Source organism: Paenarthrobacter nitroguajacolicus, assembly GCF_029952445.1.
Taxonomy (GTDB): Bacteria; Actinomycetota; Actinomycetes; order Actinomycetales; family Micrococcaceae; genus Arthrobacter; species Arthrobacter nitroguajacolicus_B.
In genome coordinates, this window is the sequence record NZ_JAQPPK010000010.1 from 1 (window position 1) to 114,066 (window position 114,066).

107 protein-coding genes (1 of these 107 only partly in view) are annotated in these 114,066 nt (G+C 63.2%); 53 read left to right on the forward strand and 54 right to left on the reverse strand.

Translation table 11 applies throughout. The features are described 5' to 3' along the window. A partial coding sequence (locus PJL15_RS08815) for a hypothetical protein (protein WP_159709030.1) occupies positions 1-245 on the forward strand: 245 nt, incomplete at its 5' end. A 91-nt stretch (positions 246-336) separates the two neighbouring features. Here PJL15_RS08815 and PJL15_RS08820 read toward each other — a convergent pair. Beyond that, positions 337-528, reverse strand: a complete 192-nt coding sequence (locus PJL15_RS08820; RefSeq protein ID WP_281450776.1) for a YegP family protein — start codon at positions 526-528, stop codon at positions 337-339. Positions 529-688: 160 nt separating this feature from the next. Here PJL15_RS08820 and nboR point away from each other — a divergent pair, with 160 nt between their 5' ends. Both nboR and PJL15_RS08830 read left to right on the forward strand, forming a co-directional pair. Beyond that, positions 689-1,324, forward strand: a complete 636-nt coding sequence (nboR, locus tag PJL15_RS08825; RefSeq protein WP_281450777.1) for a nicotine blue oxidoreductase — start codon at positions 689-691, stop codon at positions 1,322-1,324. Between the two features lie 20 nt (positions 1,325-1,344). Beyond that, complete coding sequence (locus PJL15_RS08830) at positions 1,345-1,812, forward strand: GNAT family N-acetyltransferase (protein WP_281450778.1); 468 nt, start codon at positions 1,345-1,347, stop codon at positions 1,810-1,812. 48 nt (positions 1,813-1,860) lie between these two features. On the opposite strand, the gene PJL15_RS08835 is transcribed toward PJL15_RS08830, so the two are convergent. The 5 genes from PJL15_RS08835 to PJL15_RS08855 all read right to left on the reverse strand — a co-directional run bounded on the left by PJL15_RS08835 (position 1,861) and on the right by PJL15_RS08855 (position 9,266). Next, the gene (locus PJL15_RS08835; protein ID WP_281450779.1) at positions 1,861-4,686 is read right to left on the reverse strand and encodes a molybdopterin-dependent oxidoreductase; all 2,826 of its coding nucleotides are present in this window, start codon (positions 4,684-4,686) and stop codon (positions 1,861-1,863) included. Continuing rightward, positions 4,676-5,611, reverse strand: coding sequence for an FAD binding domain-containing protein (locus tag PJL15_RS08840; RefSeq protein ID WP_281450780.1), 936 nt, complete (start codon positions 5,609-5,611; stop codon positions 4,676-4,678). Before PJL15_RS08840 ends, PJL15_RS08835 begins: the two co-directional genes overlap by 11 nt. Further along, positions 5,602-6,855 carry an XdhC family protein gene (locus PJL15_RS08845; protein WP_281450781.1) on the reverse strand — a complete coding sequence of 418 codons (1,254 nt, stop codon included), beginning with the start codon at positions 6,853-6,855 and terminating at the stop codon, positions 5,602-5,604. The genes PJL15_RS08840 and PJL15_RS08845 overlap by 10 nt, the downstream gene beginning before the upstream one ends. Before the next feature lie 329 nt (positions 6,856-7,184). Then, positions 7,185-8,765 (reverse strand): NCS2 family permease, encoded by a 1,581-nt coding sequence (locus PJL15_RS08850; RefSeq protein WP_281450782.1) that lies wholly within the window; start codon positions 8,763-8,765, stop codon positions 7,185-7,187. A 6-nt stretch (positions 8,766-8,771) separates the two neighbouring features. Then, the gene (locus tag PJL15_RS08855; RefSeq protein ID WP_011776019.1) at positions 8,772-9,266 is read right to left on the reverse strand and encodes a nucleoside deaminase; all 495 of its coding nucleotides are present in this window, start codon (positions 9,264-9,266) and stop codon (positions 8,772-8,774) included. Between the two features lie 399 nt (positions 9,267-9,665). Between PJL15_RS08855 and PJL15_RS08860 the strand changes: the two genes are divergently transcribed. After that, entirely contained in the window at positions 9,666-11,009 is a 1,344-nt protein-coding gene (locus PJL15_RS08860) for an 8-oxoguanine deaminase (protein ID WP_281450783.1), read from the forward strand. Positions 11,010-11,150: 141 nt separating this feature from the next. Here PJL15_RS08860 and PJL15_RS08865 read toward each other — a convergent pair whose 3' ends face one another. Continuing rightward, positions 11,151-12,149 carry a hypothetical protein gene (locus tag PJL15_RS08865; RefSeq protein ID WP_281450784.1) on the reverse strand — a complete coding sequence of 333 codons (999 nt, stop codon included), beginning with the start codon at positions 12,147-12,149 and terminating at the stop codon, positions 11,151-11,153. Between the two features lie 157 nt (positions 12,150-12,306). On the opposite strand from PJL15_RS08865, the gene PJL15_RS08870 reads away from it, so the two are divergent. Both PJL15_RS08870 and PJL15_RS08875 read left to right on the forward strand, forming a co-directional pair. Beyond that, the gene (locus PJL15_RS08870) at positions 12,307-12,837 is read left to right on the forward strand and encodes a hypothetical protein (protein ID WP_281450785.1); all 531 of its coding nucleotides are present in this window, start codon (positions 12,307-12,309) and stop codon (positions 12,835-12,837) included. Positions 12,838-13,269: 432 nt separating this feature from the next. Further along, entirely contained in the window at positions 13,270-14,199 is a 930-nt protein-coding gene (locus PJL15_RS08875; protein WP_281450786.1) for a type IV toxin-antitoxin system AbiEi family antitoxin domain-containing protein, read from the forward strand. 310 nt (positions 14,200-14,509) lie between these two features. On the opposite strand, the gene PJL15_RS08880 is transcribed toward PJL15_RS08875, so the two are convergent. Continuing rightward, positions 14,510-14,686, reverse strand: a complete 177-nt coding sequence (locus PJL15_RS08880; RefSeq protein ID WP_167267136.1) for a hypothetical protein — start codon at positions 14,684-14,686, stop codon at positions 14,510-14,512. A gap of 368 nt (positions 14,687-15,054) precedes the next feature. Here PJL15_RS08880 and pucL point away from each other — a divergent pair, with 368 nt between their 5' ends. Then, complete coding sequence (gene pucL, locus PJL15_RS08885; RefSeq protein ID WP_281450787.1) at positions 15,055-15,969, forward strand: factor-independent urate hydroxylase; 915 nt, start codon at positions 15,055-15,057, stop codon at positions 15,967-15,969. Positions 15,970-16,134: 165 nt separating this feature from the next. Continuing rightward, positions 16,135-17,643, forward strand: a complete 1,509-nt coding sequence (locus PJL15_RS08890) for a nucleobase:cation symporter-2 family protein (RefSeq protein ID WP_281450788.1) — start codon at positions 16,135-16,137, stop codon at positions 17,641-17,643. A 203-nt stretch (positions 17,644-17,846) separates the two neighbouring features. Here the strand turns inward: PJL15_RS08890 and PJL15_RS08895 are convergent, their stop codons facing one another. Beyond that, positions 17,847-18,602, reverse strand: coding sequence for an IclR family transcriptional regulator (locus PJL15_RS08895; protein WP_011776026.1), 756 nt, complete (start codon positions 18,600-18,602; stop codon positions 17,847-17,849). 221 nt (positions 18,603-18,823) lie between these two features. Between PJL15_RS08895 and PJL15_RS08900 the strand changes: the two genes are divergently transcribed. Genes PJL15_RS08900 through PJL15_RS08915 form a run of 4 tightly spaced genes read left to right on the forward strand, consistent with a single transcriptional unit; the run spans position 18,824 to position 23,963 of the window. Next, complete coding sequence (locus PJL15_RS08900; protein ID WP_281450789.1) at positions 18,824-20,224, forward strand: NAD-dependent malic enzyme; 1,401 nt, start codon at positions 18,824-18,826, stop codon at positions 20,222-20,224. Between the two features lie 34 nt (positions 20,225-20,258). Beyond that, positions 20,259-21,872 (forward strand): malate synthase A, encoded by a 1,614-nt coding sequence (aceB, locus tag PJL15_RS08905; RefSeq protein ID WP_281450790.1) that lies wholly within the window; start codon positions 20,259-20,261, stop codon positions 21,870-21,872. Between the two features lies 1 nt (position 21,873). Then, positions 21,874-23,136 (forward strand): DUF6986 family protein, encoded by a 1,263-nt coding sequence (locus tag PJL15_RS08910; protein WP_281450791.1) that lies wholly within the window; start codon positions 21,874-21,876, stop codon positions 23,134-23,136. Between the two features lie 14 nt (positions 23,137-23,150). Continuing rightward, the gene (locus tag PJL15_RS08915; protein WP_281450792.1) at positions 23,151-23,963 is read left to right on the forward strand and encodes a bifunctional allantoicase/(S)-ureidoglycine aminohydrolase; all 813 of its coding nucleotides are present in this window, start codon (positions 23,151-23,153) and stop codon (positions 23,961-23,963) included. A gap of 85 nt (positions 23,964-24,048) precedes the next feature. Here PJL15_RS08915 and PJL15_RS08920 read toward each other — a convergent pair whose 3' ends face one another. From PJL15_RS08920 to PJL15_RS08935, 4 genes are all read right to left on the reverse strand, one after another. After that, the gene (locus PJL15_RS08920) at positions 24,049-24,348 is read right to left on the reverse strand and encodes a hypothetical protein (protein ID WP_281450793.1); all 300 of its coding nucleotides are present in this window, start codon (positions 24,346-24,348) and stop codon (positions 24,049-24,051) included. A gap of 133 nt (positions 24,349-24,481) precedes the next feature. Next, positions 24,482-25,387 carry a carbohydrate ABC transporter permease gene (locus PJL15_RS08925; RefSeq protein ID WP_281450794.1) on the reverse strand — a complete coding sequence of 302 codons (906 nt, stop codon included), beginning with the start codon at positions 25,385-25,387 and terminating at the stop codon, positions 24,482-24,484. A gap of 10 nt (positions 25,388-25,397) precedes the next feature. Next, positions 25,398-26,396 (reverse strand): carbohydrate ABC transporter permease, encoded by a 999-nt coding sequence (locus PJL15_RS08930; protein ID WP_281450795.1) that lies wholly within the window; start codon positions 26,394-26,396, stop codon positions 25,398-25,400. After that, entirely contained in the window at positions 26,396-27,733 is a 1,338-nt protein-coding gene (locus PJL15_RS08935) for an ABC transporter substrate-binding protein (RefSeq protein ID WP_281450796.1), read from the reverse strand. The genes PJL15_RS08930 and PJL15_RS08935 overlap by 1 nt, the downstream gene beginning before the upstream one ends. Before the next feature lie 243 nt (positions 27,734-27,976). Here PJL15_RS08935 and PJL15_RS08940 point away from each other — a divergent pair, with 243 nt between their 5' ends. Beyond that, a complete protein-coding gene (locus PJL15_RS08940; RefSeq protein ID WP_281450797.1) occupies positions 27,977-29,002 on the forward strand; it encodes a Gfo/Idh/MocA family protein in 1,026 nt (341 codons plus the stop codon). On the opposite strand, the gene PJL15_RS08945 is transcribed toward PJL15_RS08940, so the two are convergent. Then, a complete protein-coding gene (locus PJL15_RS08945) occupies positions 28,999-30,447 on the reverse strand; it encodes a sulfatase-like hydrolase/transferase (RefSeq protein WP_281450798.1) in 1,449 nt (482 codons plus the stop codon). The genes PJL15_RS08940 and PJL15_RS08945 overlap by 4 nt on opposite strands. A 153-nt stretch (positions 30,448-30,600) precedes the next feature. On the opposite strand from PJL15_RS08945, the gene PJL15_RS08950 reads away from it, so the two are divergent. Continuing rightward, a complete protein-coding gene (locus tag PJL15_RS08950; protein ID WP_281450799.1) occupies positions 30,601-31,824 on the forward strand; it encodes a GntR family transcriptional regulator in 1,224 nt (407 codons plus the stop codon). Here PJL15_RS08950 and PJL15_RS08955 read toward each other — a convergent pair. Further along, the gene (locus PJL15_RS08955; RefSeq protein WP_281450800.1) at positions 31,821-34,193 is read right to left on the reverse strand and encodes a polysaccharide lyase 8 family protein; all 2,373 of its coding nucleotides are present in this window, start codon (positions 34,191-34,193) and stop codon (positions 31,821-31,823) included. The two genes, PJL15_RS08950 and PJL15_RS08955, sit on opposite strands and share 4 nt — an antisense overlap. Before the next feature lie 237 nt (positions 34,194-34,430). Between PJL15_RS08955 and PJL15_RS08960 the strand changes: the two genes are divergently transcribed. The 8 genes from PJL15_RS08960 (at position 34,431) to PJL15_RS08995 (ending at position 43,196) form a co-directional block, all read left to right on the forward strand. Next, complete coding sequence (locus PJL15_RS08960) at positions 34,431-35,015, forward strand: DinB family protein (protein WP_281450801.1); 585 nt, start codon at positions 34,431-34,433, stop codon at positions 35,013-35,015. Positions 35,016-35,099: 84 nt separating this feature from the next. After that, complete coding sequence (locus PJL15_RS08965; RefSeq protein ID WP_281450802.1) at positions 35,100-36,083, forward strand: phosphodiester glycosidase family protein; 984 nt, start codon at positions 35,100-35,102, stop codon at positions 36,081-36,083. Continuing rightward, positions 36,080-37,213, forward strand: a complete 1,134-nt coding sequence (locus tag PJL15_RS08970) for a bifunctional glycosyltransferase family 2/GtrA family protein (protein ID WP_281450803.1) — start codon at positions 36,080-36,082, stop codon at positions 37,211-37,213. The genes PJL15_RS08965 and PJL15_RS08970 overlap by 4 nt, the downstream gene beginning before the upstream one ends. Further along, positions 37,210-37,887: a DUF4956 domain-containing protein gene (locus tag PJL15_RS08975; RefSeq protein ID WP_281450804.1), complete on the forward strand. Its 678-nt coding sequence runs from the start codon at positions 37,210-37,212 to the stop codon at positions 37,885-37,887. Before PJL15_RS08970 ends, PJL15_RS08975 begins: the two co-directional genes overlap by 4 nt. Then, entirely contained in the window at positions 37,884-38,687 is an 804-nt protein-coding gene (locus PJL15_RS08980; protein ID WP_281450805.1) for a polyphosphate polymerase domain-containing protein, read from the forward strand. The genes PJL15_RS08975 and PJL15_RS08980 overlap by 4 nt, the downstream gene beginning before the upstream one ends. A 9-nt stretch (positions 38,688-38,696) precedes the next feature. Continuing rightward, the gene (locus PJL15_RS08985) at positions 38,697-40,265 is read left to right on the forward strand and encodes a carbohydrate-binding domain-containing protein (protein ID WP_281450806.1); all 1,569 of its coding nucleotides are present in this window, start codon (positions 38,697-38,699) and stop codon (positions 40,263-40,265) included. Positions 40,266-40,407: 142 nt separating this feature from the next. Further along, positions 40,408-40,908 carry a sensor histidine kinase gene (locus PJL15_RS08990; RefSeq protein WP_281450807.1) on the forward strand — a complete coding sequence of 167 codons (501 nt, stop codon included), beginning with the start codon at positions 40,408-40,410 and terminating at the stop codon, positions 40,906-40,908. Positions 40,909-41,015: 107 nt separating this feature from the next. Then, positions 41,016-43,196 (forward strand): transglycosylase domain-containing protein, encoded by a 2,181-nt coding sequence (locus PJL15_RS08995; protein ID WP_281450808.1) that lies wholly within the window; start codon positions 41,016-41,018, stop codon positions 43,194-43,196. Between the two features lie 306 nt (positions 43,197-43,502). Here the strand turns inward: PJL15_RS08995 and PJL15_RS09000 are convergent, their stop codons facing one another. Next, positions 43,503-44,234: a glutamine amidotransferase gene (locus PJL15_RS09000; protein ID WP_281450809.1), complete on the reverse strand. Its 732-nt coding sequence runs from the start codon at positions 44,232-44,234 to the stop codon at positions 43,503-43,505. A gap of 246 nt (positions 44,235-44,480) precedes the next feature. Here PJL15_RS09000 and PJL15_RS09005 point away from each other — a divergent pair, with 246 nt between their 5' ends. After that, positions 44,481-45,674 carry an MFS transporter gene (locus PJL15_RS09005; RefSeq protein WP_281450928.1) on the forward strand — a complete coding sequence of 398 codons (1,194 nt, stop codon included), beginning with the start codon at positions 44,481-44,483 and terminating at the stop codon, positions 45,672-45,674. Positions 45,675-45,849: 175 nt separating this feature from the next. Further along, the gene (locus PJL15_RS09010; RefSeq protein ID WP_281450810.1) at positions 45,850-47,178 is read left to right on the forward strand and encodes an ammonium transporter; all 1,329 of its coding nucleotides are present in this window, start codon (positions 45,850-45,852) and stop codon (positions 47,176-47,178) included. Here the strand turns inward: PJL15_RS09010 and PJL15_RS09015 are convergent. Together PJL15_RS09015 and PJL15_RS09020 are read right to left on the reverse strand one after the other, a co-directional pair. Then, positions 47,175-47,771, reverse strand: a complete 597-nt coding sequence (locus PJL15_RS09015) for a DUF1992 domain-containing protein (protein WP_281450811.1) — start codon at positions 47,769-47,771, stop codon at positions 47,175-47,177. The genes PJL15_RS09010 and PJL15_RS09015 overlap by 4 nt on opposite strands. Before the next feature lie 228 nt (positions 47,772-47,999). Beyond that, entirely contained in the window at positions 48,000-50,318 is a 2,319-nt protein-coding gene (locus PJL15_RS09020; protein WP_281450812.1) for a SulP family inorganic anion transporter, read from the reverse strand. Between the two features lie 234 nt (positions 50,319-50,552). Between PJL15_RS09020 and PJL15_RS09025 the strand changes: the two genes are divergently transcribed. Genes PJL15_RS09025 through PJL15_RS09035 form a run of 3 tightly spaced genes read left to right on the forward strand, consistent with a single transcriptional unit; the run spans position 50,553 to position 53,847 of the window. Further along, complete coding sequence (locus tag PJL15_RS09025) at positions 50,553-51,665, forward strand: acyl-CoA dehydrogenase family protein (RefSeq protein ID WP_281450813.1); 1,113 nt, start codon at positions 50,553-50,555, stop codon at positions 51,663-51,665. Then, positions 51,659-53,059: a bifunctional PIG-L family deacetylase/class I SAM-dependent methyltransferase gene (locus tag PJL15_RS09030; RefSeq protein WP_281450814.1), complete on the forward strand. Its 1,401-nt coding sequence runs from the start codon at positions 51,659-51,661 to the stop codon at positions 53,057-53,059. Before PJL15_RS09025 ends, PJL15_RS09030 begins: the two co-directional genes overlap by 7 nt. Positions 53,060-53,070: 11 nt before the next feature. Continuing rightward, positions 53,071-53,847 (forward strand): glycosyltransferase, encoded by a 777-nt coding sequence (locus PJL15_RS09035; protein WP_281450815.1) that lies wholly within the window; start codon positions 53,071-53,073, stop codon positions 53,845-53,847. On the opposite strand, the gene PJL15_RS09040 is transcribed toward PJL15_RS09035, so the two are convergent. Further along, positions 53,844-54,422, reverse strand: a complete 579-nt coding sequence (locus PJL15_RS09040) for an adenylate kinase (protein WP_281450816.1) — start codon at positions 54,420-54,422, stop codon at positions 53,844-53,846. The genes PJL15_RS09035 and PJL15_RS09040 overlap by 4 nt on opposite strands. 225 nt (positions 54,423-54,647) lie before the next feature. Between PJL15_RS09040 and PJL15_RS09045 the strand changes: the two genes are divergently transcribed. Further along, entirely contained in the window at positions 54,648-57,320 is a 2,673-nt protein-coding gene (locus PJL15_RS09045; protein ID WP_281450817.1) for a Tat pathway signal sequence domain protein, read from the forward strand. 127 nt (positions 57,321-57,447) lie between these two features. Here PJL15_RS09045 and PJL15_RS09050 read toward each other — a convergent pair whose 3' ends face one another. Continuing rightward, positions 57,448-58,326 (reverse strand): MurR/RpiR family transcriptional regulator, encoded by an 879-nt coding sequence (locus PJL15_RS09050; RefSeq protein WP_281450818.1) that lies wholly within the window; start codon positions 58,324-58,326, stop codon positions 57,448-57,450. A 108-nt stretch (positions 58,327-58,434) separates the two neighbouring features. Here PJL15_RS09050 and PJL15_RS09055 point away from each other — a divergent pair, with 108 nt between their 5' ends. The 4 genes from PJL15_RS09055 to PJL15_RS09070 all read left to right on the forward strand — a co-directional run bounded on the left by PJL15_RS09055 (position 58,435) and on the right by PJL15_RS09070 (position 62,359). After that, positions 58,435-59,829: an MFS transporter gene (locus PJL15_RS09055; protein WP_281450819.1), complete on the forward strand. Its 1,395-nt coding sequence runs from the start codon at positions 58,435-58,437 to the stop codon at positions 59,827-59,829. Positions 59,830-59,840: 11 nt separating this feature from the next. After that, on the forward strand, positions 59,841-60,353 hold the full coding sequence (locus tag PJL15_RS09060) for a GAF domain-containing protein (protein ID WP_281450820.1): 513 nt from the start codon (positions 59,841-59,843) through the stop codon (positions 60,351-60,353). 1 nt (position 60,354) lies between these two features. After that, the gene (locus PJL15_RS09065) at positions 60,355-61,587 is read left to right on the forward strand and encodes a metal-dependent hydrolase family protein (RefSeq protein WP_281450821.1); all 1,233 of its coding nucleotides are present in this window, start codon (positions 60,355-60,357) and stop codon (positions 61,585-61,587) included. Positions 61,588-61,687: 100 nt separating this feature from the next. Further along, positions 61,688-62,359: an SRPBCC family protein gene (locus tag PJL15_RS09070; protein WP_281450822.1), complete on the forward strand. Its 672-nt coding sequence runs from the start codon at positions 61,688-61,690 to the stop codon at positions 62,357-62,359. 81 nt (positions 62,360-62,440) lie between these two features. Here PJL15_RS09070 and PJL15_RS09075 read toward each other — a convergent pair whose 3' ends face one another. After that, the gene (locus PJL15_RS09075; protein ID WP_281450823.1) at positions 62,441-64,447 is read right to left on the reverse strand and encodes a rhamnogalacturonan lyase; all 2,007 of its coding nucleotides are present in this window, start codon (positions 64,445-64,447) and stop codon (positions 62,441-62,443) included. Between the two features lie 667 nt (positions 64,448-65,114). Between PJL15_RS09075 and PJL15_RS09080 the strand changes: the two genes are divergently transcribed. The 5 genes from PJL15_RS09080 (at position 65,115) to PJL15_RS09100 (ending at position 69,951) form a co-directional block, all read left to right on the forward strand. Continuing rightward, positions 65,115-67,091, forward strand: coding sequence for an amino acid transporter (locus PJL15_RS09080; protein ID WP_281450824.1), 1,977 nt, complete (start codon positions 65,115-65,117; stop codon positions 67,089-67,091). A gap of 141 nt (positions 67,092-67,232) precedes the next feature. Beyond that, positions 67,233-68,063: an oxidoreductase gene (locus PJL15_RS09085; RefSeq protein ID WP_281450825.1), complete on the forward strand. Its 831-nt coding sequence runs from the start codon at positions 67,233-67,235 to the stop codon at positions 68,061-68,063. A 180-nt stretch (positions 68,064-68,243) separates the two neighbouring features. Then, positions 68,244-68,414: a hypothetical protein gene (locus PJL15_RS09090; protein WP_018778796.1), complete on the forward strand. Its 171-nt coding sequence runs from the start codon at positions 68,244-68,246 to the stop codon at positions 68,412-68,414. Positions 68,415-68,621: 207 nt separating this feature from the next. Then, on the forward strand, positions 68,622-69,752 hold the full coding sequence (locus PJL15_RS09095) for a glycosyltransferase (protein ID WP_348651484.1): 1,131 nt from the start codon (positions 68,622-68,624) through the stop codon (positions 69,750-69,752). A gap of 7 nt (positions 69,753-69,759) precedes the next feature. Then, positions 69,760-69,951, forward strand: a complete 192-nt coding sequence (locus PJL15_RS09100) for a hypothetical protein (RefSeq protein ID WP_018778794.1) — start codon at positions 69,760-69,762, stop codon at positions 69,949-69,951. On the opposite strand, the gene PJL15_RS09105 is transcribed toward PJL15_RS09100, so the two are convergent. Next, positions 69,948-71,192 (reverse strand): hypothetical protein, encoded by a 1,245-nt coding sequence (locus PJL15_RS09105; RefSeq protein ID WP_281450827.1) that lies wholly within the window; start codon positions 71,190-71,192, stop codon positions 69,948-69,950. The genes PJL15_RS09100 and PJL15_RS09105 overlap by 4 nt on opposite strands. A gap of 363 nt (positions 71,193-71,555) precedes the next feature. Here PJL15_RS09105 and PJL15_RS09110 point away from each other — a divergent pair, with 363 nt between their 5' ends. Continuing rightward, positions 71,556-72,035, forward strand: coding sequence for an NUDIX domain-containing protein (locus PJL15_RS09110; protein WP_281450929.1), 480 nt, complete (start codon positions 71,556-71,558; stop codon positions 72,033-72,035). A 28-nt stretch (positions 72,036-72,063) separates the two neighbouring features. Here the strand turns inward: PJL15_RS09110 and PJL15_RS09115 are convergent, their stop codons facing one another. Then, the gene (locus PJL15_RS09115; RefSeq protein ID WP_281450828.1) at positions 72,064-72,843 is read right to left on the reverse strand and encodes an alpha/beta fold hydrolase; all 780 of its coding nucleotides are present in this window, start codon (positions 72,841-72,843) and stop codon (positions 72,064-72,066) included. Positions 72,844-73,090: 247 nt separating this feature from the next. On the opposite strand from PJL15_RS09115, the gene PJL15_RS09120 reads away from it, so the two are divergent. Both PJL15_RS09120 and PJL15_RS09125 read left to right on the forward strand, forming a co-directional pair. Continuing rightward, on the forward strand, positions 73,091-73,663 hold the full coding sequence (locus PJL15_RS09120; protein ID WP_281450829.1) for an MOSC domain-containing protein: 573 nt from the start codon (positions 73,091-73,093) through the stop codon (positions 73,661-73,663). Positions 73,664-73,839: 176 nt separating this feature from the next. After that, entirely contained in the window at positions 73,840-74,529 is a 690-nt protein-coding gene (locus PJL15_RS09125; protein WP_281450830.1) for a hypothetical protein, read from the forward strand. A gap of 6 nt (positions 74,530-74,535) precedes the next feature. On the opposite strand, the gene PJL15_RS09130 is transcribed toward PJL15_RS09125, so the two are convergent. From PJL15_RS09130 to PJL15_RS09140, 3 genes are all read right to left on the reverse strand, one after another. Next, positions 74,536-76,509: an ABC transporter ATP-binding protein gene (locus PJL15_RS09130; RefSeq protein ID WP_281450831.1), complete on the reverse strand. Its 1,974-nt coding sequence runs from the start codon at positions 76,507-76,509 to the stop codon at positions 74,536-74,538. Then, complete coding sequence (locus tag PJL15_RS09135) at positions 76,506-78,239, reverse strand: ABC transporter ATP-binding protein (RefSeq protein WP_281450832.1); 1,734 nt, start codon at positions 78,237-78,239, stop codon at positions 76,506-76,508. Before PJL15_RS09135 ends, PJL15_RS09130 begins: the two co-directional genes overlap by 4 nt. 115 nt (positions 78,240-78,354) lie before the next feature. Then, on the reverse strand, positions 78,355-79,032 hold the full coding sequence (locus tag PJL15_RS09140; RefSeq protein ID WP_281450833.1) for an FMN-dependent NADH-azoreductase: 678 nt from the start codon (positions 79,030-79,032) through the stop codon (positions 78,355-78,357). Between the two features lie 123 nt (positions 79,033-79,155). Between PJL15_RS09140 and PJL15_RS09145 the strand changes: the two genes are divergently transcribed. Continuing rightward, complete coding sequence (locus PJL15_RS09145; protein ID WP_281450834.1) at positions 79,156-79,584, forward strand: winged helix-turn-helix transcriptional regulator; 429 nt, start codon at positions 79,156-79,158, stop codon at positions 79,582-79,584. Here PJL15_RS09145 and PJL15_RS09150 read toward each other — a convergent pair. The 8 genes from PJL15_RS09150 to PJL15_RS09185 all read right to left on the reverse strand — a co-directional run bounded on the left by PJL15_RS09150 (position 79,574) and on the right by PJL15_RS09185 (position 85,472). Continuing rightward, entirely contained in the window at positions 79,574-81,109 is a 1,536-nt protein-coding gene (locus tag PJL15_RS09150; protein WP_281450835.1) for a CYTH and CHAD domain-containing protein, read from the reverse strand. The genes PJL15_RS09145 and PJL15_RS09150 overlap by 11 nt on opposite strands. Positions 81,110-81,213: 104 nt before the next feature. Beyond that, entirely contained in the window at positions 81,214-81,699 is a 486-nt protein-coding gene (locus PJL15_RS09155; RefSeq protein WP_281450836.1) for an SRPBCC family protein, read from the reverse strand. 116 nt (positions 81,700-81,815) lie between these two features. Then, positions 81,816-82,166 (reverse strand): hypothetical protein, encoded by a 351-nt coding sequence (locus PJL15_RS09160; protein WP_281450837.1) that lies wholly within the window; start codon positions 82,164-82,166, stop codon positions 81,816-81,818. A 127-nt stretch (positions 82,167-82,293) separates the two neighbouring features. Beyond that, on the reverse strand, positions 82,294-82,629 hold the full coding sequence (locus PJL15_RS09165) for a PRC-barrel domain-containing protein (RefSeq protein WP_281450838.1): 336 nt from the start codon (positions 82,627-82,629) through the stop codon (positions 82,294-82,296). After that, entirely contained in the window at positions 82,616-83,038 is a 423-nt protein-coding gene (locus PJL15_RS09170) for a hypothetical protein (protein WP_281450839.1), read from the reverse strand. The genes PJL15_RS09165 and PJL15_RS09170 overlap by 14 nt, the downstream gene beginning before the upstream one ends. Next, entirely contained in the window at positions 83,035-84,264 is a 1,230-nt protein-coding gene (locus PJL15_RS09175) for an NRAMP family divalent metal transporter (RefSeq protein WP_281450840.1), read from the reverse strand. The genes PJL15_RS09170 and PJL15_RS09175 overlap by 4 nt, the downstream gene beginning before the upstream one ends. Then, complete coding sequence (locus PJL15_RS09180; RefSeq protein ID WP_281450841.1) at positions 84,261-84,737, reverse strand: hypothetical protein; 477 nt, start codon at positions 84,735-84,737, stop codon at positions 84,261-84,263. Before PJL15_RS09180 ends, PJL15_RS09175 begins: the two co-directional genes overlap by 4 nt. 576 nt (positions 84,738-85,313) lie before the next feature. Beyond that, positions 85,314-85,472 (reverse strand): hypothetical protein, encoded by a 159-nt coding sequence (locus PJL15_RS09185; RefSeq protein ID WP_018778776.1) that lies wholly within the window; start codon positions 85,470-85,472, stop codon positions 85,314-85,316. Positions 85,473-85,876: 404 nt separating this feature from the next. On the opposite strand from PJL15_RS09185, the gene PJL15_RS09190 reads away from it, so the two are divergent. Continuing rightward, on the forward strand, positions 85,877-86,458 hold the full coding sequence (locus tag PJL15_RS09190; RefSeq protein WP_281450842.1) for an AAA family ATPase: 582 nt from the start codon (positions 85,877-85,879) through the stop codon (positions 86,456-86,458). Positions 86,459-86,588: 130 nt separating this feature from the next. Continuing rightward, on the forward strand, positions 86,589-86,738 hold the full coding sequence (locus PJL15_RS09195; RefSeq protein ID WP_281450843.1) for a hypothetical protein: 150 nt from the start codon (positions 86,589-86,591) through the stop codon (positions 86,736-86,738). Between the two features lie 9 nt (positions 86,739-86,747). Here the strand turns inward: PJL15_RS09195 and PJL15_RS09200 are convergent, their stop codons facing one another. Then, positions 86,748-87,482 carry an NUDIX hydrolase gene (locus tag PJL15_RS09200; RefSeq protein ID WP_281450844.1) on the reverse strand — a complete coding sequence of 245 codons (735 nt, stop codon included), beginning with the start codon at positions 87,480-87,482 and terminating at the stop codon, positions 86,748-86,750. A 106-nt stretch (positions 87,483-87,588) separates the two neighbouring features. Between PJL15_RS09200 and PJL15_RS09205 the strand changes: the two genes are divergently transcribed. The 5 genes from PJL15_RS09205 (at position 87,589) to ggt (ending at position 93,768) form a co-directional block, all read left to right on the forward strand. After that, the gene (locus PJL15_RS09205; protein ID WP_281450845.1) at positions 87,589-88,605 is read left to right on the forward strand and encodes an SPFH domain-containing protein; all 1,017 of its coding nucleotides are present in this window, start codon (positions 87,589-87,591) and stop codon (positions 88,603-88,605) included. A gap of 9 nt (positions 88,606-88,614) precedes the next feature. Further along, complete coding sequence (locus PJL15_RS09210; protein WP_281450846.1) at positions 88,615-89,517, forward strand: hypothetical protein; 903 nt, start codon at positions 88,615-88,617, stop codon at positions 89,515-89,517. 123 nt (positions 89,518-89,640) lie between these two features. Then, complete coding sequence (locus tag PJL15_RS09215; RefSeq protein WP_281450847.1) at positions 89,641-90,729, forward strand: type I restriction endonuclease; 1,089 nt, start codon at positions 89,641-89,643, stop codon at positions 90,727-90,729. A 128-nt stretch (positions 90,730-90,857) separates the two neighbouring features. Beyond that, on the forward strand, positions 90,858-91,802 hold the full coding sequence (locus PJL15_RS09220; protein WP_281450848.1) for a hypothetical protein: 945 nt from the start codon (positions 90,858-90,860) through the stop codon (positions 91,800-91,802). 109 nt (positions 91,803-91,911) lie between these two features. Continuing rightward, positions 91,912-93,768, forward strand: a complete 1,857-nt coding sequence (gene ggt / locus PJL15_RS09225) for a gamma-glutamyltransferase (RefSeq protein WP_281450849.1) — start codon at positions 91,912-91,914, stop codon at positions 93,766-93,768. A 37-nt stretch (positions 93,769-93,805) separates the two neighbouring features. Here the strand turns inward: ggt and PJL15_RS09230 are convergent, their stop codons facing one another. The 14 genes from PJL15_RS09230 to PJL15_RS09295 form a co-directional block, all read right to left on the reverse strand. Then, complete coding sequence (locus tag PJL15_RS09230) at positions 93,806-93,988, reverse strand: hypothetical protein (RefSeq protein WP_281450850.1); 183 nt, start codon at positions 93,986-93,988, stop codon at positions 93,806-93,808. After that, on the reverse strand, positions 93,985-95,661 hold the full coding sequence (gene mpaP / locus PJL15_RS09235) for a daptide biosynthesis intramembrane metalloprotease (protein ID WP_348651483.1): 1,677 nt from the start codon (positions 95,659-95,661) through the stop codon (positions 93,985-93,987). Before mpaP ends, PJL15_RS09230 begins: the two co-directional genes overlap by 4 nt. Beyond that, positions 95,658-96,875, reverse strand: coding sequence for a YcaO-like family protein (locus PJL15_RS09240; RefSeq protein WP_281450852.1), 1,218 nt, complete (start codon positions 96,873-96,875; stop codon positions 95,658-95,660). The genes mpaP and PJL15_RS09240 overlap by 4 nt, the downstream gene beginning before the upstream one ends. Continuing rightward, positions 96,872-97,687: a daptide-type RiPP biosynthesis methyltransferase gene (gene mpaM, locus PJL15_RS09245; RefSeq protein WP_281450853.1), complete on the reverse strand. Its 816-nt coding sequence runs from the start codon at positions 97,685-97,687 to the stop codon at positions 96,872-96,874. The genes PJL15_RS09240 and mpaM overlap by 4 nt, the downstream gene beginning before the upstream one ends. Before the next feature lie 86 nt (positions 97,688-97,773). Beyond that, on the reverse strand, positions 97,774-97,899 hold the full coding sequence (locus PJL15_RS09250; RefSeq protein WP_281450854.1) for a daptide-type RiPP: 126 nt from the start codon (positions 97,897-97,899) through the stop codon (positions 97,774-97,776). 46 nt (positions 97,900-97,945) lie between these two features. Then, complete coding sequence (locus tag PJL15_RS09255) at positions 97,946-98,071, reverse strand: daptide-type RiPP (protein WP_281450855.1); 126 nt, start codon at positions 98,069-98,071, stop codon at positions 97,946-97,948. 46 nt (positions 98,072-98,117) lie between these two features. Beyond that, positions 98,118-98,258 carry a hypothetical protein gene (locus PJL15_RS09260; protein WP_281450856.1) on the reverse strand — a complete coding sequence of 47 codons (141 nt, stop codon included), beginning with the start codon at positions 98,256-98,258 and terminating at the stop codon, positions 98,118-98,120. Between the two features lie 4 nt (positions 98,259-98,262). Then, complete coding sequence (gene mpaC, locus PJL15_RS09265) at positions 98,263-99,465, reverse strand: daptide-type RiPP biosynthesis dehydogenase (RefSeq protein ID WP_281450857.1); 1,203 nt, start codon at positions 99,463-99,465, stop codon at positions 98,263-98,265. Beyond that, entirely contained in the window at positions 99,462-100,691 is a 1,230-nt protein-coding gene (gene mpaD, locus PJL15_RS09270; RefSeq protein ID WP_281450858.1) for a daptide-type RiPP biosynthesis aminotransferase, read from the reverse strand. The genes mpaC and mpaD overlap by 4 nt, the downstream gene beginning before the upstream one ends. 35 nt (positions 100,692-100,726) lie before the next feature. Beyond that, positions 100,727-101,743 carry a daptide biosynthesis RiPP recognition protein gene (gene mpaB / locus PJL15_RS09275; protein ID WP_281450859.1) on the reverse strand — a complete coding sequence of 339 codons (1,017 nt, stop codon included), beginning with the start codon at positions 101,741-101,743 and terminating at the stop codon, positions 100,727-100,729. Between the two features lie 195 nt (positions 101,744-101,938). After that, positions 101,939-102,457 (reverse strand): hypothetical protein, encoded by a 519-nt coding sequence (locus PJL15_RS09280; protein ID WP_281450860.1) that lies wholly within the window; start codon positions 102,455-102,457, stop codon positions 101,939-101,941. Between the two features lie 203 nt (positions 102,458-102,660). Beyond that, positions 102,661-103,983, reverse strand: a complete 1,323-nt coding sequence (locus PJL15_RS09285; protein WP_281450861.1) for an MFS transporter — start codon at positions 103,981-103,983, stop codon at positions 102,661-102,663. Further along, positions 103,980-105,572 (reverse strand): acyl-CoA synthetase, encoded by a 1,593-nt coding sequence (locus PJL15_RS09290; RefSeq protein ID WP_281450862.1) that lies wholly within the window; start codon positions 105,570-105,572, stop codon positions 103,980-103,982. The genes PJL15_RS09285 and PJL15_RS09290 overlap by 4 nt, the downstream gene beginning before the upstream one ends. A gap of 17 nt (positions 105,573-105,589) precedes the next feature. After that, positions 105,590-106,354, reverse strand: coding sequence for an enoyl-CoA hydratase/isomerase family protein (locus PJL15_RS09295; RefSeq protein ID WP_281450863.1), 765 nt, complete (start codon positions 106,352-106,354; stop codon positions 105,590-105,592). Positions 106,355-106,469: 115 nt separating this feature from the next. Between PJL15_RS09295 and PJL15_RS09300 the strand changes: the two genes are divergently transcribed. Together PJL15_RS09300 and PJL15_RS09305 are read left to right on the forward strand one after the other, a co-directional pair. Then, positions 106,470-107,363, forward strand: a complete 894-nt coding sequence (locus tag PJL15_RS09300) for a LysR substrate-binding domain-containing protein (RefSeq protein ID WP_281450864.1) — start codon at positions 106,470-106,472, stop codon at positions 107,361-107,363. A 116-nt stretch (positions 107,364-107,479) separates the two neighbouring features. Next, positions 107,480-107,770 (forward strand): DUF4190 domain-containing protein, encoded by a 291-nt coding sequence (locus PJL15_RS09305; RefSeq protein ID WP_281450865.1) that lies wholly within the window; start codon positions 107,480-107,482, stop codon positions 107,768-107,770. A gap of 24 nt (positions 107,771-107,794) precedes the next feature. On the opposite strand, the gene PJL15_RS09310 is transcribed toward PJL15_RS09305, so the two are convergent. Both PJL15_RS09310 and PJL15_RS09315 read right to left on the reverse strand, forming a co-directional pair. Further along, a complete protein-coding gene (locus tag PJL15_RS09310; protein WP_281450866.1) occupies positions 107,795-108,601 on the reverse strand; it encodes a hypothetical protein in 807 nt (268 codons plus the stop codon). Between the two features lie 56 nt (positions 108,602-108,657). Further along, positions 108,658-108,870 (reverse strand): hypothetical protein, encoded by a 213-nt coding sequence (locus tag PJL15_RS09315; RefSeq protein WP_281450867.1) that lies wholly within the window; start codon positions 108,868-108,870, stop codon positions 108,658-108,660. Between the two features lie 446 nt (positions 108,871-109,316). Here PJL15_RS09315 and PJL15_RS09320 point away from each other — a divergent pair, with 446 nt between their 5' ends. Continuing rightward, positions 109,317-109,757, forward strand: coding sequence for a hypothetical protein (locus tag PJL15_RS09320; protein ID WP_281450868.1), 441 nt, complete (start codon positions 109,317-109,319; stop codon positions 109,755-109,757). A gap of 167 nt (positions 109,758-109,924) precedes the next feature. Further along, positions 109,925-110,644, forward strand: coding sequence for a hypothetical protein (locus PJL15_RS09325; protein WP_281450869.1), 720 nt, complete (start codon positions 109,925-109,927; stop codon positions 110,642-110,644). 70 nt (positions 110,645-110,714) lie between these two features. Here PJL15_RS09325 and PJL15_RS09330 read toward each other — a convergent pair whose 3' ends face one another. Together PJL15_RS09330 and PJL15_RS09335 are read right to left on the reverse strand one after the other, a co-directional pair. Next, a complete protein-coding gene (locus PJL15_RS09330) occupies positions 110,715-111,398 on the reverse strand; it encodes a type 1 glutamine amidotransferase domain-containing protein (protein WP_281450870.1) in 684 nt (227 codons plus the stop codon). A 33-nt stretch (positions 111,399-111,431) separates the two neighbouring features. Continuing rightward, complete coding sequence (locus tag PJL15_RS09335) at positions 111,432-112,028, reverse strand: TetR/AcrR family transcriptional regulator (protein ID WP_281450871.1); 597 nt, start codon at positions 112,026-112,028, stop codon at positions 111,432-111,434. A gap of 99 nt (positions 112,029-112,127) precedes the next feature. On the opposite strand from PJL15_RS09335, the gene PJL15_RS09340 reads away from it, so the two are divergent. After that, positions 112,128-113,075, forward strand: coding sequence for an NAD-dependent epimerase/dehydratase family protein (locus PJL15_RS09340; RefSeq protein ID WP_281450872.1), 948 nt, complete (start codon positions 112,128-112,130; stop codon positions 113,073-113,075). A gap of 5 nt (positions 113,076-113,080) precedes the next feature. On the opposite strand, the gene PJL15_RS09345 is transcribed toward PJL15_RS09340, so the two are convergent. Further along, positions 113,081-114,066 carry the 3' portion of a Gfo/Idh/MocA family protein gene (locus tag PJL15_RS09345; protein WP_281450873.1) on the reverse strand. It continues 208 nt past the right edge of the window, so 986 of the gene's 1,194 nt are visible here — the last part of the coding sequence; the start codon falls outside the window, past its right edge; it ends in the stop codon at positions 113,081-113,083.

The window sequence follows — 114,066 nt, forward strand, 5'->3', positions numbered from 1 at the left end:
AAATCCGCCAATTCATCCCCAACGACTTCGCCTCCCTCGGAGCAGACGGCTTCGGCTTCTCCGACACCCGCCAAGCCGCACGCCGCTACTTCAAAAACGACACCCACTCCATCGTCGCCAAAACCCTGCAGTTGCTGGCGGCGAGGGGCGAGGTCGAGGAGGGCGCGCCGTCGTACGCCATTGACCGCTACAAGCTGCTTGACGTGAACGCCGGCACCACCGGCGGAGCAGGCGGAGACGCCTGACAGGTCCTGCAACGGGAATTGGCGGCAATGTTCTTGAAGAACATTGCCGCCAATTCCCGTTTCGCTCCAGGATCATCTGCAGACGGTCCACTCACGTGCCCAAATTCCTCCGGTCGACCACGAAACCCGTTGCGGCGTTTTCGCGGACTGCGTTGATACCGGCAACCACTGCCTTCAGGTTGGGAAATTGTGGCGACACTGCCACAACCGTGCCATCGTCTGCTGTGAGCCGGAACCGGAAAGAGTTGGCCCCTGCCTTGAGAATTTCGAAACTGCCCGCCATGTCCCCTGTTCTTTCACGCGTCGTTGCGTCGTCGAGCTGACTTCCTAACTCCCTCACTGACCCTAATGGCCAATTCGCGGGGCCAAAAGCCCTACTCAGGAGTAGTTTGAAACCGATATCGGTAGATCAAATGGAAAGCCCCCAAGGAGCTAGAGACCGCATGCACCCCCGCGCGTATGGTGAGGATATGACTCAATCCGGCCCGCCCACCACGGGCGTCCTGCTCGCTGCGGGCGCCGGTACCCGATTGGGACGCGGCCCGAAGGCGCTGCTGCCTTTCCGCGGCCGCACGCTGGTGGAAGTCCTGGCGGACACCTTGTTCGACGGCGGCTGCAGCGAGGTGGTGGTTGTCCTAGGGGCCGAAGCCGAACGTGTTCGAAGCACCACGGACCTGGGCACGCACACCGTGGTGGACAACCCTGCGTGGGCCAAAGGCATGGCCGGTTCGTTCCGTGCAGGCATCGACGCCGCACCGCCCGGCAACGGCATCATGGTGGCGCTGGTTGACCAACCCGGATTAACCCCGACGGCGGTGAGCAGGTTGCTGGGCAGCCATCGTCCCGGCCGGGTCACCGCGGCCGCGTACCCTGACGAGTCAGGACGACTAAAGCGCAGGCACCCGGTGATTTTCGACGTCGGACTCCGCTCCGAAGCGGCCGCGGCCGCCCATGGCGACACGGGCGCGCGTTCGTTCCTCAAAGCGCATCCAGGCTTGGTGGACCTGGTGGACTGCAGCGATCTGTGCTCGGGAGACGACCTGGATACCAAGGACAGCCTGCATCTGCTGGATGGGTAGCGGCAGGTAAATTAGGGTCCATGATCAGCATCGAAACGGACGATCCCGCACGCCCTGACGTCCACGCGCTCCTCGGCGAGCACCTGGCCGACATGTTCGCGACGTCCCCTGCGGAGAGCGTTCATGCTTTGGACCAGTCGGCGTTGTCCCACGAATCGATCACGTTCTGGACCGCCCGGGAGGATGGCGTCCTGTTGGGCTGCGGGGCGCTGAAGACGTTGTCCTTGGGCGATGCCGAACTGAAGTCGATGCGGACCACAGCCAACGCCCGGGGACGCGGTGTGGCCACTTTGATGCTCAAGCACATCGTGGCCGAAGCACGGACCCGCGGTTTTGCACGGGTGGCCCTGGAAACAGGAACCGAAGAGTATTTTGCCCCGGCCCGTCGCCTGTATGCCCGGCATGGGTTCACGGAGTGCCCGCCGTTCGCGGATTACACCCTTGATCCGAACAGCGTGTTCATGGAACTCCCCCTCTCACCCAAGTAAGTGACAGCACATGTCGCAATGGGCGTCCATTGCGACATGTGCTGTTACTTAGTTGGGTATGAGGGTGTGGTCGCGGAGGGCCAGGTAGATCTTGTCCCGCGCGATGGGCAACTCACCGAAGCGGATCCCCGTGGCGTTGCGGATCGCATTGGCCAGCGCGGGAGCCACCGGGTTGAAGGGGCTCTCGCTCATGGACTTGGCGCCCAAGGGACCCGTGGAATCGTTGGTCTTGGCGAAATACACCTCGCTCCGGGGCACATCCGCGAACGACGGGATGTGGTACTGCCGCAGGATGTCCGTGGTGACCCGGCCGGCGTCGTCCACTTTCACTTCCTCGTACAGCACCGCGCCGAGGGCCTGCGCTATGCCGCCCTCGATCTGGCCGCGGCACTGCCGCGGATTCACCACCACTCCGGCATCGGCAGCCTGGACGCTTTGCAGTATCCGCAGCTCACCCGTCCCCTTGTTCACGGCGACGCGGAAGCCATGCACGTTGAACGCTACGGAGCGCGGCGTTCCACCCCAGTTGCCATCGGTGGCGAGCCGGACGCCCTGGAGCCGGGCGGCGTCGACAATCTCCTTCAGCGGCACCGAGCGGTCCCCACACTGGACAGCGCCGTCCACCAAACGGCACTCCGCCAACGGAACACCGGTCAGCGAAGCGGCCACCGTCTGGATCCGGGTAGCCAGCTCCAGCGCCGCACCGAGTGTCGCCTTGCCCGCAACCACGGTTCCGGCCGAGCCGAACGCACCGGTATCGTGCTCCACCAGGTCCGTGTCGGACTGCCGCACCTGAATGGCGTAGGCGGAGGTCGCTAGCGCCGTGGCCGCCAATTGCGCGTGGACGGTGGTGGTGCCGTTACCGAATTCGGCAGTACCGACGTCGACGGCGAACCTTCCGTCCGCTTCCAGGCTCACCCGGGTGTGGGCGAAGTGGCCGCGGGGCGGGACGGTGTCGATCATGGACAGGGCCGAGCCCTCCCCCACGACCCACTCGGGTCCGAGATCGTCCAGGCCGGCGGCGCGATAACGTTCCTTGCCACGGTCCAGGGCATCCCTGACCAACGAAACGCACTGATCCAGGCCGTAGCTGCCGTAGTGGACGTCTTCCTCGGGCTCGGGCGTGGTGGAAAGCATGTGGTCGCCGGGACGGACCATGTTCTTGAGCCGGAATTCAAGGGGATCCATGCCGATTCCGATGGCCAGCTCATCGATGGCCGACTCAATCGCGAAGATCATTTGGCTCAGTCCGTACCCGCGGAAAGCCCCGGCCGGAACAGTGTTGGTGTAGACGGCGTGGGCATCCACTTTCTTGTTCACGCACTTGTAAACGGCCAACGACTCACCGCAGCCATGGAACATCACACCGGGAGCATGGTTTCCGTAGGCGCCGGTGTTCGTGAGCACGTTCAGTTGCAGCGCTGTGAGGTAGCCGTCCCTGTTGGCCCCGGCCTTCAGGTGGATGGTGAAAGGGTGCCGCGTGGTGGTGGCCGTGAACTGCTCGGTCCGGGTGAACTCCAGTTGGACTGGCCTGCGAAGAGCCAGGGCAGCAAGCGCTACAAGGTCCTCGGTAAGGACTTCCTGCTTGCCGCCGAAGCCGCCACCAACCCGCCCGGCCACAACCCGGATGGTCTCGGGGGTCAGGTTGAACAAGCGGCCCAATGTGCGTTTCACCAGGAAAGGTACCTGCGTGGAGGAACGGACCATCAGTCGCCCATCCTCATCAACCCAGGCAATGGAGGCGTGTGTTTCCATGGCCACGTGCTGCACACGCTGGGTCTGGTACGTGTGTTCGTGGATGAAGTCGGCCGCCGCGAAGCCGTCAGCCACGCTGCCCAGTTCGGCGTGGACCTCTGCCACCACGTTGTGCTGCGGACGCGAAATGCGGGAGAACACCCCGTCTTTCTCACCGTGAATGGCAGGGGCTCCCGGAAGAATGGCTTCCTGGGGGGTGAACACGGGTTCCAGCAGTTCGTACTGTACTTCCAGCGCGCGGGCTCCGGCTTCCGCGGCGCCCACCGATTCGGCCACGACGGCGGCAACCCGCTGCCCGATGAACCGCACAACGTGGTCCAGCACGCGGGTGTCGTCGGGATCGTCGGTGAAGTTCTCGTGCTGGGCCGTGGAGAAAAGTTGCTGCGGAGCGTCCTCATGCGTGAAGACCGCCACGACGCCCGGGACAGCCAATGCCGGAGCCTTGTTGATGGAGACGATGCGTGCGTGTGGATGCGGTGAACGCAGGAGTTTCATATGCAGCAGGCCCGGGAGTTGCCCGGCCGGAACATCCAAGGTGTACCGTTCGGTTCCTGTCACGACGGCTTGGCCGGCGGGTGCGGGAACGTTGTCCCCAAGCTGGCCGCGTGCAGGTTCGACGGCGACAGGTGCCTGTGCCCCGGAAACGTCAGCTCCGGCGTCGTGCTCGTCGTGCTGTTCGTGCTGGTGGTCCCCGGAGTGCCCGCAAACGGCGTCCGCGATGGAACGGTAACCGGTGCAACGGCACAGGTTTCCCTTGAGGTTCCGGGGCAGGTTGGCGCGTTGTTCGTCGTCGAACGTAGCTGCGGTCATCATCATTCCGGCAGTGCAGAAACCGCACTGGAAACCCTGCGACTCCAGGAACTGCTCCTGGACCGGGTGCAGCCCCTCAGCCGTAGCGAGGCCTTCGATAGTGGTGACTGCCTTGCCCTCGGCGCGGACGGCCGGGTAGATGCAGCTGTGGACAGGCGTGCCGTCGACGTAAACCGTGCACGCGCCGCAGTCACCGCCGTCGCAACCCTTCTTGACGCCGAAGTTGCCCTCTTCCCGCAGGAACGTGCGGAGGCACTGGCCGGGGCGGGGTGTGGCCTGCGAGGGCGCGCCGTTGATCTCAATTGCCATGGGAGGCCTCCTTCTGGGTGCCTGGAGTTTCGGGTTGCGTGGACGGCTGCGGCGAGGTGGCGTGCGGCGGCCAGAAATCGCCGGACACCGTCATCGACTCATCCAGCAGCTCCGCCCTGATCTCTTCGGCCAGCTTGAAGGTCATGTCGCGGCGCCATGCCGGAAGCCCGTGGATGTCGTCGTGGTACAGCGGCCACGGAATGGAATGTTCGACGGCGGCGGCCAGCGTCGCGGCGTCGGGAACCTGATCGGCCGGGAACCTCAGCTGCACGGGCCTTTTGGTGGAAGCGGTGACAGTGATGACCAAGCCAAAAACGGGGTCGAGCCTGCCGATCAGCAATACCCCGGAGCGGCCGAGGTTGCTCAGCGACAAGCGCCGGAACGCCACCCGGGCAGAGAGTGCCTCGGCGGGGAGGTGGATGCTGCGGAGCAACTCGCCCGGTGCCAGCACCGTTTGCATATCGCCCACAACGACGTCGGCCACCGGAACGGTCCGGCTGGTTCCGTCAGGGCTGAGCAGGGTCGCCATGCCGTCCAGTCCGGCGCAGAGCGACGTCATGGGTCCGGCCGGAAGTCCCGTGCAGATGTTCCCGCCCACCGTGGACATGTTCCAGATCTTGAACGAGGCCACGAACGAATCGCAGCACGGCCGGATCAGCGCCAGTCCGGGCCACTCGCGGTGGGCAGCCTCGGCGGAAACGGGCAGGGCATAGAGTTCGGCAACAGTGCAGGTGGAGGCCAACTCGATGCCGTCGTCGGTGACGGTGATGGCCGGCCAACCCGTCTGTCCCAGGTCCAGGAGACGCTTGAGCACGGTGCTTCCGTAGGAGAAAAGGACCGTGCCGCCGGCCAGCCAGGCATCGCCGTCGCGCCATTGTGCCGGGTCCGTGGTGGGGACCACGGCCTCGATGGTGTTCATGTCCATGGGTCCTCCTGAGTGAGGTGTTGAGGTGCTGGGTCAATGGGTGCCGGGTGGATCGGTGCTGGGTGGATCGGGCCGTCGCCGTCTTTGAGGGAAGGGAACCCAGTGTTGTTCCGGCTGGCCCCGCGCCCGGCGATGACTTCGGCCGTGATGGAAACTGCCACTTCGGCCGGGGTCACGGCGCCGAGGTCCAGTCCGATGGGCGAATGCAGCCGGTCCAAGGAGTCGGTTGGAGTTCCTGCCTGGAGCAGCGCTTCCACACGTTGGCGGTGGCTGCGGCGTGAGCCCAGGGCGCCGACGTAAGCCAGGTTCAGTCTGAGCGCGGCCTGGAGCAGGGGGATATCGAATTTGGGGTCGTGGGTCATAACGCAAACGACCGTGCGCGAATCCAGGCGCCCACCGGCTGCCTCGGCTTCCAGGTAACGGTGTGGCCAGTCGGTGACAACCTGGTCGGCCCCGGCGAAGCGGGTTTGGGAAGCGAAGGCCGGCCGTGCATCACAAAGGGTGACGTTGTAGCCAAGGAGTTGCCCGACCGGCAACAAGGCTGCGCCGAAGTCGTTGGCTCCGAAGACCAGCATGCGCGCTGCCGGCAGGCGGCTTTCCACAAACAGCGTGATGGGCTGCGGTTCTTCCTCTTCGCGGGGTGGGGCCGCCAACCTCTCGGTGGTAACCCAGCCGTCGATGCAGCCTTCCGGTGGCGCCAGCCGGACCAGGCCTGCGCGGCCGCCCTGGAGCAGCGGCTCCACTTGCGCAGCGGCGGCAAAAAGTGTGGAGGGGTGGTCGCCCAGCAGCTTCGCCAGTTCCTGTGATTCCATGGCCCGGAACCGCACCGGATCATCCACCACCATCACCCCTCCCCCGGCGTCGAGGCGGCGGATCAAGGCCGCAGGGCGTTGGGCCCCGGCGAACAGCGAAAGTTCCGGCGAGCCGGCCCCGTAGGGCTGGATGTGGACTTCCAGCTCACCGCCGCAGGTGAGTCCGACGGCGAACGCGTCCTCGGCACTGTAGCCGTAGGACTCAAGGCGCGGACCGCCGTCGCGCATTGCTTCCAAAGCCGCCTCCACGACGGCGCCCTCCACGCATCCACCGGACAGGCTGCCCAGGATTTCGCCGTGTTCGGAGACCATCATGGAAGTCCCCAAGGGCCGCGGCACTGATCCGCCGCTGCCCACGATGGTGGCCACGGCGAGTCGTTGGCCGGTGACCGCAGGCCGCCAGCTGCCCAGTGAAGGCATCAGATCCAGCATGGCAACACGTCCTTTTTCCAGGTGCTCCGGCCGGGATGGCCCAGCCGGAGCAGTGCGCGATCTTGCCTCATATTCTCATTGACTGAGGTTGTTGAGGGGTAGTCGCGCTTGTTCGATACGAGTTCAGGTATGAGTTCATAGGAACGGGGGCAAGGGCTTCATCTCCCTGCCCCCGTTCCCTGACGGAGCGTCGGCGCCCGAGCCGCCGCCCGCCGTCGTGCCTGTTCATAAGGGACGACGACGGCGGACGCCTATTCGTGCGGTGGGTACCGACGGACCGTCGATCAGAGTGCCGGAAGGGACCCGCCGGCGCGGGGTGCGGCTCCCGGCTAGATGCCCATCAGAGCGTTAATGGGGCCGCGGGCGAAGTAGATGATGAAGCCTGCCGTGACCACCCACATGAGCGGATGGACCTTCTTGGCTTTACCGGATGCCGCGCTGATGATGGCGAACGAGACGAACCCGACGCCGATGCCGTTGGCGATGGAGTACGTCAGCGGCATGGTCACGATGGTGAGGAACGCCGGGAGCGCGATGGAGAACTTGGTGAACTTGATCTCGCGGATCTGGGCCATCATCATGGCACCCACCACCACCAGCGCTGCTGCAGCTACTTCAAGCGGCACCACCGAGGTGAGCGGCGTGAAGAACATCGAGCCCAGGAACAACAGGCCGGTGACCACGGAAGCCAGGCCGGTGCGCGCGCCTTCGCCAATGCCCGCTGCGGAGTCGATGTACACCGTGTTGGACGAACCGGAGGTTGCGCCACCCACCACTGCGCCCATGCCTTCAACGATGAAGGCCGACTTCAGCTTGGGGAACGTTCCATCCTTGTGGGCCACGCCGGCGCTCTTGGCAAGGCCGGTCATGGTGCCCATGGCGTCGAAAAAGTTGGTGAACACCAGGGTGAAGACCAACATGGTGGCAGCGAGCCCACCGATCCTGGCAAAGGAGCCGAAGAGGTCGAACTGGCCCACAAGGCTGAGATCCGGGACGGAGACCAGCTGGCTCGACAAGATCGGCACGTTGAGGTGCCAACCGCCAGGATTGGTTGCGGAGCCCGGTCCGATGTGGAAGATGGCCTCGACAACAGCGGCAAGGACGGTAGTGGCGACGATGCCGATCAGCAGGCCGCCCTGGATCTTGCGTGCCACGAGGATGCCCATGGCCAGCAAACCAACAATGAAGACGAGGGTGGGGATGGACGTGATGGAGCCATCGTTGCCCAACTGAACCGGCGGACCGCCCGCAGTGGGACGGACAAAGCCGGAGTCCACGAAGCCGATGAAGGCGATGAACAGGCCGATGCCAACGGTGATGGCGGCCTTGAGTTCCTTGGGCACTGCCTTGAAGATCGCCGTCCGGGCGCCGGTGGCACCGAAGAGCACGATCAGGATGCCGTTGATGACCACCAGCCCCATGGCTTCCGGCCAGGTGACTTCCTGGATGACTGCTACAGCCAGGAAGGAGTTGATGCCAAGACCGGCCGCGAGACCGAACGGCAGGTTGGCGATAAGACCGAAAATGATGGTCATGACGCCGGCGGTCAGGCCGGTAACGGCACCGACTTGGGCGGCGGAAAGCCAACCACCTGCCACATCCGTTGGTGCGTTCTCTGCCGAGAAGCCACCGAGGATCAGCGGGTTCAGGATAACGATGTACGCCATGGTGAAGAAGGTGACCAGGCCGCCCCGGAATTCGCGGGCCAGCGTGGATCCACGCTTGGAGATCTGGAAGAACTTGTCCAGGAAGTTCGGCGGCTTCTGGCCGTTGCCCTGCTGGGCAAGGCCGGTTGCCGTGTGCTTTGCCGCTGTGGGCTCTGCGCTGTTGTCTCCGTTGGGGAGGAGCGCAGCCTGCTTCTCAGCTGCTGTCTGCATTTCTGCGTTGTCCAGGATATTCATCTCAGCCACCGGGCCCTAGTAATCAATCCTGGAATCAAGCGTGTTCCATGTGTTGAACGGCTGGAGGGCCTCCGGAGCCTGGGGGTCGCCCAGTTCCAGCTTGGCTACCGGCATCAGCGCGTCCCGGTTGTCGTTCTCGAAGTACTCGTAGAAGACGGCGTCATCGAAGCCAACGGATGCGGCGTCGTGACGGTCTGCGGCAAAGAACACGCGGTCTACGCGTGCCCACAGTGCGGAGGCCAGGCACATGGGGCATGGCTCGCAGCTGGTGTAGAGGGTTGCTCCGCTAAGGTCGAACGTTCCCAGTTCGCGGCAGGCGTTACGGATGGCCGTGACTTCTGCGTGGGCGGTGGGGTCGTTCGTGGCGGTGACGCGGTTGACGCCTTCGAAGGCTCGTCCGTCCGCGGTGACAATGACGGCGCCGAACGGGCCCCCACTGTTGAGGACATTGGCTGTTGCCAGCTCAATGGAGGTGGCCAGGAATTGCTCGGCCGTGACGGTTGTACTCATGTTGCGACTTCCTTAGTGCTGTGGAAGCCGGGTGACCTTTCGGGGGCGCTGCAAAAAGAGCTCCAGTTAGCTTGGTTACCAGGCTTCAGCATGTGCGATGAAGGTTAAGTTGCGCCTGGTAGATAGCTTCCCGAGGTCCGGGTGCCCGCCTTTGGCAGTTAGAGCGTAGCACCACGTTTGTGAGCCGCGCCATAGTTTTTTGAAAACTTTATTTCGTCATGCGAAATTACTTATCGCGACGGGTTATGGCCAAATGTGACCGCCCGCGGGCGTTGACTGCCGCCGTCGGGGCTTCTACGCTTTTGTGACCGGACGCTTTGACCGCCCGGAAACCTGGATCAGCAGACAGGGCCTAACTGAGCTGGAACGCATACATGCCGACCAGACAAGGAACCTGCAATGACCCCACTTTGGATCAAGAACCCCCAGGGCATCTTCACCGCCAACGACCACGACGCCGGGAACGGCCTGGTGGTTTCCGAGGGGAAGATCCTCGAACTGGTGCCGGCCGGTGGCCGCCCGTCAGTTCCCTGTACCGAGTTTGACGCCTCCGGACATGTGGTCCTGCCCGGGCTCATCAACACCCACCACCACTTCTACCAAACGCTCACGCGCGCTTGGGGTCCGGTGGCCAACGTGCCCCTGTTCCCCTGGCTGCAGAACCTTTACCCGGTGTGGGCACGCCTCACTCCCCGCAGCCTTGAGCTCGCGGTGCAGGTTGCTTTGGCGGAGCTGCTGCTTTCCGGCTGCACCACCGCCGCAGACCACCACTACCTGTTCCCGGACGGCATGGAAGACGCGATCGACATCGAGGTCGCCGCCGTACGTTCCATGGGAATGCGGGCCACTTTGACGCGCGGGTCCATGACGCTCGGAGAGGACGACGGCGGGCTGCCGCCCCGGACCACGGTCCAGTCGCCTGAGGCGATCCTTGCGGACAGCGAACGGCTGATTCGTTCGTACCACGAGACCGGAGACGGGGCCGTCGTGCAGATCGCTTTGGCCCCGTGCTCCCCGTTCTCTGTAACCAAGGAAATCATGGCCGAATCTGCGGTCATGGCCGAACGATACGATGTCCGGCTGCACACCCACCTTGCGGAAACCATCGACGAGGAAGACTTCTGCCGGTCCATGTTTGGCCTGCGGACCGTGGACTACCTGGAATCGGTTGGTTGGCTTGGAAACCGCACCTGGTTGGGCCACGGCATCCACTTCAACGACGAAGAGATCGCCAGGCTCGGAGCCGCGGGCACCGCCGTCGCACATTGCCCAACGTCCAACATGCGGCTCGCCTCGGGGACCGCGCGTGTCCTGGAACTTGAGGCAGCGGGTGTGCCGGTGGGGCTGGGAGTCGATGGATCGGCGTCGAACGATGCTTCCAACATGATCCTCGAGGCGCGGCAGGCACTGTACTTGCAACGGCTCCGCTACGGGGCTTCCGTTCCCGTGGAGCGCGCGCTGGGTTGGGCTACGCGTGGCTCTGCCGCCGTCCTTGGACGCCCCGACCTTGGCCAGCTTGCCCCCGGAATGCAGGCCGACCTGGCCATGTTCAAGCTGGACGCGCTGCGGTTCTCCGGGAGCCACGACCCCGTTGCCGCGCTGCTGCTCTGCGGCGCGGACAGGGCGGACCGGGTGATGGTTGGCGGTCAGTGGCGGGTTGTGGACGGGGAGATTCCCGGTCTTGACGTGGCTGGGCTCATCGCCGAGCACTCTGCGGCCGCCCGGAAGTTGGTCGCCGGGTAGCTTACGGGGCTGTTCGGTGGCCCGCTGCTCACGAAAACGCCGGAACGCGCCCATTTCGCAGGGAACGTTCCGGCGTTTTCGTGGTTTTCCAGCGACCTCGCGTGTGGGGTCGCGTCGATCTCCAGCGTCGACGCGGCCCGGCTAGAGGGTGATCTTGTAAATGTGGTGCGTGTACTCGTTGGCGAAGGAATCCGTGAACTTGCCGCTCTGGATGGAGATGGTGCGGTTTTCTCCGACCACCTCGACCTGGGTGCCTGTGATTCCGGCAGGAAGGGTGAAGGTCTTGGAACCGGTGGTGCCGTTCAGCCCAATGCCGGCGAACAGGTAGGCACTGCCATCCTTGGCTTTCAGCATGGTGTCCGCACCCTCGGCGCCCGCGTCCCACGCATAGCTTTGGGTGTTCAGCACCGGCGCCAGTGACTGGATGCCGGCCAGCGCAGCCTTGATCTTCGCCTTGCGGTCAGCGGGGATATCAACCAAGCTGTAGGTCCCAAACTGGGGATCATTGTTGTGCTGGAAGATGTCGATGCCGCGTGCCTCATGGATGATGGCAGACCACATCGCGCCTTCCATCTGCTCCGGTGTGATGGTCCTGTCGCTGTTGCTTTCCAGGAACGGGCGTGCCGATTCCACGAAGACCCAGTTTGGCTTAATTCCCGGGCTTGCCTGGTACACCCTCATGCGGTCCGCGACCCAGCCATACGCTGCACTGCTTGCCGCTTTGGCCCCCGTTGGCCACGACGGCGTACGGTCCACCTCGAACTGCAGATCGGCCCGGGTATAGAAGTACTGATCGTTGCTGCTGGCGTCCACTGCTGCCATGAAATCGTCCATCAGGCCAGGAGCCCAGTATGTTCCAAAGATGCCCTTGCTGTAGTTCGCAAAGGCCGGACGGCCATCGTTCTTTGCCCGGATATTGGCCACAAGCTGCTTCATGACAGTCAGGTTCTGCGCGGCCGAGACATTGCCGCAGCCCAAACCGACCATTTCGCATTCGTCGTCCGTGTCCCAACCGACCACGCCCGGGTTGCTTCCCACCTCGGACTGCGTCCACTCGCCGCCGGGAATGACCAGCATTCCGGTGTCGGTGATGGACTGCATGGAGGAGCCATCGTGTTCTGCGTTGTGGTACACGTTCACGCCGATGTCCTTCAACTGCGCGGCGTGGCCTGGCTTGCCGTACCAGACACCGATTGGGAACAGGTTCGCATTATTCAGCTTCGCCGCACCCGGGAACTTGGCCCAATACGCAGGTCCGCCGTCCCACGGAACACGGGACAGGCTGGCGAGGCTACCGGTGGCTGGGGGCGTGGTTGGCGTGGGGGTGGGCGTGCTTGTTGGCGACGGGGTCGGGGTCGGGGTGCTTGTTGGCGATGCCGTCGCGGTGGGGGTGCTTGTTGGCGACGGGCTCGCTGTGGCGGTTGGGGTCGGGGAGTTTGTTGGCGACGGGCTCGCTGTGGCGGTGGGCTCCGAGGTCGGATCGGTCGGGCTTGGACTCGGGCTCGCCGTCGTAGTTGGGCTGGATGTCGGACTGGACGTCACCGTCGGCTCCGACGTGGGCTCCGCCGTCGGGTCGGTCGGACTCGACGTGGGCTCCGCCGTCGGGTCAGTCGGACTAGACGTGGGCTCCGCCGTCGGGCCGGTCGGACTCGACGTGGGCTCCGCCGTCGGGTCCGTCGGACTCGACGTGGGCTCCGCCGTCGAGGTTGCGGTTGGGCTTTCGGTGGGCGGTGGCGTGCCTGGGTCCGTGCAGCCCGCCAGGGCCAACGCGAGCACCGCCCCTAGCGTGAAGATAGTGGGTTTCATGACATTGATTTCCTTTGGGTAGCAGCCATGAACAAAGCTGCTGCGTTGCCGGATCCCCACTCCCGGCTCTCTGTGTCTCCCGCGAAAGGCAGGGTTGTACGCCGGGGCATTTCGTTGTCCCGGCACGGCTCGATGACGAGCGTCAGTTGTTGCTCAGCACGCTGCGGCGTGACGCTGGGGACATATGCCCAGCGTCATCGAGCAGGCAAATGCGGCCCGGATGGATGTGGCCCGCAACGGTCCAAGAACCCGAAGGGTGGCCGCCAGCCCAGCCTACGTGACCCAGACCACAGTTCGCTGAAATGTGACGCGGCCCCTTTTCGCCCTATTCGACGCCCCGCTGCGCGTTGGGCCGTGCCCCCGGCAGTGCGTGCAGCGAGGCAACGAATCGGATTTGTCCACATAGGACCCTTACAGCCTATTGCTTGCCTTCCCCGGGTTCGAGGCTGATTTGATGACGAAGATATTCGAACCCCAACTCCCCGAAGGCACCAAGTTATGGCGCACCGACCAGCTCCACCAGGCCGGTTTGAATGACAGGAAGATTGCCGCCTTTGTGCGCAGCGGGGAGTTGGTCCGGCCGCGCCGCGGCTGCTACATCCGCAGCAGTACATGGGCGGCCCAAAAGCGCTCCGTCCGAAGCCTGCAGCTGATTGCCGCACACACCCTTGGAACGCTCACGACGTCGGCACGCGGCTTTGTCTACAGCCACACCTCGGCGGCGAGGCTGCATGGGTTGTATCTGTTGGAGGTCGACGACCGGGTGCACATCACCACCCCGACCACTGCATCGCGCTCTTGCCACGGAATGGATGTCGTTCCACACACCCGCACACTGGAACCCGGTGACATCCGGACCGTCAGGGGCATGCTGTGCACGTCCTTGGAACGGACAGTCGTGGACAGTTGCCTCATCCTGAATGACCGCCAATCCCTGGTCCTCATGGATCATGCCCTGAGATTCGGCGCCGACAGGGCCCAAATGCAGCTCATGTGCGATCACCTGAAAGGCCGCAACGGGGTTGTGGCGCTTCGCAGGGCGTTGGCGAACGCTGATGCCAGATCAGAGTCCCCCGGCGAGACCCTCACACGGGAATTGCTCCAGCGGCTTCGGATCGACATGCCGGACCTGCAGGTAAGGGTATCCACAGTGGAGGGGGATCATCGCCTCGACCTGGCCTGGCGGAACAAAAAGCTGGCGTTGGAGTTTGACGGAAAGGTCAAGTACTTCGACTACGCACCCACATCGGAGGTGCTCTACAAGGAACGGCAGCGGGAAAATGCCCTGATCGAGCTCGGGTGGACGTTCATACGGATCAAATGGCGGGACCTGCACCGGGAACAGGAGTTCAAAATGAGGGTATTGCGGGCGCTGGAGCAATAAGCCGAGCCGCCGATTCGTGGGTTCGCTGCGCACTCGATGCTGCGCGTGGGCCAGTCCGCAGCGCGGCAACGAAATGGCTGAGCGGGCGGCGGAAGGTGGGGGCCGGCGTCGACGTCGGGCAGGCGCAGGAGCCGGCCGATTCGTGGGTTCGCTGCGCACTCGATGCTGCGCTGGGCACAACCTGCAGCGGGGCAACGAAACGGCCGGGGGATGCGGAGAACCCGGGCACAACAAAGCGGGCGGCACCTCCCCTGGTGCCACCCGCCTCGTTGGCTCTGTTGCGCAGAGTCCGCGCCCGTAATGCTGGAAATCAGGGGCGCTGCCGGCCGAACACCGGAAGCGCACGGAGCCAACGGGAGAACCCGCTGGCCTTGCGGTCGCAGTCGGCCGGAATGTAGAAGTCCGGATCTGTCGCACCAAAGGGCAGGTACAGTTCCTGGCCCGGCGCCGGGAATTCCACGACGCTGTTCGTATCCTTCGAGTCCATCTGTTCCTCCTCTTTCTTGTGCACAGTTTCCGCTCTTCGGAAAACTTTTATTGTTATGTGGAAAGTCTAAGTGGGCCGCAAACCAGTCGTCAAGACCCTCATCCAGCCGGAACAAGTAGCCCCGGTCACATTCGGGTTCTTCATAACGATCTCCCGAAACCCGTATACACAAGCCGAAATCATGCGCTACTCTCGAATCAGTTCGTGGCGTAGGTCACGTAACCTGAGAGCAGCAGGCAGGGTCGTAATGAGCTGGCATCCATGGATGCCGGCTCTTTTTTGTTGGGTCGGCTCCACCAGAAACGCAGTGGAAACACGCGCTTAATTTCATTGATGGAACGTAGGTTCCACCTCACAGAAGTTGGGATATGACCATGAGCAACAACATCGTCCTCGGCGAAAACCAGTACGGCAAAGCAGAAGTCCGCGTCGTCAAGGTCACTCGGGATACGGACCGTCACCACATCGAAGACCTGAACGTCACCTCGCAGCTGCGCGGCGACTTCCAGGCCGCACACCTCCAAGGCGACAACGGCCACGTGGTTGCCACCGACACCCAGAAGAACACCGTTTACGCCTTCGCACGTGAAGGCATCGGTTCGCCCGAGTCCTTCCTCCTGCGCCTCGCGGACCACTTCACCGGTGGATTCGACTGGGTAACCGGCGGCCGCTGGGAAGCCGAGTCCTACAGCTGGGACCGCATCCAGGCCCACGGCGAGGGACACGACCACAGCTTCGTCCGCAATGGACAAGAGGTGCGTACCGCCGTCGTCGTCCGTGATGGCGCAACCACGCACGTGATTTCCGGCCTCAAGGACCTGACCGTCCTGAAGACCACGCAGTCCGGCTTTGTCGGCTACCCGCGCGACAAGTACACCACCCTGCCGGAGACCACCGACCGCATCCTGGCCACCGATGTATCCGCCCGCTGGCGCTACAACACCGACCTGGACGTCGCCGGCACGGACTTCAACAAGAGCTACGACGACATCAAGGCACTCCTTCTTGAGGGCTTCACCGAGAACTACTCCCACGCCTTGCAGCAGACGCTGTTCGACATGGGCAAGAAGGTCCTGGAAGCGCACAGCGAAATTGCCGAAATCAAGTTCTCCATGCCCAACAAGCACCACTTCCTGGTTGACCTGAGCCCGTTCGGCCTGGACAACCCCAACGAGGTCTTCTTCGCCGCCGACCGCCCGTACGGCCTCATCGAAGCAACCGTCCAGCGCGAGAACATCGCAGCTGCGCCGGTTGCCTGGAGCGGCATCGCCGGCTTCTGCTAAACCGCAACACCTCAACATGTGTGTGCAGGTCAGGCCCGGAGCGCCCCGCCCAGGGCCCGGCCTGCACACAAACCCAACCCCAAAAACCCCTCAAACCCAAAGATTTTGTTAGCCAGACACAGTTAGCCAGACGAAGACGTCTGCCATGAACCCAGAAAGTCTGCCATGAACATCAAGAAGAAATCCCGCCCTGCGAATACCACCTCGCCCCGGAAGAACCAGTCGGAAAGGCCCGAGGACAAGCGGCTCTCCATCGGAAGCACCTTCGCCTACGGCTTCCAGCACGTCCTGACCATGTACGGCGGAATCATCGCACCTCCGCTGATCATCGGTGCCGCCGCCGGTATGTCCTCGCAGGACATCGGCCTCCTGATTGCCGCGTGTTTGTTCGTGGGCGGCCTGGCCACCATCCTTCAGACCGTGGGCATCCCGTGGTTCGGCTCGCAACTGCCGCTGGTCCAGGGTGTGTCCTTCGCAGGCGTTTCCACCATGGTGGCAATCGTCCAAGGCGGTGGCGGGATCCAGGCAGTGTTCGGTTCGGTGATCGTGGCCTCCTTGATTGGCCTCGCGATCACTCCCCTGTTCTCAAAGATCATCAAATTCTTCCCACCGGTAGTCACTGGCACGGTCATCACCACCATCGGCCTCACGTTGATGCCGGTTGCCGCCAACTGGGCCATGGGCGGCAACGCCAAGGCTGACAACTATGGCAGCGTGTCCAACATCGGGCTCGCCGCAGCCACGATGGGCATCGTCCTGCTCCTGAGCAAGGTGGGCAACGCAGCCATCTCGCGGCTCTCGATCCTCCTGGCCATGGTTATCGGCACCATCATCGCCTTGGTTGCCGGCATGGCAGATTTCTCCAAGGTTGGCCAGGGCGACATCGTCGCTTTCCCCACCCCCTTCGCTTTCGGCGCTCCGACCTTTGAAATCGCCGCAATCATCTCCATGCTGATCGTCATCCTGGTGACCCTCACCGAGACCTCGGCCGACATCATCGCCGTGGGCGAGATCGTGGACACCAAGGTGGATTCGCGCCGCATCGGTGACGGCCTCCGCGCCGACATGCTCTCCAGCGCAATCTCCCCGCTGTTCAACTCGTTCACACAGAGCGCCTTCGCGCAGAACGTGGGCCTCGTGGCCATCACGGGCATCAAGAGCCGCTTCGTTGTCAGCGCCGGTGGCCTCATCCTGGTGATCCTGGGCCTCCTGCCGATCCTTGGCCGGGTTGTCGCAGCGGTCCCGACGCCCGTCCTGGGCGGTGCCGGCGTCGTGCTTTTCGGTACGGTGGCCGCCAGCGGTATCCGCACCCTGGCCAAGGTCGAGTACAAGAACAACATGAACCTGATCATCGTGGCGGCTTCGATCGGCTTCGGCATGATCCCCATCGCGGCCCCGAAGTTCTACGACCAGTTCCCGTCCTGGTTCTCCACGATCTTCCACTCCGGCATCAGCTCGGCAGCGGTCATGGCGATCATCCTGAACATCCTCTTCAACCACTTCAAGGCCGGCAACTCGGACAACCAGTCGGTGTTCGTCGCGGGCACGGACCGGATCGTCAGCGAAGAGGACATCAAATGCCTCAGCGAGGGCGACCGCTTCGAGAACGGCAAGCTCATCGACGCGGACGGCAACGAGGTCCCGCTCAAGACGTCCAGCGCGTCAGAGCACTAGCTCCGGTCCGCAGACGACAGCAGGCGGCAGTGTTTCCTTGGGGGACACTGCCGCCTTTTGTCGCCTTGCGTGGAATGTACGACGCCGGCACTCACCTCAGCCGGCAGACGCACCAAAGCGGGCACCCACCTCAGCCAGCCCGGGCACCAAAAACCCCCGCCGGGTTGGCATTTGATGCCAACCCGGCGGGGGCAGGAAAAGGGTCAGTTCTGGTTCAACTCAGCAGAGATAGCCATGGCTGCCTCGCGCAGCATGGGCACGGCGCGGTCCGCGAAGCTCTGGTCCACGCGGGTGATGGGGCCGGAGACGGAAATCGCCGTGGGAGTCGGAGCATTGGGGACGGCCATGGCGAAGCAGCGGACACCGAGTTCCTGCTCTTCCTCGTCAATGGAGTAGCCGCGTTCCCGGATGAGCTTGAGGTCCGCCAGCAGGGAGTCGATGTCGCCGATGCTCTTGGCCGTAGGAGTCGGCATGCCGGTGCGGGCCACGATGCCGCGGACAACCTCGTCGTCCAACTGGGCCAGGATGGCTTTACCCACGCCGGTATCGTGCGTGTGGGCGCGGCGGCCAACCTCAGTGAACATGCGCATGGAGTGCATGGAGGGCACCTGCGCCACGTAGATGACCATGTCGGAGTCGAGCACGGCCATGTTGGAGGTTTCGCCGAGCCGTTCAACCAGGGTCTTCAGCTGCGGACGGGCCACGGCACCGAGCTGCTTGCTGGCACCTTCGCCGAGCCGTATGAGCCGCGGGCCCAGGGCGTAACGGCGATTGGGCAGCTGGCGGATGTAGCCCAGCGACACCAGGGTGCGCAACAGCCGGTGGATGGTGGGCAGGGGGAGGTCAGTGGACGACGAAAGTTCGCTCAGGGTGACATCGCCGCCCGCGTCCGTGATCAGTTCCAACAGTTCAAAGACGCGCTCAACGGACTGCACGCCTCCGGAGGCTTTTTCAGCCATTCCCTTGTCTCCAATGACTCAGATTCCGACAACTCTTATCCGCATCGTGAAAAGAATTGCTTAGAACACCCAACATACAGCACAGCGCGCACCTGCGCGATGACACCGAACATGACCAAGCAAGGGGTTGTGTTTCCACTTTGTAGATAATAATATCCATAATACGAAAACATTTAGTTTGGAACGGCGGCCCGGGAACGGGCCTTACAGGAGGAATTTCAATGGCGAATCCGAGCCCCGGAAACTCGATCACCCTGCGCGTCGCCGCACCGTCGAGCTTCACCGCGACCAGCGAACTTGCAGCAGCAGTCGGCGCAGCCGGTGCAGCAATCACTGCCCTGGACGTCACGGAATCCCACCACGAGACGATCGTCGTAGACGTCACCTGCAACACCACCGATGACGACCACGCAGCCCGCGTCAAGGACGCACTGAACGCGCTCGACGGCGTCACGGTCCAGCACGTTTCCGACCGCACCTTCCTGATGCACCTCGGCGGCAAGCTCGAGGTCGTCCCGAAAGTAGCCCTGCGCAACCGCGACGACCTCTCACGCGCCTACACCCCCGGCGTCGCCCGTGTTTGCATGGCCATCGCAGAAGACCCGGCCGCTGCCCGCAACCTGACTGTCAAGCGCAACACCATCGCCGTCCTCACCGACGGTTCGGCCGTCCTTGGCCTGGGCAACATCGGCCCCGCCGCTGCCCTTCCCGTGATGGAAGGCAAGGCTGCTTTGTTCAAGCAGTTCGCCAACGTTGACGCCTGGCCAGTCTGCCTGGACACCCAGGACACCGAAGAAATCATCATGATCGCCAAGGCCATGGCCCCCGTCTACGGCGGCATCAACCTCGAAGACATCGCCGCACCGCGCTGCTTCGAAATCGAGAACCGCCTCCGCGAAGAACTCGACATCCCTGTGTTCCACGATGACCAGCACGGCACCGCGATCGTCACGCTCGCAGCCCTGGTCAACGCCCTGCGCGTAGTGGACAAGAAGCTCTCCGAGGTCAAGATCGTCGTTTCCGGCGTCGGCGCTGCCGGTTCCGCCATCATCCAGCTCCTCAAGGCCCAAGGCGCGCAGCACATCATCGCCGCAGGCCGGTCCGGCGCCATCCACTCGGGTGAAAAGTACGACGACGAGCACCGCAGCTGGATTGCCGCGAACACCAACGAAGAAGGCTTCTCCGGAACCCTGCACGACGCCCTCAAGGGAGCGGACGTGTTCATCGGCGTCAGCGCCCCGCACGTGATCGGCGAAGAGCAGGTTGCTTCGATGGCCGAAGACGCAATCGTGTTCGCCATGGCCAACCCGACGCCGGAAATCGATCCCGTCATCGCCTCCAAGCACGCAGCAGTCGTGGCCACCGGGCGCAGCGACTTCCCGAACCAGATCAACAACGTGCTGGCCTTCCCCGGATTCTTCCGCGGACTGCTGGACGCCGGAGCCTCCGACATCACGCCGGACATGCTGGTGGCCGCTGCCGAGGCAATTGCCAACCGGGTAGCTGACGATGAGCTGAACGCGAGTTACATTATCCCCAGCGTCTTCGATCCCCATGTTGCCGCCGATGTAGCGACCGCCGTGGCCAACGCTGCGCAGGCCAACGCCGCCAGCGCTCTCTAACAACGGCGCACTCTAGAAAAAGGAATCCGCTCACATGGCTATCACAGTCACCGATCCCCGGCCGATCGATCGCGCCGAGGAAATCCTCACCCCCAAGGCACTGGCCTTCATCGAGGAGCTGCACAAGCGTTTCGCCGGCACCCGCAATGAACTCCTGGAAGCCCGGAAGGTCAAGCGCCAGCAGGTCGCGGACACCAGCCGCCTCGATTTCCTGCCGGAGACCCAGGAAATCCGCGACGGCGACTGGAAGGTCGCCGAGGCACCGGCAGCTTTGCAGGACCGCCGCGTTGAAATGACCGGCCCGGCAACCCCGGCCAAGATGGCCATCAACGCGCTGAACTCCGGCGCCAAGGTTTGGCTGGCAGACCTCGAAGACGCTTCCACGCCAACGTGGCCCAACGTCATTGACGCCATCCTCAACCTCCGCGACGCCGCCCAGGGCACCCTGAGCTACACCTCCCCCGAGGGCAAGGAATACCGCCTCCGCACGGACGCTCCCCTGGCCGTCGTCGTGGCCCGCCCGCGCGGCTGGCACATGGAGGAGAGCCACCTGTTGATCGACGGCGCCCCCGCCGTTGGCGCCCTGGTGGACTTCGGCCTGCATTTCTTCCACATCGCCAAGCAGCTCCTCCTCAACGGCCAGGGCCCGTACTACTACCTGCCCAAGATGGAGAGCCACCTTGAGGCACGCCTGTGGAACGACGTCTTCGTGTTTGCACAGGACTTCCTCGGCATCCCGCAGGGCAGCATCCGCGCCACCGTGCTCATCGAAACCATCCCGGCCGCCTTCGAGATGGACGAGATCCTCTACGAACTCCGCGACCACGCCTCGGGCCTGAATGCCGGCCGCTGGGACTACCTCTTCAGCATCATCAAGTACTTCCGTGATGCCGGCGAAGAGTTCGTCCTCCCGGACCGCGCCACCGTCGCCATGACCGCACCGTTCATGCGTGCCTACACCGAGCTCCTGGTCAAGACCTGCCACAAGCGCGGCGCGTTCGCCATGGGTGGCATGGCCGCAGTGATCCCGAACCGCAAGCAGCCCGACGTCACCGCCGCAGCGTTCGATAAGGTCCGCGCCGACAAGACCCGCGAAGCAAACGACGGCTTCGACGGTTCCTGGGTTGCGCACCCGGACCTGGTGTCCACGTGCCGCGAAGTGTTCGACTCCGTGCTGGGCGACCCCGCAAACGGTGGCCGGCCGAACCAGTTGGACAAGCAGCGCCCCGAGGTGAGCGTCACCGCTGAGCAGCTGATCGACGTCGCCTCCGCCGGCGGAACCGTCACGGAAGCCGGCCTGCGCCTGAACCTGTACGTCGCCGTCGCCTACACCGGCGTCTGGATCTCCGGCAGCGGTGCCGTGGCCATCCACAACCTGATGGAAGACGCTGCAACCGCGGAGATCTCCCGCTCGCAGGTGTGGCAGCAGCTCCGCAACAAGTCGATCCTCGCGGACACGGGCAACACAGTGACCCGCGAACTCGTCACCCGCATCCTCGGCGAAGAGACTGAGCGCCTGCGCATCGAATTCGGCGACGAGAACTTCGCCAAGTACTACGAGCCGGCGTCCAAGCTGATCGAGGACATCTGCCTTTCCGACGAATACACGGACTTCCTCACCACACCCGCGTACGAGCTGGTGGGCTGAGATGGGTTCATTCTCTGCATCCGATCTGGCCCACATCGAGTCGCAGCTCGCCGCTACGGATGAGTTGCTGGACCGCAACTACCCCGGCGACGACGGCTCGCGCCAGCCCATCCACACCGTCTACATCCCGGCCGACCGGTTCACGGAGACCTTCGTTGCCGATTGGGGCGCGCAGGCGCTTGCGACGGCGGAGGCCCACGGTGGTCTCGAGAAGCTCGGCCAGCTGTTGGGCCAGGAGCCTGACCTGGCTGCCGCTGTAGCGTCGCGGGTTGCTGCGAAGCTTGCCAGCGAGCCGATCGAGGACCTGCGCCTGGACTTCGAGGACGGCTACGGAGACCGTGGCGATGAGCAGGAAGACGCCGACGCCGTTGCTGCCGCCAACGCGGTTGCCGCAGCCGTTGCGGCCGGGACGGCTCCGCCTTTCATCGGCATCCGCTTCAAGTGCTTCGAAGCACCCACCCGGGCACGTGGCCTGCGGACGTTGGACCTGTTCGTCTCCACGCTGGCTTCTGCCGGAGAACTCCCGGCCGGACTGATCCTCACCCTGCCCAAGGTCACTACGGTGGCACAGGTGCAGGCCATGGACTACGCGGTCTCGCGCCTGGAGGAAGTCCTCGGACTCCCCGCAGGCCGACTCCGCTTTGAGGTGCAGGTGGAGACGCCGCAGCTGATCATCGGTGCTGACGGAACCTCCCCTGTAGCGCAGCTCCCCCATGTTGTGCCGGGCCGCATCAGCGCCCTGCACTACGGGACCTACGACTACAGCGCCTCCTTGGGTATCTCCGCGGAATACCAGTCCATGGAGCACCCGGTGGCCGATTTCGCCAAGGAAGTCATGCAGCTCGCAGTTGCCGGCACAGGCATCCGTCTCTCCGACGGCTCCACCAACATCATCCCCGTGGGTGACGCAGTGGAAGACGCCTGGAAGCTGCACGGCCGCTTGGTGCGTCGTTCCCTGGAAAACGGCTACTACCAGGGCTGGGACCTCCACGCCGCCCAGCTCCCGAGCCGATTCTCGGCGTCGTACGCTTTCTACCGCGAGGGCTTGCCCGCCGCGGCGCTGCGCCTCCGGAACTATGTGGAACGCACTGAAGGCGGCGTCATGGACGAGCCCGCCACCGCACGTGCCCTGGCCGGCTTCGTGCTCCGCGGCGTCCAGTGCGGCGCAGTGGGGACCGACGAGGTCAAGGCGCTTGCCGGCGTCGAACTTTCACAGCTGACCGCACTGGCGCACCCGCGGCTCGCACAACCGACTTCCCACTGATAGGAGCATTTCGCATGGGCAAGTACTACTACCCCGAGGGCGGGCTGCCCCCGCAGACCCACCTGACCACGGAGCGGGCCATCGTCACCGAGGCCTACACCGTGATCCCCAAGGGCGTCATGACGGACATCGTCACCAGCAACCTGCCGGGCTTCTCCAACACGCGTTCGTGGATCATCGCGCGGCCGATCTCAGGGTTCGCCACCACGTTCTCGCAGCTGATCGTGGAGATCGGCGCGGGCGGCGGTGCTCCCAAAGCTGAGTTCGAATCCGGCGTGGAGGGCGTCATCTTCGTGACCAAGGGCCAGGTCAACCTGACCCTCGACGGCGAACTGCACCATCTCGAAGAGGGCGGCTACGCCTACCTCGCGGCCGGATCCGAGTGGGGCCTGGAGAACGTGTCCGACGACATCGTTTCCTTCCACTGGATCCGCAAGGCCTACGAGCGCCTTGAGGGCTTCGAAGCGAAGTCGTTCGTGACCAACGAGAAGGACGTGGAGCCCACGTCCATGCCGGACACCAACGACGTCTGGAAGACCACGCGCTTCACGGATTCCAGCGACCTCGCGCACGATATGCAGGTCAACATCGTCACCTTCCAGCCCGGCGGCGTGATCCCCTTCCCCGAGACCCACGTCATGGAGCACGGCCTGTACGTGCTGGAGGGCAAGGCCATGTACTTGCTCAACAACGACTGGGTTGAGGTGGAGGCCGGCGATTTCATGTGGCTGCGCGCGTTCTGCCCCCAGGCCTGCTACGCGGGTGGTCCGGGCGAGTTCCGGTACCTGCTCTACAAGGACATGAACCGCCAGGTGAAGCTCACCTAGTCTTTGCTTCTGGTGCCGAGATCGCCGGAATGCTGCCAGTTCGTCTGGAGCGTCCCGGCGATTTCGTCGTTTTCGGACGGTTTCGCTACGTCCGTCGCCGGCCGATGGTGAGCCCGGCCCAGAAGGCGAGGACCAGCAGGCCCAGGACCGCGAGAAGCAGGCCGAGCTGCGTACCCTGGCTGATGAAACTCCCGCCGCTCGGTGGAAAGACCGTGTTGCTGAGCGGGGCGTACGCGAACCAGCCGGTGGGTTCGTCTTTCCCCTTCCACGCCACGATCAGCCCCACGATCACCGCGATCAGCCCCAGCAAAGGCACGACGGCGACAGGCAGTCTGCGCGAAGCTTGCGGTGGCTCTTGTTCCCCAAGTGTGTTGTTATCCCCCATGTCTGCCAGCCTAACCCGCGGCGCTTCGCCGTTGGAGCGCCGAAATCGCGGGAACGCCGCCCCTTCGACGGGAACCTTCCGGCGATTTCGTCGTTTTCCAGCGACCGCGCCGGCTTCACCCCAACGTCGTATGCTATTTGCCCATCCCGAGCGTGAGTCCCTCGGTAAGTCGGCGGCCCAGCCACACATAGATGACCAGCATGGGCAGCACCACCATTACCAGGCCTGCGAACAGTCCACCCCAATCAGCGCCGGAGTAGGTCTGCTGTTGGACGAACGAGATCAGCGCTACCGGGAGCGTGTACTTCTCGGTGGATTGCAGCAGGGTCAAGGCCAGAAGGGTCTCGTTCCAGTGTGAGATGACCTGGAGGATGAAGGCGGTGAGGATGCCGCCCTTGGCCAAAGGGAGGGTGATGCGCCAGAAGGTCCCGAAGGCCGTGGTCCCGTCCAGGGCAGCGGCTTCTTCCATTTCCAAGGGGAGGGAACGGAAGAAGGCCGTCAGCAGGAAGACCGTGAACGGCATGGAAACCCCAATGTAGACGAGGTTCAGTCCGATGATGCTGTCCGTGAGGTACACCTTGTTCAGCATCACGAACAGCGGAATGAGGATGACCTGCGCCGGAATGCCGAGGCCCAGGATGAAGTACAGGCTCAGGCCGCGGGTGAGCTTGTTGTCCACCCTGCTCAGGTAGTAGGCGCACGGCGCGGCGATGGCGACTGTCAGGACCGACGACACCACTGTGGTCAGCAGGCTGTTCCACGTGGCCACCGCGAAGTCCCCCACGGTCCAGGCCCGGACGAAGTTGCCGAAGTCCAGGGAGGCAGGCACGCCCCAAGGGTCGTCAAGAATGGCCCGGGTATCCCTGAAGGCCTGCGCCACCATCCACACCAGCGCCGCGATACTGATCGCAACCACCAGCCACAGCAGCCCCACGCCGAGGCCCCGGACTACGCTGCGTTCCCCGCGCAGGGCGGGACTGACACCGCGGCGTCCCCGCCGTCGGGCGGTCATGGGAGCCGCCGGTTTGTATTCGCTCATGTCATTTCCTTTAGAACTCGACGGCGTCGCGACGCATGGCGCGGCGCAGCAGGACAACCAGGACGGAGATCAGTGCCAACGACAACACAGCGGACGCCGTTGCCGCACCGTAGGCGGGCGTTGACTGTCCGGAGAAGGCGTTGACGTAGGTGTAGACGGCGGCCGTCCAGCTTTGGGTTGGAGGTACACCGGCACCGGAACTACCGCCGAAAACCCACACGATCTCAAAGATCTTCACCGACGAAATGGTCCACAGCACGGCACAGGTACCGAAGACATCCCAGGTCAGCGGGAGGATGACGTACCGCAGCCGCTGGAACGCGGAGGCTCCTGCCAGGGCACAGTCCTCGTAGTAGTAGGGCGGGATACGGTCGACGCCGGCCATCAGGATGGTGGTGAAGTAACCGGTGGTTGTGCAGACCAGGGTGACCATGATGAGCGGGAAGATGTTGTCCTGTGCCAGCCACTTGGGCGGATCCGTCACCCCAAAGGGTGCCAGCAGGCTGTTGACCATGCCGCCGGGGTTGAAGATGAAGCCGGCCAGGACACCGAACACGAGGGCGTTGATGAGGTGCGGGAAGAAGATGACGTTACGGACCATCTTCTTCCCTGCCATGTCCCGGAGGACGAGCGTCATGGCGAAAGCGAGAATGAAAATAGCGGCTCCCACCACGAACAGCAGCAGCAGGGTGTTGCCGAACGATGACAGGAAAAGCCGGTCCCGGAAGATCCGGCCATAGTTGTCCAGGCCCACGAATTTCATGGGTCCGGAGCCGGCCCATTTGTGGAGGCTGATCCACACTGCGCCAAGGGCGGGAACGATGAACAGGACCGTGTACAGGACGAACGCCGGACCCACGAAGGGAACCAGCAGCTTCTTACGCTGCACATCGATGGAACTTCCCGGCCGGCGGTCCTGGGCCGGGGCCTTCCTGCCTGCCGGCTTCCGGGACGCCGTATTCTGCGCGGCCGCTTTACCGGCGCGGGGTTCTTTCAGGCCGATGGACATCAGCCGTTGTCCTTCCAGTACTGGATCTGGGCTTCTTTCATCTTGGCCACGAACTCTGCGGCTGTGGTCTTTCCAAGGAACAGTTCATCGTCCCTGGGGAAGAAGACTTTCTCTGTGTAGCCGGGGAACGTCACGCCGTCGTTCTGCAGGTGCGTGGCCGGAGCGGCGTCGATAGCGGCTTTAACGCTTGCGACGGCGGGATCCACCGGTGCGTCCTGCCTCACTGGAAGCACCTTGGCGTCCGTGCCGAGGGCATCCTGGTACTTGGAGCCCAGCAGGTACGCCGCCAGCCGCTGTGCAGGTGCTTGGTTCTTGGACTTGGCCGGAACAGCGAAGCCGATGAAGTCCACGCGGGCGCTGGCCGGCTTGTCGCCGATGGCCGGGAACTGGAATGAGGAGTATTCGAAGCCCGGGGCGGCGTATGAGCCTGTTTCGGTGGGCGTCCACGAGCCGTTGAGGATCAGGGCGGCGTCACCGTTTGCCCAGAGCTGCTGTTGCGCCGGGAACTTGCTGGCGTTGTAGCCACTGTTCAGGTATCCACCTTTGACCAGTGATTCCACCTTTTTTGCTGCTTCAAGGACGGCAGGGTCATCCCATCCTGCGCCGGATTTGTCTTCTGCGAGGGCCTTGAAGCTGCCTGCGCCCTTGAGCCGGAGCAGCGAGGTAACGAACCAGGTGGAGTTGTAGCCTGCGATATCACCATCGGCGGCAATGGGGGCTGTTCCGCCGGCCTTCAGCTTGTCCAGGACTGCCATGAATTCATCCCAGGTGGCCGGCGGCTTTGCTTTGAGCTCCGGGTGCCTGGCGGCGTCGAACCAGATGCCGTCCGAGCTGATGCTGTAGGGCACCATCCAAGGCTGTCCGTCTTCTCCCTTGAAGACGCCGTTGCTGGTGAACTTCTCCGGAATCACCGAACTGATGGTCTTCCCGTCCAGCTCGTACGCGTAGACGGACGTCAGGGGGCTTGCCTGCCCGGTCTCGCCGATCACCGGAGCGAGCTTGGCGAGCGTTCCGTCCACCAGGTCCGGGACGTTGTTGGTGTTCAGGGCGGGGACGAGCTTTTCGGTGTTGCTGCGTCCCTGCCATTGAACGCTGACTTTGGCGCCGGTTTCTTTTTCGAAGTCTGCGATGGCAGTGGCGATGACCTTTTGCTGCGGTTCACCGTCCTTCCACATTGACCAATAGTTGATGGTCTGGCCGGAAATGGACCCGGAAATATCCACGGCTTCGGCGGCCGGGGAGGCATCGGTGGCTCCGCCGCAGGCAGTAGTGGACAAGGCAAGCGCTGCACCCAACAGGGCGGCCAGCGGGCGAAGATGACGGGCTGTTTTGCCCATGGGAATCACCTTTCGAGTGAGGGGGAACCAGCCGGATGCGGTTCAGTGAGACGACTCTCACAGCCCCCGAAAGCAGGATTCAATGAGTATTTTGGAAAGTTTCTTCACCTGCCAGGCAGCCCGTGGGCGGTGGGACCCAATTAGGCATTTATTCCTCTTTTCAGGCTCCCCAACAATCGAGGAGACCTGCGCGGCGTTCCGCTTGAACGAGCCCGCGCTCCGGCTCCGAGCTAAAGAGGGAAATTGATACGACTTGGAATCATTGGCGCGGGCGCCGTGGCACACTTCCATGCAGCATCCGCAGCGCGGATCAGCAACGTGGAGTTGGCCGCCGTCTGCGACCTGCGGCCTGAAGCCGCAGAGAGGGTCGCATCGCCATGGGGGGCTTCCGTCTACGGGGACTACCTGGCCATGTTCCGTGATGCCGGCTTGAACGCCGTCATCATCAATACCCCGCACGCCCTGCACCTGGAGATGGTGCTGGCCGCAGCCGACCACGGATTGCACGTGCTGGTGGAAAAGCCCATGGCCACCACCGTGGCCGACTGCGATCGCATGATTCAAGCGTGCCGGGAGGCCGGGGTGTCCTTGGTCATTGGGCAAATCCAGCATTTCCTCCCGGAGAAGCTGGCAGCCGAGGACGTGCTGGCCAGCGGCGAACTCGGCCGGGTCCTGATGATCCGCGACTACAGGACCACCGACTACCGTCCGGGAACCCGGCCGGACTGGTTCTTCAGCGAGACCATGGCAGGCGGGGGTGCACTGATGAACATCGGAGGCCATTGCCTTGACCGCTCCATCTGGTTCGGTGGCGCACCCGTTGAATCCGTGAGCGCCTCTACCATCAAGCGCTTCGGCGTTCCCGTGGAAACCGACGGTGCCATTGCGCTGACCCTCAAGAACGGGGTCCATGTCAGCATCTCCGTGGTGTCCGACGCTGCCCAACGCCTGGACGAGATCCTCGTTGTGTGTGAGTCCGGCACCCTGTCCTGCAGCCCCCACCATGGAACCTTGGTCCGCAGCGACGGCGTGACACGCACGGTGTGGGAACCGCAGCCCGAGGATATCCAGGAGGGTTTCTTCCTGCAGTTGCAGGATTTCGTCACTGTGCTCGACGGCGGCGCACCCAAAGTCGGCGTTGAGCACGCCCGCCACATCGTCGAGGTGGTCCTGGCGTCGTACGAGGCTGCCGGAAGCGGCCATGCCGTGGCTCTCCTGGACAGCGCCAAGCAGCTCAGTGCCGGACTCGCCCTCACGGACGTCGGCTAGGAAGACCCACCGGCTGCGTCCGTGCCATCCCAGTTGGGTGGGGTGAAAGCCCCCAGGGGGTCATCCAGCACGGACGCAGTCTGGCCTGCCCCCGCCACGGGAAGCCGACTCCCGTCGAGGACTGGGACACCGTGGCGCTGGAACCATTCCTGGAGCCGGGAACGCATGGCGGACACCCGCGCCGAGTGCGCCGGCTGGTCCACGAGGTTGACTCGCTCATCCGGGTCGGCCACAAGATCGAAGAGTTCATGTGGACCGTGCGGATACCGGTGCACGTACTTCCAGTCGGTGCTGCGGATCATCCGGACCGGACCGTATTCGTCAAAGACCACGACGGCGCGGTCCCCCGCCGTCGGAGTCAGCCCGCCAAGCAACTCCGCGAAAGACTGTCCCGGCCCGTCGTCGAAGCACCGGTGGTCCAAGCCCGCTAGCTCCAGGATGGTGGCCGCCAGGTCGTAGGCGGACAACAGTTCCGTCAGTACCGAGCCCTGCCGGATCCTGCCCGGGAGCGCGAAGATCGCCGGCACTTTAACGGAGGAGTCGTAGACGTTTTGCGGGAACGTCCCGTTGCCCTTCCCCCAAATGCCGTGGTGTCCGCAATTGAAACCGTTGTCGCTGCTGAAAACCACCAAGGTGTTGTCCCGTACCCCGAGTTCCTCCAGCCGGCTGAGGATCGTCCCGATCCCGGCGTCCATGGCACTCACGGCGGCAAAGTACCCCACGAGGGCTGCGCGGGTGTCCGCTTCGCCGCCGATCGGCACCCCGTCCACGGTGGGAGTCCACGGGTGCATGGCTTCCTGTGGACAGCTGGAAAACTCACAGTCGCTGTAGAGTTCCTCAAATTCCGGCGGATGTTGCCCCTTCCACGGCTTGTGGGGAGCGGTGTAGTTGAGGGCCAGGAAAAAGGGTTCAGGCTCTTGCGAGGCTTCGTTGATGAAGTCCAGGGCATCGCCGGTGATCGCGTCCGTCAAGTATTCGGTGACCGTTTCCCGGTGGCTGGTGCCGCCGTCGAACCTGTACATGACCGAGCGGTCATACGGGCTGCCTCCTCCTTCCAGTGCGAACCAGTGGCTGAAGCCTTTCCGGGGAGCATCGTTGGCGCCAAGGTGCCATTTGCCGGAAAGGCCCAGGCGATAGCCGGCATCGGCGAGGTCATCAGTGAACAACCGCTGACCCTGCAGGTAGTCGATGGCCTGCGGTCCGGTTTCGACGCCCGCCAAGTAGTCGTGGACGCCGTGGCGCGACGGGATGTTCCCGGTCATCAGGCTGGCGCGCGCCGGGGAGCAGACCGGTGAGGCGCAGAAGAAGTTCTCCAAGCGGGTGCCGCGGGCGGCGAGGGCATCCAGAGTGGGCGTGTGGATCTCGGGGTTTCCGGCGCAACCCAGCGCCCAGGCGCCTTGGTCGTCGCTGAGGATGAAAAGGATGTTCGGTTTCTTGTTGGACACCGTCCCATTGCTACTGAGCCTCGAGGCAAGGAATCAATGAGCATTCCAGGTTGGCGTGAAATAACTCCCCGGATCTGGCAATTACTCCCTGAATACTCTCTAAATCGTGGGGCATGATGAGAGAAATCGTCTGTCCACAGCTGGAGATGGATCATGCCAAAGAGGAAACAGGACCCGGACTCCGGTGTTGCGGCACTTCGCGACACTGCCAAGGCCAACTTGAAGTTCCAGGACTTGAGCGACGACCTCCGCAGGGACATCCTCGCCGGGACTTGGGCGGTGGGGACCAAGCTCCCCACCGAGCAGCAACTCGCAGCGGAGACCGGCCTTTCCCTGACGACGGTACGGAGGGCCTTCGAGGACCTGGTGGGCAAAGGGCTGGTGGTCAGGCGGCAGGGGGCGGGCAGTTTCGTCGCTGCTCCCCAGCGCGCGCAGAAACGCTCGAGGTTCGTCATCGGCGTCCTGCTCCCGGACACGCAGCTCTACTACCCGCGCGTCCTCCAGGGGATCGAGGAACACCTTTCCGCGCGGGGCGCCAGCCTGCAATTATCCACGTACCACTACGACTTCACTCGCGAGAATGCCGGCATCCAGTTCCTCCTGGATGCCGGAGTGGACGGCCTCATCCTGGTGCCAACGCTGACGGGCTTGGCTGATCCCCAGCAGCGCGTCGCCGAACTCATGGCCCTTCCCGTGCCGGTTGTCCTCCTGGAGCGGAGCCTGGATGACCTGGGGCCAGGAGACCGCACGGAACACGTCTGCTCGGATCACCAAGGCGGAGCGTACGACGCCGTCATGCACCTCCACCGCCTGGGTCACCGAAAGATTGGGCTGCTCACCCGGGCGAACGAGGCCGCTCGCAGCAGTAATCCCACGCAGGCTGCGGTCATCGCAGGGTATACGGCTGCCATCGCGGCGTTGGGGTTGGAGACCAACGCGCGCATGGCGTTCAGCGCAACGAAGCCGGAGTGGGAAGCCGACCAGGCCGAGCACATGTTCGGGCTGCTGGCTGGCAGTGGTGCCACTGCGGCCTTGGTGTTCGGCGACCGGGAAGCGGCCCTCCTGGAAGGCGCCGCGTCCCGCCACGGGGTTCGGGTTCCTGAGGACCTCGCCCTCGTCTCCTATGACGACGAAATGGCTGACCTCGCCCGGATACCGCTCACTGCGGTTTCGCCGGCCAAGCACAGGCTGGGCGTCATGGCCGCCGATGTCCTGCTGCGTCGGCTGACCGAAGGCGACGCGTGTCCGCTCTACCAGATCCGGTTGCGGCCACGCATTGTTGTCCGTGACTCCTGCGGGGCGAAGCGTTGTGAGGCCCGCTCTGCGGCCTTCGGGGACCAAATGGCGCGCAGATCAGGCCCCACAACGAGGCTCTAGCGGCGGAGCTTGATGAGCTTTGTCTGGCCGCTGAGCCCGGCGGTATCCAACGTCAGGGTGGTTTGTCCCGCAGCGTTGGTTCCCAAGGTTCCCCCGCCCTCCAGCACGCTGGACCACGTTCCCTCCGGCAAGGTCAGCGTGAGGCCGGCAGCCTTCTGCGTCGGCTCGCTGACAGCCAGGCTCAGCTCATTCCCATGCCTGGAGAACACCACGCAGGCAGGACCCGATGCGCCAAGGTCCCCCGCCATTCCGGGCTTCCAGAACGTTGCGGCTGTGGTCTTCGCGGTCTTGAACTCCACGGACTGAGCCGTAGCATCGTTGCGGATCACGCTGTACTTGTTTCCCTGCAACAGCTTCCGGGTCAGGTCCACCGATGCTCCCGGCGCCACCATGTACGCATAACTGCCGGTGACAGGCCCGGCCCCGTGGTCCACGTAGAGGGTGGCGAAATTGCGCTGCTGCACTGTGGCGCTGCCGTTGATGTTGACCCCGGACCAGCTGCCTGACCGGGTTTCCCGCAGCACGTGGAGCGGGGAATCATCGAGCATCGCGTACCCGCCGAAACCCTCCAAGTGCACCCAGCGCCCATCTCCCAGCACCTCAACGTTGCCGGGCGTTCCAGCGATGGTGCCCGCCGCCGTCGTGAGTGTATTGCTGCCTTGGTGGAGGTTGCGGTGGTCGAGGATGGTTTCCACCCTGGCGCCGGAAGCAGTGCTGATGTCCGCGCCGAGGCATATGGTGACGTCGCCGCTGACAAACCAGGACTTCCGGGCGGACAGGCCCGTGCGGCCCGGCCCCACCAGATGCTGTCCGACGGCGGCAACCTCACCCAGCGCTGTGGCCCCGCTCCACTCATTCGCGGGGACGGCAGCGCCCCACTCCCCCTCCACCTTGTCCGTCAAGGGAGTTGTGTCCACCGTGATGCCGGGGAGGCGGTTGTAGTTGGCCGTGGCCCAGAACGCGTCGTCGTACTGGCCGAGGTCGGACGTGTAGAAGTAGGTCATGCCGGAGCCGGTGTGATAGCCGCGGTTGTTCTCGCCGTTGCCGCATTCGTACCAGGCAATGCGGTTGCTGGACATGGCGAGCGACAATGCCCAGCCGGGTCCGCGGTGCATGGTGCGGTCCATCGCAGGGAAAAGCTTGTGGCCGGTCGCTTCTGCCACGGGGGCAACACCAGAGGCCTGGAGCTCCTTCACCAGCGCCGTCCTGGGCACACCCGCACTGCTGAGGATCGGTCGATAGGTATTGCGCGCAATCCAACCCGCGCACAAACCCCGCCATCGGGCGGCCGTCGCTGGATCCATGGCCCGTGCCAGCAGCAGGATGGCCTCGATCGCCGACGCCCCGAGATCGTAGCCGGTGTTGGCCTCGCGGCTGATGCTCCTGCCGCGGACAGCATCGGCCATGGCCCCGTTGATCATGACGGGCGCAAACGAACCCTCCACGGCGTCGAAGAAGATGTTGCGCGTTGGGTCTGAAACCTCGAACGCCGTGCCCCCAAGCAGGGAGAACAATTTGGACAGCCCGGTGAGCAGGACAACCCCGTAGGAACCGGTGTACGGAGTGGTGCTGTGCTGGATGAACGAACCATCGCGGAAGATTCCGTCCCCACTGGTCACGTACTGCCACACCTGGCTGAGCCCGGCCACTGCATGGTTGAGTTTGGCCGGGTCTTCTCCGGCCAGGGAACGGATGATGATGCCCTGGCACAGGTCCACGCGGTTGGCGCCAACGGAGGTGATCTTGCCGCGCTTGGGCGGGAACTGCAGCCACGGGTCGGGCACAAAATGGTCGATGGCCGCGCAGTAGGCAGTGCGCTCCGCGGCCGACAATTCGGCATGCAGGAGCACCATGGCGTCAGCGAGTGCCCGGGGTACGCCGATCTCCCAGGACCACCAGTTTCCTACCTCTTCCTTCCTGTCGTTGTAGCAAAGGATGTTGGCATCGGCGAGGCCTGCCTTGATGTCTGCCAGCACTGCGGCGTCCCCGAACACGGTCGCCGTAGGTGTTGCCCATGCAGTGGCCAGCTGGGACAAGCGCGTGTAGGTGGTGACCATTTCCGCGTCCTTGGCGAAGGACAAGTCCGTAAACACCGAGGTTCGGCCCGGCGACCTGTTGAGCTTGGCCAGGGAGTCTGCAGCCTTGTTGTTCAGTGCGGTGATGGCTTTGGCGAAGTCCGGGTCGCCGGCCTGGATGACGTTGCGGCCCGTGATCTGGTCCACCCAACGGTTCCGCAGCGCTGCGAACTCCGCTGCGCCCGGTTCTACGTCGGCCCAGGCGTTCTGTGCGAACATCGAGCTGACCACTGCCGCCAGGGATAGTGCGCCGGCACCCTGGAGCAGGGTCCTGCGGGGGAATTGAAGTGACAAGGAGTTGCTCCTAACACTCGTGGCGGGACGGGGTCCGGCGTCCTTCGCCGGGTCCGCCACTGGCTTGGGTTGAAGTCAACGCGATGCCGAAGAGAGGAATAAAGCAGTACCTTGTCACGTCCACGTCGCCGGAAACGTGCGGGACCGCCGTCGAGCGGCCAAATCGCCGGAGTTTTCCCGGCGGGCCCGAGTGCTTCCGGCGAACTCGTGCCAGGACCCCTTCGGTAGAGTGCTCCCATGAATGACAAAGCAACGTTGCTCCACTATCTGCGTACCCGTCGGCAGGATCTCCTCGGCAAGGTGGAAGGCCTGGGCGAATACGATGCCCGCAGGCCCATGACACCCACGGGAACTAATCTGCTTGGCCTGGTCAAACACGTGGCGAGCGTGGAGCTGGGGTATTTCGGGGAGACTTTCGGACGCCCCAACGGACGGGTCCTCCCTTGGTACGACGACAATGCCGAACCTGACGCGGACATGTGGGTCCCGGCAAATGAGAGCATGCAGGACATCATCGAGCTGCACCACTTCTCCGCCAAGCACAGTGACGAAACCATCGAATCCTTGCCCCTGGACGCTCCCGGCGTGGTGCCCTGGTGGTCCGAGGACAAGAAGAACGTGACCCTGCACCAAATCCTGGTGCACATGTGCGTCGAGACGGCACGTCATGCCGGGCACGCCGACATCATCCGGGAGCTCATCGACGGACAGGCAGGCCAACGTCCGAACGACCCCAACATCCCCGAACGGAACTCCGAAGAGTTGGCGGCACACCGTTACCGGATTGAACAGGCAGCCATCGACGCCGATCGCCAACACTGACTTTCACAGCCACGCGCCAACCTTCACAGCCCCCGCATATGTGGGGCAAACCTCCGGCGTAGCCTGCCTCCGTAGAAATGAGGCATGACTCCTCCACAGACTGAACACCGCAAAGGCCGCCGGACACGGCGCGCTATCGTCTCCGCCGTCCTGGCGGTCACTCTCTCTGCAGGGGGTGCAGCGGCCTGGGCGTTGGACCGCTTTGTCATCCCGCACGCGCAGATCACCAACGTTTCAGAGTACGAAGCCAGCCAGGCCGGCATCACGGACACGACGACGGACAGCACTTCCGCTGGCACCTCGGCGAGCGCCGTGGTCACGGACACGAGCTACACCTCGGGCGACACTGGCGTCACCATCTCCAAGGTGACCACCGGCAGCGGCGACAGCACCGTCACCTACTACGTTGCCGACGTCGTGCTTGACTCCGCCACCACGCTGAAGTCCGCGTTCGCGGAGGACACGTACGGCGAGAACATCACGGAAACCACGTCAGCCATCGCCCAGGACCACAACGCGATCTTCGCCATCAACGGTGACTACTACGGTTTCCGTGACACGGGGATCGTGATCCGCAATGGCGTGGTGTACCGGGATGAAGGTGCACGGCAGGGCCTGGCGTTTTACAAGGACGGCACCGTCAAGGTATACGACGAGACCACCACCACCGCGCAGCAACTGGTCGCCGACGGCGTGTGGAACACCCTGTCCTTCGGGCCGTCGCTGCTGGACAACGGCGAGATCGCCTCGGGCATCGAAGACGTGGAGGTGGACACCAACTTCGGCAACCACTCCATCCAGGGCGAGCAACCCCGGACCGCGGTGGGCATGATCGATCAAAATCACCTGGTATTCGTGGTGGTGGACGGCCGCAGCCCCGGATACTCCGCCGGCGTCACCATGACAGGCATGGCCCAGATCATGAAGGACCTCGGCGCCACCACCGCGTACAACATCGACGGCGGCGGTTCCTCCACCATGTACTTCAACGGATCGCTCGTGAACAACCCGCTCGGCGAGAACAAAGAGCGCGGCACCTCGGACATCCTCTACATCGCCCAGTCATGATCATCCTGATACCGGCCTACGAGCCGGACCACCAGCTCATCAAGCTCATCCGGAACCTGCACGAAGCCGACCCCTGGCTCACCATCGTGGTGGTGGATGACGGTTCCGGCCCGGCCTATAAGGAAACGTTCGACGCCGCCGCACGGCTTGGGTGCCATGTGCTCGGTTACCCAGTGAACGGCGGGAAGGGCCACGCACTCAAGGCCGGATTCGCCTTCATCGCCGGGAACTTCCCCGGCCAGGACGTTGTCTGCGCCGACAGCGACGGGCAACACGGCGTGGCGGACATCCTGGCCGTTGCCGACCGGGTCCGGCACGTTACGGCTGCCACGGTCCTGGGCTCGCGGAACTTCACCGGGAACGTGCCGGCCCGCAGCAGGTTCGGGAACACGGTGACGCGTGGGCTTTTCCGGCTCGCAACCGGCCAACGCATCACCGACACGCAGACAGGCTTGCGGGGCTACAAGGCGGACATGGTCCCCTGGCTCCTGGGGGTCCGCGGCGAGCGCTACGAATACGAACTCAACCTGTTGCTCGAAGCCAAGCAGGCAGGCTACGGCATTGTCAGTGTCGGGATTGCCACCGTCTACCTCAACGACAACGCAGGCTCCCACTTCCGTCCCGTGGCCGACTCACTCAGGATCTATGCACCGCTGCTGAAGTTCCTTGCCTCGTCCCTGTCCGCCTTCGTTGTGGACATGGTGATGTTCCTGGTGCTCCTTGGCGTCACCGATTCCTTGCTGGTTGCAGTGCTGGGGGCCCGGCTTGTCAGCGCCACGGTGAACTTCCTGGTCAACCGGAGGCTCGTCTTCGAGCACGGCAAGGACCGACCCCTTCGTTCTGCCGCCACGGGGTACGTGGCTTTGGTGCTGGTGTTGCTCCTGGCCAATTACGCCTCGATTTGGGCATTGACCTCTGCTGCTGTGCCGGACCTGCCGGCAAAGATCCTCACGGAGGCAGGGTTGCTTGGCGTCAGCTACGCCGTGCAGCACCGTTTCCTGTTTACCCGCAAGGGCCGGGCCGAGCACCGGGAAACGCATACCCCAGCCTTGGTCCCGGCACAGTTCCAGCACAGCCAGACCCTGAAAAGTGGACATCAATTCCCCCAGAGATTCCGGAGTAACCGATGAACACCATCATCCTCATAGCGGCAGACCTCGCTGCCATTTCCATCCTCACCTTGGCCCTCTACCTACGCCGCCACAGGCGCCGCGACCTGGTGGTTTCCTACCTCGGCATGAACGTGGGAGTCCTGGCAGTGGCCACGGCCCTGTCCGGATCAGCTGCCGGCGTCGGACTGGGCCTGGGCCTGTTCGGTGTCCTCTCGATCATCCGGCTCCGGTCCACCGAACTTGCCCAGCATGAGGTGGCCTACTACTTCTCGGCGTTGGCACTTGGCCTGATCTCCGGTATCGGTGTTGAGCCCCTATGGCTGACGCTCTCGCTCATGGCACTGGTCCTGCTGGTCATGTTCGTAGGAGACAACCCCAAAGTCCTCCCGGCCTACCGCCACCAGAGCGTGGTGCTGGACCGGGCCATCAACGACGAGCCCGAGCTCTACGCCCGGCTCGAGGAAGTCCTCAACGGCACCGTCCACTCGGCCACCATCCAGGAGTTGGACCTGGTCAACGACAAGACGATCGTGGACGTCCGCTATGCGGTTCGACCCCGCCAGGCCAACCGCCCACAGCCCGCCTTCAACCAGCCGGCAGGGGCACTGACACCGGCGCCACAGGAACTACCCGAAACGCCCGTTCCGGTTCACCCGGGCCCGTCCGTGCCCACGTCAGCGGGTGTCGCATGAGCCACGCCGAAGCCCCACCGATCATTCCGCAGCTGGGCAGGCTTCCCGCCGTCGGGCTCGAAGAGCTCACCACAGAAGCCGCGCTGCTGACCCGGGTGGACCGTAAGTACCTGGTTCCCTCGGCCACTGCCCGGAGGATCCTCTCCACTTTCAACGCCGAGGCCCGCGTCCTGGAGATGGATGGCGCCCGGACCTTCGCCTACGACTCGGTGTACTTCGATACCCCTGCGCTGGACAGTTACATGCTGGCGGCCCACGGGCGTCGCCGGCGGTTCAAGATCCGCACACGGACCTACGTGGACAGCGCCGTCAGCTTCCTGGAGGTCAAAACCGAAGGCGCCCGCGAAGCCACCGTCAAGGAACGCATCCCGTACGAACCCTGCGACCGGGACCGGCTCACCGAGGAGGGCCTGGCCTACGTCCGCGAAACGCTGTTGGCCGCGCTCGGCGACGTTGTTTTCGGTCCGTTGGAACCCGTCCTCTCCACCCGTTACGACCGCACCACCTTGTATCTTCCAGAGTCCGGAAGCCGGGCCACCATCGATTCCGAGGTCACCTGGCAACGGCCCGACGGCCAACCCTGGATCCTGGACAACGCCGTGGTGGTGGAGACGAAATCCGGTTCCGCTCCCGGCCCCTTGGACAGGCATCTCTGGGCTCACGGCGTGAGGCCATGCCGTATCTCCAAGTTCGCCACCGGTATGGCGGCCCTCCACCCGGAGCTGCCGGCCAACCGCTGGAACCAAACCCTCCGGCGCAGGATGCCACTGCGCCCCATCAGCCAACTCCCCCAAAGCTAAGGAAATCCCATGCGCTCCTTCCGAACCTACCTGTCCGTTGCCGCCGTCGCCCTGGCTGTTTCCCTGGCCGGCTGCTCCTCCGCAACCACCGCTTCCACCACCACCGGCTCCACCAGTACAAGCGCCACCCAGCAAACCGTCACCGCGGCCACCATCGAGGAAGACACCCACTACGACAGCGACGACCTCACCTGGGATGCCGCTTCTGAAGTGGCAATCAGCCTGGCCGACGGCGGCAGCAAAGTGACGTCGTCGTCCTCCACGGGCGTGGCGGTAGATGGCAACACGGTGACCATCAGTGCCGCCGGAACGTACCGCCTCAGCGGTTCCCTGACCGACGGCAAGATCGTTGTGGCGGCCGGAGACTCGGACACCGTCCGGATCATCCTGGACGGCGTCGAACTGGGCAATTCAAGTGGCTCGCCGTTCGTGGTGAACAGCGCCGACGAAGCGATCGTGTACCTGGAGGATGGCAGCAGCAACACCTTGTCGGACGCCTCCAGCTACGCCGACCAAGGCGACGACGCACCCAACGCTGCCCTGTACTCAATGGCGGACCTGACCATTGCCGGGCCGGGCTCCCTGAGCGTCAACGGCAAGTACAACGACGGCATCGTGTCCAAAGATGGGCTGGTACTGGCCTCCGGGAAGGTCACTGTGGATGCCAAGGATGACGGCATCCGTGGCAAGGACTACACCGTGCTCCTGGACGGCGCCTACCAGGTGACGGCCGGCGGAGACGCAGTGAAGGCGGACAACGAAACCGACGAGGGCCGCGGCTGGCTGCTGGTCAGCGGAGGTGCCCTCACGGTCAATGCAGGCGACGACGGCGTGAAGGCGTTCAACACCCTCACCGTGACGGGTGGAACCGTGAACGTGGCCAAATCCGAAGAAGGCCTGGAAGCGCAACACATCGCCATCTCGGGTGGGGACGTCACCGTCACATCGAACGACGACGGCGTGAACGCCTCGGGCGGGGCCTCCTCCAGCGCTTCCGGCGCTGGTGGCGGCGGGATGGGTGGCGGCATGGGTGGCGGTGAGACCGTGGGCGACTACACCGTGGACATCTCCGGCGGCACATTGACCATCAATTCCGAAGGCGACGGCCTGGACTCCAACGGCACCGCCGCTATTTCCGGTGGCACAGTGGTGGTCAATGGTCCAACGAACGATGGCAACGGTGCCCTGGACGTCAACGGTGAGCTGGCTGTCTCGGGTGGCACCATCGCAGCGGCAGGCAGTGCCGGTATGGCTGTCACCCCGGGGACCACGTCCACGCAGTCGGGGCTCCAGCTGACCTTTGACACCTCGGTCGCGGCGGGGACACCCGTGCACATCGTGGACTCCTCCGGTAAGGAGGTGGCAACGTTCGTGACCACCAAGTCCATTGCCTCGCTGGTGTTCTCCTCCTCCGCCATCACCGCGGGCCAGAACTACACCATCTACACAGGTGGCACCGCGGAAGCCAAGGCCGGCCTCACTACGGGATCCATCGACGGCGCCGAGCAACAGGGCTCTGTAACGGCGGGCCAGTACACCCAGGCACAGGGCCCGGGAGGGGGTGGGGGCCGCCGCTAAAGCCTCAACGAGTTGCCCGGACCCTTCCCCCGCAAACTTGATGCGAACTTGAGCCAAACGAAAAGGTTCCTTGATATAGCGGCGCCACGCTGGAATCAAGCGGAAGACCAATACACAGGCTTTCCGACAACGAATTTCCGGTATGGAACACAACGATGTGGGGGAAGAAATGGAACAGTCAGCAGCAGTCGACGACGTGGTGGCCGTCAAGGGCATCATCCAGGACCAGAACCCGGTGGACTTCTACGCACTGGGTGTCGCAGGATGCATCGACCGCCTGGCCGCACCCCTTCGTCGGGCCGGCGTCACCGTCCATTGGCACACTCCCCACCACGGCATCGAGATCTCATCCTCCGCGGCAGGCCTCCTGTACCACGTGGCCCAGGAAGCATTCAGCAACACTTTGAACTACGCGAACGCCGGCGAACTCACCATCCGTCTCAACGCCGTCTACCACGGCATCCAGCTCACCATCACGGATGATGGCACCGGTTTCGAGATCCACGCAGCACCCAGCGGCCGCAGGCACGGCTTCGGACTGCTGCTGATGTCCATCGCAGTTCACGACGCCGGTGGCACAGTGGACATCGACTCCGCCGTTGGGCGGGGCACCAGCGTGCGGGTGACACTGCCGCTGGATTGAGTCCGATTTGGGACCTTTATCCGGTGCCCCACCCATGGAACAACCGACGTTCCGGACGTATTCTGTAGCTACTTTTCAGCCTGGCATCCCTACGGATTGGCACGAAAATGGCGCGGAACAACAGAGGCTCACTCGGTCTGGGCAAGGTCCTTTTGAGGGTCTTCGGGTTCTTCTTCGTGAGCCTGCTCTGCGGAGTGTTGATCTCCGGCTTCGTAGTCCCGGTGGTTGCCTTCACCAGCACCACGGTAGGTGGGTCCATAGGCTTCTACGAGAGCCTGCCCAGCCAGCTCGACGTCGAGTCTCCCTCGCTTTCGAGCAAAGTGGTCACCGCCGACGGCCAACTCATCGCCACGTTTTACGCGGAGAACAGGGTCAAGGTCCCCCTTGAGAGCATGTCGCCGTTCATCCGCGAAGCTATTGTGGCGATCGAAGACAGCCGTTTCTATGAGCATGCCGGGGTGGATGCCCACGGCATAATGCGGGCGCTGACCTCCAACCTGACCAAAGGAACCAAGCAGGGAGCGTCCACGTTGACGCAGCAGTACGTGACCAATGTCCTCAACGAATCGCGCCTTTCACAGGGCCGCCCGGAGGATGTGGTGCTCAGCGGCGAGAAGACGCTGGGAGACAAGCTGCGCGAGATCAAGCTTGCGCTGGAGCTGGAGAAACGCTTCAGCAAAGACCAGATTCTTGAGGGTTACCTGAACATCGTGTTCTTCAACAGGAACGCCTATGGAATCGAAGCCGCATCGCGGTACTTCTTCAGCACCTCCGCCGCGGACCTGACCCTGCCCCAGGCAGCGATGTTGGCTGGCTTGGTCAACGGACCCAGCATCTACGACCCCACCGTGGACCCTGCTGCGGCGCTGGCCAGGCGGAACCTGGTACTGGACCGGATGCTGGAACAGGGAAAGATCACCGCCGTGGACCACGGCGTGGCCGTGGCGACCCCCGTGGAGCTGAAGGTCACCCCGTCCCTTCAAGGGTGTGCCGGTGCTCCGATCGCCACCTACTTCTGTGATTACGTATCGCACCTTATCCTCAACAACGAGTCTTACGGCCCCAGCGTGGAGGAACGTGAGCGGCTCCTCTACCGCGGCGGCCTCACCATCACCACCACCCTGGACAGCAGGCTCCAGGCGGTCGCGCAGCAACAAGTGGATGCATCCGCCGGCGACAACCCGGACAAATGGGGCGCCGCCATGACCACTGTGCAGCCCGGCACCGGCAAGATCCTCGCGATGGCCCAAAACACCGTCTTCGTGCCGCAGGACGGGAAGTTCGATACCCAGTTGAACTTCAACGTGGATGCCAAGGACGAGAACGGCTACGATCTCAACGGCGCCGGAGGTTTCCAACCAGGATCCACCATGAAGCCCTTCATTTATGCGGAGTGGCTCAACGAAGGCAAGAATCCCACAGCCGTAGTGGATGCCTCGCGCAGGGTGTACCCCGTGGGCTTCCCATGGCGTTCGAGTTGCGGCAAGGTGCTGGGCGGCTACAGCACGGCACAGAAGGCCCAGAACCTTGGCGCCGACGACGACCTCCAGAACAACGACGCCGGCTACTACCGCCCCATGCCCATCAATTACGGTCTCTACAACTCCATCAACACCGCGACGTTCGCCACGGCAGCGCAGCTGGACTTCTGCGGAATCCAAAAGATGGTGGACACGGTGGGCATGCACAGCGGCTTGGACAATGCACCGATCAACATGCACCAGATCGGCAATCTCCTGGGCTCCATCGGCGTCGCACCTCTTGTTTTGGCCAGCGCCTACGCCACCTTCGCCAACGACGGCACGTACTGCAAACCGATCGCGATCACGGAAATCAGCGACGCCCAGGGCCGTGAATACGAAGCCCAGAAACCGGAATGCCGCGACGCCGTCAAGCCTGCCGTGGCCAGGGGCGTCAACTCAGTGCTGCAGGATGTGCTCAAGCTCGGTTCCGGCGTCTACATCGAACCGAAAGTCCAAAGCAGGGTCCCGGTAGCCGCCAAGACGGGCACGTCCAACAACAACGGAGCCACGTGGGTGGCCGGCTTCACCACGACGCTCGCTACGGCGTCGTTCTTTGGGGACACGACGGCGGGACAACAGCGGGCGGGCCAGAACGTCACCATTAATGGCAAGTTCTACAAGTCCTTGGACGGTTACATGATCGCCGGCCCGCAATGGGCGAACTACATGATGGAAGCCACCGCACTCTACCCCAGCGGGCCCTTCCCCGCACCGGCTCCCCCACCCGCGCCAGCGCCGAGCACCAGCCCGGCAACCCCACGGTAGGCCGGGCCGCCGTCGTTCGTCCACGTTGCGAGGCCCGGTCTGCGCGGCAATCCCCGGGTTTGGGGCGCAAAGCAGGCCCCACAACAAACCCACCCCACGTTGCGAGGCCCGATCTGCGCGGCAATCCCCGGGTTTAGGGCGCAAAGCAGGCCCCACAACAAACCCACCCCACGTTGCGAGGCCCGATCTGCGCGGCATACCCCGGGTTTAGGGCGCAAAGCAGGCCCCACAACAAACCCACCCCACGTTGCGAGGCCCGATCTGCGCGGCATACCCCGGGTTTAGGGCGCAAAGCAGGCCCCACAACTAGCGTGCGTAGCGTTCCGTGAAATTCCTCAGCACACGCATGGGCTCTTTGACGGTCGCTTGCCGTGCCGTGGCGATGAGCTCGTCGGCTTCGTGGAGTGGGAAGTAGCCGGCGTCCTTATAGATTTTGATGCGCGTGACCAGCCCGTCGGCGTCGAGTTCCGGGTGGAACTGGGTGGCGTAGAGGTTGCTCTTGATCCGGAACATGTGCACCGGGCAGGCCGCCGAACTGGCCAACAGCACTGCATTCGGGGGCAGTTGGCTGCACGCTTCCTTGTGTCCAACGAAAGCCTCGAAGGTCCGGGGGACGCCCTGAAGCAAGGGATCGTGTTCGCCGTCCGCGGTCAGCTGGATCTCCGTTGCGCCGACCGGTTCACCGTAGCGCCGGTCAATAACGGCGCCTTGGTGCACGCCCAGGGTTCCTACGCCGTAGCAGGCACCCAGGAAGGGAAAGTCTTCGGCCACGATGTGGTCCAGAAGGCTCGACAGCTCAGCCTCCACCCGGATCTGCTCGGGGCTCTTCTCCTCCACAGGATCGCTGGAGGTGTACGGGCTGCCACCGACGATCACGCCGGAGTAGTCGTGCAGCTCAAGCGGCGGCAATGGTCCGGACTCCATCCGCACACGAACCAGCTCCTCCGGCTTGAGGCCGCAGTACCGGAGGTAGGCCTGGTATTCGTCGTCGGCAGCGGCGTCTTCGGCTCGGGTGGCCAGCAGGAGGAAGGGCTTCACAAGGCCAGTCTGCGCGAGGACGCCTGCACATTCCAAGTGAATGGGTAGGTCTGGCAGACACTCCCTTAGGGGGAACAAATTGCGTAGCGTTGGAATTGTTCACGCTAACGCCCCCCAACGTGACAAATCCCAAAGGAGCCATTTTTGAAGCAGGACCCTGCCGTGGTCGAAACCCAGACACCCCAGAAAACCCAGAAACCTCGGAACAAGCAACCGGCGCAGTCGCCCGAGGCGACGCCCCGCGACCTGTCAACGGGCAACCGTCCCGCCAAAATCCCCTGGGGCGGCCTGCTTGTCCTCGCGGCCGCCGGCTTCACCGCGGTCACCACGGAACTCCTGCCCTCGGGCCTCCTGCCGCAAATCAGCCGGGACCTCGGCGTGGACGAATCGGCTGTCGGCTCGCTGACTGCCGTCTATGCGGCCATCATCGTCTTCACTGCCCTGCCTCTCTCGAGGTTCCTTGCCGGTCGCGTTCCACGGAAGACCCTGCTCATCGCTACCGTGCTGGCGTTTGCCGTCAGCAATGTCCTGCTGGCACTGAGCCCCACCCTTGGCTGGGCGATTGGCGCCCGGCTCCTTGGCGGCATCGCCCATGGCATGTTGTGGTCCAGCATGGCACCCTATGTGGCGCGCATCGTCCCGGCGCATTCTGTGGGAAAGTCCATGGCTGTGGTGTTCAGCGGCAACAGTATTGCCTTGGCCGTAGGAGCGCCCATCGGGACATTGATGGGCTCGCTCATGACCTGGCGGGCCTCGTTCATGGTCCTGGCCGGCGTCGGTGCGGTGCTGGCCCTGTTGGCGTTCTGGCTCCTTCCCGGCGCCCACGACCAGTCCAGCCAGAAGGCTCCGTCTCTTCGCGCTGCCATGAAACTGCCGGGCGTAATCGCTATTGCCGTAGCTTGGCCGCTCTTGCTGCTGGCCCACTTCACGCTGTTCACTTACGTTGCGCCCTTCCTGCTGGCATCCGGGCTGCCGGAATCCGCCACGAGCATCTCCCTGTCCGTCGTGGGAGTGGCCAGCCTCGTGGGGATCTGGATTGCCGGAATGACAGCGGACTCGCGCCCGCGGCGATCGGTGATTACCGCCGTCGTACTGTTGACGCTTTCGTTCGCCCTGCTGCCGGCGTTGGGCGGCACCTGGGTTGGGGCGTTTGGCCTGATGACCCTGTGGGGAATCGCGTTCGGCGCCGTGGGTATCTACAACCAGGCGGCGATCCTCCGCGCGGGCGGCGAGCACAAGGACGCTGCAAACGGCCTCACCGTGGTGACCATCCAACTGGGTATCGCCGTCGGCGCCGTGTACGGTGCGTTCGCCCTCACCACCGTGGGCGCGCAGCTGGTGCCTTTGGCCGCGGCGGTCCCTACTGCTGTGGCCCTGGTGATCATCATCGCGAGCCGTCGCGGCGGGTACCCCGCAGGGCCGCGGGAGAAGCGCCGTTAACATTCCCGAAACATGCCAGTGACCTGATCTTCACGAACGGAAGATTTCTGTAACTTACCTGCAACTTAGCTCTTCTGAGTCGGAAACATAGCTCACCGAATATAGATCGGGGGGCTAGCAAGGGCCGGATGAATCCAGGCCCGTTTCGGACAGGCTTGATAAGAAGGGAACGCAGGTGGAGATCTCTGCGCAGAACGTCTGGATGATGTTGTCGGCGGCCATGGTGCTCTTCATGACCCCCGGCCTCGGTCTGTTCTATGGCGGCATGACCCGCGCCAAGGCAGCACTGAACATGATCATGATGAGCTTCATCTCGGCGGGAATCGTGGGCGTGGTCTGGGTCCTTTGGGGCTATTCGATGACCACCGGCGACGGCTTCCTGGGGCTGTTCGGCAATCCGTTCGCGCACTTCGGCCTGCAGGATCTGCTGGGCACGCCCGACCTCATCAAGGCCACCTTCGCAGCCACGTTCGCCATCATCACGGTGGCCCTCATCAGTGGCGCCATCGCTGACCGGGCCAAGTTCGGTGCCTGGGCGTTGTTCGTCCCCATCTGGGTAACCGTTGTCTACTGCCCCCTGGCCTACATGGTGTGGGGCGGCGGGCTGATGAGCGCCGGCGGTGCCGTGTCCGACGTCTTCGGCCAGGTGATCGACTTTGCCGGTGGCGCAGTTGTTGAGGTCAGCTCCGGAACTGCCGCTTTCGTCCTCGCATTGATCGTGGGGAAGCGTCATGGGTTCGCCAAGGACCCCAACCACCGGCCGCACAACGTCCCGTTCATCATGATCGGCGCAGCAATCCTCTGGTTCGGCTGGTTCGGCTTCAACGGCGGAGCTGCCACCACTGCCGCCCAGGCCGGCCTCATCTGGGTCAACACCCTTGTTACCCCCGCCGCGGCAATGCTCAGCTGGCTGGTGGTGGAGAAAGTCCGCCACGGCCACCCCACATCCTTGGGAGCTGCATCCGGTGTTGTGGCCGGCCTCGTGGCCATCACGCCCTCCTGCGCCAACATCACTCCCCTGGCGGCTCTGGGCCTGGGCCTTGTGGCCGGCGCTGCCTGCGCTGTGTTCGTTGACCTCAAGTACAAGTTCGGTTTCGACGACTCGCTGGACGTCGTGGGCGTCCACTTCGGCGCCGGTGTGATCGGCACCCTTTCCCTGGGCTTCATCGCCTTCCCCCACGACGGCGTGGCAGGTGGCCTCCTCTACGGCGGCGGTCCGCAGCAGCTGATTGCTCAGATCGTAGCTGTTGTGATCACGATTGCGCTGTCCGGTGTGGGCACCCTGGTCATTGGTCGAATCATCCACAAGACAATCGGCTTCCGGGTTCCCCACGAGCACGAAGTCACCGGCGTGGACCTCACTCAGCATGCCGAGTCCGCGTACGAGTTCGGCCTCACCGCCCACGGCCATTTCCGTCAGCAGCAGGCACACTTGTCAGCGCTGATCACCCGGAAGCCTGCAGTTTCCAAGCCGGTGGAAGCCAAGGAAGACAGCCTGGCCTAGCCGGAGCCGTTCCAGAGGCGCTGCCACCACGTGCGCCTTGTCATGGGTGCGGACTCAGGTTCAGCCGGGGCAGTCGCGGCCCGCCGTTCCCTCCACCGTTGAAGCTCAACGTCCACGTCACGAAGCTTGGTGATCACCGGAGGCCCGCCCTGCAACTGTCGCCGGGCCTCAATCAACCTCTTGTTGAAGTCGTCCAGAATGTCCCGGACCTGTTTCTCGGTGTACTGCTGATCCAACTTTGCATCCAGTTCGGCGTCTTCGATCCGCAGCAGGATGGCGGGAGGGCCGATGCCGCTCAGCTGTTCGCGCTGGATCAGGCCTTTGACCCACCAGTCGGGGTCGTAGTGCTCGCCAAGTCCTGGTATCGGTTTGCCCGCGTATTTCAGGTTGTCGAACTTCCCCTGGTTCATGGCGTCGCGGATCAGGTATTCGACCCGTGCAGAATCGTCCACCTTCCGGCGTTTCTCGCGCTCCTCTGCATCGGCTGCCTCAAGCTCGGCATCCTCCTGCGCGTTGCCGCCCCAACCGCGCACGGCGCGAAGTTCCGCCCCGCGCTCGAGCTTCCGCCTGAACGCGTTGTTCCCGGCACTCATCGTGTCCGCCACCTCCTCGAACGGCAGCCCTCGCCTGCCGGAATTCGTGGTCCTGCATCCAGTATTCCGCACCTTGCAGTGGTTAATCCCGTACCCAGCGCTACGTCATCGAAACCTGGGGTGTACGGCCACCACCCACTTTGAAACTGAAACTGCCCCGGCACGCCGGGTGATACGGAGTGTCGGGGCAGTTTGCCGGCCAAAGTGGGTGGTGGCGGCCCGCGTGGGCTAACGAACGGCCATGCTCGGATCCAACTGTTCGATTCCCTCGGGGGTCACCAAGACCACCCGTGCCGTGCAGATGTCGTAGAACAGGCCGGTTGCCTGCACTTGGCCGGATGCCACAGCAGGGCCAGTGACGTGGTGTTCGGCCAGTTTGCCCAGTTGCATGGCCACATTCACCATGCTGAGCTGATCCAGTCGGCTGAATCCCTCAGCTTCGGCGGCCCGGGCCACGGGGTGTCCTGCGAGGAGTGCCTGGTAGCTGGGTCGCGCATGCTCAAGCCACGTATCGAAGCCGCGTCCCAAATCGGGAGCGGCACCCTCCGCATCGGCGATCACCGCTTTCATGGCTCCACAATTGGAGTGGCCGCAGACAACGATCGAGTCCACGGACAAGGCCTTCACGGCAAAGGCCAGCGTGGAGTCGATCGAGGCGTCATGGTCGTCGCTGCAGACAACGTTTCCGATGTTGCGCAGGGTCAGGAGATCTCCGGGGCCGCTGCTGGTGATGAGGTTCGGGTTCACCCGCGAATCAACGCACGCAACGAACAGGGTGTCGGGATTCTGCCCCTCGGTAAGATCCTGGACCAGGGGCCGGACCTTGTCCGCGTGCCGGCGATGGTACTTGTCGATGCCCAGGAGGATGGACCGCAGCGGCGGGTGCCGGTCGCCGTCGTCGTTCCCCTGGCCTGCCGCATCGGCGACCTGCCACGACGTGCGGGGCGGGAGCGGAAACTCGCGCGGTTCCTGACGCTGTGGGGTGTTGTCCTCGGCGTCGCTGAAGGCGGTTGTCCCGTGCTCTTCCACCACCACGGTGGCGCCGCTGTTGCCCTGCTGCTGTTCCCAGGCCACCAGGGCTTCGCGGAAGGCGTGGTCGAGGTAGTCGGCGTTGAGTTCCACCACGGCGTCCCGGCCTTCGGGCACGGAATGCAGAACGCGGTTGAGCCGTGGCAGGGCGAAGAAGCTGCACGAGCCGGCGATGGTCACGCGCCAGGGCAGACCGGGTCCGGCCGGGGCATGCGCGTGGATCTGGGCCCGGAGCACCCTCCACAGCACGCAGAGCGCGGCGAGGGCAAGCCCGATGATGACGCCCTCCAGCAGGTTGAGGGCCACGACGCACAGGAGCGTGACCGCGTAGACCAGGAGGTCGCCGGTGCGAAGACTGGTGCGGATGTCGGCAACCTTGATGAGCTTCGCGCCAATCACCAACAGCAAACCGGCCAGGACGGACAGTGGAATCAGTTGTATGAGACCTGCGAACAAGGCGGAAAACACCAGGACCCAAACGCCGTGCAGAATGGCCGACGTCCGGCTTTTGGCACCGGCTTCCACGTTGGTGGCGCTGCGGACGATTACACCGGTGACGGGCAGGCCGCCGAGCATCCCGGAGACCACATTTGCTGAGCCCTGGCCCACGAGTTCGCGGTTGAGGTTGGTCCGGATTCCGCCGTGCATCTTGTCCACGGCAACCGCGGAAAGCAGCGATTCAATGCTGGCAATGAGGGCCACGGTGATCACGGCCATGGCGGCGGCACGCCAGTTGCCATCGGGCAGGCTGGGGAGTGCGACGGCGTCGAAAATCGAACCAGTGAAGCTGATGCGCTCGACGCCCGGCGCCACTGCGACTGACAGCGCGGTGACAGCAACGACGGCGGCCAAGGGCCCTGGGACTTTTCGCATCGCGGCGGGGAGGAACTTCCAGGACAGCAGGATCGCGACGACGGCCAACCCCAGCAGTGCCGAATGCAGTTCGACATTGGTGATGGCGACGGGGATTTCGGTGAGGTTTTCGACGGCGGAGCCCGCAGCCTGGCCGCCGAGCAGCACGTGGAGTTGCTGCAAAATGATGGTGATTCCGATACCCGCGAGCATCGCTTTGACCACCACTGGCGACACTGCCAGCGCGGCCCGGCCTATCCGGCTGACGCCCATGAGCAGTTGTACGACGCCGGCCGCTGCGGTGATGGCGCAGGTCACCTGCCAGCCGAATTCGGCAACCAGACCGGCGACGACGACGGTCAGTCCCGCGGCGGGGCCGCTCACCTGCAGTGGGGAACCGCCGAGGCTGCCCGCGACAATTCCGCCCACGGCCGCTGCGATGAGACCCGCCATGATCGGCGCTCCCGAAGCGGCAGCGATGCCGAGGGACAGCGGAAGGGCTACGAGGAAAACAACCAGTGACGCGGGCAGGTCGGCACCCAGGTTGCTGAGGAAGCTGGGTTTGGTGCTGGGTTTGCTGGTGCCGGTGCTGGGTTTGCTGGTGCCGGCTCCCGGCGGGCTGTGGGAGTCGGTGGGGACTGTGGCGGATTCATTGGGTTGCGGCATTGGGTTCTCCTGGCTCGGAATGTGCTGACCCTTCCAAGCTACGGAACATGTCACGGTCGGTGACAATATGATGTGACAAGCGTGACAAAACTTGTGAAGATGCGGCGTCACGTGGGGACCAAGGGGAACTTTTGCCCGGGGCTGGTTCGTTGGGGGAAGGCTGATCCGTCTAAGCGGCGCCGGAAATCCACAATCCCGCCATACCCTAAGGGTCCTTAGCATAGGCTTGGGTTCATGAGCGCACCCGATCCCCAACCCGTACGCATCAGCTCCGCACCCGTGCAGCTCCAAGCCTTGGAGCCGGCCCTGGAAAAGATCAGCGCAGCAGTGGGCGACGTCCCGGCCCTGATCTCCATCGCCCGCGAAATCGGACACACGGCGCCCATGCCAGGAGAGGGCAGCACAGCCAAGCTCTGGGAACTCCTGGCATCGGTCACAGCTGTGGACGTCGCAGCGGGGAGAGTGCTGGAACCCCACCTGGATGCACTCGCGATCCTGGCCCAGTCCGGTGCTGGGATGGAGGCGACGGGCGCTTGGGGCGTCTTCGCTGCCGAGGGTCCGGGAATGAAGCTCGAAGCCAAGCGTGATGCCGCTGGAAACTACGTCCTCAATGGGTCGAAACCGTGGTGCTCCCTGGCCCAGCAACTGGACGGCGCGGTGATCACAGCACACACCGCGGACAACAACAGGGCGGCCTTCGCGGTGAACCTCAAGGACTCCGGCGTGGCTGCGGAAACCCCGGCCTGGACGGCCCGCGGCCTGCAGGAAATCCCCAGCGGTACGGTCCATTTCGACAACGTTCCCGTCGAGCCGATCGGCGGCGAGGGCTGGTACTTCAAACGCCCCGGCTTCGCGTGGGGCGGCATAGGGGTGGCCGCATGTTGGCTGGGCGGTGCAGTAACGCTGGCCCGGGATTACGCCACGGCCCTGGAGAAAGGCGCCGACAACGGCCGCGAACCTGACCAGATCGCACTGGCCACCTTGGGAGAAATAGACCGCACCATCAGCATGGTCACCGGCTATCTCGCCCAGGCCGCGGAACGGATCGACGGCGGCGAACTGGAGAGCGCCGACAGCGGCAGCCCGGACAGCGTCGGTGCGGGCAATACAAGCCAAGACGACCCAAGCGCTTGGAGCGAAGCCTTGTGCGTCCGCGGAACTGTTGCCGCCGCCGTCGAACGCATCCAGACCCTGGTGACCCAGAACCTGGGGCCGGGCCCGCTGGCGTTCAACGAGACTTACGGAAAGCGCATGGCTGACCTGTCGTTGTACATCCGGCAGCATCACGCCATGCGCGACGACGCCCAACTGGGCGCCCTGACGTTGAAAGGGGACCGCAGTTGGTGACTTTTACGCACGCAGATACCGGCACGTCCGAGTCGGACTGGGCCCGCAGCGGAGTGGCCGCCCTGCCGGAATTGCCGCTGAACGCGTCGGAACTCGCGACCATGACGTTCATAGTGCTGGCGGCGCATCCGGACGATGAAACCCTCGGCGCTGGCGGCTTTCTCGCCCAACTTCACGCAGCCGGCGCCCACATCAGGATCCTGCTCTGCACCGCCGGCGAGGCGTCGCACCCGCAATCGCCAACGACGACGCCGGAAGAGCTTGCCGCTGTCCGGCTCACAGAGTTCGACGCGGCTGTGTCCGGGCTGGCTCCGGGAGCGACGTGGAAGTTCCTGGAACTGCCCGACGGCCAACTGGCGGCCAACGCAGACAGGATCGCGGAGGCGCTACGGGACGCTATCGCAGCTTCAGGCTCAGCGGCGGAAAACGTCGCAATCGTGGCCCCCTATCGTTCCGACGGGCACACCGACCACGACACCCTGGGCGCCACGGCCGCGGAGGTCGCCGCCGGTGGTGGCCACAGCTTGTTGGAATACCCCATCTGGTACTGGCTGTGGGCGCGGCCGGACGATGAAAGCTGGCGGAGCTGGGTCCGGGTCCCGCTCACCAAACCGGAGCGGGCAGCCAAGGCAACCGCGATGCGCGCCCACGCCTCACAAACGGAGCCGCTGTCCCCGCAACCCGGCGATGAAACCCTGCTTTCAGGCACCTTCCTGGAACACTTCGCCAGGCCGTGGGAAACTTTCGTCTGGCACCCCTCGACGGCGGGCAGCAACAGCGCCAAGGACGCGGAGCGGATCTTCGACGAGGTCCATTCCCGGGAAGACGATCCCTGGAGCTACACGAGCAGTTGGTATGAACGCCGCAAGAGGGCCCTGACTTTGGCGGCCCTTCCCGAGGAATCCTACGAGTCGGGGCTGGAGCTGGGCTGTTCCATTGGCACGCTGAGCGAGGAACTCGCCAAGCGTTGCCGGACCTTCCTGGGAGTGGATGCCAGCGGCACGGCACTGGTGGAAGCCCGCAGGCGTCTTGCCGACTACCCGTCCGCTGAGGCCCGACACCTTACCATGCCGCATGAGTGGCCCGAGGGTACGTTCGATCTTGTGGCGCTGTCCGAGACGGGCTACTACCTCTCACCGGAGGAGCTCACCGAACTCTATGGCCGGATCCAGGCTTCCACCCGGCCCGGCGGGACATTGATCCTGTGTCACTGGCGGCACCCGATCTCCGGCTGGCAGCTCGACGCAGAAGCCGTCCATTCGATGGCCCGAACCCAGCTGCGATGGCCGACTCATGGGCTTTACCGCGAGAAGGATTTCGTTCTGGAAGTCCTTCTCGCACCGGGCGGCGAACCTGGCGGCGCCCCGGACGGCGCCCCGGACGGCGCGACGTGACAGGGCGCGTCATGACAGGTTCGGCGTCGCAGGGCATTTCGCAGGTGGCAGTAGTGATGCCCGCCCACAACGAGGACCAACACATCGGCAAAGCGCTGGCAGCACTTCGGACAGCAGCGGACGTACTGCAGCGGGAACACCCGGAAGTCCCGGCCCGGATCACCGTGGTGTTGGACAGCTGCACTGACCGATCGGCGGAAATAGCCGCCGCTTACGTGGCCGGCGATTCCAGGTTCAGCTCCGTGAACGTGACCTTGCGGAACGCCGGTGCCAGCCGCGGGTTTGGCATCCGGTCCGCATTGGCTTCCCGGCACCCTCTCGACGCCGCAAGCATTTGGTTCGCCAACACCGACGCCGATTCCGTTGTTCCGGCGAACTGGCTGTCGCGCCAGGTGGAACTCGCCAATCACGGAGCCGATGCCATCCTGGGTTCCGTCGAACCCGACCCCGAGGACGTGGACCCTGCGCTGCTTGAGCGGTGGCTGGAACTCCACCCGTTCCGCGAGGACCATCAACATATCTACGGCGCAAACTTTGGCGTCCGCGGCTCCGCCTATCTCGCCGTCGGCGGCTTTCCGCGGCTGAGGGCGCACGAGGATAAGGTCCTGGTGGAACGGCTCCGCGGCCGCGGCTTCCGCGTCGTTGCAACGGACACCATCCGCGTCCTGACTTCCGGGCGCACCCACGCCCGTGCTCCGGAGGGATTCGCGGCCTACCTCCGCACCCTCCGGGCCGGGCTCCCTGCGGCCGAACGAACGGCAACCGAGCTTCCTACGCCGACAGGTTAACTGGAGAGCGCTCCCTCGACGGCGGCAATCGCGGCGCTCGTGATGCTTTGACGCTCGCCGGATCCGTCAACACTGAGTACGATTCCGCGCTGCATGTAAGCCGTCAGCACAGCCTGCGTCTCATCCCGATACAGCTCCAAGCGACGCTGGATCACGTCCTCGGTGTCGTCACTGCGGCCCTGTTCTCCGGCACGCAGCAGCATGCGGGCCACCAGTTCATGGTCCGGGACACTCAGTGCCAGGACAGCTTCCAGGGGCTGCCCCCTCAGTGCGAGTAACTCGTCCAGTGCCCCGATCTGGATTACGGTCCGCGGATAGCCGTCCAGCAGGAAACCGTCGGCCGCGTCGGCTTCTTCCAGCCGCAGTTTGAGCATGTCCGTGGTGACGTGGTCCGGCACGAATTCACCGCGGTCCATGTAGCCGCCGGCTTCGAGGCCCAACCCGGTCTTGCCTCGGACGTGGGCACGGAACAGCTCTCCAGTGGAAATGGTGGGGATGCCGAAATGCTTCGCGATGTGAACGGCCTGGGTGCCTTTGCCTGACCCCGGAGGGCCCATGATGATGATTCGCGCCATGACACAGGTCCGTTTCGTGAGGCGGCCGGGACTTAGCCGGGACTTAAACGATACGCCTGGCAAGCAACGCGGGGTCACTTTTGGCCCATGTGAAGGTCAAACATGGGCCATAAGTGACCCCGCGTTGCTCTTAACGGCGTGTAGACCCTTGCGGCCAACGAAGGTCACGGGTAAGTTGTTGAAACGTCTCAAAGAAAGCGCTTTCCAAACTTAGGTGGAATCAGCATGACTCAAGCCAGGATCTCGTGGATCGACGACGAACCGCCGGTCAGGCTCAGCAGCGGCACAACGTGGGGCGTGCCGTTCCAACGCAACACCGTGCAGGACGCGGCAGCACTGACCGTCCTCGACCCCAACGGAAAAGCCGTCCCGGCCCAGGCCTGGCCACTGGCCACGTGGCCCGATGGCTCCCTCAAATGGGCGGGCATCGCCCTCGGCGCAACGGATCACCCGGCGCCTCACTACGACGTCACCACCCAGCCGCCCGCAACGTACGACGCCGGTCCGGCAGCCGCCGTCGTAACCTCAACTGAGGTGACGGTCACCGAGACGGAGCAATCAGTAACGGTCAACACCGGAACCGTTGAAATGGTCCTGTACCGCACTGGTCCGAGCCTGTTCAGCGAGCTTCGCCGCGATGGCGAAGTGGTGGCCCGGGACGGCAAGCTGGTGAGCCTGCTGCAGAGAGGCGTTCAAGAGGGTGCGGGCAGTACCACCCGCGACGCATTCACCGGGCACACCACCAGCATCACCGTCGAGCAACATGGTCCGGTCCGCGCCGTAATTCGGATCGAAGGGCAGCATCGCGCGGATGCCGGCGAGCGCCAATGGCTCCCATTCTCCGTTCGCTTCTACTTTTACGCCGGGGCACGGAATGTCCGGATGATGCACTCGTTCATCTGGGATGGCGACGCCGACCAAGACTTCCTTGCCGGGCTGGGTGTCCAGTTCACCATCCCCTTGGCCAGCGAGCTGCACGACAGGCACATCCGCATTGCCGGTGCGGACGGCGGTTTCCTGGTGGAAGCAGTCCGGGGCCTGACCGGATTGCGGCGTGACCCCGGCGAGGCAGTCCGCGCCGCGCAAATGGCCGGTCAGCCCACACCCCCGCTGAGCCAGTGGAGCCCGCTGGTCTCGGAGCGGCTCCACCTCATCCCCAGTTGGAACGACTACACGCTCGCCCAGCTCATGGCCGACGGCTTTGAGCTGCGCAAACGCACCGCTTCGGGCCATGGCTGGGTGGGCATCTCGGGGGGAACGAGGTCGGCCGGCTTCAGCTCGATCAGTGATCCACGCGGCGGCTTTGGCGTAGGCGTGAGGGACTTTTGGCAGTCACATCCGGGGCAGCTGGATATCCGCGATGCAGCCACGGACAACGCCACAATGACCGCGTGGCTCTACTCCCCCGAAGCCCAGCCCATGGACCTGCGCTTCTACCACGACGGCCTGGGCCAGAACACGTTCGAGGATCAGCTTGAGGCCCTGGAGATCACCTACGAGGACTACGAACCCGGCTTCGGAAATCCCCGCGGGATCGCCCGCACCCATGAGCTCACGCTGTTCGCTTACGACTCCACGCCGTCCACGGAAAGCCTCGCCGCGGATGCACAGGCAGCGTCCGCTCCCCCGGTGCTGCAGCCGTCGCCGTCGTACTTGCACTCGGCCGGCGTTTTCGGGGACTGGGACCCGGTGGATCGGAGCACCCCGGCCCGGGCGGCACTGGAGGACAAGCTGGACTTCCTCTTCGACTTCTACCAGGGCCAGACCGAGCAGCGGCGTTGGTACGGATTCTGGAACTACGGCGACGTCATGCACACCTACGACTCCGATCGGCACGTGTGGCGGTACGACGTCGGCGGTTACGCCTGGGACAACTCCGAACTCTCGCCCGACCTTTGGCTCTGGTACATGTACCTGCGCACCGGCCGCGCGGATGTCTTCCGCTTTGCCGAGGCCATGACCCGCCACACCGGAGAAGTGGATGTCTACCATTTGGGCCCCTGGCGCGGTTTGGGTTCCCGGCACAACGTGCAGCACTGGGGCTGCAGCGCCAAGCAACTGCGCATCAGCACCCCGGCCTACCGGCGGTTCTACTACTACCTGACGGCGGACGAACGCACGGGCGATCTCCTCACCGAACTCGTGGACAGCGACCAGAACTTCCTGGGGTTGGACCCGGTCCGCAAAGTAAGGCCCGACGCCGATACCTACCGCCCGGATCGCGGCGCCTTGGGTGTCGGGCTGGGTACGGATTGGGGCTCGTTGGCTGCCACCTGGCTCACGGACTGGGAACGTACGGGCAACCCCCGCTCACGTGACAGGTTGCTGGGCACAATGGCCGATATCGGCGCCCTCAAGTACGGCTTCCTCACGGGCGAAGCACTTTACGACCTGGACAAGGGAAGATTCGACGTCGGCCGCGAAGCCATCAGCGTCTCGCACCTGAGCGCCGTGTTTGGTTTAGTGGAAATCTGCAGCGAACTGGTCAGCCTGGTCCCGGATGCCGCCTTTGAAAGGGCGTGGATGCAGTACTGCCGCTTGTTCCTCGCATCCCCGCAAGAGCAGGCAGAAGAAGTTGGCCAACCCTTGGCCGGCATTTACTTGACGCAGGCCCACAGCAGGCTGACGGCCTATGCCGCGGCGAAGCTTGGCTCGGCCGGGCTTGCGTCCTTGGCGTGGGAAAGCTTCGCCGAAGGAGGCGAGAACCTCAATCACGCCGAGGCATTTACCCTGAAGAAAATCCTGCCGCCGTACGTGCTCCAACCGGTGGACGAGGCACCGACCGTCTCCACCAACGACACCGCGCAGTTCGGCTTGGCCGTCATTCAGAACCTGGCCCTCATCGGCGCGCACCTGCCGTCGGCGACGGGGGCGCCGCTGGAGGTTCCGGCGTCGTAAGCCTTGTACCGCCACCCCCCACTACCGATCCTCTCTCACGTAACCGCCCCTTCCCGGCGGCGCTCTCTCACCGGCAGAGAGAGGGTCGGCCTGAAGGGGCGGTTAGGTGAGAGACGGTCCGGGGGAGCTAGGAGCTGGAGCGCGGATGCATGATCCGCATCTGGTCCCACGTCCGCTCCGACGCCGCGATGTTCTGGTTGGACCGCTCACGGTCCAGGGAGGCAAGCTCGACGGCGATCGCCTGGACCGCGGCCACCGCACCTGTCAGGGAGGGGAAGAATCCCGCGCCTTCGGTGGGCACCACGATCCTGTGGTCCGCATGCACCGCCACCGGTGAGCCCGCGCTATCGGTGATGGAGACTATGGGCGTGCCCAGGTTATGCGCGATCTCGACCGCCCGCATGGTGCTGTCGTAGACCCTCCACAGGCTGATGGCTATGACCAGGTCCTCTGCACCTAGCCGCGCAATGGCGTTGGTGAGGGCGGCGACGTCGGCATCGAGGAGCCTGACGTTGTAGCCGGCAATGATGGCATTGTGCTCCAGCGCCTTGCCCGGGATGGCGTAACTGCCTGCCGCGACGATGAACGTCTGCCGTGCATCAGCGATCGCCTGGGCGATGTCATGGAGGGTGTGGGCGTCCAGGGTCCGCTCAAAATGGGCCAGATTGGCGCGGTCAGTGGAGACCGCAGCCTGTGCAGGACTACTGATGTGGCCGTTGTGTTCGGCTGCCACCTCCACTGCGCTCAGCGACGCCAGGAACCGTGAACGCAGCTCAAATTGGAAGTCAGCCCACCCCTTGAATCCCAGTGTTTGAGCGGTTCTGGTCACTGTTGAGGCATTGGACGCGGCAGCCCCGGCAATATCACTGACGGAGCCGTAGGAGGCGAGCCGAGGCTGGGATCGAAGGATGCCTACGACCTGCAATTGGCGTGCCGCAAGCTTCCGCCCCTGGACACGACTGTCCAGCCACTCGGTCAACGTTGACGAGTCGAAATCTTCTTCCACCTATTGACCTACCTCACACTTTGGTCGTAACTTCGATACATCACTTCTGCACAGATCCGTGCATATCCCTAAAAATGTACAACTTGGCCCACTTTGGCAGGAACCCCCATGTCACTCACAGCACGCCTGGATCGCCTGGCTCTCAGTCGACCACACTACAAGCTTCTCCTCATCGGTGGCCTTGGCTACTCGTTCGACGGTATGGACGGAGCAGTTGTCGCCTTCCTGCTCCCGCGCATCCAGGAACTATGGGGCCTCAGCACCGCCAGCCTCGGCCTGGTGGGCTCGGCAGCCCCGTTCGGCTTCTTCTTCGGCGCCATTCTGTCCGGTTGGCTGGGTGACCGCTTCGGCCGCAAGAAGGTGATGCTCTGGGCACTCGCGTTCTACTGCCTCATGTCCATCATTGCGGCCATGGCCCCCAATTTTGAGATCTTCCTGATTGCACGGATCTTTGCAGGATTGGGTGCAGGCGCCGAAAGCGTGATCATCGCACCGTTCCTGTCGGAGTTCATCCCTCCGAAGCGCCGCGGCTGGTTCATCGGAACGTTGGCCGGGTTCTTCTCCTTCGGCTTCGTGGCTGCCGCACTGATCGGACGGTTTGTTGTTCCAATGGGCGAGGACGGCTGGCGCTGGGCCCAGGTCATCACGGCAGTCCCGATCCTTCTGTTGCTTTGGTGGCGCCGCAGCCTTCCGGAATCCCCGCGCTTCCTCATCAGCCGCGGCCGCATAGCCGAAGCAACCGAAGTAGTGGATCGATTTGAGGAAAGCGTCGTCAAGGCTACTGGGAAACCTCTGGAGCCGTTGCCGGCCGCCGAAGAAGAGATCAACAAGCACGAGCAGAAGATCAGCATCTGGAACGCCCTGAAGTTCATGTGGTCCAGGGCAATGCGCCGCCGGACCGCAGTGATCTGGTTGATCTGGTTCGTCATCACCTTCTCCTACTACGGCTTCTTCTCCTGGATTCCCACCCTGCTTGTAGGCCGCGGCATCACCATCACCAAGAGCTTCGAGTTCTCAATCCTCATCTATCTGGCGCAGATTCCCGGCTACTTCTCCGCCGCTTGGTTGTGCGACCGGATTGACCGTAAGAACACCATCGCCCTGTACCTGGCGGGATCGGCCATCAGCGCCTTCTGGCTGAGCCAATCCAATGATTCCGGCATGATCCTGGCGGCCGCCGCCACGTTGTCCTTCTTCCTCAACGGAACCTATGCCGGCGTCTACGCCTACACACCCGAACTGTTCCCCACCTGGATGCGCGCCACCGGCGTTGGCCTGGCCAGCGCAGTGGGCCGCATCGGAAGCATCCTGGCACCGTCCATCATCGGCATCTTCGCCGCTTCCCTTGGTTTCGGCGGAGTGTTCACCATGACCACGGTGGTGCTGACCATCGGCGTCCTGGGCGTGGTGATCTTCGGAGCCTCTACTGCGGGCAAGTCATTGGAGGACATCAACGCGCGGGCCGAGCATGATCCGGCAGCGGCAGGGACAGCAAGCAAATGAGGGGAACCACCATGAAAACCGACACCACCTTTCAGCAGGCCTTCGACGCCCTGAGGCAAGACCCCGGCGTCGTCCTCTTCACCGCCCTCCAGTGGATCCCGCAGCGCTCCAGCCTGAAACGGCTCTTCACCAGCCACCCCGCTGAATATCCGACAGGCGGCGAGAAGACGGTCGAAATCTCCCCGGGCTGGCTGGGTACGGTCATAAAAGACAAGAAGCCGTTCCTCGCCCCCGACGTCGCCGCGCTCCGGGAAGTCTTTTCCGATTCCGAACTCATTCAGCAACTGGGCTGCGGAGCCGTCATCAACGCCCCGGTCCTGAACCCGAACGGCAACGTGGTGGGCGTCCTGGCCCTCCTGGACGCAGAAGGCAAGTACACGCAGCAAAGCGTGGACACCGCCGTCGGGATCATCCACCAAAACCTGGCCGATCTCGTGGCGGCCTTCGAAGCCCATCCCACCGAAACAGCCGAAGTACCTGAAGCAGCCGAAGTCCCTGATGTTCCCGGGAAGGACACCGTTTAGCATGAGCACCACCCTTGAAACCCCGCCCCTCGTTATCCGCAACGCAAGCGTCCTGGACGTCGAGGCGGGCACCTACTCGACCGCCGACGTCGTAAGTGTTGCCGGCAAGATCAGCAGCGTCGGACCGGACGCGGAGGCACCCAACGGTGCGCGGATCATCGATGGCACCGGGAAATTTGTCATTCCCGGGTTGATCGACGCCCATGTCCACGTGGTTGCTTCGAGTGCCGACTTCCGCTCCCTGACGTACACACCGGCGTCGTATGTCTATGCGCAGACGGCCCGGATCATGGGCGAGATGCTTCGGCGCGGCTTCACCACCGTCCGCGATCTCTCCGGCGCCGACTTCGGCCTGGCCATGGCACAGGAGGAGGGCCTGTTGGAGGGCCCCAAGATCCACTTCTGCGGCCATGCGCTGAGCCAGACAGGTGGCCACGGCGATATGCGCCTCCCCGGCGAGGACCACGATCCCAACGGCCGGGGCTGCTGCGGCATTGGCCGCGTGGCCGACGGCGTGGACGCGGTCCGGGCAGCCGCCCGCGACGAAATCCGTAAGGGCGCCCACCACATCAAGATCATGGCGTCCGGCGGAGTGTCCTCCCCCACCGACCGCATCGACTCCACGCAGTACTCCATGGAGGAAATGCGGGCAGCAGTGGAAGAAGCACAGGCCGCCAACCGTTACGTCGCGGCCCACGCCTACACCGCCCGCGCCATCAACCGTGCACTGGAAGCCGGAGTACGTTCCATCGAACACGGCAACCTCCTGGACGACGAAAGCCTGCGGCTATTCCTGGAGAAGGACGCGTTCCTGGTCCCCACGCTTGTGACCTACTGGGCGCTGAAGGAAGAGGGCAAGGAATTCGGGCTAACGGAGGAGATGTGGGCCAAGGTCGATTCCGTACTCACCAGCGGGCTCGAAGCCATCTCGCGGGCACACCAGGCGGGCGTGAAAATGGCCTTCGGTTCGGACCTCCTGGGCGGCATGCACCGCCACCAGAACGAACAGTTCAGGCTGCTGGGCAAGGTCCAGCCCGCCATCGACGCCATCCGGTCAGCAACCACGACGGCGGCGCTGCTGCTCGAGCGCGAAGGTGAACTTGGCGTGATCGCACCAGGCGCGGACGCGGACATGCTGGTGTTGGGCGCGGATCCAGTGGCCGATATTTCCGTGCTTGCCGATATTCCGGAGCACCTCGAGTACCTGATCCAGAACGGCCGCGAGATCGCCTGATTCCTGCGTCTCGCGGGCCGCAAAGCCTGTTATTCCCCTCCGAAAAGCTCGATACTGTAAGTATGCTGATCAATACCGAATCGAGCAGGAGGAGGACATTGTGACCACGAAAGTGAACAAGACAATCATGGTCAACGTTCCGATCAGTACGGCCTACAGGCAATGGACACAGTTCGAGGAGTTCCCGCACTTCATGGGCGGAGTGGAGCGCGTAACGCGGCTCGGAGAGGACCGCCTGGAATGGGTGGCCGAGATCGCCGGCGTCCACCGCACATGGGAAGCCAAGATCGTCCAGCAGGACGTAAACCGGGCCGTGGCATGGGCCGCCGTCGAGGGTGTGAAGAACGCAGGTTGGGTGGAGTTCAAAGAAGCCGGACCCAGCCAGACGTCCCTGCACCTGTCCTTGGAATACGAACCCCACGGCGTCCTGGAATTCCTGGGGGATAAGTTGCACATTGTTGAGAGGCAGGCTGAGTCGGACTTGAAGAAGTTCAAGGAGTACATCGAGAAGCAGGCACCAGAGACCGGCGCAGCCGGCGCAGCCGGGACCACAGGCACCGCGGGGACGGAACCCGGAGAGACCGGTGCCGCTGGGACCCCGCCGGTTATTGACCCCATCAACCACCCGTTCGACCAGACCAACGGACTGGCCGACGTCGATGGCGACTCGGATGGCACCGCCGAAAGCGATACCCGCAGCAAGGCTGAACGCGGGGACGGCGACGGACCCGGAGCCATCCCACCCTTGGGCGGCACGCTCGGCCAGCACTGACAGCAACGACTGACCGCAACGCGGGGTCACTTTTGGCCCATAAAGGGCTTCCCGGAGGGCCAAAAGTGACCCCGCGTTGTCCTACTTTTTGCCGGTATAGACGACGGCGGGCATCGCCGGAGCCTGCATACCCTCACCAATGAAGAAGCTCGGGTGAGGCGGCTGGTTGTACGCCACGTTCTCCCGCGCCACGGCAGTGCGGTACATGGTGTCGTGCATCAGCGTCCTGAGGCGAACCTCAGTGGGAGCCGTGGTGGTGTAGATCCGCAGTTCGGTGCTGTCGGTGGACGGCCACGCGATTTCCTCGCGCCAGTCACCAAGGATGTCCGCCTGGATGGACGGGTTGCCCTTGGTGGTGTTGTTGCTGCGGGCACCGTCGGCGGTCAGGAGCCTGTCGCTGGTTTCGGTTTCCCAGTTCCACTTACTAATGGTTGGGACTCCGCGGGAGAGGGTTGCGTCGTAATCGTGGTCGACGATCTCGCGCAGCAGATCCCCATCCCACCACGCCAGGAAGTTCGCAGCGGGGATGTTCTCGGCGATCAGTTCACCCTTTGCAGACATCAGCTGCCCCTTCGGTGAATCCCAGGCAGCGGAACCTCCGACCGCCCAACCTTCAGCGCCCGCGTAGCGGGGATCGATGTCCCCCGCCGCGCCGCGACCTGTGTCCTTGATGGCGGGAATGCTCCAGAGAATTTCGCCCGTAGCGGCATCCCGGAATGTTGCTCCACGGTTGCCGCTTTGGCTCATGCTTTCGTGGACGGCAAACGTCTCCAGCCCCGGCCGGGACGGATCCAGGTCTCCGGTGTGGATGGCGTCGCCGTGGCCGAGCTTGGTGTTGTACAGCGGCTGGCCGTTGTCATCAATGGTCATCGAGCCGAAGACGAACTCGTCCTTGCCGTCCTGGTCCACGTCTGCCACAGACAGGTTGTGGTTGCCTTGGCCCTTGTACTCGTCGCCGGCCTGGTTGGAATCGAAGGTCCAGCGCTTCACGAGCTTGCCGTTGACCAGGTCATAGGTCACCAGCACAGTGCGCGTGTAGTAGCCGCGACTAAACATCATGGACGGGTGTTCGCCGTCGAGATATGCCACCGCGGCGAGGAAACGGTCCACACGGTTGCCGTAGTTGTCGCCCCATGCAGCCACGGATCCGCGCTCAGGCTCGTAGGCGACCGTGTCCATGATGGTTCCGGTCTCGCCCTTGAAGACGGTCAGGAACTCCGGGCCGGCAAGGACATAGCCAGCACTGTTGCGGTAGTCGGCGTTGGCATCGCCGATCACGGTTCCGGCGGCATCCTTGGTGCCATCCGCCGTCTTGAACGACACCTCGGCCTTGCCGTCGCCGTCGAAGTCGTACGCGAGGACCTGCGTGTAGTGCGCACCGGCGCGGATGTTGCGTCCCAGGTCGATGCGCCACAGCTTGGTGCCGTCCAGCTTGTACGCGTCCACGTAGACATTGCCGGTGTAGCCGGACTGCGAATTGTCCTTGGCGTTCGACGGCGACCATGTCTGGATGACCTCATACTTGCCGTCGCCGTCGAGGTCCGCGACGGTGGCGTCGTTGGCCGAGTAGGTGTAGGGCTTGCCGTCCGGCGTGACACCATCTGCCGGCTTGTCCAGCTTGATGGCCAGGTAGTTCTGCGCCAGCGGGGTCACTGCCTCGGTCAGCTTGTCCTGGCCCTGCCCGTTACCAACGGTTTTGATGACGTAGCTGGACGTTGCCGTGCCCGCGGGGTCCACGAACATGGTTGCGTTCCGGATGGGCTCCGGGGTGATGTTGACGCCGTCGCGCAACACCTGGAAACCGATGCTGTCCTTATCCAGGCCCAGCATGCGCCAGCTCACCGTGACGCCCTGGTCCGTCAGGACGGCGACCGGCGCACGGTCAAGGTTCTCGACTTGGCGCTGCAGGGTGGGAGTCTTTGCGGCGTTGACGACGGCGGGATGGTTGGCTTGCGCGGTTTGGGTGGGGGCTGCTTGCGCGAGCGGAACGCCCGTAAGCGCGATGGCGGCGGCAGCGAGGGAAGCCGAGGCCGCGAGTGGGACCGCTTTCCAAGCACGGCTTCTGGAGTTTCGATAGGAACATTTCATGGTGTAAGCCAAAGAACATCTCCTTTGATGCTGGGCTGCAGGGGGTCTGCAGCCGCATAGATTGGAACGTTTCACTACCGAAGCCAGCTGTGGATCTCCTGCTTGCGAGTGGTGGGTGTCGACAGAGAAAACGCTTTCCGCCAACAAGATTTACCAGCGTTTCAACTGCCCGGTCAAGGGTTTGACAGGAAATTACTGTGAGTTTTCGGTTCTTGATGTTCACTTTTGTGCCGCCCCCGCCACCCTCTCACCAAACACTCCTCCCCCACCGACCCTCTCTCACCAAACACCCCCACCCCACCGACCCTCTCCCACCAAACACCCCCACCCCACCGACCCTCTCCCACCAAACACCCCCACCCCACCGACCCTCTCTCACCAAAGCCAAGGGAGCCGTCCGCGGGGCGACCCGTTTGGTGATAGAGGATCGCCCCCCAAGGGGCGCTTTGGTGATAGAGGATCGCCCCCAAGGGGCGCTTTGGTGATAGAGGATCGCCCCCAAGGGGCGCTTTGGTGATAGAGGATCAGCCCGAAGGGGCGGTTTGGTGATAGAGGATCGGGGGGTCGCGTTAAGGTCTCGTCAAGAATCCTTCCCTGCCGATATCAGGCACCCTGCGCGGTGCTATGTTCAGCTCAGACTCACGAGCGTAGGGCTGGGAGGGCACCCATGACCACGTTAAGCAGACCGCCGGCAGACCCCTCGGCACCCAGGCCGGGGGGCTGGACATCATTCCGGACATGGCTGCTGTTCGGCCTGCAGGACAGCAAAGGGCACCACCAGGGCCCCGGCGGTGTCAGTGCTGCCCACGAGAAGAAACACCATTGGTGGCAGGTCATGTGCCTGACGGGTGTGGACTACTTCTCCACACTGGGTTACCAGCCTGCCATTGCCGCTTTGGCCGCGGGCGTGATCTCGCCCTTGGCCACCATCGTGCTGGTTGCCGTGACCTTGCTCGGTGCGCTCCCGGTCTACCGGCGCGTGGCCGGCGAGAGCCATCGGGGCGAGGGCTCCATCGCCATGCTGGAACGATTGCTCCCCCGGTGGGGCGGCAAACTACTGGTCCTGGTCCTGCTGGGCTTTGCCGCCACCGACTTCATGATCACCATGACCCTTTCGGCCGCTGACGCCACGGCCCACCTGATCCAGAACCCGGTGATGCCGTCCTGGCTGCAGGGTCAGAACGTGTTGGTGACCTTGTTTCTCCTGGCACTCCTGGCCGCCGTGTTCCTGCGCGGTTTCAAGGAAGCGATCGGCATCGCCGTCGTGCTTGTGGTCATCTATCTGGGACTCAACGTGGTGGTCGTAGCCACCACAGTGGTGGAAGTCCTGACCCACCCCACCGCTGTGGGTGATTGGTGGCAACTGCTGTGGACCTCGCACGGCAACCCGCTCATGGCCGTGGCCATCGCCTGCATCGTCTTCCCAAAACTCGCTCTGGGCCTCTCCGGATTCGAAACGGGTGTGGCCGTGATGCCGCAGGTGCAGGGAGACCCGGACGACACCGATGCCAGGCCAACAGGACGCATCCGTGGAACCCGGCGGATGCTGACCACGGCTGCGCTGATCATGAGCTCGTTCCTGATCACCTCCAGCTTCACTACGGTGGTCCTCATTCCCGAACGCGAGTTCGAAGCCGGTGGCCAGGCGAACGGCCGTGCCCTCGCGTTCCTCGCCCACGAGTACCTCGGCCTTGGATTCGGCACTGTATATGACCTCAGCACCATCGCGATCCTGTGGTTCGCCGGGGCTTCCGCCATGGCCGGCCTGCTGAATCTGGTCCCGCGCTACCTACCCCGCTACGGAATGGCCCCCGATTGGGCAAAGGCAGTCCGGCCCTTGGTTCTCGTGTTCACGCTGGTCGGGTTCTTCATCACTATTGTCTTCAACGCCGACGTCGACGCCCAGGGCGGCGCCTACGCCACCGGCGTCCTGGTGTTGATGACGTCAGCCGCCGTGGCAGTGACACTGTCCACCCGCCGTCGTCATCAACGCAAACGCATGGTCGGCTACGGTGCCATTGCCACCGTCTTCGTTTACACCACGGTGGCCAACATCGTCGAGCGCCCGGAAGGCATCCGGATTGCGGCAATATTCATCGCGGGCATCATCGGCATTTCGTTGTTGTCCCGGGTTCGCCGATCGTTCGAGCTGCATGCCACGCATGTCCACATGGATGGAAGTGCGCTGGAATTCATCCTCGACGACGGCGGCGGGCCGATCAGGCTAATTGCCCACGAACCGCGCCGGCTGACGGCGGAGGCGTACCGGGAGAAGCTGGTCTCGGCCATCGAGGTCAGCCATCTCCCGCTCAATTACCACGGCCTTTTCCTGGAAGTCGTGCTGGACGACACCTCCGATTTCGAGACCGAACTCTACGTGACTGGCATCGAACGGCACGGCTACAGGATCCTCGAAGTCCATGGGCCCGTGGTGGCGAACACCATCGCCTCGGTCCTCCTGCACATCCGTGACGTCACGGGCTTGATGCCCCACATCTATTTCCGCTGGACAGAGGGCAACCCGATCACCAACCTGCTGCGGTTCCTGTTCCTGGGCGAGGGTGAGATTGCCCCGGTAACCCGCGAAGTCCTCAGGGAAGCAGAACCGGACGTAAGCCGGCGTCCATGGGTCCACGTCGGTTGAGCGGCGTCGGGCAGCCAAGGGAGGCACAGCTCCAGGGAGACACGGCTCCAGGGAGGCACGGCCATTACCCGTAAGGGGCGTCACTCCCCCAGCGGCGGGGAGTAGCGTTCAGTTGGATAGGTCATCCATGAAAGGAACATCATGACTACCTGGCTCATCACAGGCTGCTCCACCGGACTCGGCCGCGCACTGGCCCAAGCAGTCCTCGCGAAAGGCGATAACGCCGTCGTCACCGCCCGCGACACCGCAACCCTGCAGGATCTCGCCGCGGAATTTCCGACGACGGCACTCGCCGTGGCGCTCGACGTCACCGAACAGTCGCAGGTGGACGCGGCCGTTCGGCAGGCCGAGGAGCGATTCGGCAGCGTGGACGTCCTGGTCAACAACGCCGGGTACGGCTACCGCGCTGCCATTGAAGAGGGCGACGACGCCGACGTCCGGACGCTGTTCGACACCAATGTCTTCGGTCCCGTTGCCATGATCAAGGCCGTCCTGCCAGGCATGCGTTCCCGGCGATCGGGTGCGATTGTAAACATCTCCTCGATCGGCGCCAGGATCTGTCCGCCCGGTTCGGGCTACTACTCGGCAACAAAGGCCGCGTTGGAAGGCATCTCCGGTTCACTCAAGAAGGAGTTGGAGCCTCTGGGAATCTCCGTGACGGCCGTGGAACCGGGTGGTTTCAGGACGGATTTCGCGGGGCGCTCCCTCACCCAGTCGGCGAAGGCCATCGACGATTACGCAGAGACGGCAGGCAAGCGGCGCAAGGAAAACGACACGATCCACGGCACGCAGCAAGGCAATCCGGACAAGGCCGCCGAGGTAATAATCAGCGCTGTGGAAGCCGAGCAAACGCCCGCTTTCCTGCTCCTTGGAGCGGACGCCGTCTATGCCTACGACGCCGTGGAGGAAGCCATGCGCGCTGAGGTCGACCGCTGGCGGGAACACAGCGCCGGCACCGGTTACACGGAGTAACAAGGAACGTGTAATCGGTCACACTTGGCTGGATTCGCTTGTCAATCACGGTGGGCAGCATGAACCATGAATGAGGGAATCCGTTCCCATACAAGCTGAATCAGCAATCCTCACCGACGAGGATGCGGCCCCGGGCGAAGAGGCTTGGGGCTGTCAACAGCCTGAGTGAAAGTACTGACAATGACGACACATACTGACTCCATCACGCTGAAAATCTGGGACAAGTCGGCCATCGACCACACCATCGATGCCGCCATCCAGTCCCTCTCCCACCGCGCTGCCGCAGAAAACTGCGGAATCGCCGTGACCCTCAGCGGACCGAAAACCTTCACGGTCAGCCTGAGCCGCTAAGCAGCTCGAAACAAACGCAAGAGGACGACGCCGGGACCTCCCGGCGTCGTCCTCTTGCGTTTAATCCTCACCGCAGATTGCGTGAGGCTTCAAGCAAACCCTGAGCAAACCTTGATTTTTCCTTGACGGTTTCCCTGCGCATTTCTTGCGTTGGCGTTGGAACTCTAAATGAGACAACGCTTTCAACGCAGGAACGGAGGGGTCACCATGCTCACCGCGAACACAGTCCAGACAGACGCGCCGGACACGGCCGCCGCGCCGCGCCGGTCCCACCGTGCCGCCGGGGGCGTGGTTACCGTGCTGGTTCCGGCCCACAACGAATCCGCCGGCATCACCGAAACGCTCGTCTCGCTGAACAACCAGACCCACCGCCCGGACCGAGTGATCGTCGTGGCAGACAACTGCACGGACGACACTGAAGAACTCGCGCTGGCCCAAGGGGCCGAGGTCATCCGGACAGTGGGAAACAAGGACAAGAAGGCCGGGGCCCTGAATTTTGCCCTCAGCCGGTTGCTTCCCGACGCCGACCCCGAGGACCTGATCCTGGTCCAGGACGCCGACTCCCAGCTTGCCCTCGACTTCATCGCGAACGCCACCCAAAACCTGCTCACCGACGATCTGCTCGGCGCGGTAGGCGGTGTCTTCAGTGGCGGTCCCGGAGGCGGCTTCGTAGGACATCTCCAGCGCAACGAATACGCCCGCTACGCCCGGGATGTGAAGCGTCTGCACGGTAAGTGCCTGGTGGTGACCGGGACCGCGGCCCTATTCCGGGTCAAGACACTGCGTGATGTCGCCGCCGCCCGTCTCAAAGGCACGCTCCCTCCCGGCAACGGCAAGGGCGGCATCTACGATACGTCCGTCCTCACCGAGGACAACGAACTCTCCTTCGCCCTGCTGACACTGGGCTACCGCATAGCTTCGCCGGCCAACTGCACGCTGGTCACCGAGGTCATGCCCACGTGGCGTGAGCTGTGGGCACAACGGCTCCGGTGGAAGCGGGGCGCAGTGGAGAACTGCGTGCAATACGGGTGGACCAAAGTGACCAGGCCCTACTGGGGCCGACAGTTCCTTTCCATGATCGGCGTCGTAGTGACGCTGGCCTACTTTGGTTCCATCCTGTTCGCGCTTATTTCAGGGATGGGTTTGAACCTCCAGCCCTTCTGGATTGCAGTCACCGGCATCTTCATCCTCGAACGCATAGTCACTGTGCGGTTCCGGGGCTGGAGGTACATGCTGCTGGCCGCAACCATGTACGAAACAGTGATCGACATCTTCCTCCAGGCTGTCCACGCCAAGGCCTACCTGGACGCAGCACTTAATAGAAAGAAAGTTTGGTAATCGACTCATGTACAACAGCCCCGTAACTCCCGCCGCTGGAGCAGCCGCAGCCGGAATGGGATCCGGAACGCTCGCCTTGACCGGCGCAGGCGACCTTTTCTGGTTTGCCTTGGCCGCCTTCGCCATGCTGGCGTTGGGACTCGCGATCAAGAGAATAGTTCCCGTCCGGGCACAGAAGAACCTGCCATCCGCCTCCTAAGGAATCACAGCAGTGCTGGCCGAGAACCTGGACACCGTGGTGTAACCGGATTTGGTGCCGGTAACCCTGACGCTCATGGTGTCCGCCTGGTCAGCACTCACAAGCTTGTAGGTCTTGGACGTTGCCCCGGTAATCACGGCGCCGGAACGGTACCACTGGTACGCCAGGGTGGTCCCGGAAGTCCACGTACCAGGGTTGGCGGTCAGCGTTGAACCCACGGTGAGAGTACCGGTGACAGTGGGGGTGGGAGCTACCAAGGTTCCTGCCGCCACTGCCGCCGTTGGCGCGGACTCCTCCGTAGCCGAGGCATAGCCTGTCAGACTCCCTTTCACCCGCACTGTGAGGGTGGCCCCTTGATCAGCAGCAGCCAGCACGCGGGTGGCCGCGGTGGCTCCTGAAATTGCAGTGCCGTTCTTGAACCATTGGTACGTCAGCGCGGTGCCGGCAGGCCAAGTCCCGGGCACTGCCGTGAGCGTTGACCCGACCGCTGCTGTACCCGTGATGGTGGGAGTCGGTCCACTGAGCTGGTTTGCCGGCACGAACGAGAAATCCCTGATGGTGACGGACTCCGGCGCAACGTGTGCTGCGTCCCCGCCCCCACCGCCGGTAACCCAAAGGTTAAAGTGAATCTGTTCTTTGGCAGGAGTGGGAACTGTGGAGCCCTCCAGGACTGTCCTCTTCAGAAGCGGCCCATCGTAGCCCTCCCCTGCGAACGTCTCAAAGGTCAACTTGCCCGGTTCCCAGACCATCCGGTGAGTGAGGATCGGAGCGTTCGTGACGTCGAAATTGATGGTGTTGTTGCCTTGCCCCGGAGGCAAAGAAGCATCGAACCAGTACCCATGCCCCTGGGTCACTGGCCAGCTTTCGCCATAAGCGGCGCCACCACCCCATGCAGAGGCTTCACAGAGGTCGATCTCCGTGTATCCGGGGACGGCGTTGGGGTCGTACGTGAAAAGGCATCCCCACACCACTTCCTTTTGGAGCGAGCTGACGTCCTTTTCCACAGTGGTGCTGTAGGTGCCATACCCGAAACCTTCACGGGTGGATTGGAATTCCGCCCCCTTGGGCGCTGACCCTGTGGGGTTGCTAATGGAAAGTTTCACATAGCCATTGGCGTCCGGGTTGCTGACATTGTTGGCATCCCAGCTCGCGTTGTACATGGGCGCTCCACCCCAAAAACGCTTCTGCCAATTGAATCCCTTCCACGCAAAACTGCCCACCGGGCCAGGATCATCAGCCATGGGTGTTGTGTCCGCCGCTTGCGCTGGACCTGTTCCCGCAAACATCGATAACCCAACCGCCGCGATCACGGCCAAGCCCACTACTTTTCTGCCCCCACGTGGAAAGTGCCTCATTGACAATGCCATTGCTGTTTCCTCCTGCTGATGCGCCCAGAATGCCAGCGGCTGGTCCCGCTGGCCGCAGTACTTTCCACCCCCGGAGAACGTACAACTCCTCGATTATCGAGTAACCGGGGGTCATGCGGGAAGCGAAATTGGCACGCAAAATCCCCGAATTAACATCGATTGGATAACGGCGCCACCTATCGGCGTAGCCTTGAGGTGTTCCAGAAAATGTGTGAGCATCTTGGACCGGGAGGCACCATCACTATCCGCAGCGCTGGCATCATCCTTTACCGGCAAAATTCCGCTGAACAATTGGAGCTATGGATAGCCCACATGGGCGGCCCGTTTTGGGCGCGGAAAGATCAGCACGCCTGGTCGATTCCCAAGGGCGAATTTTCCGACGACGAAGACGCCTTGGATGCCGCACGCCGGGAATTCACCGAGGAAATCGGAACTCCGCCACCGTCGGCGAACTACGTTTTATTGGGTACATTCCGGCAGCCTTCAGGCAAAATCATCACCGCGTTCACCGCCGAAGCCACCGAATTTGAGCCTGAGGAGATTGTCAGCAACACGTTCCCCATGGAATGGCCAAAAGGCTCAGGTGCCATCAAGGACTTCCCGGAGATCGACGACGCCCGCTGGTTTGAAGAATCCGTGGCACGAACCAAGCTCGTGAAGGGGCAACTGCCCATTGTGGACGCACTCGTCCGGCACATGGGCGGGGAATCCGCCTGAAACCAGCAGCGGGAATTCGAGCTGGTAGCTAGTTGCTCCTGCGCGCGATGAACTGCCGGATCCACTCCACGGTTTCCGGGTGATCCAGGTGCAGGCCATGCCCACCGCCGGCTACCTTGACCAGGACGGAGCCGGGGATGTGCTCGCGGAGAAGCTGGGCATTGGGCAAGGGTGTCAGCCTGTCCTCGGTGCCGTGCAGTATCAGGGTGGGAGCGCGGATTGCGCTGAGTTCGTTCCAGGCATCGTGCTCGCGGCTTGCCTTGAAATGGCGCGACTTTGCCCAGGCCGAAGCTTGGGAGCTGAAGAAAGTGTAGGTCGCTTCGGGGTTGTTCCTTATCCAGTCAGTCCCGAAAAAGAGCGGCTCAAGGCGGGCCAGATCACCGCTCACCAGGGAATCCAAGGCAGCTTTGTCGGGTTCGGTTGCGGCATCTGGCCATTTTCCGCCGCTGGTCGCCGCCAGGATCAAAGTGCGGACTTTCTCCGGATAGTCGACGGCCAGCCATTGCCCTATGCGTCCTCCCATCGAATGGCCGTACACGTGTGCTAAATCCGCACCGGCCGCACCCAGGACCGCCGCAGCATCCTGCGCCAACAGGCGCGTGGTGTACCGCTCAGCATCTCCCCTACCGCTTCGGCCGATACCGCGGTGATCAAAGCGGATGACGCGGTTATAGCGGGACAGGAGCTCCGCCGTCGGACCCCAACCGTCCATGGCCGTGGCCTGTCCGGCAATGAGCAGCATGGGCTCGCCTTCGCCTTTCGACGTCCAGGCGAGTTGCACGCCGTCGGCGGCTTCAGCAAAGTTCACGAAGCCCACTGTATCTGCGCAGACGCGCTGTTCCGCCGGACGATCACGCCATGTGGCCCAAAGCAGCGCGGGCCGGTGGGCACCGGCGCTGCTCTTCCCGGTTCCTGAATAGGACGTAAGTCGATGTGTACGAGGCGGCGAAGGCGTGCGGGTTGATCGGGCGGCAGAGTTCGCGGCCACCGTCGCGCCACATGTTGGGGCGACCCAGGGCCCTGCGCTTCGCGCCAACGGGGGCTAGCGTTGAGGGATGACAGCTGAGTACAGGTACGACGTCGAGGTACTGCACCTTTTGGTCTCACCGGGGCACGCCTACTTTGGCCGCGCGCGGGAAGGTGCCGCCGACGTTCCAACGGTCGACGCCGACCAGGCTGAGTTGGTTGCCGGCAAGGGGATCGTTGGGGACAGGTTCTTTGGCAAAGCCGCCCACATGGACGCCGCCGTGACGGTGCTCGCTGTTGAGGCACTCGAAGCCATCGCAGCCGAACTTGGAACGGGGCCTTTGGACCCCCTGCTGACCCGTCGGAACATCGTGCTGCGCGGGGTGGAGCTGGCTCCTTTGCTTGGCCACGAGTTCACGCTCGAGTCGGGCGGCGATGTAGTGCGATTGAAAGCGGGGCGACCGGCCCATCCCTGCGTCTGGATGGACCAAATGCTGGCTCCTGGCGCGCACAAAGCGATGCGCGGCCGGGGCGGCGTTAGGTGCCAGGTCATTTCCGGTGGATTGCTGCATCGGGGAAAGGCCGTCTTGGTCAGTCCGGTGGAGCTGGACCCCGCCAAGGCCAGCGAGGCCAACGTGCTGCGGCCATCGCGGCTGCCCTAGCAGGCGCCTTGCCCGTCCCTTCCGCACCCACTTTGGGCGAGTAAAAGCCCGGAAACAACTGAATGACGTTGATTTATCGGATTTCCGGATCCAAAGTAGGTGGTGAAGGCACGGCGAATATACTCAGGCTCCTGTCATTCACCGGAAGTCCCGCATAGGGTGATCGGGTGGAGACCGTGAGCAGCAGCGTACAGGGCATGGCGGGCAAGGCGTTTGCTGCGGTGTTCCGAGCCATCAAGGTGATACGTCCCCATAGGCCGATCCACCCCAAGGGCATCCGTTTAGTGGGCACCTTGGACCGGGACGCGGGCGCGCGGAAGGCTTCCGGCATTCCTTGGCTGGACGCCTCCGGGAGCACCCTCGTTGAAGCCCGGGTCTCCCGGTCCATCGGGTTGCCGGACGCATTCCCCGACATCATTGGCCTCGCGGTGCGCTTCACCGAGCAGGGCAATCGCTCAGACATGCTGCTGGCCACCACCGGCCCCACAGGACTGGGCCGTTTCATACTCCGGCTCCGGCGGGATGCCGCGGGCGCTGTTTTCTCCAGCATGATGCCGTACCAATCAGGTTCCGGGCCGGTCCTCATCGCCGCGAGGAGCATCGGAGGGCCGGAGAAGTTGCCAGTTGAACCGGCGACATTCCGGTCGATACTGAGTGATGCGACTTGGACGTTGGAACTCCATCACGCAAGCCCGCTGGGGCCTTGGACGAGGTTTGGAACGTTGACGCTCAGGCTCGCTGATGACGCCGAAGACACCCGCGAACGGTTCGACCCGGTCCTTCATCCCCTCCCCACGGCTGGGACCTACGGCTGGACCAAGCGGCTTCGGGAACCTTCCTACGCGGCGGCCCGGCGTCGGAAATAAATTCTCTCAGACCTCCGCCACCGGGGCGGCAAACTGGGCTTCGTACAGCCGGGAGTAGGCACCACCGGTGGACAGCAGCTCCGAATGTGTCCCCTGCTCCACAATCTGGCCGGATTCCATGACCAGGATGAGGTCGGCGTCGCGAATGGTGGAGAGCCGGTGGGCAATCACAAAGCTGGTCCTATCCGAGCGCAGGGCATTCATGGCTTTCTGCACCAGCACCTCGGTCCGGGTATCCACGGAGCTCGTGGCCTCGTCCAGGATCAACACCGACGGGCGGGAAAGGAAGGCCCGGGCGATTGTGAGCAGCTGCTTCTCACCGGCTGAGACGTTGCCGCCTTCGTCGTCGAGAACGGTGTCGTAACCCTCGGGCAGTGAGCGCACAAATCGGTCTACGTAGGTAGCCTCCGCGGCCTCCATGATCTCGGCCTCAGAAGCGGTGGGCCGACCATAGGCAATGTTGTCGCGGATAGTGCCACCGAACAGCCAGGTGTCCTGGAGGACCATACCCATCCGCGAGCGCAGTTCTTGCCGGGAAATGGATGCGATGTCCACGCCGTCCAGTGTTATCCGTCCTGAGTCCAACTCGTAGAAGCGCATCATCAGGTTCACCAGGGTGGTCTTGCCCGCGCCCGTTGGCCCGACAATTGCGATGCTCTGACCAGGTTCCGCCACCAAGCTGAGGTCCGTGATCAGCGGCTTGTCCGGGGAATATCGGAAGGAGACATTCTCAAACACGAGACGCCCGTGGCCTGCCCCAGCACCGGACGGAGCGGGTTCGGCCGACTCTTCCTGCTCATCGAGCAGATCAAACACGCGCTCAGCAGAAGCTACGCCGGACTGCAGCATGTTCGCCATGGATCCCAGTTGCGCCAGGGGCATGGTGAATTGCCGAGAATACTGGATGAACGCTTGGACATCGCCCAGCTGCATGGAACCCGAGGCCACCTGCAGGCCGCCCACCACGGCGATCCCCACATAGACCAGGTTCCCGATGAACGTCATGGCGGGCATGATCAGACCGCTGACGAACTGCGCGCCAAAGCTTGCCTGGTATAGCTCGCCATTCTTGGCCCGGAACTTCTCCTGCACCTCGTTCTGCCGTCCGAACACCTTCACCAGGGCGTGCCCGGTGTAGGTTTCCTCGATCTGGCCATTGAGCTCGCCGGTGTTCTTCCATTGGGCCACGAACAGCTTCTGCGAGCGCTTGGCAATGATCAGCGTGGTCCCGAGCGTCAAGGGAATGGTCACCAAGGCAATCAACGCCAGGAGAGGCGAAAGGATGAACATCATGACCAGCACGCCCAGCACGGTCAGCAGCGAGGACACTACCTGGCTGATGGATTGCTGCAGGCTCTGGGAGATATTGTCGACGTCGTTGGTGACCCGGCTCAGCAGTTCACCGCGCTGAATGGTGTCGAAATAGCGCAGCGGCAGGCGATGGATTTTGGCTTCGATGCGCTGGCGGAGGCGGTACACGGTCCGCTGGACCACGCCGTTAAGGACGTAGGCCTGCATCCAACCGAACGCCGAGGCAAGCACGTAAAGGGCCAGCGCCCACAACAGGACCGAAGAGAGGGCAGCGAAGTCGATTCCGACGCCGGGGGTCAGGTTCATGGCGTTGAGCATGTCGGCTTTGCCGTTGTCGCCTGAGGCCCGAAGTCCCGCGATGATTTGTTCTTTGGTCACTCCTGCGGGCAACTGCTTGGACACCACCCCTGCGAAGATCAGGTTGGTCCCTTCGCCCAACAAACGCGGACCGATGACTGAAAGAGCGACGCTGGCAACGGCAAACACCAGCACCAACGTCAGCCAAAGCCGCTCCGGATGCAAGGTTCCCAGCAGCCGGCGGGCCGAGGCCTTGAAGTTGGAGGCCTTCTCTGCCGGAATGCTCATTCCAGCGAACGGCCCTCCCCTGCCGGGACCCATGGCCGGCCTCTGCGGTCCCCGGCCGCCGGCCGGAGCAGTGGATGTGCTCATGCTGCCTCCTCCGCTGCAAGTTGGGACGAGACGATTTCCCGGTACGTTTCTGAGGTTTCCAACAACTCTTCGTGCGTTCCCTGCCCAACAATCCTGCCGTCGTCGAGCACCAGGATCCGGTCTGCGTCGGCGATGCTGGACACGCGTTGGGCGATGATCACCAAGGTGGCTCCGTTGGTGTGCCGTTTGAGCGCTTGCCGGAGGCGGGCGTCCGTGGCGGTATCCAGCGAGGAGAAGGAATCGTCAAAGATATAGAGCTCGGGTTGTTTCACAAGGGCACGGGCGATCGCGAGCCGTTGCCGCTGCCCGCCCGAAACGTTGGTACCGCCCTGTGAGATGGCCGCGTCCAGGCCGCCCTCCATCTCCTGCACGAAATCATCTGCCTGCGCCACTCCCAGCGCCTGCCACATTTCGTCTTCGGTGGCGTCCGGCTTGCCGTACTGAAGGTTGCTCCGGACGGTGCCGGAGAACAGGTAGGGCCGCTGGGGCACCAGTCCAATGTGCCCCCAAAGCAGGTCCGGGTGGAGATCGCGGATGTCCGTTCCATCCATCCGGACGGAGCCTGTTGTGGCGTCGAACAGCCGTGGCATCAGGTTGACCAAGGTGGTCTTGCCCGCGCCGGTACTGCCAATGATCGCGGTGGTCTGCCCTGCTTTTGCCGTGAAGGACACGCCGCTCAGCACCGGGCGTTCGGCACCCGGGTAAGCGAATCCGACGTCGTGCATTTCTAGCTCCCCGCGGCGGATGCCGCCGGTGACGGGATTCGACGGCGGCCGGACGCTGGATTCGGTCTCCAGCACCTCCCCGATGCGGTCGGCTGAAACGGACGCACGCGGGATCATGACCGCCATGAATGTGGCCATCATGACGGACATGAGGATCTGCATGAGGTAGCTCAGGAACGCGATCAGGGTTCCCACCTGCATGGAGCCGTCCTCGATCCGGAACGAGCCGAACCAGATCACCGCCACACTGGATACGTTCATCACCAACATGACCACCGGGAACATGAGCGCCATCAACCGGCCGGCGCGCAGCGCAACGTCAGTGACGTCGTCGTTCGCCCTGCCAAACCGGGCGCCTTCCATATCCTCGCGAACAAAAGCCCGCACCACGCGGATGCCGGTGAGTTGCTCGCGCAGGACCCGGTTGACGGCGTCGATCCGGACCTGCATTTTGCGGAACAGCGGCACCATCCGCGTCACGATCAGGCCAACAGCGACCAGCAGCACAGGAACGCACACGGCGATCAGCCACGACAACTGCGCGTCCTGCCGCACCGCCATGATCACGCCGCCGATGCTGAGCATTGGCGCCGCGACCATGAGCGTGCAGGACATCAGCACCAGTTGCTGAACTTGCTGGACGTCATTGGTAGAGCGGGTGATCAGGGATGGCGCACCGAACCTGGTGACCTCCTGCTCCGAGAATTCGCCCACGCGGCTGAAGATGGCGTCGCGGACATCGCGCCCCATCCCCATGGCGGCCTTGGCGCCGAAGTACACGGCAACCACGGAACAGGCGATCTGCAGGAGCGTGATCAGCAGCATCAGGCCGCCCATCCGCAGGATGTAATCGGTGTCCCCCGCGGCGACGCCATTATCGATGATGTCGGCGTTGAGCGTCGGCAGGTACAAGGACGCGATGGACTGCGCCAGTTGAAAAACGACGACGGCGACCAGCAGCCGCCGATGCGGCCGCAGGAAGCGAACCAGTACCTTCCAGAGCATGCTGTCTCCGAGCTTTCGATGTGAACCGAAGGCCAGTTTACGTCTGGTTGCCGTGGGCAACTAGGGGGAATCAGGGCGTTGTGGAAACTGTAAGAAAACCGCCCCGCAATCCACCTCAGTCGCTGATCAGCTCAAGGGTCCGGACGCCATTGAGCTTCCTTGCGAACAGTAATGCCGCGTCACTGAGCTGCGTTTCAGCAAGCTGTCGGCTGCCATCCACGTCACCGTTCAAGACAGTGGGGGCGAAGCGGATGTGCGTGGCGTCCTGGATCCCCACGAAGTTCAACCAATCGGCGAAGTAGGTGCTGCTGAAGTCGGCGCCAAAAGCCGCCGGGACCCCTGGTGCGTACACGCCGCTGGTGTGGATGGCCATGGCCTGTTTCCCTTCCATGAGGCCGCTGTAACCCTGCTCGGGATGGAAGCCGAAACTCCACCCGGGCTGGGTGACGATGTCGATCCACTGCTTCAGGGCGTACGGGATTCCCGAGTTCCACATGGGGATGTTGAAGACGTAGGCATCCGCGGAAGCAAACTGGTCGAACACTGCTTGGGCAGCTTCCCAAGCGGCAACCTGCTCCGGCGTTTGCTCCTGGCCGGTGAAGACAGCCATCTTCGCGGCCGCGGCGATTCGACCGAAAGCCGGCAACGCGTCGTCGTCGAACAGGTTCAATGTCTCCAGTTCAAAAGTCTCCGTAGCTGCCGACTGGACCGAGTCGATGAAGTGGCGGGCCAGTCCCAGCGAATCGCTGTTGGCGTAGCGGGGGGAGGCATTGATGTGGAGGATGGAGGGCATGTGTTTTCCTTTCAATCGGGGGACTTTCTGACCCCTCCTCGATCCTCGCCCGGCCACCCCACACAGGTAAGAACGCACTTTATTGTGCCCAAGGCACCTCGAAGTGCCTGCGATGATTAGGGGATGACACTCACGGCTGACCAGAACCGGCAGAAAGTACGGCACCAGTACAACGCCGCCCTGGAACACTGCCCGGCCCGGCAACTGCTGGAAGCGATCAGCAGCAAATGGGTGACTTTGGTGATGCTGGCATTGGAAGAAGGGCCACAACGCCACAGTGAATTGCGCAGGAACATTCCGGGAGCCAGCCAGAAGATGCTCACGTCCACACTGCGTTCCTTGGAGCGCGATGGCCTGATCCTCCGCGAGGTCACTGCGTCCGTCCCCGTCCGGACCGATTACTGGCTCACTCCCCTGGGCCGGTCGCTCCTACCGGTCATTTTCGCCATGAAGGAATGGGCGGAAGACAACATGGACGCGGTGGCTGAGTCGCGCCAAAAACACGATATCGAGCTTGCCGGCGGCGACGCGGGCCCACGACCTATTTCTTGAGCCGCAGCTTCCGTGCTTTGGCGCTGTTCTTCAAGTACTTGCGTTCCGCGGCCTCCGAAAGCACGCTTTCCCTGGCATGCAGCACCCCGTAGGTGAACGCAGCGCTGCCCAGGCCGGGCGTCGAACCAAGGTCCAGCAACTCCGCACGGGCCATCACGCTGTCCTGGTGGTTACCCAGAATCGACTGCACGTTGTGCGCAGCCTTGCTGAGCTTCGACGCACGTTTCCCGTGGACGCTTTCTACGGCCGCGGCTGCAAAGCGCAGCTTCTTGGCAGACTTCCGGACGTCGTGAAGGGCTTCGTCTCGTGAATGTCCGACGGCGGCCCCCACCGCCGCGTCATGGCGTTTCCGGAGGCGCTTTACGGCTTTGTTGACGAGCTTCGCGGTGGTTTTCCTTGCCGGAGCCTTGCCCTTGTCACTGAGGGGTGGCGCGTCGATGAAAGCCTCAAGATCATCCAGGAGGTGGAAATACCCTGGGGTGGCAAGCCGGGTCTGGATGGCGGCTTTGGCAGTATCGGCCCTCACCAGCATCCGCTGTTCAAGCTCGTCATGGAGGACACCCAACACAAGGTCTTCCGGCAGCCCGTCAAGCGCATCCCGGAGGCGCTGATGGAGCACTTCTGTGTCGCGGTAGCGGCCCAAGGTCTCCGCCAACGATTTCAGCCCGTCTTCAAGTTCTTGGACAGGTTCCGGAACAAAAAGCCCACGATACGTGTGCAGCACAGACCGTATCCGGCGGGTGAAGGCCCGCATCTGGTGGACGGAATCGTCCCGGCCCAACCTCACGTGGGCGTCCTGGAGAAGCAGGCCAGCGAGTTGTGCCTGAAGGTAGCTGAGCACGGGAGCGGCTGCCGGGTTCTTGTGGGCGCTCTTGTCCGTGGCCGCTTCCACCCCTGGTTTCCGGGGCGCCGGCATGTCTTCGCCCAACGCGGTGGCCAGCTTGGAACTTCGCTTGCTGGGCGTCGCCCCCGCTGCCGAGAGCTGACGGGTCAGGGTGGTCAGCAGGGCATCACCAGTGCCGTCCGAGGCTGCAAGTTCTACTTCCCACTCCCGCCATTGAAGCTCACGGGCCGTCCCGACGGTCACGTCGGCACGGACATGGTCATCGACGAAATCGGCCAAACGCTCACCGTGGCTTCCATACAAGGCGTAGCTCGTACGATCCGTGTGCAAGGAGGCGACCGCCAACACTGCATGCGCCCGCGTATAGGCAAGAATCCGATCCATCAGCTCTACCGGGACGGTATCCGCGCTGCCTAATGGAGCGTGGATTTCGGTCCGTTTGCCCGGGCCGAGCGGCAATTTGAGGTGCCAGCCGGCGTCGTGGCCTCCGGTGCGGCGACGCAGGGTGATGCCGTGGCTGGCGAGAGCAAGCTGCCGGGTGTCGAAGTAGGTCGCGTCCAAAGTATGGGTTACCGGTTCGCCGACTTTTCCCACCCCGTCGATGGCGTCCAACCGGGGAAGCGGAGTGGACTCCACTGCGTCGAATTTCTGCTCTGCCTCCACACTGCTGGACGTTGCCATGGCCCTCAAGACTCCCTCTCCGCGGTTACTCCAAGTATGCCGCGAGGGCCGGCCCGTTGTAACGGCCGGCCCTCGCTTGAGCTGAAACTTCCTGGAGCTGAAACTTACAGAAGTGCTCCGCCTGTGTCATCCACGTCGCCACCGGACACTGTCCCGCGCCAGGCGCCGGATTCGTGCCCTTGGGCTTCGATGAACTTCTTGAATTTGTCCAGGTCGGCGCCCACCCGCAGTTCGTCCACGCCCAAGGCCGACCCCGCCTTTTCGGCCAGGCCTTCAGGCTCCCAGTCGATGGCCACGGTGACCCGGGTGCGCGCATCCTCAAGAGGCACGAAGCTGACCGAGCCCGAATTCCGTGGGCCGTCCACGCTTGCCCAGCTCACCAATGCGTCTGGAACCTGCTCGATGATCTGGGCGTTGTACTCCCGCTTCACACCTCCCACGTTGGTGGAAAAGTGCAGGGCCGTGTCATCGATCTGCTCCACGGCCTCAACGCCGTTCATGAACTGCGGGAAGGACTCGAACTGCGTCCATTGGTTGTAGGCGACAGATACGGGCACGTCCACGTCAATTGACTTGTTCACCGTTGCCATGGGGTTTTGCTCCTTCGATCTAGTCTCTGTTTCCAGATTCGGGATTTCCGGCGGCGCACCAGCCGGCTGGCTGCTTAACCAGTGGCGCGCCAGTCTAAGCGCGCCAGCCAAAGCTCTTAGCCGGCGTCGAAGTTCTCTTCGTCATCGTCGTTGGGCGACTCTTCCTGGGGAAGGTCGTTTCCGCTGCCGTCCGGCAATTCGTCGTCGTTGCCCGGCAGGGATGACTGCTCTGCGTGGGATTGCTCGTCGATGCCGCCGAAGCGGCCTGCGCCCGGTTCTCCGGAGCTGTCCGAGTCTTCGGGGTTCAGGTGGCTGAGGTTGGGCGCGCCGGTGCCTTCGCCCAGTGCGGCCTCGTCGATGTCTTCCTCAACGCGGGGCTGGGCCTGGCCTCCGCCCGCTTCCTGCTCGGCTGTAGGAGTGCCGTAGCCGCCTACTTCCTCTTCCGGTGTGGCGTCGTGCTTGTCCATGTGACTTGTCCTTTCCGATGCGGCGAACGTGTTAATGGAACACTTCGAACCTATAAGGCTGCTTAGTGGCATGTCCATGCCTATGACAAAAATTATCAGTAAACTTAGCAATTACCCTATTCGTGGTCTATCGTGTCAGCCGCGCATCGTACGCAGTGAAGCCGGGACGAAGCCCCACCTCCCGCGAACCCAGCACGGCAATGTCCTCCCAAAGCACCAGGAATGAACCCCGGTGCCACCAACGGAGGAGCTGCGCCAGTGGCCATGGCTGGCTGAGTTCCTGCCGTTCGTAACCGAGAAATGACGACGCCGTCCGCGGACTCACCACGATCCCCACAAACCGGCCCTGGCTCAGCAGTTGGCCGGCCCCGGCATCCAAGGCGAACCGGACGTCCGAAACCTCGCCCAACCTTTGCCCGTCGCCGTCCACCACGTCGCTGCCCAGGATGTCATTCAGGTTCATGGCTGCCTCCAGGAATCCGTGCGATGACATGGGTGCGCAGCCACCGCTCCACCCACGAGGCATCCAGTGAGTCAGCGCGGACACCCAATGTCACCACCGTGTCCACGCCCGCCACCGACTTCCACGGAATGCGGATCAAACGGCTCGACGGCGGCCTGCCACCAAAGATCCGCGTCCCCAGTACCGGCCCTGTCAGCAAGGCCGTGATCTGCGGCGCCGGGGCGCCCTTGGGAATCTTTTCGTTCGGTTCGGGGCCGCTCAACTCGATATCGTCAACGGTGGTGACGGGGACGCCGTCGACGTCCAGTACCTGCCTGTCCAGCAGGTGCAGTTGGGCGTCCAGCACCTTGCCCGCCGGATAGGGCGCGGCATGGATCTCTTGCGGTTGGACGCGTTTCGCCTTGCTCATGCTCCCGCTCCTGTGGCGATCATCAAGGGAATGGCCGCCAAGGAGGCAACCAGGATGATGAACAGGTAAATCACGCCAGCGATGTTCACCGCGCGGCCGTTGACGTGCTTGCCCATATATTGCGGGTCGTTGGCCACGACGAGAATCGGCAAGTAGGTCAACGGAAGGGCTATCGCCGAGAAAACAACGGAATATTCAGTCACCAGGATGGGATCCACTCCCGTGGCCAGCACCGCAACCCCCGCCAGCAGCACAACAATCATGGACACGTGGAAACGGGCAGCCTGGGCCGGTCGACGGAACTTGCCCCACGACCATCCGAAGAATTGCGCCAGGGTGTACCCGCTGGAAAGCGTCGTCTCCAAAGCCGCCCCGAACGTTGCCGCCACCACGCCCAGAATGAGTACCGCCAAGGCAAGCTGGCCGCCGGCCTGCGCCACGGGAAGCGCGACCTGCGACAACGACGTGACGCTGATGCCGGCCGGCAGAAGAACGACGGCGGCGCACCCGGCGATCGCGATGGAAAGGAACCCGCCCAGCGGGAAACCGAGGAGGACGTTGATCCGGGACTGAAGCAGGTCCTTGATCTTCCAGCCTTCTTCCACTGCTCCCGAGGAGAAGAAGAACACCTCATACGGTGTCATCGCAGCTCCGAACAGGGCAATGGCGTAGTACCAGTAAACACCGGCACCTTCCTGGGCCGGGACGGACAGTGCGAACGCCTGCCCGGCCAGCGCACCCCAATCAGGTTTCAGCAGGAAGAGTGCCACGGCGAAGACCACCAAGGACAGGCCCACCAGCCCTGTCACGTTCTCCATGATGCTGAACTTCACCCGCCAAACCACCAGCCACACAGCCAGCAAGGCGAAAGGAACCCAGAGCATATAGGACACCCCGCTGGCCAGTTGGAGGGCCAAGGCGATGCCGCCGATTTCTGCGGTTACTGTCATGACATTGATCAGGAAGGATGCACCGAGGTTGGCCAATCCGGCCCGAGGTCCAAGGCGTTCCCGAATGACCTCGAAAGTGGCCCTGCCGGAGACCGCAGCCACCCTGCCGGACATGTTGGCGAAGAGGCAAATGCCCACGACGCCCACCAGCACCACCCAGGCAAGCGACATGCCGAACCGCGAGCCAACCACTGCATTCGTCACAAGGTCCCCGATGTCAACAAAGCCCCCGATCGCCGTCAGGATGCCGAGTGCAACACCGAGGAGCCGTTTCACTGGATGCCGGCCTTGGTCATGAGACTGTCCAGTTGCTCAGTGGCAACGCGGAGTTCCCCTTGCACTGTTGTGAGCTGGGTTTGCCCCTGTCCGTCATTGGGGCCACCGGAAGAGGAGGTCAAGGCGTCCCGAGCGTGCAGGAGGGCCCTTGAAATGGAGGAAAATGCCGCCAAGGCATCGTTCCGGAGGACGCGTTCTTCCTGTGTTTGCGCCGAAAGCCTATGGACATGGTCCGTGGCGGACTCTACGTCGCCCAGCATGTCGTCCGCGGTGGTGGACGCGGCGGCCGCTGTCGTGCTGTCCGAAATCCTGAGGTCCACCGCAAGGCTTGCAGCGCGCACGGCTGATGAAACCTCTTTAGCCGGGCTTTCCAGCGCCTCCGCGGACGGACGTTGTGAGCAACCAGTCAGCAGCGCAGAGAGAATCACCAGGAATGTGAGGACAACTGTCCGGGACCGCGGGAATTTGCTCATGATGGCTTCGGAATCTCGCACCCGCCCTGTGGATTCAAACCAGTGTAGTTCAGTGGCCCTGCGACGATATTCAAAGCTATGGTGGCCACTTGCGAACATTGGGCGGGCGGGGCGCTGTAATATCCCCGCTGACCGGCGGCAACTGCCCCTATGACGAGCCAAACAACGACGAATAACCCGATGATTGAACCGATTCGCATTTCTTCCCCAATCGCTAGCTGAAAGCAACAGCAATTAGTGACAAACGTGGTTTTAGGTCTCCTAAAGCAGCGTGGCGGCGGACCGGATATCTCCTGTCCGCCGCCCACTGGTCCGATCAATCCGTGGGATTGGTTTCGGTTGTTAGACCGCGGTTGTCCGCTGTCCCTTCATCCTTTTCTTCTGCCGGCCCGGGTGGATTGGCAGACTCGCTGGGACCAGCATCGACGGCGTCATCCTGACTTCCCGACGATGCGTCGCCGGCATTTACCGGGCCGCTGGCTTCTGGCACCCCGGGGTCCCGTGGAATGGGATGTCCTGGGGTGGTGGTTCCATCGCGAACCTGGGAAAAACCGGCAACTTCGCTTGGATCAGTTGTCATACGCGCGACCGGCCCCTGCCAACCACCCAACCAATGAGCGCGAGAACCAGCAGGATAATTCCTACCCACAGAAGGAAACTGAGGGCTTGGTTGAATCCGCCTACAAGAAGCAGGATGATCGCGATTACGCCGGCGATTATCAAAAGTGTGTTCATTGAGCTACGCATCCCTTTCAATAACTGTTGTCTATTCAGGAAGGCGTCCGCTGGTACTCCACGCCTTGTGGAGCGCCACCCATGCCAACGGGCACCGGTTGGAGAAATTCATCTCCATTACTTACGTACCCTCACGGAAATCGATCCAAACGAATCTATTGCCCGTAAGTAGTACGTACATAGCATCATGATAGGCGCGCATCCTCCTTTGGCGTAGTAGTTCGTCAGGAAACTTACTACCGTTTCGCGGAGACTGTCCAGAGCCCGCCCAAAAGAGCCCTCCTGCCGGGCTGCTGGCCCGAGTGCGGGATGGACTGTTGGCCCGACCGCGGGTGGGGCTGTGGGGCGGGTCACGGCACAAGGGAGCGCCACTCTTCGTTGGACAGGAAACGACGGGAGGCCCAATGCTCATTGTTTTGACAGGAATTGACGGCTCAGGAAAAACGACGGCGGCCCGCGCCTTGGTCGCTTCCGCCCGCGCTCAGGGGCGGAATGCCCTTATGCTGAGCAACCATGCGGGCCGGAGAAATCTGTCGCTGCTGGCCGACAGGTTCGGCGTCACATTGCCAGGGCGTGTCGCGGACATCATTGAGACGGGCATACGGCTGTGCACAGTGCTGACCAACCACGCGCGCTCCCGTTCATTTGACGGACTTGTGGTTATGGACCGCCACTTGCACTGCCAGCTCGCACTCCGCCAAGCCAATGGCTTGAGGCCTGGCCGGCTGCTTCGGTGGCTGCTGGAACGGCTTCCGGCACCGGACCTTGCGGTTCACTTCGACGTCGACCCGCGTGTTGCGCACCAGCGCGTCATGGCACGCGGAACCGACAAGGAAACCCTGGCGGACCTATTGGCATTCCGGGACGCGTACCGCTCGCTCCCCGAGTTGGCCGGGTTTGTTGTTGTGGACGCCAATGGCACACCGGACGAGGTCCTGGCCCAATTGAAGCGGCTGATCGATGCCAAGGAGCTGACCCGGGTTTAGATCCTGTTCCACGTGACTTGCGCCTTCTGGTGTGAAGGGTAGGCTCGGGCTTCCCGGTGGCCGCACTCTCCGTAACCATTGACCGCTGGTTGCATACACGGCGGGACAGCCGGAGCCTGGGCACCCATTGATGCTGATCTCGACCGCCGGCATCAGCCGCAACTCGCAACAGGCCGTCGCGACCGTTGTTGGCGTTGCCAGCCTGTTCATCATTGCCGTCGCAATACCCAGCAACCTCCTGCCGATCAACATCGTGCTGGCCCTAACCCCAGCCAGTTAGCCCCGCCGCCTAGTCCCGCGGGCGCATCAGCGGCGGGTTCAGCACCGCGCGCGCGGCGTGGCCCGGCGTCGGACGCGATTCGGGAGCGAGCCTGAACAGCGCAGCCGGGCGACCGGCGTCGCCTGTTGTCATGCGGCCGGTGTCCTCCAGGAAGCCGGGTGTGCCCGTGGCTTTTCGGTGGAAGTTCCGCGGGTCCAGGCGGGTACCCCAGACGGCTTCGTACACCGCGCGGAGCTGGGCGATGGTGAATTCCTCGCCGCAGAATGCTGCGCCCAAGGGGGAATATTCGAGCTTCGATTTGGCCCGCTCCAAGGCGTCGTCGAGGATTTTCGCGTGGTCAAAGGCCAGTTCCAAGCGGCCATCGACAACGTCCCGGACCGGGTACCAGGCCGCCTGCTCGGCGTCGCTGCCGGCGGCCAGCACCGGGAAGTCGGGCGCCAGCAGCAGATGCGCCACCGTGAGAACGTCGCCGCGGGGGTCCCGCCCCTTGGGCCCATAGCTCCCCAGTTGCTCGAGGTGTCCGGGCAGGCGTTCGACGCCGGTCTCCTCCGCCAACTCCCGCGCGGCCGCTTCCATGAGGTCCTCACCCGCGAGGACGAAGCCACCCGGCAAGGCGGGTTTCCCACGAAAGGGCTCTATGAGGCGCGTGATGAGCAGGACGTTCAGCTCGCCGTCGCGCACGGTAAGGGCGACGACGTCGACAGTCACCGGGAAGCGCTCGGGCGCCGGATGGGATTCAGCCATGAAGCAATCGTAGGTGAATTATCGTCATGTTGACAATAAAGCACGAGCGCTCCTACAGTTTAGTTATCGTCAATTTGACGACAACTAAACGAAAGAGGCGAACATCATGGCAAACATCAAGCGCTACCCCTGGATCAGCCACTTCCTTGGCAGCCCCACAGGCTACGTCGTTCACCTGCAGAAGGGCGCTGTGAAGCACCAAGGAGTGGGCCAGGCCTTCTTCTTCCGCCCCGCCAACTCCGTGTTGAGCGAGGTTCCCGTGGATGACCAGGAGCTGCCCACCCTCTTCCACGCCATCACCCGTGACCACCAGGACGTCAGCGTCCAGGCCAATGTGACCTACCGCTTCATTGATCCGGTTGCCGTCTCCACCCGCCTCGACTTCGGACTGCAGACGGCGGGCAAGGCCCCCGCAACCGGCCGCGAGCAGGTTTCCACCATCATCGGCCAGCTGTGCCAGAGCCACGCGATCGACCAGATCGCCACCACCACGCTCGCCGAGGCCCTGGAACGCGGGGTCAGCCAGCTGCGCCTGGTTCTCACCGACGCACTGCGAGCAGATGCAAGGCTTCAGTCCACCGGCATCGAGATCCTCGGCGTACAGGTGCTCGCGGTTCGGCCCGAAGCCGATGTGGAGCGTGCCCTGCAGACTCCGGTCCGCGAACAGCTCCAAGCAGAAGCAGACCGGGCCGTCTACGAGAGGCGGGCGGTCGCCGTCGAACGCGAACGCACCATCTCCGAGAACGAAATGGCGAGCCAGATCGAACTGGCGGTTCGTCGCGAGAACCTGGTGGCACAGGAAGGCGCAAACGCCCGCCGGGCCGCAGAAGAAAAGGCAGCAGCGGGGCTGATCGAAGCCCAGGGATCCGCCGAACGCAAGGGAATCGGCGCCGCCGCGGAAGCCAACCAGATCCGCCTTGTGGGCGAAGCTGCAGCGGCCCGCGAAGCCGCCACCATGGAGGTCTACCGGGGGATGGAACAGGCCACGCTGCTGGCACTGGCCCTCAAGGACGCCGCGGGCAGCCTGCCGAACATCGGGAACTTGACCATCACCCCCGACCTCCTCAGCGGAGCACTCGCCGGGCTGTTCAAGGACACCGCCACCGCCGAAACCACCAAGTAGGGTCGCACCATGGCAACCCCGCGCATCGTCATCGTCCACCGGCGAACCGAGCTCCAGGAACTCCTGGACCGGCACGCCACCCGCGGCCAGGCAGAGTTCTTCCTCAGCACCCGTGGCCGCAGCCTCCAGGACGTGCAGGATCGGCACGATCGCCTCACTTCCGCACTCGCTGCAGTCCGGGCATCCGTTCCGTCGGATTGGCGCCAGGCCGAAGTGGAGCGGGCGGACCTCAGCCGTTTCCTGCTGACGGATGAGGACATCATCGCCGTCGTGGGGCAGGACGGACTGGTTGCGAATGTGGCCAAATATCTGCAGGGACAGCCAGTCATTGGCATCGATCCCGAGCCCGGCGCGAACCCTGGCGTTCTGGTCCGGCATAGCCCAGCGGCCGCCGCGGCACTCCTTGCCGCCGGCGATGTTGGGCGGCTGCGCTGCCTGAACCTCACCACCGTGACGGCAACGCTCGACGACGGCCAGCAGCTTTCGGCGCTGAACGAAGTGTTCGTCGGGCATGCCTCGCACCAGTCGGCAAAGTACACCCTCTCCGCGCCGAGTTTCACCCAGGTTGGCGGACAGACTGAGCGGCAGTCGTCGTCGGGCCTCATCGTTTCCACCGGAACAGGCGCCACAGGGTGGTGCGCTTCCATTGCGCTTGAACGGGGCGGAAGGGCCCTTCCGGCACCCACCGATCCACGACTCGCGTGGTTTGTCCGCGAAGCCTGGCCATCCCCGGTAACGGGGGCATCGTTGACCGAAGGTGTGCTGGAGGCCGGCGAGGTGCTGCGCTTGACCGTGGCGTCCGACCAGCTCGTGGTGTTCGGCGATGGCATGGAGGACGACCGGCTGACAGCTTCATGGGGGCAGGAGATCGCGATGCAGTTGGGGCAGAGGCCGCTGCGGCTTGTTGTTTGATGCGGGGCGCGGCTGGGGCTGAGCAGGTGCGGCCGACAGGCGGTGTAAGACCCTTGCGGCTTGCGGATACAAAGCTCCGCTATGGTGGGCACACCTGTCCAAATTAAGACCAATGGGGGTCACATGGAATTTGCAGAACGGTTGGCCGCGCTGGCCGCCAAAGTTCGCCAGCAGCGAGGCGTAATTGAGACAGAAGAAGCGACGAAGAATGCGTTCGTCATGCCATTTATCTCTTCGATCCTGGGCTATGACGTTTTCAACCCACTCGAGGTCGTGCCTGAGTTCACAGCAGACGTTGGCGTCAAGAAGGGCGAAAAGGTTGATTACGCCATCGTGAAGGATGGTGAGATCCAGATTCTTATCGAGTGCAAGAAGTCGATCGAACCCGTAAAGATCGAGCACGCATCGCAACTTTTCCGCTATTTCGCAGTGACCAACGCCAGGATCGCCATTCTCACGAATGGTGAGATTTACCAGTTCTTCACTGACCTGGATGCCCCCAATCGCATGGATGCTAAACCCTTCCTCGTGCTGGACCTGAACGACATCGACGAAACCCTGTTGCCCGAACTCCAAAAACTTTCCAAGGACGTCTTCGATCTGGATTCCATCATCAGTGCGGCAGGCGAACTGAAGTACATCGGGGAACTCAAGAGGACACTGGCGGCACAGTTCCGGGAGCCAGAAGACGAGTGGGTCAAGTTCCTGACGTCCCGTGTGTACACCGGCCCCTATACGCAGCGGGTCCGCGAACAATTCACGTCGCTGGTCGCAAAGGCCACCAAGCAGTTTCTGAATGACCAAGTCAACGAACGGCTTAAGAAGGCCCTGGGCGCCCAGGCGTACGCACCCGCAGATGATGTCTCCGCCGCCGTCGTATCCAGCAAGCCTGTAGCCGAGGCCGATCTCGCAGAAGCGGACGCCATCGAAACGACCCTTGAGGAAATCGAGGGGTACCAAATCGTGCGCGCCATTGTCTGCAGCGAAGTTAAACCTGCTCGCGTGGTTCAACGAGATGCGAAGTCGTACTTTGCGGTACTCCTTGACGACAATAACCGGAAGCCAATCGCACGGCTCCACTTCAACAGGACCCAGAAGTACCTCGGCCTCTTTAACGAAAGTAAGGAAGAGACGCGGGTTCCGATCAGCTCATTGGAAGAAATCTATGAGCACACGGAGGCCTTGCGGGCCAGCGTGAAGAGTTATCTCTAGGTCACCGGGTGGGAGGTGGTTGCGCACTTCCCACCCGACTGGAAGGTATTTATTCCACTCGGTGTAGAGTTGGCGACTGGCCTGATGCATTTCTCGTCACGTAGTCCACCGACACCCAAGGAGCTTCCGTGAGCCATGCGCAGCAAGTAACGGAGCAAGCTCCGCCGCCGAGGACTGTCCATGGCAGCGCCGCCCGCGATGCCGCAGTGGCGTTGTTGATCGGAGTCCTTGCTGCAGCGCTCGGCCTCACCCCATGGTGGGTTACCGGCGCGACACTCCCCTTGCAGAATCTTTGGGCCAACCAGGTCATGCCGGATCAGATGCCGTTCTCGCTACTGCCTCTAAGCCAGTACGAAGGCATCACCCTGATCGCACTGCTGACTACTGGCGGGGCCATTGCCGGCCTAGCCATAAGGCTCTGGAACCCGGTCCACCGCGGGATCGCGAAATGGTGTGCGGTTGGTGGTGTCTTGTTCGTCCAAATCGCCGCCACGGTCCAGTCGTTCATGGTGCTCAGCAACGGTCTTGCGGGCGGCAAGCTGGCCGCTCTCTACTTCTTCGGAATGCTGGGAGGCGTGGTCCTGTCGATCATCGCCAGCATGGTGGCTGCCCTCTTGATCTCCGCGAAATCGCGGGCCACCACCGCACTGGGGGTTGGACTTGTTGCTGTCCCCGCCGCATCCTGGGCTGTCCAGTGGGCCGTCGGCCTCGCGGGGCGTAGCAACATGCCCATCGAAGTCTCGACCATCGCCCACTGGGTTCCCGCTGTCCTGGTGGGTTGCGCATTGGCTTGGTGCGGACTCAAACCCACCCGTCGCGTAGTGGTGTGGGTGCTGAACCTTGTCTTCCTGTGGGTTGTCCCTGCGGTCTTTACAGCCGTCCAGTCAGTTCTTGGAACCCGGGTGATTGCAGGCGACATCCCGGAAATGATGCTCATGGGCAGGCAGGTCCTGACCGCCGCACTGGGTCCCGACGGCGGCGCCGGCCCCACAGTGTTGTTGGCCCTGGGCGTAGGCCTGGTGGGTGTTGCCATACGGACCATCGGCGCACGGAAAGCCTCCACCCAGCCCTAAGGCAGACCCGACTGCTTCAAGAATCAACCGTTGTCCCTCGCAGAAGCCCCGGGGTAGGGTGACCGAACCGTTCGCCACATCATCGTCTGGGAAAATTCTGGGAGAGACCATGACACATGTGAGACGCCAGCTGGCTGCTGTGACGGCAGCCTTCGCACTCAGCGCCACCAGCTTGGGCATAGCCAGTCCAGCCGTTGCTGATCCTCGTGAAAGCGAGAAAACAGCCACGGCCACAGGCTACGGCGGAGCCGTGAGCACGGTCGATCCTGAGGCCTCCGCAGCGGCCATCGAGGTCCTCCGGAAGGGCGGCAACGCCGCTGATGCCGCCGTGGCTGCCGCGGCAACCCTAGGGGTCACCGAACCTTACAGCGCCGGCATCGGGGGCGGTGGCTACTTCGTCTTCTACGACGCCAAGACCGGCAAGGTTGGCACGATCGACGGTAGGGAAACTGCTCCCGCGGCCATGCCGAATGATGCGTTCATCGACCCTGAAACCGGCAAGCCCTACCCCTTCACCACCGCGAACCCTGCGCTACCCACCAGCGGCGTCTCCGTTGGCGTTCCGGGCACTCCGGCCACTTGGGAGCGCGCACTGGAACGTTGGGGGACCCTCGGCCTGGGTGAAGCCTTGAAGCCAGCCATCAAAGTGGCAACGCGCGGCTTCGTTGTGGATGAGACCTTCCGCCAGCAGACCTTGGATAACAAAGCACGCTTCAGCAACTTCACCTCCACGAAGGACCTGTTCCTCCCCGGTGGCGACGCTCCCGCCGTCGGGAGTGTCTTCCAGAACCACGACCTCGCGGCGACCTATCGCTTGCTGGCCAAGGATGGCACGGACGCTTTTTATGGAGGCCCTCTGGCCACTGAAATCGCCAACAACGTTCAGGCTCCGCCCAAGGTCGAGAACCCGACGCTGCCGATTCCGGTTGGTTTCATGACCGCCCAGGACCTGGCGGATTACAAGGTGGTGGACCAGGATCCCACTCACATGAATTACCGCGGTTATGACGTCTACGGCATGGCCCCGTCCAGCAGCGGCGGCACCACGGTCGGCGAGGCATTGAATATCCTGGCGCCGTTCAACCTGTCTGAAATGAAGCCTACGGACGCCCTGCACCACTACTTCGAGGCCAGTTCGTTGGCCTTCGCGGATCGCGGCAAGTACGTCGGCGATCCGGCTTTCGTGAACGTTCCCACGAACGCGCTCCTGGACGAGGCGTTTGGCAAGGAACGCTCCTGCCTGATCAACCCGACGGCGGCGGCCCCGAAGCCGGTCGCCCCGGGTGACGTATCCAATTACGACGGCGCGTGCCCCACTTCCGCGGCACCGTCCGCCAAGGACTCCGATACCGAGAACATCTCCACTACAAACCTGACTGTCGCGGACAAATGGGGAAACGTGGTGGAGTACACGCTCACGATAGAGCAGACAGGCGGGTCTGGGATTGTTGTTCCTGGCCGTGGCTTCCTGCTGAACAACGAGTTGACCGACTTCACAGCCGTTTACGACACCGCCGACCCAAACCGTATCCAGCCGGGGAAGCGGCCGCGTTCCTCCATGTCGCCCACCATCATCCTGAAGGACGGCGACCCGTTCCTGGCCCTCGGTTCGCCGGGTGGTTCCACCATCATCACTACTGTGCTTCAGACAATCATCAACCGGGTTGATCTGGGCATGACCATCTCCGAAGCCCTCGCGGCGCCTCGCGCGGCACCCAGGAACGGCGCCACAGTGAGCTCGGAACCGGCGTTCATCGATGCCTACGGTACGGCGCTGGAATCATTGGGACACAAACTGATGCCGGCAGGTGACGCCTTTACGTCTGCGGCCGAGATCGGGGCAGCCACCGCTATCGAATTCGGCGACGGCGGGAAGCTCACCGCCGTCTCGGAGCCAACGCGGCGAGGAGGCGGATCGGCGATGGTGGTCTCCGACAACAGTCGGGATCATGGCAGGGGCCGATGAACAAGTAGGCGTTCGCCGGCAAAGCGGACCGTGGCAACTAGCCGCGGTCCGCTTTGCGTTCCCGCATGGACCGCCAGAATGCCAGGCAGGCAGCGACAGCGCAGATGACGCCGCTGACAACCGGCCACACGGATTCGCTGCCGCCGGACGTGAAAACGTAGACCGAATAGAAGCCCAGGATCAGTGCCAGCATCAGCCAGACGAGGAACCGTTGATTCATGGTGTGTGTCCTTCACTAGGGGTTGTTGGGGTCGCGTTGCGATCCGGCAGGAGCGGGGAGGTGGTCACCGAGGTCCACAGCCACTCCACCAAACGCATTGCTTTGCTGCTTGTCACTTCGGCGCGGCCAGCTGCCGGGAGCGGCCCGCCCGTCTGGAGGTCGGCGTCGTAGGCAATGACCGTTAGGTTCACACCCGCGAGGGTGACCGGCACTAGTGCCTCCAGGGGAGCTTTGACTTCCGACGGCGGCAGGGAGCCGAGGGTGGCCAGGCCCAGTTGCCGGTGGATCACCATGCCCTGCGTCTGGAGGGACACCCGATCGCCTTCGTTAGGGGCGAAGTCCGTGGAACCTTCGACCGCGACGAGGTGGACCCGACCGTCGATGACTACGTAGCCCATCACTTGCGTTGGTGTCACGGGAACAAGCCAAAGTGCACCGATGACCGCGGCCACACCAAGGATTCCCGCCAATGCACGCCGCCCCGGAGTGCTGCCGTTTCGTCCGGCTTTTCGGAAGAACCGGACAACACTTCTGATCGCCAGCACCGTCAAAAGCCCGAGCACCAAAGCAACCACCAGATACCCCGTGAAACCCAGTTGCAGGAAGACGGGAAGCAGCCGCTGGAAACCGATGACCATAAAGGCGACACCGGCGGCGAAACTTGCCGCACCGAACCACGGAAGAAGACCATGCTGTCGAGGAGCCGGACGGGTGCCAAGCAGGTGATGTCTGAGCAATTCCGCAGCCGCGTCCAGGGACTTGCGACGGAGGTGGGGAGTGTCCAGCGCGGCCATCAGAGCTACGTAGCCGTCCAATTTGATGAAAGGAAAGAGGTTGAGGACTGCCACCGCAAAGCACAGAACGCCGTACAAAAGGGTTCCGTCCTTCAACGCCGACGGCCCCAGGAATCCCTGCCCGCACAAGGCGATACTTCCGAGCGCGAGGTGGACAAGCGGGCCGGCCAAGGCCACCATCACCCGTTGCTTCCTGGATGCCAACCGCCACCCATCGGTGACGTCGCAAAAGAACGCCGGCGACAGGTAGAACAGCATGATTCCAATGCGCCGAGGCTTCCCACCGCAATAGGCCAGGGCCGCTCCATGCCCGATTTCGTGGAGCAGCGTCGAGGCGAACAGCGCCGCAGCCACGCCGAGGTAGGCCCCCAACGGCAGCGGCGTCGAGAACACCCGAACGACGTCCTGGCCTGACAACAACAAACTGATGATTCCCCACAGCAGCACTGCAGCCGCCACAGCCAAGGACTCCCGACGCAGCAAGAACCCCACCAACGCCCGGAGGGAAGCCAGCAGTCTGGCGGGATCGAACAGCGTCAGTTGGACCGTCAACGGAGCCCGAAACTGTATCCACCCGGCCTCCGTGCGGCGAGTCCCGGCGTCGAAAATTCCGGTGGAGGCGAGCTGGTCAACGACGCCGGTGACCTCCGCAACCGTCCAGGGCGCCCCGAGCTGTTCCGCTACGCGCCGGGCATCCTTGTGCCCGTCCAGTGCCATGAGGACCGCAGCCACGTCAGGGGAAATACGCGCTTTGGGCACCCCGTTTGAGGCGACAATCCAAGGACTGCCCTCCTGCATGGGCTGGTCTACAGAAGCAAACGGAGCCAATCGCACCGGCCACTCGGGGGCTTGGATCCCCCGCTTCCTGGTTGCCGTCATATCAGCGGATGCGGGAACGGATTGGAGGAGACAAATCCCGGCCGCGAGAGGGACAAGCCCTTGGATTCGTCCATAGTCAGCTGAACGGCGCCGGGGCAGATGACTTTGCCCGATACCCAACCCAGCTCCCTGATAGCCAGAGGCAACCTGTGCGTAAGGTTCACCCAATGGCACCCGATCTCCTGGCGGGCAAAGTACTTCAGCAGATCCTCAACGTCGGGTACCGGCTGTGGCTCTGGAATCGCGGCGAGCGGAAAAATAGCCACCCAGTCCTGCAGCCCGGCAACGGCCGGTGCGGTGCTCCAAAAATCGGCCCGCGAGCTGTCATCGGTAACGGATGCCCCGACGTCAAAGGCGGAGGCTTCCCGCGACAGGAACAACTCCCTGATTTGAAGTCCTTCCTGCAACGCTCCGAGCAGCGCGGTCACGGGATCGGGCGAGGCTTTGAGGCCCACAGCGCCAAACGGAGTAGCCCCAGTGGCACCAATGACGATGCATACCGCCGTTAGCAGTGGGGAGCCTTCGGCCGGAATGAAAGCCAGGGTGTGGTTCACTCCCGCTGCCCGCGCCGCCTCCACCAAGACGCCGAGGCTTTGGGATTTTGCTGCCACCGGTAAATCATCAATGTCCACGCGGTGGAGCGGTGCGGCCGCATGCCAGGCCGCCAGGAAAGCATCCCTTTCCATCACTTCCGCCAGGCCTGCCCTTTGAGCGAAAGCCTCGGTCGGTCCCGATGCTGCACCATTCGGCGAAGCATCGAAGAACCGCTCCCACGGCTCAGGCCCGACGCCCAGGTAGTCAGACACCGGTTGGTAGTCAACCACAGGCCCCGGAACATGTGATTCTTTTCCGGACAGGAGATCTACTGCCCTGTACCAAGGAAAGTCGCACGCCAGAGCCGAAGCCCGCCCCAGCCCACCGGTCACAAAGTCGACACGCCGCTCTGCGTCATCGGGCGCCAGAAGATGTTCGGGGTCAGCTGGTGACGGCACCAACGCGAACCGCTCCACAGCCTCGCCGGCACCCCGGACCAGGGAGCCGCGCCGCCTTACATCAAAGGCTCCGACGGCGGATGCGAACCCCTCACCGCTGGAGCCGGCGTTGGCAAGAACCGCCACAGTCCGCCAGAGTCCCGTCTCGTTGGGCGGATAGACCGTCGCTTCTGAAACGAGCCCAGCCGCAGGATCGAGAGTCCGTACAGGATCGACGCTCATGCCCCGCACACCCAAAGCTCAATGTCGTTCAGCCCCACGGCCTGTGCAGGAATCCGCACGGGCTGCCGTTCCAGGATGCTGAGTCCTTCGCCCACGAGTTCCTCCTCTATCAGGGCGTTCCCCACGAAGGCGACGTCACTGGAGTAGGCGGAGGACCGGTAGGTACCGCCCTCGTTGAAGCTCACGTGGATCATGGTGACGTGCCTGGCGCCGTTCATGGGATCGCGGCTTTCGGCGGTGATGAGGAATGCATCCTCCCCAAGCGCTGAGATGGTGGTGGCGCCGTCGTCGGATGCTGTTCCCTGGCTGTCCGCGTTCAGGACGGTCAGCAGGAAGCGGCCGTCAGGTGCGAGGTTGTGGCGCACTCGTCGGAACAGTTGTCGCCGGTCATCGCGGCCCAGAAGGGTGACCGAGCTGGCCCCGAGAACAACGCAACCGAACCCGCCGTCGAGCTCGAAGCGGGACATGTCGGCGTTCACCAGCCCAACGTCAACCTTGCGCGGGTTGAACTTGGAGGTGCTTACCCTGCCGCGCAGAAGCTCCAGCATTTCCGGGGACGAATCGACCGCAGTCAGAGGACGCCCCAAGGCCAGCAGGGCGCGGGTAATTCGCCCGGACCCCGCGGCCAGTTCCAGGATGGGGCCGGTGGTCTTGCGGGCAGCCGCTTGGATCTCCGGGAGTTCGGTGAGGTCGTCGGCGGTGATCCGGTCGTAGAGACGCGAACCCGATGTGCTGTAGAGGTCCTCGGGCGGGTCCAAGTGCCCGAGGACGCGCAGGATGGCGTCAACGGTCTTGTCAGGTGCAGGGTTCATCAGCTTGTCCTTGGGAGGGTGGTTGGGAGGAGCGCACGCGGGCAGTCGAAGTAGGTGACCACCCGCGTGCACTGGCAGGGTGGCGCTTAGGTAGCCGCGATTCCGACGACGATGCCGGCGATGATGATTACGTCACCAACGCGGATGTACCACGGCGTATCATCCGGGGTGTCGAGGTTTTCAAGCTCTTCGATGGCCAGTTGAGGTCCCATTGCTGTCTCCTTTCACTGATAGTTCCTGCGGGGATGCTGCCGTGTTTTAGGTGATGCTCACGGCAATGAGTCCAAGGGCTACTCCTTGGGAGACCCCGATGAACCAGTTGTTGAAGTCCGGGGTATCCATGGACTCAATCTCCTGAATGGAGAGGTTGAGCTGTTTCTGCATGCGCGTTCACCCCCCTTCATTGCTGCTGGAATGTTGGGGCTCGGCCTCAGGTGATGGAGACGGCGATGCCCACCAGGGCCAGGCCCACGGTGATCCCGTGGATCCGTTCGCTCCAGTCGTCCGGTACGGCAATGCTCTCGAGTTCCTGGATGTTCAGATCCAGCGTCTTGGGTGCAGCGTTGATCATGTGCTCACCTCCTTTCCCTTGCTGATCGGGGTGTTCCCTCGGGCAAGTCGTTCCGGGTGGCGCAGCTCAGGACGTGCATGACATCGCCCAGGCTGAGTCCCTTCAACATTGGAAGGACGCCGCCCCAATTTCGCAGCGAGGCAGCGGCCACGTCGCGGACTGTTTCCTCGGTGCATCCCGTGAGCCGGGGAATGCCCCACTCGTCGATGAGTTGGGCCACGCCCCGCGCAGGATCCGGGTACAGGTGGGGCAGTCCAAGGGTGGCCTCGAACCAGAGCTTGTCCAGCCTGCTGGCGTCGCCCCAGGTAACGTTCCCGTTCCCGACTTCCTGCCACACCGGCGCGATCAATGACGCCGTCGCGGTCATCTTGCGCGCTCCCGTCAGGTAGGCCAGCTCGTTGGCCACGTACCAGTGCTTGGCGCCGTAGGGGTTGCGGCCGATGAGCGACCAACCAGTGTGGGTCTCCATACTGAGCCGGGCCGCCTCCAACCGCTTTTCCGGCGAGTCACGGCGCCTCACGTCCTCGCCGAGCCGGACGATCCTGGCCACGAGTCGGTAGGCGTCGTTGTCGAACATGTTGGCGCTGCTGCCGGTTATCACGCCGGCCACCCGGAGGAACGCTTCCAGCAAGCCTTCGAGGACCAGCCCCTGCGGCAAGGTGGCGAGGTGGCCGGCGTCGAGCACTGCAACGTCACCGGCCAGCTGTGGCGACGCCAGCAGACGGCGTCCGACGCCGGTGTCCAGGCACGCTACGGCGCTCACTTCGGCGCTGGTTCCCACCGTTGTTGGAAGCAGGACGGTTTTGGGGCGTTTGCTGGAATGCGGCACCGGAGGCAGCACCAGAAGGCCCGAACGGTTGGCGTTGCGTTCGACGAAGATCGCCAGGCTGGGGTCGCCGACGAACATGGCCCCAAGCTTCACCGCGTCCAGGACGGAGCCGCCGCCAAGGCCCACCACCGTGTCCAGCCGATGCTGTTGGATGAACTCGGCCACCGCGCGGACGGTTCCCGGATTGACTGGGGTGGCGTCCAGCTCAAGGACCTGCACTCCTTTGAGATCGCCGTTCAGAAGCCGGTCCCGGTGGACGTCCAGGGAGGCATCAGTTATGAGTCCCACCCGGCCGCGGACCACGGAGCCCACGTATTTGGCCGTCATGCCGGGCCCAAGGATCACGCACCGGGTCTTCCACGTTCTGTCCGCGATCATGCGAACACCCCGTCATTGTGGGCTTCCTTGAGGCCCTGTGTGATGGCGGCGCGGAGTTCCTGAAAATTCTCATCGGTGTACGTCAGGGCTGGCAGGAGCTGGATTCGTCCTGGCCCTGGCTGCACGATGGCTCCGGCTTGGTGGATGCGCTTGACCACAGCCAAGGTGGCGTTGGGCGAGAGTGCCAGCCTGTTTTCCGAGTGGAGTTTGATGCCCCGCATGCAGCCCCGGCCGGTTGAGTCACCAATGCCCGGGATCTGTTTCAGTTGGCGGATCAGGCTGTCCAAACCGGCGGAGACACTGCTGGTGAGGTTTAGGTGGTCTAGCCGCTTCATCTCCCGGATGGTGGCCAGGATCGCTGCGCACGTGGATGGGGTACCTGCTTGTGTCTCGCCGTGCACGAAAACGGATTCCGTGGTGTCAAAGATGTCCGTGATCCGTTGGGCTACCAGGAGGGCGGCGCAAGCACTGGTCCCGTTGGTGAGGCCTTTCGATGTGACGACGACATCCGGGGCTTGAGCCCACTCATCGGAGACAAACCAGGAACTGACGCGGCCGAAACCCGTGGCCACCTCGTCGGCGACCAGCAGGAAGCCGTGCTCCTTTCGTTGTTTCAGTACTTCCGCCAGGAAATCTTCGTGTACTGCGTCAGCACCCGAACCGAGAACCGGTTCAATGACGACGGCGGCGACCCGATGGCCTTCGCGACGCATCAGGTTCTTCAGCTCGGCAGCTTGGTCCTGGAAACCGATGTGGCGGATGTTGCGGGAATCGATGCCATAAACTGCTTGGCCAAGATCATCCCCACTGAGCGCTTGGCTGCCGTAGGTGAGGCCGTGGTAGCTGCCTTTCAGGCCGACGATCAGCTTCCGTTCGGGTTGTCCATTCAGGGCAGAATACTGGCGTGCCAGCTTCATCACGGCATCGTTGGCAGCACTTCCCGACGTGGAGAAAATCACCCGGTGGTAGGGGTGTGCGGGCAAGGCGAGGAGAGCCTCCGCTGCCTCTATGGCCTTCCGGTGCGCGGTGCGGAACATCGGCAGATAGGACGCTTCACGCAGCTGCGACTCCACTGCTTCGGCAATGGCCTTGTTGCCGAAGCCGAGATTGGCGTTCCAGAGGCCGCTCTTCGCGCACAGCCGGCGTTGGCCGTCCTCAAAGGTGACGTGGACGCCGTCGGCGTTTACTGCGGTGTGGCTCTCCCGGTTGAAATCGTGCTGGGTCACCAGAGGAACCCAAACAGGCAGGTGCCCGCCGCCCATCACAGAGCCCCAAGAAGGTCGATGCCCAGCCGGTCGAATTGCGCTATCACGGCACGGGCAGAGACCCCGGCGTCGGCTGGCGAAACGCCCAAAGTCTGAGCAGCAACACCGGCTGCCGCCTCAACGTCCCGCAGGTTCGAGAATGCTTCCACGAGGGTCGCGACGTCGGCACCAACCTTGAAAACCCTGCCGGTTCCGGTGTCCAGAAGCCGGAACTCACCCTGGCGCTCAAGGATGAACGGAGCTCTGGGGAGCGGCAGACTGTGGGACTCTCCTGCGCCGTAAAGGCTGAGTCCGAAACCTACCAGCCGTGTGTCCTCCCGCTGCTCCCTGAGGACGAATTTCCAGGCATCAAGCGCTGCGAGATAGCGCGGAATCCAAGGGCGCTGGTTGAGGCCCATCCGGACCATGGAGGCGTCGCACACCGAGGCAATCACAGATTCGGGTGCGAGCGGGACTGCTTTGAGGCGGACGTCATGCAACGGATCTCCCACTCGCCCGATCACCGTGCCGTAGGGGCCATTGAGCACCGTCCCATCCGCAGCAATGTGCACTCGCGTCAAGGATCTGTTCACGCTGCCGAATCCGGCAAGGAAACCACGCTCGGCCAGAACCGCATTGACCTCAGTGAGCTGCCGGACGAAATGCCCTGAGCGGCGTGCTTCCTCTGCGTCGGCGAAGAACGCTTCCCAGTCGTCCTGGCCAGCAAGCCTTACGACGGTTGCGCCCACTAGGTTGATGAACGGGACGGCCACATAGTCCTGGATCTCCAGGCTCAGGGTCCCGTCCACCAGGACTTCCTCCCCTGGTTCATCAAAGGTGCCCTTGACGGAGACAATCGCCGGATCGTCAGCATCACCGTCCACCACCAGCACCACGGAACCGTCGCCAGCCAGGGTCTTGGCGTACTCGGTATGGGCATGGTTTTCCACGAACACCGTGTGGCCAGGAATCCGGGCCGCTATGCCGGTGACCCACTGATCCACGGCTGCGGCCACGGTCTGCTGATGATTCAACGCCAAAGTGCCAACCCCCAATAGTTGTGCCTGTTCACTGGACGAGCCCTCAGCGGGGTTCGTTCTTGAGATGGACACTATGGGCGCGGATGAGGCCCACGATCGGAAAAATCCGAATTAGGTGGCGAATCGGGGCAAAATAGGTGGTGAAAACGCAGAACTAGGTGGTGACCCGGGTCGGCATAGGTGGTGGGTTCAGTGCCCGATCATCTCCAGGCATCCCCCGTCCATGATGCTGCCGCCGGCGGCAACCGAGACCTCACCCGCCAGCGGCACGACGCCGTAGAGGCAGCCGCCGCTGGGAACCGAAACGCCGAATCTCAGGCCGTTGCCGCCGTCGTCCGTTTGTACTTCCTTGAGGTCCAAGGCCGCGAAGGCTCCTTTGACCTCGTCTGCGGTGACGGGCCGTGCGAGCGCTTCGAGTGCATCCTTCGCGGGCGCAACATGCTGGTTGAGCAACGCCTGCATCTCAGGGCCAAGCTTTCGCCTCTGCCGATACATTTCGTTCGCAGCCATGGCGGCGTCGCCGTCGTATTGGACACAATTGCCGCCTTGCGGTTCCGTGCCTGTGATGGGGCAGGCCGCGGTTGGAGTGGGGCTCGCGGGCGTCGTGGCTGGTGGACTTGCGGCCGGGGGAACGCCGCAGCCCGTCAGGGCAGTAATTACGACGGCGGTAATCGCCAGGGCTGTCATCGGTGCGTTGGTTTTCCCCATCCAAGGGACGATACGGGATATCAACTTATTTATCGATCGAATTGCGTAACCAAGGTTGGCCGCTGGAGCTTGGCGGCATGTTTGTAGGAGCGCGGCGACCTTTGCCGCGTTAGATCTGGTCACGGACGCCTGATCGGACCGCGAGGGCCCCAGCCACTCAGTGTGCAAAGCTGAGCGACCGGGGCGTTTATCTCGAAGTGAAACTACAGAACCGTGGTCCGCGACAGCGACAGGTCCTTGGTTTCCCGGAAGAACAGGACCACCACCACTGCGGAGACGAGGGCCATGCCCATCAGGTAAAAGGCCGGAGCCAGCGGCGTCCCAAAACCAGCCACCAATCCAGTTGCCACAAACGGAGCCGTCCCGCCGAAGAGAACGTAAGCCAAGGTGTAGCCAATGGCGGATCCCGAAGCCCGGACCGATGATGGGAACATCTCCACCAGCGCCGGCACATTCGAAGTTCCAATCACAGCAACCAAAGCTCCCAGAACACTGGTTCCCAGGATCGCGAACCCCAGGCCCAGCGGCATGATGGAGAACGCCGGGATGGTCATCACCACAAAGCCAACACAGGCCACCAGCAGCATCCGCTTACGCCCATAACGGTCGCTGGCCCGCGCAGCCAAAGGGCAGACCGCTGTGTACACCAGCATCGTGATCACGCTCGTGAGCATCGATTCGGCCGAGGAATACCCAAGGCTCGACGTCATGTACGCGATCATGTAACTGCTCATCAGGTAATACGCGATCGCGTTCGTGATGCTGTAGCCGAACAAGGTGAAGATCTGGCGAGTACAAAGGCGAATCGCATCTCCCAGTGGCCTCTTCGCCAACTTGCCCTTATTTTCGAGGCCGCGGAACACCGGGGTGTCGTCCACGCGCGAACGAATGTACAAGCCGATCAAACCCAGGGGCGCAGCCAGCAGAAACGGGATTCGCCAACCCCAGGCTTGGAGATCGGGCGTGCTCAGTGTGGAGGTGATGGCAACGCCCAATAGCGCGCCTGCCACTGAGGCAAGTCCGACCGTGGCCGGGATGATGCTCGCATAGGTTGCCCGCTTGCCTTCCGGCGCATACTCAACAATGAACGCAGAGGACCCCGTGTACTCACCACCGGTAGTGAAACCCTGAACCGCACGGAACACGAACAGCAGGATCGGAGCCCAAACACCGATCACCGCGAAAGTCGGCAAGACACCGATGCAGAAGGTAGCCGCGCTCATGATCACCACGCACAGGCCAAGCATCTTGTTGCGACCAATCCGGTCACCGTAACGTCCAAAGAAAGCCGCCCCGAGCGGCCTGGCAATGAAGCCGCCGGCGAAGATCGCCCACACGGCCAGAAGTGACGCCGTCGTGGAGTAATCCGGGAAGAAGAGCTTCGCGATGGTCACGGACATGACCGCATAAGCCGCGGAGTCGAACCATTCGACGAAGTTTCCGACGGCGGCTGCCGCGGCTACGCGCTTGAGGCTCCTGCGAGGGGAAGACTCGGTTTCAGCGACTTTCTCGGTCATCGTATTCATGATTGTTGTCCTTCGGGGCGGGGAGAGGCTACAACGTGTGGAAGTTCGCGGAGCTGGGCCCGCTGGACTTTTCCGGTGGCCGACTTCGGCAGCGCGGAAACATATTCAATGAATCGTGGGTAGGCGAAGCGGGAGAAGTTCTCCTTGACGTGCGCCACGATGGTCTCGCTCAGTTCCGCTCCCCCAGCGTGACCGGGCGTCAGTTCGATCCAGGCTTTGATTGACTGGCCGCGGAGCTCGTCGGGCACGCCGGTGACGGATACGTCCCTGACGGGATCGAGTTCGCGGATGACTGCCTCCAGCTCATACGGCCCAACACGGTAGCCCGAGGTTTTGATGACGTCGTCGGTCCTCCCCAGGAACCAGAAGTAGCCGTCATCGTCGGTGTAGGCCTGGTCCTTCGTGTGGTACCAACCGCCTCCGAACGCGGCGGCTGATGCGTCCGGCATGTTCCAGTATCCCAAGGGAAATTGCGGGTTGGAGTGCGCACGGAGACAGATCTCGCCGGTTTCACCCGCGGCTACTTCCTGCTCGTTTTCGTCCAGCAGGCGGACGTCCCAGCCGGGAAGCGGCTTGCCCATCGAACCGGGCTTAACAGGCACGTCGGGGTAGTTCCCCAGCAGCGGGTAGGACTCAGTGGAACCGTAATAGTCCAGCAGCGTCACCCCGAACTGCTCGTGGAACCAGGTGATGAGGTCAGCAGTCAGCGGCTCATTGGATGAACAAACTGTCCGCAGGTGAAGCGGGAAGCGAGCACCGGCGTCGGGCACGTCTTCGCGCATCTTGCGCAGGAAAGTCGGGTTGACCAGCGCGCTGGTGACGTGGTGCCGGCTCATACTGTCCAGCAGGGCTGCCGGATCGAAGCCGCCGCTGGGCCGGAAGACCAGGTGCGTGGCGCCGAGCCGGAGTGGTCCCATGAGCTTGGCCAACGACCACGCCCAATCCCCCGCACCATAGAACACATCCCCGTCGCCGATCTGGTGGCAGTACTCGAACTCGTTGTGGCCCAGGAGGGTCCGGTGCGCGTGGACGATTCCCTTGGCCCGGCCCGTGGTGCCCGAGGTGTAGAAGATGAGCGCGGGGTCGTCGGCCTTGGTTTCCACGTCCTTGAATTCGGTGCCCGCTTCCATGATTGCGGGCCCGTCGATGTCAATGAACGTGCCTTCGTAGTCCCCGAAAAGGTGCTTCGCGGACTCCTCAGCGATGATCGCTGACGCACTGCTGTCCTCCAGCCGGAAGCGGATCGGCTCCGCGGCCCAGAGCAGGGACATGGTGACCAGGATGGCGCCGATCCGGAGCACGCCGAGGTACGCGGCCGGGGTGTCGGAGCGTTGAGGCAGCAACACTGCGACGCGGTCACCCTTCTTGATGCCGGCCTTTTGCAGGGTTGCTGCGATCTGCCGGGAACGGTCCTGGACCTCGCCCCAGCTCACCTCCCGTTGTCCCTCGACGGCGGACTCCAGGATGAGCGCGCGCTTGTCCCTTGGGTGCCGATCGGCGACGTCGACGGCCATGTTGTAGAGCTCCGGAACCTCCCAGCGGTGGCCGTTCCGCAGTTCGGTGTAGCGGTCTTGGGTTGCGGTTTTCACTTTGGTGTCCTGTCCCTTCAGCGGCGACCGGCGAGGAAGCGGGCCATCTCACGCTGCGGTTCGCCGGTACCGTAAGCCTCGCGGTGCACGCGCTTGGCTTCTGCCATGGCGTCGCTGAGGTCGTCATCTTCCAAACTGCGCAGACGGTTCTTAGTCAGGCGGACCGCGCCCGGAGGAAGGAGGCTCAAGCGTGCGGCGAGGTCCTTGGCGTAAGCCAGCACGCCGCCGTCGTCCGCCAAGTAGTTGAGAAGGCCGAGTCGCTGAGCCTCGGCAGCGTCCACCAGTTCGCCGGTAAGGACGAATTGGGAGGTCTTGGACTTGCCGAGGATGCTCCACATGGCCCAGATGCCGGTGATGCTGGGGATGCCCGAGAGGACTTCGGGCTGGCCCATGCGGACTTTGGAGTCGCCGACGCGAAGGTCGGCGAGGAGCGAGTACTGGAAACCGGAGCCGGCGGCGACACCGTTCACTGCAGCGATGGTGATTTGGTCGAGGTTACGGACGGCTCGATAGAGGCGATCGAAACCGTCGATCCACGCCTCGGCGGACTCGTGATCCTCGGGGTTCATGGACGCGGTCTCGGCAAGATCCTGCCCGGCGCAGAACGCGCGGCCGCTGCCTGTAAGGATGACTGTGCGGACGTCGTCGTTGCCTTTGAGGCCTTCCAAATAGTCGATGAGTTCGCTGCGCATGGCCTCGGTCCAGGCGTTGAGTTTCTCCGGGCGGTTGAGGGTGATGATGGCGGTGGGGCCAGTCTGTTCGAAGAGGACGTCCTGGGACATTGGGGAGCTTCCTTTGGTTCGTTGGGCTTCTTGGTTCCCATCTGACCACCCACGAATGTGACCCGTCTAACATCAATATCTACTCGTCTTGATACCAAACTGGTATGGTGCGGCGATGGACCTCCACCATCTCAAGTACTTTGTGGTGCTCTCCGAGGAGCTGCATTTCGGGCGTGCGGCCCAGCGTTTGCACATGGCCCAACCACCGCTCTCGCAACGGATCAAAGACCTGGAGAAAGAGCTCGGTGTGCAGCTGTTTCATCGGCGGCGCACCGGCGTCGAGCTGTCTGAAGCCGGCGCTTTGCTGCTGGAGCACGCCCGTGGGGTGCTGGATCACGTGGCGATGGCGCAGGAATCGATGCGGCGGATCCGGCCTGGCGCTTCGGGCATCCTGCAAGTAGCGGTGCCGCCCGACACGAACCCCGTGGCGTTGTCCACTATGGTTTCTTCCTTCGCGTCGTCTGCGCCCGACGTTCTGCTGAACCTGCACGAGCTCACCACAGTTGAGCAGGTTGAGCGCCTGCGCGACGGCGAACTGGACGTCGCGGTGGTCCGTCACCCTTTGAGCAGCGTGGGTTTCGAGTCAGGGGCTTTGTATTCGCGGGCGCTCGGAGTGGTGCTGAATGCGTCCCATCCGTTGGCTTCCTCGGATACCGTGCGGCTGGGCGATCTGGCAGGGAGCCCCTTGATCATCTTCCCGCGCCATATGGCACCGACGTTGTACGACTCATTCCTGCATACCTGCCGGGATGCCGGGTACTTGCCTGCGGCGATTGTGCACGCGAGGAATCAGCACTTCACGCACGGGCTGATCATGGCCGGTCGTGGGGTGCACTTCAATGAGGAGCCGTGGACGCCGTTGCCTTCGGGAATTGTCTGGCGGCCGTTGGTTGGCGATCCCTTGGCCTGGCGGACGTCGGCGTTGTGGTTGAAGAGCCGACGATCAGCGGAGACGGATGCTTTTGTGGCTGCTGTGGGTGCGGGGCTGGAAGCGGGCGGCCATGGGTGAGTTTTGCTGCGGCGGGGTCACATTGATCGTTTGCTTTCTCCGGCAACTAATCCCTTGTCAGCGCCGACTTTGTGACTAAACTCAATTGACACTTACGAAATGGGGAAACTGTGAGTATGTCATCTACGTCGGCACCGCTGACCAGCACCAGGTTTAATAAACTGGCTGTCGTTGCAGTTATCCTGGGCGCCGTCGCCTTTTCCGGCTTATGGTTCTTTGGCCTCGGGATTCTTGCCACTTTTGCCGTCGGGGCCGGACACGTCTCGTTGAATCAGATCCGTCAAAAGAATGAGAGGGGTCGCACCGTGGCAATGCTGGCCCTCGTACTTGGCTATGGACTTGCCACCTGGGCCCTGCTCAACGTGCTCACGTATATCCCTGTTGCTCTGCAGCAAATGGCCCAGTAACCCAGCCCGAACCCGCGTTTACGTTTAGTCCACGAGATCGAAGAACGCAGAGAGCTGCTCGATGGTGAACTGGTTCCGTAGCCGGCAGGCACTATTTTGGTTTGCGAACATACCCTGTTTCCAGAACGCCTGCTCTCGTGATTTCGTTGACTGCCAATCAACCGGAACTATGTACTCTGCCGACTCCTCGGTGTCCCCGCCCTCCAAGTGCTTGTAACCGCCCCGGAGCGGAAGATCTGCCAGAGGGGTAGACGCGCCATTGTGTTGCACCTCGGCCCGCTCAAACGGCATTGCTTCGCCTGTGACTGTTCCCACGCCTACGTATCCACGCTTGGGGATGCAGACAAATACCCGAGCACCGATGGGCAGGGCTTTCAAAGTGCGTGAAAACCATTCACCCCCACCGGCGGAGACAAACCCATACTGGGCGGCGTCATCCCACGAGCGTCCGTCGGGATACTCACCGAAGGACACGTACCAGTCATAGCCATTCCAGGGCTCGCGAGATTTACTCACCTTGGATGAGGCCCCAGAGACGACTTGCGCTTCCTGGTCCACGAGCCAGGTACGCGCGAGGTAGGAACTACCCCGATCCTCGAAGTGGCGGAAGAACACGACGTTCACAGGCACACCGAAATTCTCGTTGAGGAAGCGAACTATCCGCTCTGTGGCAGGATCGACACTTGCCGCCACTATTGTGAAAATTTGGGCAGCATTTAGGTCTTCCGGTGGGGCTTCTCCGAACTCTCCGGCGAAGGCCTCTTCAAAGGCGACTCCTGGGCGGTAGTTGCTAAAAATCGCTACGATGTCCGCGCGGCTAAGGCCCGCCACCCATGATCCATAGTCGAGAGTCTGGGCAACAACATCGCGCGGGGTGCGATCTCGTTTCAGCTCCAGGATGTGAACGACACCTTCCCATCAATGGCGAGAAGATCAATGAAGCCGCCGTAGCCTGTCGGCACCTGTCGGCCAATAAGGAGCAACCGTTGGCCCAACAGGGCGGGGTCAGCTTCTATATACCCCTCCAGTTGCGACTCCAGCCCGACGCCCGAGGGGGAAAGACGCATCAGCTCCTTGCCATCGGCTCGCCAAAGGCCCATTTCCAACACCATTTTGACCCCCTGCTCCGCATGAATGATTTTATTCTTCTACATCGGCCGCGGTCACGGGACGCCACTTCCAAAAGTCTGACCGTTCACTCAGGGGATGGTTCAGCCGTCCTCAGAGCGTGCAGCCCTCTTCAACTCAGCAATTCGAAGCCTTAAGAAGATAATGGCCAAGACCAAGGCATACACCACCAGGACGGCAACCGCGATCACAAAGACAGCGTATAGAATCCCGATAATTCCGAAGGTCGGATTTAAATTCATTGCTCCCCCAAAAAAAGTTGTTGGACCCCATGCTACGCAGAGTATTGCCGATTCTCATGGACGCGGAAGATGTGCCAGATTCGCAACGGTGGCGTAGGAACGGCCGTGACATACAATCGCGGTAACGGCGAAGCAAAGCGCCGAAATTCCGGCACCGCTATGGGGAAGAGGTCAGGATGTTCGGTTGGAACAAGCAGAAGCTCAACAATCTGATGGAGCAGCTCCGGCCCGACTTGAGTCGGGAGTCGCTCGGCGTCGGGCCCAATTTCCCGGGTGTCGCCCCGAATCCGCTCCTGAGCAGTGACGCACGGAAGCGCAACGCGGAACTGCGCAATGGGACGCTGGCGCTCGGCGTTCTCGTCGACTGGCGGGAGGTCAACAGCAACCCGCGGGTGGTCCTGATACTCGACGTGGAGACCGCCGACGGCATCTCGTTCCGCGGTATCGCCGACGAAAGCCTCACGATCACAGCTCTCACCCGGCTCGCTCCCGGACAGACGATGCCGGTGCGCTACCGGCCGGCCGTCATGGACCACTACGTCGCCCTTGCCACGGACGCGAGCCCCGCCCAGATACAGCAGCTTTCTGACTTGATCGCGAGCCGCAAGCAGACCTGACCTCTTCCTTGGAGTCAGTCCATTGACTCGCGCTCCTTTTCGTACGGAAAAACGACAACCTGAACATCGTCCTCGTACCCAGCCAGCCCGGGCCGCCTGCCAACGACCGATAGTGTTATCTCATCTGGGAATCACCCAGCTGTAAGTAGACCCAATGGGGGAATGAAGTGAAGAAGTTTGCGCTGCAGAGCGTCGGAATATCGGCGCTGGTAGTGATGGCACTGACCGGATGTGGTGGGTCAACGGGCACCACTGCTGCGTCGCCGGAGGCTACGGCGACGCCTACGCCCACCGCCGCCAAGCAGTACACCAACGACGAACTCGTTGAACTGGTCAAGCAGATCAAGCCGAAGTCCGGCAAGGAATTGACCGTGGCTTCGAGCGAGGAACTCGCCCAAGAGAATCCCATGAAGGCGCTCATGAGCATGTTCACTATCGAACCGGCTGAGTGCAAGGACCTTGCAACGCTGGGCGGAAGTGAGACCCTCGCCGGTTCGACCACGGCTGCGGGCGCAGATCTGGATGCTGAATCAGGGGTCATGACAATGGTGACGCTGACGTCCGGACTGGATAAGCAGAAGCTCCAGGACAGCATCGATAAGAGCGGTGTCCAGGCAGAGAAATGCTCGAAGATGACGCTGTCCATGTCCGGCCAATCGATGAACGTCTCCACGGAGAAGTTCGACGGCATCAACACAGTGCCCGGAACGGTGGCCTACAAGACCGAAATGTCCACAGCCAGCGGCGCGGCACAAACCACCTACATGGCTTACGCCATCAAGGAGGGTGTGCTGATTTCCGCTACGGCGTCCGGCAAGGGCGCTGACGCCAACGGCGTTGCCACGGCGAGCGACCTCATGGAGCAGGCCGCAGCCCTGATCAAGTAGCAGTCCCGCCCGCTCAGGGCCGCGACCCTCAAGGGTCGCGGCCCTAATGCTGCAATCACCGCCAGACGCTTTAGAGAAGTTCTGCAACCTTCCGCGCCGTTTCCTTGGCCGATCCAGGATTTTGCCCGGTGACCAGTTTCCCGTCCGCAATGGCGTACGAGATGAAGGGGAGCCTGGCCTTCTCATAGAGCGCCCCTCGCTTCTTCATCTCCTCTTCGGCGTTATACGGCACAAGCTTGTCCACCCGGGCAAGGACTTCTTCCTGCCACGCGAAGCCGGTTACCTTGCGGCCCTCCACCAGGAGGCTGCCGTCTGACAGCCTGGTGTTGAGGAGGCCGCAATATCCATGGCAGACCGACGACACGATGCCACCCTGTTCCCAGATTTCGCGTGTGATCCGCTGCAGGCCCTCACTGTCGGGGAAGTCGTACATCACCGCATGCCCCCCGGTGAAGTAAATGGCGTCGTAATCCCTGGAATCGATTCCTTCGGGACTGGCGGAGTTCGCAAGAAGAACCATGCGTTCCGGGTCCGCATGCCAGGCCTTGGAAGCTTTGTCATAGCTGGGGAACTTCAGCGATCGAGGTTCCAAAGGGACCGCCCCGCCCTGCGGGCTGACGATGGCTTGCTCGAAACCATGTTCCTCAAACACCTCCCACGCGTGAACCAGTTCGGAGAGCCAGAGGCCGGTGGGGTGGGATGGGTCGTTGTAGTGGCTGACGTTGGTGACGACGTGGAGGATGCGTTTGGTCATTCTGGTTCTCCTTCGTGGTGGCCGGGCAGGGACTTAGCTGGCCGTCGTCTTGTTGTCGTTGAGTGCGAAGATCGCCCCGACCGCCAACTTCACGCGGGCTGCAACGTCGTCGTTGCTTTGGGGTCGCAGTTTGCCGTCCAGGTGCAGGAACGCCAAGCCGTGCGCCATGCTCCACAGAGCGACCGAAAGACCTGAATTGCCTGGGAAAAGGCGCTCGAACACCTCGTTCAACATCCCATGGAGTTGCCCGGCCGCTTGAACACGTTCACTGTCGGCCTCGTCGCATTCGTTGCCGAACATCAACCGGAAGACGGCCGGCCGCCTCAAGGCGAATGCCACATAGGCCACTCCGAGAGCCGCGATCACCTCCTCGGGTGCCGCAGCCTCGGGCAACTCACCCGAGGCAGTTTCCAGGTCTGCCAGAAGGTCCCGGAAACCCTCCACTGCAACAGCATTGTCGAGAGCCTCCCGGTCAGCGAAATGCCGATAAGGCGCAGTCGGAGACACCCCCGCGCGGCGGGCCACGGCTCGCAGGGAGAACGGCTCCCCCGCTTCCAGGCTCTCGACGGCGGCGGCAACCAGTGCCGCACGAAGGTCACCGTGATGATAGGGCTTTACTGATGTTGACACTGCTAACTTCGCCTCCTACGCTGATGTAAGCAGTGTACACATGGCGCACTGACAGATCCACGCCGACGCACTAAGGCGCGCACGAAACCGAGGTTGAAAATGCAGACAATATTGGGCGCCAACGGCCAGATCGCGATCGAACTGGCCAAAGAGCTACACCGCGCTTACACCAAGGACCTGCGGCTTGTCAGCCGGAACCCCCGCAAGGTCAACGAGTCGGACTCCCTTGTCACAGCGGATATACTCGACGCCGGACAGACGGCTTCTGCGGTCAAGGACAGCAATATTGTCTACTTCACCGCCGGGCTCCCGGCGAGCACGGAACTTTGGGAAGCACAATTTCCCACCATGCTCCGCAACGCACTGGAAGCATCAAGGGCTGCCGGCGCCAAGTTCGTCTACTTCGACAACACCTACATGTACCCCCAGGACGATCGCATCCAGACCGAAAACACGCCTTTCGCTCCCATGGGGCGTAAGGGAAAAGTCCGTGCGGACATGGCAGCCATGGTGCTGGAGGAAATGGCCAGGGGCGATATCCCTGTCCTCCTCGCCCGGGCTCCCGAGTTCTACGGACCGGGCCGCACGCAGAGCTTCACCAATGCGCTGCTCATCGATCGCTTGAAGAAAGGCAAGAAACCCTTCGTGCCCGTGCGGGACGACCGCGAAAGGACACTGATTTGGACACCGGACGCCAGCCGGGCTCTCGCTCTTCTAGGCAACACGCCAGACGCTTTCGGGCAGACATGGCACCTCCCGGTCGATGCGGAGCCGCTGACCTACCGGCAGTTCGCCACTATGGCCAGCGAGGCATTCGGACAGGACGGCGGCTACACAGTCGTTCCACGATGGATCCTTAACGCCGCAGGCCTGTTCTCAGCCCAGGTGCGGGAGCTGCGGGAACTTCTTCCGCGCTACAAACACCACAACCGCTTCAGCTCTACGAAATTCACCTCACGCTTTCCTGAGTTCGCGGTAACTTCCCCTCGGGACGGCCTGGCAATCATCCGCCGCGAGGCCGATTCGTCGCAGCCGGATCCACACTAAAGACGTCAGGCCAACGCCCGCTCGCCCTGGATCCGGGCGGGTATGGCAACCGCAACCTCCGTCACCACGCTCCTGTTCCGCGCCGACTCCTCGACGGCGGCCAGCACCCGCTGGACCTGCAGCCCGTCATCGAACGACGGCGACGGCGCCTCGCCGGAGCGAACGGCGAGTAGGAAGTCGCGAACCTGATGCGTGAACGTGTGCTCCCAGCCGATGATGTGCCCCTGTGGCCACCACGCCGCAGTGTAAGGATGCTCGGGCTCGTTCACCAGGATCCGCCGGAAGCCCTGCTCCCGCACCGGAAGCGTTGCGTCCAGGAAACCGAGTTCATTCAGGTTCTCCAGATCAAACGTCAAAGACCCCAGCGATCCATAGATCTCAATCTTCAGAGAGTTCTTCTGCCCCGTGGCCACTCGTGACGCTTCCACCGACGCGCTGAGGCCGCCGGTCATCCCTAAAGTCGCCCACGCGGCGTCGTCGACTGTCACCTTCTCCAGCCCAGCGGCACCGGGGCGTTCGGTGACAAAGGTCCGCAGCGTCCCCGTCACCTCGGTGACGGTTTGGCCCGTGAGGTGCTGGACCTGGTCGATGGCGTGCGAAGCGATGTCGCCAAGCGCCCCAGACCCGGCGGTTTCCTTGCGGAGCCGCCAACTCATGGGGGTTTCGACGTCGGACAGCCAGTCCTGCAGGTACGCGGCACGGACGTGCCGGACAGTTCCCAAACGGCCCTCCGCAATCAATTCACGCGCCAAGACGAGCGCCGGGACGCGGCGGTAGTTGAACCCGACCATCGACTGCACCCCCTGGTCACGCGCCGAAGCCGCTGCTGAAGCCATCAACTCAGCCTCGCCCAGGGTGTTGGCCAGCGGTTTCTCCACCAGAACGTGCTTGCCCGCCTCAAGCGCCGCAACTGCGATCTCCGCGTGCATCCATCCCGGAGCGCAGATGTCCACGATGTCGATGTCGTCCCGCGTGATCACGGACCGCCAAT

Excerpts from the sequence above, each read along its gene's own strand:
- PJL15_RS08820 (WP_281450776.1), bottom strand. The coding sequence starts at position 528 with ATGGCGGGCAGTTTCGAAATTCTCAAGGCAGGGGCCAACTCTTTCCGG.
- nboR (WP_281450777.1), top strand. The coding sequence starts at position 689 with ATGCACCCCCGCGCGTATGGTGAGGATATGACTCAATCCGGCCCGCCC.
- PJL15_RS08830 (WP_281450778.1), top strand. The coding sequence starts at position 1,345 with ATGATCAGCATCGAAACGGACGATCCCGCACGCCCTGACGTCCACGCG.
- PJL15_RS08835 (WP_281450779.1), bottom strand. The coding sequence starts at position 4,686 with ATGGCAATTGAGATCAACGGCGCGCCCTCGCAGGCCACACCCCGCCCC.
- PJL15_RS08840 (WP_281450780.1), bottom strand. The coding sequence starts at position 5,611 with ATGGACATGAACACCATCGAGGCCGTGGTCCCCACCACGGACCCGGCA.
- PJL15_RS08845 (WP_281450781.1), bottom strand. The coding sequence starts at position 6,855 with ATGCTGGATCTGATGCCTTCACTGGGCAGCTGGCGGCCTGCGGTCACC.
- PJL15_RS08855 (WP_011776019.1), bottom strand. The coding sequence starts at position 9,266 with ATGAGTACAACCGTCACGGCCGAGCAATTCCTGGCCACCTCCATTGAG.
- PJL15_RS08860 (WP_281450783.1), top strand. The coding sequence starts at position 9,666 with ATGACCCCACTTTGGATCAAGAACCCCCAGGGCATCTTCACCGCCAAC.
- PJL15_RS08875 (WP_281450786.1), top strand. The coding sequence starts at position 13,270 with ATGACGAAGATATTCGAACCCCAACTCCCCGAAGGCACCAAGTTATGG.
- PJL15_RS08880 (WP_167267136.1), bottom strand. The coding sequence starts at position 14,686 with ATGGACTCGAAGGATACGAACAGCGTCGTGGAATTCCCGGCGCCGGGC.
- pucL (WP_281450787.1), top strand. The coding sequence starts at position 15,055 with ATGACCATGAGCAACAACATCGTCCTCGGCGAAAACCAGTACGGCAAA.
- PJL15_RS08890 (WP_281450788.1), top strand. The coding sequence starts at position 16,135 with ATGAACATCAAGAAGAAATCCCGCCCTGCGAATACCACCTCGCCCCGG.
- PJL15_RS08895 (WP_011776026.1), bottom strand. The coding sequence starts at position 18,602 with ATGGCTGAAAAAGCCTCCGGAGGCGTGCAGTCCGTTGAGCGCGTCTTT.
- PJL15_RS08900 (WP_281450789.1), top strand. The coding sequence starts at position 18,824 with ATGGCGAATCCGAGCCCCGGAAACTCGATCACCCTGCGCGTCGCCGCA.
- aceB (WP_281450790.1), top strand. The coding sequence starts at position 20,259 with ATGGCTATCACAGTCACCGATCCCCGGCCGATCGATCGCGCCGAGGAA.
- PJL15_RS08910 (WP_281450791.1), top strand. The coding sequence starts at position 21,874 with ATGGGTTCATTCTCTGCATCCGATCTGGCCCACATCGAGTCGCAGCTC.
- PJL15_RS08915 (WP_281450792.1), top strand. The coding sequence starts at position 23,151 with ATGGGCAAGTACTACTACCCCGAGGGCGGGCTGCCCCCGCAGACCCAC.
- PJL15_RS08920 (WP_281450793.1), bottom strand. The coding sequence starts at position 24,348 with ATGGGGGATAACAACACACTTGGGGAACAAGAGCCACCGCAAGCTTCG.
- PJL15_RS08925 (WP_281450794.1), bottom strand. The coding sequence starts at position 25,387 with ATGAGCGAATACAAACCGGCGGCTCCCATGACCGCCCGACGGCGGGGA.
- PJL15_RS08930 (WP_281450795.1), bottom strand. The coding sequence starts at position 26,396 with ATGTCCATCGGCCTGAAAGAACCCCGCGCCGGTAAAGCGGCCGCGCAG.
- PJL15_RS08935 (WP_281450796.1), bottom strand. The coding sequence starts at position 27,733 with ATGGGCAAAACAGCCCGTCATCTTCGCCCGCTGGCCGCCCTGTTGGGT.
- PJL15_RS08950 (WP_281450799.1), top strand. The coding sequence starts at position 30,601 with ATGCCAAAGAGGAAACAGGACCCGGACTCCGGTGTTGCGGCACTTCGC.
- PJL15_RS08960 (WP_281450801.1), top strand. The coding sequence starts at position 34,431 with ATGAATGACAAAGCAACGTTGCTCCACTATCTGCGTACCCGTCGGCAG.
- PJL15_RS08965 (WP_281450802.1), top strand. The coding sequence starts at position 35,100 with ATGACTCCTCCACAGACTGAACACCGCAAAGGCCGCCGGACACGGCGC.
- PJL15_RS08970 (WP_281450803.1), top strand. The coding sequence starts at position 36,080 with ATGATCATCCTGATACCGGCCTACGAGCCGGACCACCAGCTCATCAAG.
- PJL15_RS08975 (WP_281450804.1), top strand. The coding sequence starts at position 37,210 with ATGAACACCATCATCCTCATAGCGGCAGACCTCGCTGCCATTTCCATC.
- PJL15_RS08980 (WP_281450805.1), top strand. The coding sequence starts at position 37,884 with ATGAGCCACGCCGAAGCCCCACCGATCATTCCGCAGCTGGGCAGGCTT.
- PJL15_RS08985 (WP_281450806.1), top strand. The coding sequence starts at position 38,697 with ATGCGCTCCTTCCGAACCTACCTGTCCGTTGCCGCCGTCGCCCTGGCT.
- PJL15_RS08990 (WP_281450807.1), top strand. The coding sequence starts at position 40,408 with ATGGAACACAACGATGTGGGGGAAGAAATGGAACAGTCAGCAGCAGTC.
- PJL15_RS08995 (WP_281450808.1), top strand. The coding sequence starts at position 41,016 with ATGGCGCGGAACAACAGAGGCTCACTCGGTCTGGGCAAGGTCCTTTTG.
- PJL15_RS09015 (WP_281450811.1), bottom strand. The coding sequence starts at position 47,771 with ATGAGTGCCGGGAACAACGCGTTCAGGCGGAAGCTCGAGCGCGGGGCG.
- PJL15_RS09020 (WP_281450812.1), bottom strand. The coding sequence starts at position 50,318 with ATGCCGCAACCCAATGAATCCGCCACAGTCCCCACCGACTCCCACAGC.
- PJL15_RS09025 (WP_281450813.1), top strand. The coding sequence starts at position 50,553 with ATGAGCGCACCCGATCCCCAACCCGTACGCATCAGCTCCGCACCCGTG.
- PJL15_RS09035 (WP_281450815.1), top strand. The coding sequence starts at position 53,071 with ATGACAGGTTCGGCGTCGCAGGGCATTTCGCAGGTGGCAGTAGTGATG.
- PJL15_RS09040 (WP_281450816.1), bottom strand. The coding sequence starts at position 54,422 with ATGGCGCGAATCATCATCATGGGCCCTCCGGGGTCAGGCAAAGGCACC.
- PJL15_RS09045 (WP_281450817.1), top strand. The coding sequence starts at position 54,648 with ATGACTCAAGCCAGGATCTCGTGGATCGACGACGAACCGCCGGTCAGG.
- PJL15_RS09055 (WP_281450819.1), top strand. The coding sequence starts at position 58,435 with ATGTCACTCACAGCACGCCTGGATCGCCTGGCTCTCAGTCGACCACAC.
- PJL15_RS09060 (WP_281450820.1), top strand. The coding sequence starts at position 59,841 with ATGAAAACCGACACCACCTTTCAGCAGGCCTTCGACGCCCTGAGGCAA.
- PJL15_RS09065 (WP_281450821.1), top strand. The coding sequence starts at position 60,355 with ATGAGCACCACCCTTGAAACCCCGCCCCTCGTTATCCGCAACGCAAGC.
- PJL15_RS09075 (WP_281450823.1), bottom strand. The coding sequence starts at position 64,447 with ATGAAATGTTCCTATCGAAACTCCAGAAGCCGTGCTTGGAAAGCGGTC.
- PJL15_RS09080 (WP_281450824.1), top strand. The coding sequence starts at position 65,115 with ATGACCACGTTAAGCAGACCGCCGGCAGACCCCTCGGCACCCAGGCCG.
- PJL15_RS09085 (WP_281450825.1), top strand. The coding sequence starts at position 67,233 with ATGACTACCTGGCTCATCACAGGCTGCTCCACCGGACTCGGCCGCGCA.
- PJL15_RS09090 (WP_018778796.1), top strand. The coding sequence starts at position 68,244 with ATGACGACACATACTGACTCCATCACGCTGAAAATCTGGGACAAGTCG.
- PJL15_RS09095 (WP_348651484.1), top strand. The coding sequence starts at position 68,622 with ATGCTCACCGCGAACACAGTCCAGACAGACGCGCCGGACACGGCCGCC.
- PJL15_RS09100 (WP_018778794.1), top strand. The coding sequence starts at position 69,760 with ATGTACAACAGCCCCGTAACTCCCGCCGCTGGAGCAGCCGCAGCCGGA.
- PJL15_RS09105 (WP_281450827.1), bottom strand. The coding sequence starts at position 71,192 with ATGGCTGATGATCCTGGCCCGGTGGGCAGTTTTGCGTGGAAGGGATTC.
- PJL15_RS09120 (WP_281450829.1), top strand. The coding sequence starts at position 73,091 with ATGACAGCTGAGTACAGGTACGACGTCGAGGTACTGCACCTTTTGGTC.
- PJL15_RS09130 (WP_281450831.1), bottom strand. The coding sequence starts at position 76,509 with ATGAGCACATCCACTGCTCCGGCCGGCGGCCGGGGACCGCAGAGGCCG.
- PJL15_RS09135 (WP_281450832.1), bottom strand. The coding sequence starts at position 78,239 with ATGCTCTGGAAGGTACTGGTTCGCTTCCTGCGGCCGCATCGGCGGCTG.
- PJL15_RS09140 (WP_281450833.1), bottom strand. The coding sequence starts at position 79,032 with ATGCCCTCCATCCTCCACATCAATGCCTCCCCCCGCTACGCCAACAGC.
- PJL15_RS09145 (WP_281450834.1), top strand. The coding sequence starts at position 79,156 with ATGACACTCACGGCTGACCAGAACCGGCAGAAAGTACGGCACCAGTAC.
- PJL15_RS09150 (WP_281450835.1), bottom strand. The coding sequence starts at position 81,109 with ATGGCAACGTCCAGCAGTGTGGAGGCAGAGCAGAAATTCGACGCAGTG.
- PJL15_RS09155 (WP_281450836.1), bottom strand. The coding sequence starts at position 81,699 with ATGGCAACGGTGAACAAGTCAATTGACGTGGACGTGCCCGTATCTGTC.
- PJL15_RS09160 (WP_281450837.1), bottom strand. The coding sequence starts at position 82,166 with ATGGACAAGCACGACGCCACACCGGAAGAGGAAGTAGGCGGCTACGGC.
- PJL15_RS09165 (WP_281450838.1), bottom strand. The coding sequence starts at position 82,629 with ATGAACCTGAATGACATCCTGGGCAGCGACGTGGTGGACGGCGACGGG.
- PJL15_RS09170 (WP_281450839.1), bottom strand. The coding sequence starts at position 83,038 with ATGAGCAAGGCGAAACGCGTCCAACCGCAAGAGATCCATGCCGCGCCC.
- PJL15_RS09180 (WP_281450841.1), bottom strand. The coding sequence starts at position 84,737 with ATGAGCAAATTCCCGCGGTCCCGGACAGTTGTCCTCACATTCCTGGTG.
- PJL15_RS09185 (WP_018778776.1), bottom strand. The coding sequence starts at position 85,472 with ATGAACACACTTTTGATAATCGCCGGCGTAATCGCGATCATCCTGCTT.
- PJL15_RS09190 (WP_281450842.1), top strand. The coding sequence starts at position 85,877 with ATGCTCATTGTTTTGACAGGAATTGACGGCTCAGGAAAAACGACGGCG.
- PJL15_RS09195 (WP_281450843.1), top strand. The coding sequence starts at position 86,589 with ATGCTGATCTCGACCGCCGGCATCAGCCGCAACTCGCAACAGGCCGTC.
- PJL15_RS09200 (WP_281450844.1), bottom strand. The coding sequence starts at position 87,482 with ATGGCTGAATCCCATCCGGCGCCCGAGCGCTTCCCGGTGACTGTCGAC.
- PJL15_RS09205 (WP_281450845.1), top strand. The coding sequence starts at position 87,589 with ATGGCAAACATCAAGCGCTACCCCTGGATCAGCCACTTCCTTGGCAGC.
- PJL15_RS09210 (WP_281450846.1), top strand. The coding sequence starts at position 88,615 with ATGGCAACCCCGCGCATCGTCATCGTCCACCGGCGAACCGAGCTCCAG.
- PJL15_RS09215 (WP_281450847.1), top strand. The coding sequence starts at position 89,641 with ATGGAATTTGCAGAACGGTTGGCCGCGCTGGCCGCCAAAGTTCGCCAG.
- ggt (WP_281450849.1), top strand. The coding sequence starts at position 91,912 with ATGACACATGTGAGACGCCAGCTGGCTGCTGTGACGGCAGCCTTCGCA.
- PJL15_RS09230 (WP_281450850.1), bottom strand. The coding sequence starts at position 93,988 with ATGAATCAACGGTTCCTCGTCTGGCTGATGCTGGCACTGATCCTGGGC.
- mpaP (WP_348651483.1), bottom strand. The coding sequence starts at position 95,661 with ATGACGGCAACCAGGAAGCGGGGGATCCAAGCCCCCGAGTGGCCGGTG.
- PJL15_RS09240 (WP_281450852.1), bottom strand. The coding sequence starts at position 96,875 with ATGAGCGTCGATCCTGTACGGACTCTCGATCCTGCGGCTGGGCTCGTT.
- mpaM (WP_281450853.1), bottom strand. The coding sequence starts at position 97,687 with ATGAACCCTGCACCTGACAAGACCGTTGACGCCATCCTGCGCGTCCTC.
- PJL15_RS09250 (WP_281450854.1), bottom strand. The coding sequence starts at position 97,899 with ATGGGACCTCAACTGGCCATCGAAGAGCTTGAAAACCTCGACACCCCG.
- PJL15_RS09255 (WP_281450855.1), bottom strand. The coding sequence starts at position 98,071 with ATGCAGAAACAGCTCAACCTCTCCATTCAGGAGATTGAGTCCATGGAT.
- PJL15_RS09260 (WP_281450856.1), bottom strand. The coding sequence starts at position 98,258 with ATGATCAACGCTGCACCCAAGACGCTGGATCTGAACATCCAGGAACTC.
- mpaC (WP_281450857.1), bottom strand. The coding sequence starts at position 99,465 with ATGATCGCGGACAGAACGTGGAAGACCCGGTGCGTGATCCTTGGGCCC.
- PJL15_RS09280 (WP_281450860.1), bottom strand. The coding sequence starts at position 102,457 with ATGGGGAAAACCAACGCACCGATGACAGCCCTGGCGATTACCGCCGTC.
- PJL15_RS09285 (WP_281450861.1), bottom strand. The coding sequence starts at position 103,983 with ATGAATACGATGACCGAGAAAGTCGCTGAAACCGAGTCTTCCCCTCGC.
- PJL15_RS09295 (WP_281450863.1), bottom strand. The coding sequence starts at position 106,354 with ATGTCCCAGGACGTCCTCTTCGAACAGACTGGCCCCACCGCCATCATC.
- PJL15_RS09300 (WP_281450864.1), top strand. The coding sequence starts at position 106,470 with ATGGACCTCCACCATCTCAAGTACTTTGTGGTGCTCTCCGAGGAGCTG.
- PJL15_RS09305 (WP_281450865.1), top strand. The coding sequence starts at position 107,480 with ATGTCATCTACGTCGGCACCGCTGACCAGCACCAGGTTTAATAAACTG.
- PJL15_RS09315 (WP_281450867.1), bottom strand. The coding sequence starts at position 108,870 with ATGGGCCTTTGGCGAGCCGATGGCAAGGAGCTGATGCGTCTTTCCCCC.
- PJL15_RS09320 (WP_281450868.1), top strand. The coding sequence starts at position 109,317 with ATGTTCGGTTGGAACAAGCAGAAGCTCAACAATCTGATGGAGCAGCTC.
- PJL15_RS09330 (WP_281450870.1), bottom strand. The coding sequence starts at position 111,398 with ATGACCAAACGCATCCTCCACGTCGTCACCAACGTCAGCCACTACAAC.
- PJL15_RS09340 (WP_281450872.1), top strand. The coding sequence starts at position 112,128 with ATGCAGACAATATTGGGCGCCAACGGCCAGATCGCGATCGAACTGGCC.